The 115,343-nt window shown below is 42.4% G+C and carries 118 protein-coding genes, 1 pseudogene and 2 riboswitches (2 of these 121 running past the window's edge); of the genes and pseudogenes, 93 read left to right on the top strand and 26 right to left on the bottom strand.

The genetic code is table 11. The annotated features are described in order from the left end of the window. The 10 genes from MKY83_RS16115 to MKY83_RS16070 form a co-directional block, all read left to right on the top strand. Nucleotides 1–1,184, top strand: the 3' portion of a protein-coding gene (locus MKY83_RS16115; RefSeq protein WP_113768084.1) for a heavy metal translocating P-type ATPase. 916 nt of this gene lie to the left of the window's left edge; only the last 1,184 of its 2,100 coding nucleotides appear in the window; the start codon falls outside the window, past its left edge; it ends in the stop codon at nucleotides 1,182–1,184. 143 nt (nucleotides 1,185–1,327) lie between these two features. Next, nucleotides 1,328–2,014, top strand: a complete 687-nt coding sequence (locus MKY83_RS16110) for a DsbA family protein (protein WP_058013689.1) — start codon at nucleotides 1,328–1,330, stop codon at nucleotides 2,012–2,014. Further along, a complete protein-coding gene (locus MKY83_RS16105) occupies nucleotides 2,011–2,430 on the top strand; it encodes a disulfide oxidoreductase (protein ID WP_268454029.1) in 420 nt (139 codons plus the stop codon). The genes MKY83_RS16110 and MKY83_RS16105 overlap by 4 nt, the downstream gene beginning before the upstream one ends. Before the next feature lie 139 nt (nucleotides 2,431–2,569). Beyond that, nucleotides 2,570–3,181, top strand: coding sequence for a trimeric intracellular cation channel family protein (locus MKY83_RS16100; RefSeq protein WP_003212961.1), 612 nt, complete (start codon nucleotides 2,570–2,572; stop codon nucleotides 3,179–3,181). 322 nt (nucleotides 3,182–3,503) lie between these two features. Further along, on the top strand, nucleotides 3,504–5,519 hold the full coding sequence (locus MKY83_RS16095; protein ID WP_003212699.1) for a Na+/H+ antiporter: 2,016 nt from the start codon (nucleotides 3,504–3,506) through the stop codon (nucleotides 5,517–5,519). Nucleotides 5,520–5,582: 63 nt separating this feature from the next. Continuing rightward, complete coding sequence (locus MKY83_RS16090) at nucleotides 5,583–6,452, top strand: ROK family protein (protein WP_342487483.1); 870 nt, start codon at nucleotides 5,583–5,585, stop codon at nucleotides 6,450–6,452. A gap of 69 nt (nucleotides 6,453–6,521) precedes the next feature. Next, a complete protein-coding gene (locus MKY83_RS16085) occupies nucleotides 6,522–7,367 on the top strand; it encodes an aldo/keto reductase (protein WP_012011253.1) in 846 nt (281 codons plus the stop codon). A gap of 208 nt (nucleotides 7,368–7,575) precedes the next feature. After that, the gene (locus MKY83_RS16080; RefSeq protein ID WP_185107858.1) at nucleotides 7,576–8,079 is read left to right on the top strand and encodes a hypothetical protein; all 504 of its coding nucleotides are present in this window, start codon (nucleotides 7,576–7,578) and stop codon (nucleotides 8,077–8,079) included. A 110-nt stretch (nucleotides 8,080–8,189) separates the two neighbouring features. After that, nucleotides 8,190–8,852: an ATP-binding cassette domain-containing protein gene (locus MKY83_RS16075; protein ID WP_342487482.1), complete on the top strand. Its 663-nt coding sequence runs from the start codon at nucleotides 8,190–8,192 to the stop codon at nucleotides 8,850–8,852. Then, the gene (locus MKY83_RS16070) at nucleotides 8,827–9,789 is read left to right on the top strand and encodes an ABC transporter permease (protein WP_342487481.1); all 963 of its coding nucleotides are present in this window, start codon (nucleotides 8,827–8,829) and stop codon (nucleotides 9,787–9,789) included. Before MKY83_RS16075 ends, MKY83_RS16070 begins: the two co-directional genes overlap by 26 nt. Before the next feature lie 29 nt (nucleotides 9,790–9,818). Here the strand turns inward: MKY83_RS16070 and modB are convergent, their stop codons facing one another. The 4 genes from modB to MKY83_RS16050 form a co-directional block, all read right to left on the bottom strand. Then, complete coding sequence (modB, locus tag MKY83_RS16065; protein WP_044140928.1) at nucleotides 9,819–10,484, bottom strand: molybdate ABC transporter permease subunit; 666 nt, start codon at nucleotides 10,482–10,484, stop codon at nucleotides 9,819–9,821. Further along, entirely contained in the window at nucleotides 10,484–11,260 is a 777-nt protein-coding gene (modA, locus tag MKY83_RS16060) for a molybdate ABC transporter substrate-binding protein (protein ID WP_319610286.1), read from the bottom strand. The genes modB and modA overlap by 1 nt, the downstream gene beginning before the upstream one ends. A 151-nt stretch (nucleotides 11,261–11,411) precedes the next feature. Beyond that, entirely contained in the window at nucleotides 11,412–13,262 is a 1,851-nt protein-coding gene (locus MKY83_RS16055; RefSeq protein ID WP_342487480.1) for an LTA synthase family protein, read from the bottom strand. 123 nt (nucleotides 13,263–13,385) lie between these two features. Then, the gene (locus MKY83_RS16050) at nucleotides 13,386–13,877 is read right to left on the bottom strand and encodes a metal-dependent hydrolase (protein WP_044140925.1); all 492 of its coding nucleotides are present in this window, start codon (nucleotides 13,875–13,877) and stop codon (nucleotides 13,386–13,388) included. A gap of 171 nt (nucleotides 13,878–14,048) precedes the next feature. On the opposite strand from MKY83_RS16050, the gene MKY83_RS16045 reads away from it, so the two are divergent. The 3 genes from MKY83_RS16045 to MKY83_RS16035 all read left to right on the top strand — a co-directional run bounded on the left by MKY83_RS16045 (nucleotide 14,049) and on the right by MKY83_RS16035 (nucleotide 16,602). Continuing rightward, a complete protein-coding gene (locus MKY83_RS16045; RefSeq protein ID WP_044140924.1) occupies nucleotides 14,049–14,477 on the top strand; it encodes a MarR family winged helix-turn-helix transcriptional regulator in 429 nt (142 codons plus the stop codon). A gap of 82 nt (nucleotides 14,478–14,559) precedes the next feature. Then, on the top strand, nucleotides 14,560–14,703 hold the full coding sequence (gene sspJ, locus MKY83_RS16040; RefSeq protein WP_003213383.1) for a small acid-soluble spore protein SspJ: 144 nt from the start codon (nucleotides 14,560–14,562) through the stop codon (nucleotides 14,701–14,703). Between the two features lie 121 nt (nucleotides 14,704–14,824). After that, nucleotides 14,825–15,003, top strand: a riboswitch (Lysine riboswitch). A gap of 192 nt (nucleotides 15,004–15,195) precedes the next feature. Then, entirely contained in the window at nucleotides 15,196–16,602 is a 1,407-nt protein-coding gene (locus MKY83_RS16035; RefSeq protein WP_319610284.1) for an amino acid permease, read from the top strand. 35 nt (nucleotides 16,603–16,637) lie between these two features. Here the strand turns inward: MKY83_RS16035 and MKY83_RS16030 are convergent, their stop codons facing one another. Then, nucleotides 16,638–17,576 carry an iron-hydroxamate ABC transporter substrate-binding protein gene (locus tag MKY83_RS16030; protein WP_342487479.1) on the bottom strand — a complete coding sequence of 313 codons (939 nt, stop codon included), beginning with the start codon at nucleotides 17,574–17,576 and terminating at the stop codon, nucleotides 16,638–16,640. Nucleotides 17,577–17,835: 259 nt separating this feature from the next. Here MKY83_RS16030 and MKY83_RS16025 point away from each other — a divergent pair, with 259 nt between their 5' ends. The 20 genes from MKY83_RS16025 (at nucleotide 17,836) to MKY83_RS15930 (ending at nucleotide 39,298) form a co-directional block, all read left to right on the top strand. Beyond that, nucleotides 17,836–18,888 carry an iron ABC transporter permease gene (locus tag MKY83_RS16025; RefSeq protein ID WP_065098029.1) on the top strand — a complete coding sequence of 351 codons (1,053 nt, stop codon included), beginning with the start codon at nucleotides 17,836–17,838 and terminating at the stop codon, nucleotides 18,886–18,888. Continuing rightward, nucleotides 18,889–19,911: an iron ABC transporter permease gene (locus MKY83_RS16020; RefSeq protein ID WP_065098030.1), complete on the top strand. Its 1,023-nt coding sequence runs from the start codon at nucleotides 18,889–18,891 to the stop codon at nucleotides 19,909–19,911. Between the two features lie 21 nt (nucleotides 19,912–19,932). Continuing rightward, on the top strand, nucleotides 19,933–20,748 hold the full coding sequence (locus MKY83_RS16015) for an ABC transporter ATP-binding protein (protein WP_065098031.1): 816 nt from the start codon (nucleotides 19,933–19,935) through the stop codon (nucleotides 20,746–20,748). 174 nt (nucleotides 20,749–20,922) lie between these two features. Further along, the gene (locus MKY83_RS16010; RefSeq protein WP_113768078.1) at nucleotides 20,923–21,645 is read left to right on the top strand and encodes a response regulator transcription factor; all 723 of its coding nucleotides are present in this window, start codon (nucleotides 20,923–20,925) and stop codon (nucleotides 21,643–21,645) included. A gap of 3 nt (nucleotides 21,646–21,648) precedes the next feature. Continuing rightward, nucleotides 21,649–23,403 carry a HAMP domain-containing sensor histidine kinase gene (locus tag MKY83_RS16005; protein ID WP_265208501.1) on the top strand — a complete coding sequence of 585 codons (1,755 nt, stop codon included), beginning with the start codon at nucleotides 21,649–21,651 and terminating at the stop codon, nucleotides 23,401–23,403. 136 nt (nucleotides 23,404–23,539) lie between these two features. Then, entirely contained in the window at nucleotides 23,540–24,976 is a 1,437-nt protein-coding gene (gene uxaC, locus MKY83_RS16000; RefSeq protein WP_113768076.1) for a glucuronate isomerase, read from the top strand. A 68-nt stretch (nucleotides 24,977–25,044) separates the two neighbouring features. Continuing rightward, the gene (locus MKY83_RS15995; RefSeq protein ID WP_342487478.1) at nucleotides 25,045–26,055 is read left to right on the top strand and encodes a LacI family DNA-binding transcriptional regulator; all 1,011 of its coding nucleotides are present in this window, start codon (nucleotides 25,045–25,047) and stop codon (nucleotides 26,053–26,055) included. Nucleotides 26,056–26,113: 58 nt separating this feature from the next. Further along, a complete protein-coding gene (locus MKY83_RS15990; RefSeq protein ID WP_342487477.1) occupies nucleotides 26,114–27,571 on the top strand; it encodes a tagaturonate reductase in 1,458 nt (485 codons plus the stop codon). Then, nucleotides 27,568–29,061, top strand: coding sequence for an altronate dehydratase family protein (locus MKY83_RS15985; RefSeq protein WP_342487476.1), 1,494 nt, complete (start codon nucleotides 27,568–27,570; stop codon nucleotides 29,059–29,061). The genes MKY83_RS15990 and MKY83_RS15985 overlap by 4 nt, the downstream gene beginning before the upstream one ends. Nucleotides 29,062–29,081: 20 nt before the next feature. After that, complete coding sequence (locus MKY83_RS15980) at nucleotides 29,082–30,473, top strand: glycoside hydrolase family 28 protein (protein ID WP_113768073.1); 1,392 nt, start codon at nucleotides 29,082–29,084, stop codon at nucleotides 30,471–30,473. A gap of 171 nt (nucleotides 30,474–30,644) precedes the next feature. Then, entirely contained in the window at nucleotides 30,645–31,595 is a 951-nt protein-coding gene (locus MKY83_RS15975) for an ABC transporter substrate-binding protein (RefSeq protein WP_065098039.1), read from the top strand. Beyond that, nucleotides 31,561–32,619, top strand: coding sequence for an iron ABC transporter permease (locus MKY83_RS15970; RefSeq protein WP_106067285.1), 1,059 nt, complete (start codon nucleotides 31,561–31,563; stop codon nucleotides 32,617–32,619). The genes MKY83_RS15975 and MKY83_RS15970 overlap by 35 nt, the downstream gene beginning before the upstream one ends. Then, nucleotides 32,616–33,896 (top strand): heme ABC transporter ATP-binding protein, encoded by a 1,281-nt coding sequence (locus MKY83_RS15965; protein ID WP_342487475.1) that lies wholly within the window; start codon nucleotides 32,616–32,618, stop codon nucleotides 33,894–33,896. Before MKY83_RS15970 ends, MKY83_RS15965 begins: the two co-directional genes overlap by 4 nt. Nucleotides 33,897–34,019: 123 nt before the next feature. Then, on the top strand, nucleotides 34,020–34,589 hold the full coding sequence (locus MKY83_RS15960; protein WP_185107882.1) for a cob(I)yrinic acid a,c-diamide adenosyltransferase: 570 nt from the start codon (nucleotides 34,020–34,022) through the stop codon (nucleotides 34,587–34,589). Nucleotides 34,590–34,755: 166 nt separating this feature from the next. After that, nucleotides 34,756–35,148, top strand: coding sequence for a hypothetical protein (locus MKY83_RS15955; RefSeq protein ID WP_065098043.1), 393 nt, complete (start codon nucleotides 34,756–34,758; stop codon nucleotides 35,146–35,148). A gap of 15 nt (nucleotides 35,149–35,163) precedes the next feature. Further along, on the top strand, nucleotides 35,164–35,829 hold the full coding sequence (locus MKY83_RS15950) for a PspA/IM30 family protein (protein ID WP_003213665.1): 666 nt from the start codon (nucleotides 35,164–35,166) through the stop codon (nucleotides 35,827–35,829). A 111-nt stretch (nucleotides 35,830–35,940) separates the two neighbouring features. Next, entirely contained in the window at nucleotides 35,941–36,810 is an 870-nt protein-coding gene (locus tag MKY83_RS15945) for a DUF4097 domain-containing protein (protein WP_065098045.1), read from the top strand. Between the two features lie 30 nt (nucleotides 36,811–36,840). Continuing rightward, nucleotides 36,841–37,605, top strand: a complete 765-nt coding sequence (liaF, locus tag MKY83_RS15940; protein WP_044140904.1) for a cell wall-active antibiotics response protein LiaF — start codon at nucleotides 36,841–36,843, stop codon at nucleotides 37,603–37,605. Beyond that, on the top strand, nucleotides 37,602–38,666 hold the full coding sequence (gene liaS, locus MKY83_RS15935) for a two-component system sensor histidine kinase LiaS (RefSeq protein WP_044140903.1): 1,065 nt from the start codon (nucleotides 37,602–37,604) through the stop codon (nucleotides 38,664–38,666). The genes liaF and liaS overlap by 4 nt, the downstream gene beginning before the upstream one ends. Continuing rightward, nucleotides 38,663–39,298, top strand: coding sequence for a response regulator transcription factor (locus tag MKY83_RS15930; RefSeq protein WP_003213157.1), 636 nt, complete (start codon nucleotides 38,663–38,665; stop codon nucleotides 39,296–39,298). Before liaS ends, MKY83_RS15930 begins: the two co-directional genes overlap by 4 nt. Nucleotides 39,299–39,345: 47 nt before the next feature. Here the strand turns inward: MKY83_RS15930 and MKY83_RS15925 are convergent, their stop codons facing one another. Genes MKY83_RS15925 through MKY83_RS15910 form a run of 4 tightly spaced genes read right to left on the bottom strand, consistent with a single transcriptional unit; the run spans nucleotide 39,346 to nucleotide 43,375 of the window. Next, entirely contained in the window at nucleotides 39,346–39,714 is a 369-nt protein-coding gene (locus tag MKY83_RS15925; RefSeq protein ID WP_003212877.1) for a hypothetical protein, read from the bottom strand. Between the two features lie 37 nt (nucleotides 39,715–39,751). Then, nucleotides 39,752–40,873, bottom strand: coding sequence for a Ger(x)C family spore germination protein (locus MKY83_RS15920; protein ID WP_342487474.1), 1,122 nt, complete (start codon nucleotides 40,871–40,873; stop codon nucleotides 39,752–39,754). Beyond that, nucleotides 40,870–41,964 carry an endospore germination permease gene (locus tag MKY83_RS15915; RefSeq protein ID WP_106067280.1) on the bottom strand — a complete coding sequence of 365 codons (1,095 nt, stop codon included), beginning with the start codon at nucleotides 41,962–41,964 and terminating at the stop codon, nucleotides 40,870–40,872. The genes MKY83_RS15920 and MKY83_RS15915 overlap by 4 nt, the downstream gene beginning before the upstream one ends. After that, entirely contained in the window at nucleotides 41,951–43,375 is a 1,425-nt protein-coding gene (locus MKY83_RS15910) for a spore germination protein (RefSeq protein ID WP_034620118.1), read from the bottom strand. The genes MKY83_RS15915 and MKY83_RS15910 overlap by 14 nt, the downstream gene beginning before the upstream one ends. A 114-nt stretch (nucleotides 43,376–43,489) precedes the next feature. On the opposite strand from MKY83_RS15910, the gene MKY83_RS15905 reads away from it, so the two are divergent. Together MKY83_RS15905 and fumC are read left to right on the top strand one after the other, a co-directional pair. Continuing rightward, the gene (locus MKY83_RS15905; protein ID WP_003213147.1) at nucleotides 43,490–43,657 is read left to right on the top strand and encodes a YvzF family protein; all 168 of its coding nucleotides are present in this window, start codon (nucleotides 43,490–43,492) and stop codon (nucleotides 43,655–43,657) included. 88 nt (nucleotides 43,658–43,745) lie between these two features. After that, the gene (gene fumC / locus MKY83_RS15900) at nucleotides 43,746–45,140 is read left to right on the top strand and encodes a class II fumarate hydratase (RefSeq protein WP_065098049.1); all 1,395 of its coding nucleotides are present in this window, start codon (nucleotides 43,746–43,748) and stop codon (nucleotides 45,138–45,140) included. A gap of 79 nt (nucleotides 45,141–45,219) precedes the next feature. Here the strand turns inward: fumC and MKY83_RS15895 are convergent, their stop codons facing one another. Beyond that, nucleotides 45,220–46,098, bottom strand: a complete 879-nt coding sequence (locus MKY83_RS15895) for a TetR/AcrR family transcriptional regulator (protein ID WP_065098050.1) — start codon at nucleotides 46,096–46,098, stop codon at nucleotides 45,220–45,222. A gap of 192 nt (nucleotides 46,099–46,290) precedes the next feature. On the opposite strand from MKY83_RS15895, the gene spxO reads away from it, so the two are divergent. Then, the gene (gene spxO, locus MKY83_RS15890; protein WP_095285802.1) at nucleotides 46,291–46,455 is read left to right on the top strand and encodes an anti-adapter protein SpxO; all 165 of its coding nucleotides are present in this window, start codon (nucleotides 46,291–46,293) and stop codon (nucleotides 46,453–46,455) included. 20 nt (nucleotides 46,456–46,475) lie between these two features. Here the strand turns inward: spxO and MKY83_RS15885 are convergent, their stop codons facing one another. Both MKY83_RS15885 and MKY83_RS15880 read right to left on the bottom strand, forming a co-directional pair. Continuing rightward, nucleotides 46,476–47,807, bottom strand: a complete 1,332-nt coding sequence (locus MKY83_RS15885; RefSeq protein ID WP_044140896.1) for a HAMP domain-containing sensor histidine kinase — start codon at nucleotides 47,805–47,807, stop codon at nucleotides 46,476–46,478. Then, nucleotides 47,804–48,481 (bottom strand): response regulator transcription factor, encoded by a 678-nt coding sequence (locus tag MKY83_RS15880; protein ID WP_003212732.1) that lies wholly within the window; start codon nucleotides 48,479–48,481, stop codon nucleotides 47,804–47,806. Before MKY83_RS15880 ends, MKY83_RS15885 begins: the two co-directional genes overlap by 4 nt. 336 nt (nucleotides 48,482–48,817) lie before the next feature. On the opposite strand from MKY83_RS15880, the gene MKY83_RS15875 reads away from it, so the two are divergent. Further along, a complete protein-coding gene (locus MKY83_RS15875) occupies nucleotides 48,818–50,188 on the top strand; it encodes a trypsin-like peptidase domain-containing protein (RefSeq protein ID WP_044140893.1) in 1,371 nt (456 codons plus the stop codon). Nucleotides 50,189–50,233: 45 nt separating this feature from the next. Here the strand turns inward: MKY83_RS15875 and MKY83_RS15870 are convergent, their stop codons facing one another. Continuing rightward, nucleotides 50,234–51,079, bottom strand: a complete 846-nt coding sequence (locus MKY83_RS15870) for an oxidoreductase (RefSeq protein ID WP_342487473.1) — start codon at nucleotides 51,077–51,079, stop codon at nucleotides 50,234–50,236. 111 nt (nucleotides 51,080–51,190) lie between these two features. On the opposite strand from MKY83_RS15870, the gene MKY83_RS15865 reads away from it, so the two are divergent. The 3 genes from MKY83_RS15865 (at nucleotide 51,191) to MKY83_RS15855 (ending at nucleotide 52,940) form a co-directional block, all read left to right on the top strand. Beyond that, the gene (locus tag MKY83_RS15865) at nucleotides 51,191–51,637 is read left to right on the top strand and encodes a YusW family protein (RefSeq protein ID WP_342488694.1); all 447 of its coding nucleotides are present in this window, start codon (nucleotides 51,191–51,193) and stop codon (nucleotides 51,635–51,637) included. A 148-nt stretch (nucleotides 51,638–51,785) separates the two neighbouring features. Beyond that, nucleotides 51,786–52,616 carry an ABC transporter ATP-binding protein gene (locus MKY83_RS15860; protein ID WP_003213584.1) on the top strand — a complete coding sequence of 277 codons (831 nt, stop codon included), beginning with the start codon at nucleotides 51,786–51,788 and terminating at the stop codon, nucleotides 52,614–52,616. A gap of 72 nt (nucleotides 52,617–52,688) precedes the next feature. Next, entirely contained in the window at nucleotides 52,689–52,940 is a 252-nt protein-coding gene (locus MKY83_RS15855) for a YusU family protein (protein ID WP_044140890.1), read from the top strand. Between the two features lie 32 nt (nucleotides 52,941–52,972). Here the strand turns inward: MKY83_RS15855 and MKY83_RS15850 are convergent, their stop codons facing one another. The 3 genes from MKY83_RS15850 to MKY83_RS15840 are packed head-to-tail and all read right to left on the bottom strand — an operon-like array spanning nucleotide 52,973 to nucleotide 53,747. Further along, nucleotides 52,973–53,320, bottom strand: coding sequence for a spore coat protein (locus tag MKY83_RS15850; protein WP_106067276.1), 348 nt, complete (start codon nucleotides 53,318–53,320; stop codon nucleotides 52,973–52,975). An 11-nt stretch (nucleotides 53,321–53,331) separates the two neighbouring features. Beyond that, nucleotides 53,332–53,565, bottom strand: a complete 234-nt coding sequence (locus tag MKY83_RS15845) for a hypothetical protein (RefSeq protein WP_223250686.1) — start codon at nucleotides 53,563–53,565, stop codon at nucleotides 53,332–53,334. Nucleotides 53,566–53,609: 44 nt separating this feature from the next. Then, nucleotides 53,610–53,747 (bottom strand): YuzL family protein, encoded by a 138-nt coding sequence (locus MKY83_RS15840; protein ID WP_003212904.1) that lies wholly within the window; start codon nucleotides 53,745–53,747, stop codon nucleotides 53,610–53,612. Nucleotides 53,748–53,946: 199 nt separating this feature from the next. Here MKY83_RS15840 and MKY83_RS15835 point away from each other — a divergent pair, with 199 nt between their 5' ends. The 19 genes from MKY83_RS15835 to sufB all read left to right on the top strand — a co-directional run bounded on the left by MKY83_RS15835 (nucleotide 53,947) and on the right by sufB (nucleotide 70,878). Next, nucleotides 53,947–56,334 (top strand): 3-hydroxyacyl-CoA dehydrogenase/enoyl-CoA hydratase family protein, encoded by a 2,388-nt coding sequence (locus tag MKY83_RS15835; RefSeq protein WP_106067275.1) that lies wholly within the window; start codon nucleotides 53,947–53,949, stop codon nucleotides 56,332–56,334. Between the two features lie 12 nt (nucleotides 56,335–56,346). Further along, on the top strand, nucleotides 56,347–57,522 hold the full coding sequence (locus MKY83_RS15830) for an acetyl-CoA C-acetyltransferase (protein WP_106067274.1): 1,176 nt from the start codon (nucleotides 56,347–56,349) through the stop codon (nucleotides 57,520–57,522). 14 nt (nucleotides 57,523–57,536) lie between these two features. Continuing rightward, nucleotides 57,537–59,318: an acyl-CoA dehydrogenase family protein gene (locus MKY83_RS15825; RefSeq protein ID WP_319610276.1), complete on the top strand. Its 1,782-nt coding sequence runs from the start codon at nucleotides 57,537–57,539 to the stop codon at nucleotides 59,316–59,318. A gap of 110 nt (nucleotides 59,319–59,428) precedes the next feature. Beyond that, nucleotides 59,429–59,785 (top strand): arsenate reductase family protein, encoded by a 357-nt coding sequence (locus MKY83_RS15820; RefSeq protein WP_034317446.1) that lies wholly within the window; start codon nucleotides 59,429–59,431, stop codon nucleotides 59,783–59,785. Nucleotides 59,786–59,851: 66 nt separating this feature from the next. Next, on the top strand, nucleotides 59,852–60,235 hold the full coding sequence (gcvH, locus tag MKY83_RS15815; protein WP_003213614.1) for a glycine cleavage system protein GcvH: 384 nt from the start codon (nucleotides 59,852–59,854) through the stop codon (nucleotides 60,233–60,235). 43 nt (nucleotides 60,236–60,278) lie between these two features. Beyond that, complete coding sequence (locus MKY83_RS15810; protein WP_106066273.1) at nucleotides 60,279–60,515, top strand: YusG family protein; 237 nt, start codon at nucleotides 60,279–60,281, stop codon at nucleotides 60,513–60,515. Nucleotides 60,516–60,643: 128 nt separating this feature from the next. Then, nucleotides 60,644–60,988 carry a toprim domain-containing protein gene (locus MKY83_RS15805; RefSeq protein ID WP_044140882.1) on the top strand — a complete coding sequence of 115 codons (345 nt, stop codon included), beginning with the start codon at nucleotides 60,644–60,646 and terminating at the stop codon, nucleotides 60,986–60,988. A gap of 12 nt (nucleotides 60,989–61,000) precedes the next feature. Beyond that, nucleotides 61,001–61,303, top strand: a complete 303-nt coding sequence (locus MKY83_RS15800; protein ID WP_106067272.1) for a thioredoxin family protein — start codon at nucleotides 61,001–61,003, stop codon at nucleotides 61,301–61,303. 120 nt (nucleotides 61,304–61,423) lie between these two features. Further along, nucleotides 61,424–61,765: an SCP2 sterol-binding domain-containing protein gene (locus tag MKY83_RS15795; RefSeq protein WP_003212918.1), complete on the top strand. Its 342-nt coding sequence runs from the start codon at nucleotides 61,424–61,426 to the stop codon at nucleotides 61,763–61,765. Between the two features lie 102 nt (nucleotides 61,766–61,867). Beyond that, nucleotides 61,868–61,976, top strand: a riboswitch (SAM riboswitch). Nucleotides 61,977–62,130: 154 nt separating this feature from the next. Further along, nucleotides 62,131–63,156: a methionine ABC transporter ATP-binding protein gene (locus MKY83_RS15790; RefSeq protein ID WP_342487472.1), complete on the top strand. Its 1,026-nt coding sequence runs from the start codon at nucleotides 62,131–62,133 to the stop codon at nucleotides 63,154–63,156. Then, entirely contained in the window at nucleotides 63,149–63,817 is a 669-nt protein-coding gene (locus MKY83_RS15785; protein ID WP_044140880.1) for a methionine ABC transporter permease, read from the top strand. The genes MKY83_RS15790 and MKY83_RS15785 overlap by 8 nt, the downstream gene beginning before the upstream one ends. Nucleotides 63,818–63,831: 14 nt before the next feature. Beyond that, nucleotides 63,832–64,653, top strand: coding sequence for a methionine ABC transporter substrate-binding lipoprotein MetQ (metQ, locus tag MKY83_RS15780; protein ID WP_044140879.1), 822 nt, complete (start codon nucleotides 63,832–63,834; stop codon nucleotides 64,651–64,653). 104 nt (nucleotides 64,654–64,757) lie between these two features. Continuing rightward, the gene (locus MKY83_RS15775) at nucleotides 64,758–65,126 is read left to right on the top strand and encodes a carboxymuconolactone decarboxylase family protein (protein ID WP_342487471.1); all 369 of its coding nucleotides are present in this window, start codon (nucleotides 64,758–64,760) and stop codon (nucleotides 65,124–65,126) included. Nucleotides 65,127–65,341: 215 nt separating this feature from the next. Next, a complete protein-coding gene (locus MKY83_RS15770; RefSeq protein ID WP_162839378.1) occupies nucleotides 65,342–65,479 on the top strand; it encodes a hypothetical protein in 138 nt (45 codons plus the stop codon). A gap of 210 nt (nucleotides 65,480–65,689) precedes the next feature. Further along, nucleotides 65,690–66,475 carry a Fe-S cluster assembly ATPase SufC gene (sufC, locus tag MKY83_RS15765; protein WP_044140878.1) on the top strand — a complete coding sequence of 262 codons (786 nt, stop codon included), beginning with the start codon at nucleotides 65,690–65,692 and terminating at the stop codon, nucleotides 66,473–66,475. Nucleotides 66,476–66,493: 18 nt separating this feature from the next. Continuing rightward, the gene (gene sufD, locus MKY83_RS15760; protein WP_342487470.1) at nucleotides 66,494–67,807 is read left to right on the top strand and encodes a Fe-S cluster assembly protein SufD; all 1,314 of its coding nucleotides are present in this window, start codon (nucleotides 66,494–66,496) and stop codon (nucleotides 67,805–67,807) included. Beyond that, nucleotides 67,807–69,027, top strand: coding sequence for a cysteine desulfurase (locus MKY83_RS15755; protein ID WP_342487469.1), 1,221 nt, complete (start codon nucleotides 67,807–67,809; stop codon nucleotides 69,025–69,027). The genes sufD and MKY83_RS15755 overlap by 1 nt, the downstream gene beginning before the upstream one ends. Next, on the top strand, nucleotides 69,017–69,463 hold the full coding sequence (gene sufU / locus MKY83_RS15750) for a Fe-S cluster assembly sulfur transfer protein SufU (protein ID WP_342487468.1): 447 nt from the start codon (nucleotides 69,017–69,019) through the stop codon (nucleotides 69,461–69,463). The genes MKY83_RS15755 and sufU overlap by 11 nt, the downstream gene beginning before the upstream one ends. Nucleotides 69,464–69,480: 17 nt before the next feature. Next, nucleotides 69,481–70,878 (top strand): Fe-S cluster assembly protein SufB, encoded by a 1,398-nt coding sequence (gene sufB, locus MKY83_RS15745; protein WP_003213112.1) that lies wholly within the window; start codon nucleotides 69,481–69,483, stop codon nucleotides 70,876–70,878. A 78-nt stretch (nucleotides 70,879–70,956) separates the two neighbouring features. Here the strand turns inward: sufB and MKY83_RS15740 are convergent, their stop codons facing one another. Beyond that, nucleotides 70,957–71,256 carry a tyrosine-type recombinase/integrase gene (locus tag MKY83_RS15740; RefSeq protein ID WP_342487467.1) on the bottom strand — a complete coding sequence of 100 codons (300 nt, stop codon included), beginning with the start codon at nucleotides 71,254–71,256 and terminating at the stop codon, nucleotides 70,957–70,959. Between MKY83_RS15740 and MKY83_RS15735 the strand changes: the two genes are divergently transcribed. The 9 genes and pseudogenes from MKY83_RS15735 (at nucleotide 71,235) to MKY83_RS15695 (ending at nucleotide 81,547) form a co-directional block, all read left to right on the top strand. Beyond that, on the top strand, nucleotides 71,235–72,860 hold the full coding sequence (locus MKY83_RS15735) for a phage tail protein (RefSeq protein ID WP_342487466.1): 1,626 nt from the start codon (nucleotides 71,235–71,237) through the stop codon (nucleotides 72,858–72,860). The two genes, MKY83_RS15740 and MKY83_RS15735, sit on opposite strands and share 22 nt — an antisense overlap. 41 nt (nucleotides 72,861–72,901) lie before the next feature. After that, nucleotides 72,902–74,773, top strand: a complete 1,872-nt coding sequence (locus tag MKY83_RS15730) for a right-handed parallel beta-helix repeat-containing protein (RefSeq protein WP_342490536.1) — start codon at nucleotides 72,902–72,904, stop codon at nucleotides 74,771–74,773. Between the two features lie 10 nt (nucleotides 74,774–74,783). Further along, nucleotides 74,784–76,388, top strand: coding sequence for a BppU family phage baseplate upper protein (locus MKY83_RS15725; RefSeq protein WP_342487463.1), 1,605 nt, complete (start codon nucleotides 74,784–74,786; stop codon nucleotides 76,386–76,388). 15 nt (nucleotides 76,389–76,403) lie between these two features. Continuing rightward, nucleotides 76,404–76,676 carry a hypothetical protein gene (locus MKY83_RS15720; RefSeq protein ID WP_265208112.1) on the top strand — a complete coding sequence of 91 codons (273 nt, stop codon included), beginning with the start codon at nucleotides 76,404–76,406 and terminating at the stop codon, nucleotides 76,674–76,676. Next, the gene (locus MKY83_RS15715; RefSeq protein ID WP_342487462.1) at nucleotides 76,673–76,819 is read left to right on the top strand and encodes an XkdX family protein; all 147 of its coding nucleotides are present in this window, start codon (nucleotides 76,673–76,675) and stop codon (nucleotides 76,817–76,819) included. The genes MKY83_RS15720 and MKY83_RS15715 overlap by 4 nt, the downstream gene beginning before the upstream one ends. 39 nt (nucleotides 76,820–76,858) lie before the next feature. Beyond that, nucleotides 76,859–77,071, top strand: a complete 213-nt coding sequence (locus MKY83_RS15710) for a BhlA/UviB family holin-like peptide (RefSeq protein ID WP_034324986.1) — start codon at nucleotides 76,859–76,861, stop codon at nucleotides 77,069–77,071. A gap of 23 nt (nucleotides 77,072–77,094) precedes the next feature. Beyond that, entirely contained in the window at nucleotides 77,095–77,358 is a 264-nt protein-coding gene (locus MKY83_RS15705; RefSeq protein WP_319609942.1) for a phage holin, read from the top strand. Nucleotides 77,359–77,416: 58 nt separating this feature from the next. Continuing rightward, nucleotides 77,417–78,216, top strand: a pseudogene (locus MKY83_RS15700) (N-acetylmuramoyl-L-alanine amidase). 439 nt (nucleotides 78,217–78,655) lie between these two features. Continuing rightward, the gene (locus tag MKY83_RS15695; RefSeq protein WP_342490535.1) at nucleotides 78,656–81,547 is read left to right on the top strand and encodes a collagen-like repeat preface domain-containing protein; all 2,892 of its coding nucleotides are present in this window, start codon (nucleotides 78,656–78,658) and stop codon (nucleotides 81,545–81,547) included. A 414-nt stretch (nucleotides 81,548–81,961) separates the two neighbouring features. Here MKY83_RS15695 and MKY83_RS15690 read toward each other — a convergent pair whose 3' ends face one another. Continuing rightward, a complete protein-coding gene (locus MKY83_RS15690; RefSeq protein WP_185106782.1) occupies nucleotides 81,962–82,114 on the bottom strand; it encodes a hypothetical protein in 153 nt (50 codons plus the stop codon). Between the two features lie 256 nt (nucleotides 82,115–82,370). Continuing rightward, the gene (locus MKY83_RS15685; RefSeq protein ID WP_342487460.1) at nucleotides 82,371–83,021 is read right to left on the bottom strand and encodes an NAD(P)H-dependent oxidoreductase; all 651 of its coding nucleotides are present in this window, start codon (nucleotides 83,019–83,021) and stop codon (nucleotides 82,371–82,373) included. 82 nt (nucleotides 83,022–83,103) lie between these two features. Here MKY83_RS15685 and MKY83_RS15680 point away from each other — a divergent pair, with 82 nt between their 5' ends. Beyond that, the gene (locus MKY83_RS15680; protein ID WP_342487459.1) at nucleotides 83,104–84,033 is read left to right on the top strand and encodes a WYL domain-containing protein; all 930 of its coding nucleotides are present in this window, start codon (nucleotides 83,104–83,106) and stop codon (nucleotides 84,031–84,033) included. A gap of 76 nt (nucleotides 84,034–84,109) precedes the next feature. Here the strand turns inward: MKY83_RS15680 and MKY83_RS15675 are convergent, their stop codons facing one another. Continuing rightward, a complete protein-coding gene (locus MKY83_RS15675) occupies nucleotides 84,110–85,309 on the bottom strand; it encodes a DUF418 domain-containing protein (protein WP_126740868.1) in 1,200 nt (399 codons plus the stop codon). Between the two features lie 253 nt (nucleotides 85,310–85,562). Here MKY83_RS15675 and MKY83_RS15670 point away from each other — a divergent pair, with 253 nt between their 5' ends. The 7 genes from MKY83_RS15670 (at nucleotide 85,563) to MKY83_RS15640 (ending at nucleotide 92,149) form a co-directional block, all read left to right on the top strand. Beyond that, complete coding sequence (locus tag MKY83_RS15670; protein WP_342487458.1) at nucleotides 85,563–86,258, top strand: response regulator transcription factor; 696 nt, start codon at nucleotides 85,563–85,565, stop codon at nucleotides 86,256–86,258. Continuing rightward, nucleotides 86,245–87,552: a HAMP domain-containing sensor histidine kinase gene (locus MKY83_RS15665; protein WP_268508364.1), complete on the top strand. Its 1,308-nt coding sequence runs from the start codon at nucleotides 86,245–86,247 to the stop codon at nucleotides 87,550–87,552. The genes MKY83_RS15670 and MKY83_RS15665 overlap by 14 nt, the downstream gene beginning before the upstream one ends. Nucleotides 87,553–87,589: 37 nt before the next feature. Further along, complete coding sequence (gene psiE / locus MKY83_RS15660) at nucleotides 87,590–88,018, top strand: phosphate-starvation-inducible protein PsiE (protein WP_034659895.1); 429 nt, start codon at nucleotides 87,590–87,592, stop codon at nucleotides 88,016–88,018. A 295-nt stretch (nucleotides 88,019–88,313) separates the two neighbouring features. Next, nucleotides 88,314–89,267, top strand: a complete 954-nt coding sequence (locus MKY83_RS15655) for an iron-siderophore ABC transporter substrate-binding protein (protein ID WP_126740866.1) — start codon at nucleotides 88,314–88,316, stop codon at nucleotides 89,265–89,267. A 70-nt stretch (nucleotides 89,268–89,337) separates the two neighbouring features. Further along, a complete protein-coding gene (locus MKY83_RS15650) occupies nucleotides 89,338–90,354 on the top strand; it encodes an iron ABC transporter permease (protein ID WP_065098069.1) in 1,017 nt (338 codons plus the stop codon). Continuing rightward, nucleotides 90,347–91,384, top strand: coding sequence for an iron ABC transporter permease (locus tag MKY83_RS15645; protein ID WP_003212627.1), 1,038 nt, complete (start codon nucleotides 90,347–90,349; stop codon nucleotides 91,382–91,384). Before MKY83_RS15650 ends, MKY83_RS15645 begins: the two co-directional genes overlap by 8 nt. A gap of 21 nt (nucleotides 91,385–91,405) precedes the next feature. Continuing rightward, the gene (locus tag MKY83_RS15640; protein ID WP_106066283.1) at nucleotides 91,406–92,149 is read left to right on the top strand and encodes an IucA/IucC family C-terminal-domain containing protein; all 744 of its coding nucleotides are present in this window, start codon (nucleotides 91,406–91,408) and stop codon (nucleotides 92,147–92,149) included. A 15-nt stretch (nucleotides 92,150–92,164) separates the two neighbouring features. Here MKY83_RS15640 and MKY83_RS15635 read toward each other — a convergent pair whose 3' ends face one another. Further along, nucleotides 92,165–93,043: an endonuclease gene (locus MKY83_RS15635; protein ID WP_342487457.1), complete on the bottom strand. Its 879-nt coding sequence runs from the start codon at nucleotides 93,041–93,043 to the stop codon at nucleotides 92,165–92,167. Nucleotides 93,044–93,212: 169 nt separating this feature from the next. On the opposite strand from MKY83_RS15635, the gene MKY83_RS15630 reads away from it, so the two are divergent. Then, the gene (locus tag MKY83_RS15630; RefSeq protein WP_342487456.1) at nucleotides 93,213–94,448 is read left to right on the top strand and encodes an alanine--glyoxylate aminotransferase family protein; all 1,236 of its coding nucleotides are present in this window, start codon (nucleotides 93,213–93,215) and stop codon (nucleotides 94,446–94,448) included. A gap of 160 nt (nucleotides 94,449–94,608) precedes the next feature. Beyond that, the gene (locus tag MKY83_RS15625; RefSeq protein WP_065098072.1) at nucleotides 94,609–95,799 is read left to right on the top strand and encodes an MFS transporter; all 1,191 of its coding nucleotides are present in this window, start codon (nucleotides 94,609–94,611) and stop codon (nucleotides 95,797–95,799) included. 56 nt (nucleotides 95,800–95,855) lie between these two features. Here the strand turns inward: MKY83_RS15625 and MKY83_RS15620 are convergent, their stop codons facing one another. Both MKY83_RS15620 and MKY83_RS15615 read right to left on the bottom strand, forming a co-directional pair. After that, complete coding sequence (locus tag MKY83_RS15620; protein ID WP_185106789.1) at nucleotides 95,856–97,013, bottom strand: oxalate decarboxylase family bicupin; 1,158 nt, start codon at nucleotides 97,011–97,013, stop codon at nucleotides 95,856–95,858. Nucleotides 97,014–97,077: 64 nt separating this feature from the next. Next, nucleotides 97,078–98,232, bottom strand: coding sequence for a helix-turn-helix domain-containing protein (locus tag MKY83_RS15615; protein WP_106067263.1), 1,155 nt, complete (start codon nucleotides 98,230–98,232; stop codon nucleotides 97,078–97,080). A 314-nt stretch (nucleotides 98,233–98,546) separates the two neighbouring features. On the opposite strand from MKY83_RS15615, the gene MKY83_RS15610 reads away from it, so the two are divergent. The 5 genes from MKY83_RS15610 (at nucleotide 98,547) to MKY83_RS15590 (ending at nucleotide 103,308) form a co-directional block, all read left to right on the top strand. Further along, on the top strand, nucleotides 98,547–99,398 hold the full coding sequence (locus tag MKY83_RS15610) for a DUF72 domain-containing protein (RefSeq protein ID WP_106067262.1): 852 nt from the start codon (nucleotides 98,547–98,549) through the stop codon (nucleotides 99,396–99,398). Between the two features lie 63 nt (nucleotides 99,399–99,461). Further along, nucleotides 99,462–100,835: a bifunctional UDP-sugar hydrolase/5'-nucleotidase gene (locus MKY83_RS15605; protein ID WP_065098075.1), complete on the top strand. Its 1,374-nt coding sequence runs from the start codon at nucleotides 99,462–99,464 to the stop codon at nucleotides 100,833–100,835. Between the two features lie 67 nt (nucleotides 100,836–100,902). Further along, nucleotides 100,903–101,208 carry a DUF1805 domain-containing protein gene (locus MKY83_RS15600; protein WP_012011159.1) on the top strand — a complete coding sequence of 102 codons (306 nt, stop codon included), beginning with the start codon at nucleotides 100,903–100,905 and terminating at the stop codon, nucleotides 101,206–101,208. Between the two features lie 69 nt (nucleotides 101,209–101,277). Then, nucleotides 101,278–102,048 carry a sporulation protein YunB gene (gene yunB / locus MKY83_RS15595; RefSeq protein WP_080772989.1) on the top strand — a complete coding sequence of 257 codons (771 nt, stop codon included), beginning with the start codon at nucleotides 101,278–101,280 and terminating at the stop codon, nucleotides 102,046–102,048. A 109-nt stretch (nucleotides 102,049–102,157) separates the two neighbouring features. Continuing rightward, nucleotides 102,158–103,308, top strand: a protein-coding gene (locus MKY83_RS15590; RefSeq protein ID WP_185108992.1) for an IS3 family transposase whose coding sequence is annotated in 2 segments (ribosomal slippage) — nucleotides 102,158–102,431 and nucleotides 102,431–103,308 — 1,152 coding nt in all. Because the reading frame shifts where the segments join, the coding sequence is not laid out codon by codon here. 57 nt (nucleotides 103,309–103,365) lie between these two features. Here MKY83_RS15590 and MKY83_RS15585 read toward each other — a convergent pair. Beyond that, the gene (locus tag MKY83_RS15585; protein WP_223252885.1) at nucleotides 103,366–104,310 is read right to left on the bottom strand and encodes a M23 family metallopeptidase; all 945 of its coding nucleotides are present in this window, start codon (nucleotides 104,308–104,310) and stop codon (nucleotides 103,366–103,368) included. Between the two features lie 327 nt (nucleotides 104,311–104,637). Between MKY83_RS15585 and lipA the strand changes: the two genes are divergently transcribed. Continuing rightward, a complete protein-coding gene (gene lipA / locus MKY83_RS15580) occupies nucleotides 104,638–105,534 on the top strand; it encodes a lipoyl synthase (RefSeq protein WP_034317455.1) in 897 nt (298 codons plus the stop codon). 39 nt (nucleotides 105,535–105,573) lie between these two features. Here the strand turns inward: lipA and MKY83_RS15575 are convergent, their stop codons facing one another. Next, complete coding sequence (locus MKY83_RS15575; protein ID WP_319610255.1) at nucleotides 105,574–106,209, bottom strand: YhcN/YlaJ family sporulation lipoprotein; 636 nt, start codon at nucleotides 106,207–106,209, stop codon at nucleotides 105,574–105,576. Nucleotides 106,210–106,329: 120 nt separating this feature from the next. Here MKY83_RS15575 and MKY83_RS15570 point away from each other — a divergent pair, with 120 nt between their 5' ends. The 3 genes from MKY83_RS15570 to MKY83_RS15560 are packed head-to-tail and all read left to right on the top strand — an operon-like array spanning nucleotide 106,330 to nucleotide 107,845. Continuing rightward, nucleotides 106,330–106,605, top strand: a complete 276-nt coding sequence (locus MKY83_RS15570; protein WP_003213192.1) for a YutD family protein — start codon at nucleotides 106,330–106,332, stop codon at nucleotides 106,603–106,605. A gap of 19 nt (nucleotides 106,606–106,624) precedes the next feature. After that, a complete protein-coding gene (locus MKY83_RS15565; protein ID WP_342488693.1) occupies nucleotides 106,625–107,059 on the top strand; it encodes a DUF86 domain-containing protein in 435 nt (144 codons plus the stop codon). A gap of 18 nt (nucleotides 107,060–107,077) precedes the next feature. Further along, the gene (locus MKY83_RS15560) at nucleotides 107,078–107,845 is read left to right on the top strand and encodes a TIGR01457 family HAD-type hydrolase (protein ID WP_106067673.1); all 768 of its coding nucleotides are present in this window, start codon (nucleotides 107,078–107,080) and stop codon (nucleotides 107,843–107,845) included. Nucleotides 107,846–107,892: 47 nt separating this feature from the next. Here MKY83_RS15560 and MKY83_RS15555 read toward each other — a convergent pair whose 3' ends face one another. Beyond that, nucleotides 107,893–108,393: a phosphatidylglycerophosphatase A gene (locus MKY83_RS15555; RefSeq protein ID WP_106067659.1), complete on the bottom strand. Its 501-nt coding sequence runs from the start codon at nucleotides 108,391–108,393 to the stop codon at nucleotides 107,893–107,895. Between the two features lie 132 nt (nucleotides 108,394–108,525). On the opposite strand from MKY83_RS15555, the gene yutH reads away from it, so the two are divergent. From yutH to MKY83_RS15525, 6 genes are all read left to right on the top strand, one after another. After that, complete coding sequence (yutH, locus tag MKY83_RS15550) at nucleotides 108,526–109,536, top strand: spore coat putative kinase YutH (RefSeq protein WP_065099109.1); 1,011 nt, start codon at nucleotides 108,526–108,528, stop codon at nucleotides 109,534–109,536. An 85-nt stretch (nucleotides 109,537–109,621) separates the two neighbouring features. Further along, nucleotides 109,622–110,605 (top strand): D-glycerate dehydrogenase, encoded by a 984-nt coding sequence (locus tag MKY83_RS15545; RefSeq protein ID WP_113768043.1) that lies wholly within the window; start codon nucleotides 109,622–109,624, stop codon nucleotides 110,603–110,605. Between the two features lie 208 nt (nucleotides 110,606–110,813). Then, a complete protein-coding gene (locus MKY83_RS15540; RefSeq protein ID WP_126740857.1) occupies nucleotides 110,814–112,115 on the top strand; it encodes a homoserine dehydrogenase in 1,302 nt (433 codons plus the stop codon). Further along, nucleotides 112,115–113,176: a threonine synthase gene (gene thrC, locus MKY83_RS15535; protein ID WP_113768041.1), complete on the top strand. Its 1,062-nt coding sequence runs from the start codon at nucleotides 112,115–112,117 to the stop codon at nucleotides 113,174–113,176. Before MKY83_RS15540 ends, thrC begins: the two co-directional genes overlap by 1 nt. Continuing rightward, entirely contained in the window at nucleotides 113,173–114,105 is a 933-nt protein-coding gene (thrB, locus tag MKY83_RS15530; protein WP_113768040.1) for a homoserine kinase, read from the top strand. The genes thrC and thrB overlap by 4 nt, the downstream gene beginning before the upstream one ends. 304 nt (nucleotides 114,106–114,409) lie before the next feature. Continuing rightward, nucleotides 114,410–115,343, top strand: the 5' portion of a protein-coding gene (locus MKY83_RS15525) for a S9 family peptidase (protein WP_278176411.1). The gene runs 1,037 nt beyond the window's last position; the window shows 934 of its 1,971 coding nt (coding positions 1–934); the start codon lies at nucleotides 114,410–114,412; its stop codon lies beyond the right edge, outside the window.

Raw genomic sequence — 115,343 nt, 5'->3', positions numbered from 1 at the left:
CGCAGACAGAAAATTTCATTACAAAATTTGCGAAATATTATACACCGGCTGTCGTCGTGCTCGCCTTATTGCTTGCCTTTGTGCCGCCGCTTCTTATTCCATCAGCACAATTGTCTGATTGGGTGTACCGGGCACTTGTCTTTCTCGTGATCTCTTGTCCTTGTGCTCTTGTTGTATCCATTCCATTAGGATTTTTCGGGGGAATTGGGGCAGCGTCTAAACGAGGCATCCTTGTCAAAGGCAGTAACTATTTAGAAGCATTGAATTCTGTGAAATATGCGGTATTTGATAAGACGGGCACGCTTACAAAAGGAAACTTTACAGTGACCAATATTGTCACAGCCAGTGACAAGTGGTCAGAAGAAGAGCTGCTTTCTTTTGCAGCACTAGCAGAAGCCCATTCCTCTCATCCTATTGCAGAATCGATTAAAGCGGCGTACAGCTCACCGCTTGATGAAAGTCAGATCGAAGCATATGAGGATATCGCGGGACATGGAATTAAAGCGACCATCAGCGGTTCTCACGTCTTAGCGGGAAATTACCGCTTGATGGAGCGAGAAGGTATTGCGTATGAAAAAGAAAAAAGAAGCGGAACCGTTGTGTACATGGCAATTAACGGTGAGTTTGCCGGATCAATCTTGATCGCAGATGAATTGAAGGACGATGCAATCGAAGCCGTTTCTGCTCTAAAAGCGTCTGGTATTCAAACCGTCATGCTCACTGGTGATGCTAAGCAAGTCGGAACTGCGGTCGCTAAGCAAATTGGCATTGATGAAGTACATGCAGAATTATTACCGCAGGATAAAGTAACGAAATTAGAAGAAATTGATCAGAAAAAAGCGCCTCAAGAAAAGCTATTATTTGTTGGGGACGGCATTAATGATACACCGGTATTAGCAAGAGCAGACATAGGAATTGCAATGGGCGGGCTTGGTTCAGATGCAGCTGTCGAAGCCGCTGATATCGTCATCATGACGGACCAGCCATCAAAGGTAGCAGAAGCCATCGCTGTCGCAAAACGAACAAGAAGGATTGTATGGCAGAATATCGCATTTGCCCTTGGTGTCAAAGGCGTTTTCCTATTACTCGGAGCATTCGGAATTGCGACGATGTGGGAAGCGGTCTTCTCGGATGTCGGTGTCACCGTACTCGCTGTTTTAAATGCGATGAGGGTCATGAAATAAAATTGTAAGGAAAATTTCATGAATACCATCTTTCATAATGGACCCCCTCTTGTTAAAATAGAAGAAGTTGGATAATGGCATTTTTCTAAGCTATTATCCAACTTCTTTTTTAAAGGAATGATAAAGATAAGGTAGGTGCTTATGTGAGTAAGAAAAATAATCAATCTTCATCCATTAAATTTGCTGTCATTTTAACCATTATCGCAGCTCTTCTCATCGGTATATTTGTTGTGATTGGAAACAAGAACAGCCAAGAAGCACAAACAGTTGACAGTAAGCCTTCGATTAAAGGACAGCCTGTCATAGGAGACAAAAACGCAGCGGTGCAAATTGTCGAGTTTGGGGACTACAAATGTCCGTCATGTAAATCATTCGAAACAGACATTTTCCCAAAACTGAAAGCAGACTACATAGATAAAGGCGATGTATCATTTTCATTTATTAACTTGCCACTGCCTGTTCATGGAGATGGCGCAGTGTTAGCAGCACTAGCTTCTGAAGAAGTATGGAAAGAAGATCCAAAAAACTTCTGGGCATTCCATGAAGCTGTCTATCAAGCACAGCCAGATAGTGAAGCAGAATGGGTTACGCCTGCTAAGCTGACTGAATTAGCGAAAAAGACAACAAAAATTGATACGGACAAACTCAAAGATAACCTATCAAAGAAAACGTATCAGCCGCAGCTGAACACAGACGATCAGCTTGTGAACAAATACAAAGTGAATTCAACACCAACGATTTTGATTAACAATAAACAAGTTCAAAACTTCTATGACTATGATGAAATCAAAGAATTAATTGATCAAGAGCTCAAAGGGAAGAAATCATGAAGAATAAGCTTATTTACTTGTACAGTGCTTGGATTGTCTCGATCGTTGCGACGATGAGCAGCCTGTATTTAAGTGAAATTAAGAAGTTTATTCCATGCGATATGTGCTGGTTCCAACGCATTTTCATGTACCCGCTCGTGCTTTTACTTGGAATTGCTACGTTCCGGGGTGATGTCAAAGTGAAGTATTACGTACTGCCTTTGGCTGTGATCGGTGCTGGCTTTTCCATCTATCATTATATGGAACAAAAGATCCCAGGCTTTGCGTCGATTCGCCCTTGCCTCAGCGGTATTCCTTGTTCTGTTGATTATTTGAACTGGTTTGGTTTTATCACCATTCCGCTGTTAGCACTTATTGCATTTATTCTGATCATCATCAGTATGCTGCTGTTAAATGCAAAAGAAGATGAGAGATAGCCTGCTTTTCAGCGGGCTATTTTTTATTTTTGCAAAAAGATAAAATTTAAAGAAAATTTGTATTGCTTTTCGCTTATGTCAGATATACATTAAGGGAGTAGTGTTAGATGATCAGATCATGTAAGGAGATAAGCGGAAAATGGCATGGGAAGTCTTAAGTATCATTGGTATTATCGCATTCGCCATTAGTGGTGCGATAGTGGCAATGGAGGAAGAGTACGATATTCTTGGTGTGTACATTTTAGGGATTGTGACAGCATTTGGCGGTGGAGCGATTCGGAATCTATTAATCGGTCTTCCGGTGTCTGCTTTATGGTCACAGGGCAAGATGTTTACCATTGCTCTTGTATCCATTACGATTGTGTTTCTTTTTCCAAAGCTTTTGCTCAAGCACTGGAGCACATGGGGGAATTTCTCGGATGCGATTGGCTTAGCAGCGTTTGCGATTCAAGGTGCATTATTTGCTGTGCAAAGAGAGCTTCCACTCAGTGCGGTCATTGTGGCAGCCATTCTGACTGGAAGCGGTGGCGGAATTGTGCGTGATTTATTGGCAGGGCGAAAGCCGCTTGTGCTAAAAGCAGAGATTTACGCAGTCTGGGCAGCACTTGGCGGCTTACTCGTAGGACTCGGTTTAGCACAAGGAGAGATTGCTTTGTATTTGCTGTTTCTCATCCTCGTCGTATGCAGGGTTTGTTCCTATCTATTCAAATGGCGGCTTCCCGCTAGGTCTTATTTTTTAAATAAAGGGTAAAACGAGAAAAGAGCGATTTCGCTCTTTTTTTTGTGTTTGATACGAGCTGGATGTCAGCAGGTAATGGAGTTTTCGTGTAAAATAAAAGCAGGGTCTTTTTGTTCATCATTGGAACAATACATATGATGAAAATTTTGTCAGCTGGCTGAATATCTGGATTCAGCCTTTTTTTGCCTAGATGGATTGTTATGTGTTGGTTTCACATTTTGCGGAATACTAAAGAAGCTCCTATGATCGGACGGATGAATCAACTCGAAATGAACACATCTTTGCATGTAAGCAAAACTTGACGAAAAAATTAAAATAGGAGGGACACGTACTAGTGGAGATTTTTTTGGCAGTGCTCGTACTACTTGCACTCATTGCATCATCTAATATTATCAATCGTTTTGTCCCCTTTATTCCAGTCCCGTTAATTCAAGTGGGCTTAGGAATACTGGTGGCAGCTTTTCCTTCAGGTTTACATATTTCTTTAAATCCTGAACTATTCTTCGTTTTATTCATTGCGCCGCTGTTATTTAATGACGGGAAGCGTACCCCAAGGGACGAGCTGTGGAAATTAAGAGCGCCGATTCTTCTGTTAGCCCTAGGATTAGTATTTGCGACAGTCATTGTCGCGGGATATACCATCCATTGGATGATCCCAAGCATTCCGCTTCCAGCCGCATTTGCGCTTGCAGCGATTTTATCACCGACAGATGTGGTAGCAGTCAGTGCTCTTTCCAGCCGTGTGAACATGCCAAAGGGCATCATGAGATTGCTGGAAGGCGAGGGATTAATGAACGATGCATCAGGACTTGTTGCCTTTAAATTTGCCATTGCAGCAACAGTAACTGGCGCTTTTTCAATTGCTGAGGCATCCTTTAGCTTTGTCTTAATTGCCGCAGGTGGTCTATTGACTGGATTTATTCTATCCTTTTTTATCATTCGTTTTCGCTATTTTCTCCGCCGTTTAGGAATGGACGATGTCACGATGCATATCATTCTGCAAATCCTTACACCATTTGTCATCTATTTAGCAGCTGAAGAAATTGGTGTATCCGGTATTTTAGCCGTTGTTGCTGGCGGTGTGACACACGCTATTGAGCAGGATCGAATGGAAGCAAATTTAGCCAAACTGCAAATTGCTTCATCAAACACTTGGAATATTATTTTATTTATTTTAAACGGACTTGTTTTCGTTATTCTTGGATTACAGATTCCTGATGTATCGACAGTGATTTTCCAGGATGAAGCGTTTAATAATATGCAGGTCATCAGTTACATCTTAATCATCACGCTATGTCTCATGATCCTGAGATTCTTATGGGTATGGCTCTTCTGGGCAGGTAACTGGAGTGTAACGAAAAAGCAGAATGTGAAAAAACCGAAGCTGCGTGCTTCGATGCTGATGACATTCTCTGGTGTTCGTGGTGCTGTCACTTTAGCTGGTGCCTTCTCAATACCATTTACGCTTGCGGACGGATCACCATTCCCCGAGCGGCATTTGATTATTTTCCTCGCAGCAGGCGTCATTTTATGTACACTCATTTTAGCTAGTGTATTATTGCCTCTTTTATCTGAGAAAAAAGACAAGCAAATCGCCGTGGATTTGGATACAAAGGTTCAGCATGCGAAACGGAAGCTGCTGAGAAGTGCCATTAAAACCTTAAGAGAAGGAATGAATGAAGACAACAGGGAAGTGTCTCTAGCACTCATTAATGATTACCGAATGAAGCTGCGTAATATCCAGCGTGAGCCGTACCAATTCGGGATGAGAAGACAGGAACGAAAAATCAGATTGCATGGAATTAAAGCAGAACAAATGAAGCTTCAGCAATTAATTGATGAAGAGAAATTAGATAAAGAAGAAGCCTATGAGCTACAGGAGAGATTTCATGAGCTGGAAATGCTGTATTCAAACTCCTTCAAAATTCGTTTTTCAAAAGTGAAGTTCCTGCGCTTGCTTCAATGGCTCCAATTATGGCGACCGAATCAGCTCGTTTCCAGCGGTATTTTAGAAAACGAAGACTCGTACAAGCAAATCCGTAAGAAAACGGCAGAGGCTGCTGTGGACTCGATCAAACAGCATATGACCGATGAAAATAAACAAACGTGTCACCAAGTGATTGGCTTTTACAACCAAGTCATTTATCGATGTGAACACGGTCCAAGCTTCTTTCAGCAAAAAGATCGTTCGTTTGACCGGAAGAAAAAAGAGCTTAACTTCCAAGCTGTACAGACGATTCGAAATGAAATTCAAACTTTGTATGAAAATGGTGAAATCAATCGTGATATTGCCCATCATTTAAGGGAGTATATCAATGATATGGAAGCTGTTCTCTTGACCAATACGTAATGTTGTCATCTTTTCCCCTATGTTTTATGATGAAGAAAGAGAACGAGCAGGGGGAGATCAATGATGGCGTATTATGGAGCAATTGAAGCTGGCGGTACAAAGTTTTGTTGTGCAATTGGCAATGAGTACGGGGACATTCTCGAAGAAATGACGATTCCTACAGAGCACCCAGAAAAAACGTTACAAAAGCTCATCCCATTTTTCGAGCAGCATGACATTGAAGCATTAGGGGTCGGCTCCTTTGGACCGATTTGTGTCCAAAAGGACGACCCTTCTTATGGTTATATCATGAACACGCCGAAAGTAGAGTGGAAGCATTACCCGTTCATCCCAGAGCTAGAGAAGCAATTAGAAGTCCCAGTATCTTTTACAACAGATGTCAATGCGGCAGCTTTAGGTGAATTAACAAAAGGAGCAGCCAAAGGGCTGAATAGCTGTATGTATATCACGGTCGGTACGGGGATCGGTGCTGGCGCTATTGTAAAAAACGAGCTTCTTCACGGTCATTCGCATCCAGAGATGGGGCACATCCTTGTCAGGCAGCATGAATCAGACCCATTTGAAGGAGTCTGCCCAGCGCATGGAACGTGTTTAGAAGGACTGGCAGCTGGCCCAGCGATTGAGAAAAGGTGGGGGAAATCTGCCAAAGAGCTCACAGAGGAAGAAGCAGTTTGGGCACTTGAAGCCGATTATTTGGCGCAGGCACTGATGCAATACTCGCTCATTTTAAGCCCAGAGCGCATCATTATGGGCGGGGGCGTCATGAAGCAAAAACAGCTGTTTCCACTAATTCGAGAGAAGCTTGCTGCTTATCTCAATGATTATGTAGACCTGCCGCCGCTTGATACATACATTGTCTCTCCTGGACTTGAGGACAAGGCAGGCATGACAGGAGCTTTGCTGTTAGCCATCGAAGCGAAGAAAAACGCCTGATAATAGAGTTTTAATGGACAACGTGAGATAATGAAAAAGATGGAATCTATGAAAAAGGTGGTTGTTAAAATGGTTAAAAGCTTGAATGATACCGTAACACTGAATAACGGAGTGGAAATGCCTTGGTTTGGTTTAGGTGTATTCAAAGTGGAGGACGGCAATCAAGTGGTAGATGCCGTAAAAGCAGCCATACGAAACGGATACCGCAGTATTGATACGGCTGCCGTTTATAAAAATGAGACAGGCGTAGGCAAAGCGATTAAAGAATCTGGCGTGAAACGAGAAGATTTGTTCATTACGTCTAAAGTATGGAATACGGATCAAGGCTATGATAAAGCACTGGCTGCATTTGACGCAAGCTTGAATCGATTAGGTCTTGATTACTTAGACCTCTATTTGATTCATTGGCCTGGCCCAAATGCAGAAACATTTAAAGACACATGGCGTGCGCTTGAGAAGCTTTACAAGGATGGGAAAGTGAGAGCCATTGGCGTCAGCAACTTCTACATTCAGCATTTAGAAGAGCTGTTAAAAGATGCTGAGGTTGTTCCAGCCGTGAACCAAGTTGAATTTCATCCGAAACTGACACTTGTCGAACTGCGTCAATACGCAAAAGAAAAAGGCATTCAAATTGAAGCATGGTCTCCGCTCATGCAAGGAAAGCTATTAGATCATGACGTATTAAAGGACATGGCTGCACGCTACAACAAATCTGTTGCTCAGGTCATCTTGCGCTGGGATCTGCAAAGCGGCGTCGTGACGATTCCTAAATCAATCAACGAAGAACGCATTAAACAAAATGCAGATATTTTTGATTTCGAACTTTCAAAAGAAGACATGGAAAAAATCGATGCATTAAACAATAACGAGCGCGTCGGCTCGAATCCAGAGACGATGACGGTTGGGTTTGAATGATAATGCAATAGAATAATGATAAGAACACCTTTCGATAGGCGTAGGAGTGAGACACTTCTATGACTAATAGAAAGGTGTTTTTTTATTAATGAAAGATAATCTATGATCCTAAGAACTCCTTAAATCCACCTTAAATATAATTGGATTTATGGAATTATAATGAAGTATATGGTAAATTATTAACTGTAAATAAAAGGAGGTTAATTATATGAAAAAAGTCATTCTTGGCTTGTCGTTAACTTTGGGTGCCACGATTCTACCTACGACATTTGCCGAAGCAACAAATGTTGGTTTAAGTAAGGAGCAAAAAGTACTTCAAGAAGATTATTCTAGTAGTACCATGTATGTACAAACAGTAAAGGAAACGAATAAAGGTGAGATGTCTACAAGTGCTTCGAAAGTGTATGCTAAAAGGCTAACCACATCTAGAGGGAGCTTTATGGCTTGGTCCAAATCATATGTAGATTGGAAATATTCTTCGGGTAAAGTCAAATCGAGTTCTGGTTCTCAAGATGCGGGCTATGTCTTCCCTAACAAAGTGGTGAAAAATGGGTCTAAAAGATACTATAAGGGATCTAAACTTCATAAATGGGCACATAAAACAACCCTTAAATTTGGAACACCCACTCCGTGGGGAGATGTTACCTTTGTGAGTAACTCTTTTACAGATCGAGTTTGGGTTAATGGAAAAGGGAAACATGGTTGGGATTAATATAATAGATTAATAGAAAAGGCGCTACTTAAGAACTATTTACAAATCATAGTAGCGCTGTTTAAATATTATAAATAATCTCAAAAAATACTAAGAGGGGTTTTTGGAAAATGATCGATGTAAAAGGATTGACAAAAACATATCGACATCAGCCTGTATTTGAAGATTTACATATTCAAATAAAACATCAAAAAATAAATTTCATCATGGGCAAGAATGGATCCGGAAAAACAACTTTTATGAAATGCTTACTCCAATTAGAACACTATGAAGGGGAAATCTTGTATAACGATCAGCCAATTGACCAAGTAAGAAATGAGATTCAGGTGATGTTTGATGATACTCCACTCTATTTAAATCTAAACGGTTATCAAAATATAAGATTATTGTTAAATAGCCCTGTTGATCAAAAAAAGTGTGATGAACTGGCAAGAGAATACCTGCCACATGAGATTCTCAAGAAAAAGGTCAAACATTACTCATATGGACAAAAAAAGAAGCTAAGTTTCATATTCATTGCCTTAACAAAACCAACATATTTATTCTTAGATGAGATATCAAATGGTTTAGATTATGGAACAATGATGGAATTAAAAGCAATGATTAAGAAATGGTCTGAAGACATGACGATTATTGCTACAGGTCATCAGTTTGAATTTTATTCATCTATTGTGGATGAATTGTTTATTTTAAAAGACAAATCAATGATTCAAATCCATGACTTTCAGGAAAAAGGAGAGGATTTGGGTGACATCTATCAAACATATCTTTAAATTAATGAAAAAAGAGTTTTTATATCAATATTATGCAAAAGCATTTCTTGTCTTGTTCATTCCATTAATGCTGATTTCGTTATGGAATGTATATGCTCAATATGAAACAACAAAATCCAACTATGCCCAATATGTAAAAACAGAAAGTGAATACAAAGAGCTCGGGATTGATATTAAGAAGGCTTTGACGATGCCAGTCAACATAGAAGAAGGAGAACTAGCCGGAGCTGAGGGGGAAGTTGTAGAAAATGTCTTGAAATATGATTATGAGCAGTTTATTCATTCACTTCATTTGATGGAACCCACTCAAACGATTTCAACAACTTTAGAATGGATGGGATTTATCTTTTATCCTCTCGTATTTGGTTTATATGCTATTTATTTATCAACATATGATTTTAAATATAAAACGCTGAAAATAAAGGCAGTTCGATATCAGTGGAATGATGTATTGTTTTCTAAGCAATTATCTCTGTATGTCATCATTCTATTATTGATTCCTATTCTTTCTCTTATTTCTTATATAGCTAGCCATATCTTTTATTCTGCCATATCAAATGATATATCTGTTCAATTGTTTACATATAAAGATAGTAATGAACATTCTATATTGCTTCAATTCATGTTTGTTGTTTGTACTAGTTGGTTATTTAGTACAATTGTTTTTTATTTAGGCAGTTTATGTCGAAGTTTTATATTATCAGGGATCATCTATATGGTCTATTTTTTACTGATCCCTAACTTAGGTGTCTTTGATTTAAAAAACATGGTCGCCAACTTAGCTTTGCACCTTTTTTCGTTTAAAGGAAACTACCAATTATTTGAGCCTATTCCCATGAATATAACCACCATTCTGATTAGTATTTCATTGCTATTCTACCTGTCATCTTTGATGACTTATACTATTGTAAAACGTCAAAGTAAATATGTAGTCTAAATCCCCCTATTCTCATATAGAGGGATTTTTTATGTACTGCTTCTTCGCACAGCCAAGAGCATAATAAAAGATAAAATCACAATACAAATCGTCCATGCCCAAGCAAGCTCCATTCGTCCAGAATCAATCGCCACATAAATAGCGGTTGGGAGTGTTTGGGTTTTTCCTGGGATGTTGCCGGCAAACATTAAGGTCGCTCCGAATTCTCCAAGGGCTCTTGCAAAGCTGAGGATGCTGCCTGACAAGAGGGATGGCAGGGCAAGAGGTACCGTAATATAGGCAAAGACTTGGAATGAATGAGCGCCATCTACTTTTGCAGCCCCTTCAATATCTGACTCAACTGTAGAAAAGCCAGCCTTTGCTGATTGATACATGAGCGGGAATGCCACGACTGTCGAAGCAATGACCGCCGCCCACCATGTGAAAATGACCGGCTGATGGAAAATCCATTCAATCACGCCCCCTATTACACTATGCTTTCCGAATACGACGAGCAATAAAAAGCCAACGACTGTTGGCGGGAGAACGAGCGGCATCATCAGGAGCGTTTCCACAATCATTTTCCCTTTAAAAGTTGTTCGCTTCATCCAGAAGCCAATCGTTGTGCCAAAGACAGTGGCCAACAGTCCGCTAACGATGGCCACTTGAACGGACAGCCAAATGGGTGATAGAAAGTCTTCAGTGAGCATAGGCATTACGACACTTGAAAGCCGTATTTCTTAAAAATGGATGTGGCTTTATCAGATTGAAGAAATTGAAAAAAGGCCTTGGCTTCCGTTAGATGTTTTGTCCCTTTGACAATCCCTACTGGATATATAACCGGGGAGTGCATGTCCGAATTTGCCTCAGCTGTAATCTTTACCTTTTTGGAGACGAGGGCGTCTGTTTTATACACAACACCTGCTTCGACATTTTCAGTTTCAACGTAGCTTAGAACTTGTCGTACATCTTTGGCATAGACAGCATTCTTTTTCACTTGGTCCCATATGTTCAGTTTTGTGAAGATCTCTTTTCCATATGTACCAGCAGGAACCGATTCAGGTGTGCCAAGAGCAATCTTTCCTTTTATGTGCTGGACGTCTTGAAAGCTTTTAATAGAGGAAGAGCCATCTTTTGGCACAATAAGGACTAGCTCATTTTGTATGGCGTCCTTGATATATTCTCGGTCAATGTCTCCAGATTGAACAAGTTCATCGAAGGGCTCTTCAGCTGCTGAGAAAAAGAGATCCGCTTTTGCTCCTTGAGCGATTTGCTGCTTCAATGCGCCGGATGACCCGAAGTTATTCGTTAATGTCACATGTGGATGCTGTTTGTGAAAGGAGGCTTCAATTTCCTTTAGTGCATCCTGAAGACTTGCCGCTGCTGAAATCACAAGCTCTGTTTTTTTATTCGAATTAGATGGCTTCATCTCTGTTTGGCATCCACTCAGAAGCAAACATATGGAGATGAAGGCTAAGAATATATACTTCATGTTCACACCTCTTATCATTCAATATCATGTAGTTCCCTTTATTATAAGCAAACTTATTTGAGCATTCATAGGCTTTCAATAAAAAGAGAAAAGAAAAAGCCGCCAAATGGCGACTTTCAGCGTGACGACGAAGGAGATCGTTCTATCCTGTTTACTGCTGATAAAAACGCAGCAAATTCCCATTGATCACCTTGTCTGATAAGGAGAGCTCTTTATTGGCTTTTTCGATATAAGGCTGACATACCTCATCCTGCTTCACGGGTTCTTTTGTTTTTTGATCATAGCAGGTGTTTTTTGTATAGAGATAATCATCTGTAATAAAGTTACCGTTTCTCAGTACAGCGAAAGGCGTCCGTTCATTTGAAAATAAATCATTGCCGAATTGAATGGAATCCTTCGTTTCAATCCCTAGTAAGTGAAGAAGTGTTGGCTTTACGTCTATTTGACCAGCTGTTTCAGAAATCGTCTGCGGTGCTTGATCCGTGACACCAGGAATGTAAATTAAAAAGGGAACACGCTGCAGTTTGACCGCATCAAACGGTGTGATTTCCTCTTTATTGAGCAACTGTGCCATTGCCTCATGATGTGCCTCAGAGATGCCATAATGGTCACCCATGAGGACAAACATCGTATTGTGATACAATCCTTCTTCTTTCATACGGTCAAAAAATGTCTTAATTGCTTCATCTTGATAGCGGACGGTCGTCACATAGCGATTTAAAATGGTACTGGACGAATCATATTCATCAATAAACTGATCCTTCGGGTCAATTTCAAATGGAAAATGGTTGGTCAAAGTAATAAACGTACTGTAATAAGGCTGCTTCAACTTTTTTAAATGATCAACGGATTGATCAAAGAAGTCGATATCCTTTAAGCCCCAGCCAGTGGAATTCAGTTCATTGACATGATATGAATCGACATCATAAAAACGATCAATTCCTAGAGATTCATACATCACATCACGATTCCAAAACGTTTTATTATTTGCATGAAATTGGACGGATTCATAGTTTTCTTTTTTCAACTGCTTGTATAACGTGTCATATTCATTGTCACTTGCTGTGAAAAAGACAGCGCCGCTACTAGAAGGATAGAGGGAATTAGCGACAATAAACTCTGAATCGGACGTCTTCCCCTGCTCTGTCTGCTGATAAAATTCATCAAAATAAAAACTCTTTTTAGCCAATTGATTTAAAAAGGGAGTGATATATTGTCCATTTACCTTTTGGTTCATGACAAATTGCTGCGTGGATTCAAGTGAAATGAACACAACGTTTTTGTCTTTAGCAAGTCCGAAGTACTCTTCGTTTGGTCCGCTGTAATCAGCCTTTGTGTAGTTTGCTACAGTAGAAAGCGTATCTTCATCTGCAAAGGCCTTTTGTCCAATGCGTGCCGTTTGGGCAGCACCGTCATACAGATGGAATTGGAACAGCCCGAGGTTTCTGACAATGACTTCACGATCATAAGAGCTTGTCAGAAATCGAGGGTGATCCATCATAGCTGAGCTGACATGAAACAATAGGAAGCTGCAACAGATCGCATAATATGTTTTGATCGTCTTGTATGACGCTTTTGGGACTAATGGTTTGCGCTTGAGCAGCCAAGCAAGTACAACAAAATCAACGAGCATCAGCACAAAGAGCGGGTGGAATAATTCCGTCATACTGCTGCCCATATCTCCCATGTTCTTCGCTTGGAATAGCACGGGAATGGTAATGAAATCAATGTAAAAACCATAAAAGATCGTATTCGATATAAGAATCGCCGTAAGAATAAAATTTGCAGTCAATAAAAAGACCTTTTGTTTGGTTTCATTTAAAAAAAGAGCTATCCCAAACAAAGGGAGTAGAAAGCTAAGTGGATTGATCAAAAGCAGCCATTCATGAAACAGATTGGCCGTTCGTATGTGAAATCCTAGTTGATAAATGATGTATGTTTTCATCCACATGAAGAGGATGGAATACACTAAAAACCAGTGATTTTTGAAAAACGCTTTCATTTATGTATCTCCTCATCATTCTGTATTCAGCTGCAAGGCAAAAACACTTATCTTAAACCTACTAAAAAAATGAGGAATGATCAATTGATATCTTATTTTTTCGCAAAACTCTTTTTTATTCTGTTAGAACTGAATGGGGATAGATATGCCGCAGATGACGGCGATGTAATAGCAGGTGACGACAGTGAGAGCAGCTAGTACGACTTGTTCTCCTGTGCTGCCTGTTTTGACATAGAAGGGGAGACGCACTTTAATGGAAGCTGGAAATAAAAATTTAATGCCGTTTACTGTTCCAGCATCAAGGATAAGGTGGCTCGTCATTCCAACTAGTAAACCGATACTTAGGCTGTCATTTGGTATATATGTTGTCGCGAGAAAATAAATGATCAGCAGAAATAATAAACTGTGAGTGAACGTGCGATGACCGAATACGCTGCTGATCATTGCCGAGAGCAGCGGAAATTTTCTACCGATTTTACTTTTTGTATGGCAAAGGTCGGGGATCAAAGCACCTGCTGATCCAGCTGCAGCCATGATGACTGGGTCAAATCCGTAGTAGTAGGCGACGGCTGTTGAGGCGGCGATTCCGCCCATAATATGTGTTTTTCCTGTCATGATGCGTACTCCTGTTCTATCTTTTGTTCAAGTACCCACTATATCAAGGGTGAATTCATTCAGCAAGGCTTATTTCTAAAGAAAAAGAGGACAAAAGGGTTGGCTGGTTGGAAAAACATTCTATAATAAGGGGGAAGTCATGTTGATACTAACGATAAGGATGCGATTCGGATGGGTAATGCAGACATTTTAAAAGAAATTGTTCTTGTACATTATGAAGTCAGCCGTAAATTAAACCGCAAGTTACTTGAGTTAGAAAAAGACATCACGCCTCCGCAGATATATGCTCTTTCTATTTTGATACAAGGCAAAGTATCACATGCCGAAGAGCTGAAACAAAGACTCTCTTTAAACCCAGGTGCAGCCTCCATTGCACTCAATAAATTATGTGAGCAGGGCTATATTCAGAGAGAACGGGACAAAGACGACCCCTCGCTCGTCCGTTTAGAAGCCACCGAAAAAGGGCAGGCGATTTATGAGAAGCATACACGTCTTTTCGGAAAGGTGATTCAGCATATGATGTCAGACTTCACAAAGGAAGACTTAAAGACCTTTTTGACGTACCTGCAAAAAATGAGACAGACCTTTCATGATGATTGAGCCTTTCCACTTTGTATAATGCGGCGCACTGTAGTACAAATTAAACAGGCAACCGCATTTTATGAAAAGGGAGGAAACAGCGATGTCATTTTTCCAAAAGGATAAAAAGGCGAAAAGCGAGAAAGACCACAAGCAAGTAGATCAGCTGTTAGAAGAAGCAAGCAAAGAGCTAGCAGGCGATCCGCTTCAGGAAGCTGTACAAAAGAAGAAAAACAATGATCAATAAGCAGGTATAGGGCAGAGAAATGATTCTCTGCCTTTTTTCTATGTTTTTCCCTTTGACAGAAGTGAGAATGTTTGATAACCTTCGTGTAGTAAAAATGAATAGAAATCCTCACGCTATGTCTCAGTGAGGTAGAGGTTGCGCGGATGATGAGTCACTCATGGGAGAGATGGAATCGAAGATCATGAGAAAAAAGGCATCAGCGCCGAAGTGTAGAGAGAGCTCCAACTTTCTTTATGCTGGGTCTGCATTGAATAAATGCAGGACTGCCACGTCTTTGAAGCGTGGAGGGCTATCCGGAGATCAAGGTGTATGTTTTAAAAAGCATGGACTGTTGTTCAGGCTTTTTTTTATGTTCTGAGTACCGAAGATAAGGGTATGCTGTTAAGAAAGTGACCCATGATGAACATAAAGAATACAAGTCATTGCTTCACAAATATATCAATGAAGATACTGCCGGGTCTGGTCCGAAGTGAATATAACGGAGGTACGGAAATGGAACAGACAAAAAAATGGGGTTTTTGGTTATTGACGGCTTTTGTCGTCGGAAATATGGTAGGTTCAGGCATCTTTATGCTGCCAAGTACGCTTGCCCAGCATGCGAGTCCTTTAGGTGTGACGATGGCATGGCTTGTCACAGGTGGCGGTGTGCTGATGATTGCACTTGTTTTTGGGCATTTGTCCATTCATAAGCCGCAGCTAACGGCTGGACCACAAAGTTATGCAAGAGCGCTTTTTAACGATCCGAAAAAAGGGAAAGCGGCCAGTTTTACAATGGTTTGGGGATATTGGGTAGCAAGCTGGATTAGTAATGTCGCGATTATTACGAGTCTTGCCGGTTATTTAACGACATTTTTTCCTATTCTCACAGTGAAGACGGAGATTTTCACCTTTGGAAAAGAAGCGATCACACTTGGTCAGCTGACAACATTTATTGTATGTACCATTCTTCTTTGGGGAACACATACTATCTTAATTACAAGCTTAAGTGCTGCAAGTAAATTAAACTTTATTACGACCTTTTCAAAGGTACTTGGATTCGTCCTTTTTATTGTTGCGGGATTATTTGCATTCCAAACGGCATTATTTGAACATTATTACTTCCCAGTTGCAGCAAAAGGCGAAGGAATGCTCGGACTTGGAGGCCAAATTCATCATGCGGCCATTTCCACACTATGGGCATTTATTGGCATCGAATCTGCTGTCATTTTATCAGGAAGAGCGTCCTCGCAGCGCGATGTGAAACGTGCAACGATTACAGGTCTTTTAATTGCACTTTCTATCTACATGGTTATTACTTTGATTACAATGGGCGTCCTACCGCACGATCAGTTGCAAGGCTCAGATAAACCATTCGTTGACGTGCTTCAGCTCATTATAGGACCGGCTGGCGGAATTGTAATGGCATTGCTTGCGATTATTTGTTTATTTGGTTCGATGCTCGGCTGGATCTTACTTGGTTCAGAAGTACCGTATCAAGCAGCAAAGGCTGGCGATTTCCCGGCAGTATTTGCAAAAACAAACAAAAAAGGCAGTCCTGTTTTTGCTTTAACGGTTACAAACATTATGTCACAGCTGTTTATTTTCTCAGTGATGTCTCGTACGATTAATGAAGCTTTTACCTTTTTAACGACATCAGCGACACTTGCGTATCTCATTCCGTATATTGTGTCTTCGATCTATAGCTTTAAAGTCATCATGCAAGGTGACACGTATGATCTTCAAAAAGGGAAGCGAACAAGAGACGGAATCATTGCACTTGTAGCGATGGGGTATTCCGCTTGGGTCATTATTTCTGGAACAGCTGATTTGAAAACATTTGGACTTGGCATCGGTCTGTTCTTAGTAGGTATTTTGCTTTATCCATTCATGTCAAAAGGATTTGCCAAAGGAACAGAATAAGGGAAACGTTTCTTCACTTGTGGAGAAACGTTTTTTTATGATGCAGATGTTAAACGGTCCACAATAAACTCAAGCTGTCCTTCTAGTGACACTGGGTCATTAAAGAAGTAACCGACAGGATCGATTTCAAATACGTGTTTATTTTGTACAGCAGGAAGTGATGCCCAAATGCTGCTTTCATACACCTGGTCTCCTTTACTTTTTGAACCGCTCCATGGACTAGTGAAAATATAGTCGCCTGCGTATTCTGGCAGCTTTTCAAGGGAAATGTTTGCATAGCCGACCCCGCTGTCGATGGCATCTTTTTTAACTGCCTTTGGCGCACGTAATTTCAACTCGTCATAAATAATTTCGCCTCCGCGTGCAAAGGTGTTTCCAAAGATATAGATACCTTTATCAAAAGGTGACACGATTGAAACGGTTTTGCTGCCGATCGCTTTTGTTACTCTAGGCTTTACCTCAGCAATTTTGGTGTCCCATTTCGTGATCCATTCTGCTGCTTTTTTCGGTGTACCTGTCATTTTACCGAATTCTTTTAGCTGATCTTTAAAGGAATATTGATTGTATTTAATGGCAACGGTTGGCGCAATTTTTTTGTATTGATCAAATTTCTCGTCTTCTCCCCAAGCGATAATCATATCTGGATTCAAAGCGGCTACTTTTTCGACAGAAGGGGTTGTTCCAAGGTTTTTAACACCATCCGCTTTTCCTTTATAGAAAGGGTTTTTAAAGATGGGGGCAGTTGTAGCAATCGGTGTCTTGCCAAGTGTCACGAGGTCTCCGTAGTAGCTTTCTGCCAGAAGAACAATTCGTTTCGGATCTTTAGGGAGTTTAACTTCACCTTTGACATCTTGATAAGTGATTGTGTCATTCTGGTTGGCGCCAGATTTTTTATTTGAAGTGCTGCCGCAAGCAGCTGTAAACAGCATAAGAATGGCTAAGGAAATCAAAAGAAATCCAGATCGTTTTTTCACAAAGATTCTCTCCTATTCACTTTATTGTGATAATGATTCTCAATTTCAATTGTATCGTAACATGATGGGATGAAAAATGCATCGGCTATTTTAGGTCCTAAAGAAAAATGGTAAATTTCTCACGGTTTTTTGATGAAAATAAAGAAAATGTTCAGAACAATGATTTCAAAAAGAAAAGAAAGTGATATACTAGACTTCGAGATTGATAATCATTATCACTAATGAGGAATAGATTTGAACGGAAAGGAAGAGACTGGTTTTGGGCTCACAATCGAATAAACAGCTGCCGGCCAAAGACGATGCAATGGATATTGTCACAAAGCCCTTTGGAACAGCAGCTGTTGTCATCATAGGAATCATCGCTTTAGCATTTGGTCTTTTTTTATCGGTATCATTAGGAGCGGCAAACATTCATTTGCACACTGTGTGGGAAGCCATTTTTTATTTTGATCCACAACAAACTTCACATCAAATCATCCGGGAATTAAGGCTGCCTCGTACAATTGGAGCAGCACTCGTCGGTGCCTTTTTAGCCGTATCGGGGGCTATTATGCAAGGCATGACAAGAAATGCGCTTGCGTCTCCTGAAATTATGGGTGTGACAAATGGCTCTGCATTTGCGATTGCCATTGCGTTTGCTTTTTTCCCAGGACAATCTTCTTTTACATTAATTCTTTGGTCATTTGTTGGTGCGGCACTCGCTGCCTCTATTGTGTTTGGTGTCGGTACTCTTTCAAAAGGTGGATTGACCCCAGTGAAGCTCGCACTAGCTGGTACGGCTGTTGGGGCACTTTTAAGCTCCATCTCCTCAGCAATTGCCATCCGGTTTGACGTCGCTCAAGACATGAGCTTTTGGTATGCTGGCGGCGTGGCTGGTGTGAATTGGAGCAATATTAAGGTCATCATTCCAGTTGCGGTTGCGGGGCTGATCATCGCAATGATTCTTGCCCGCTCGATCACTGTTCTCAGCTTAGGTGATGAATTGGCAAAAGGGCTTGGACAGTACACGAAAACTGTCAAGGTACTTGGAATATTGGTCGTCATTCTTCTAACAGGTGCTGCTGTCTCAGTGGCCGGTTCTATTGGCTTTATCGGGCTTGTGATTCCTCATGTCACTCGTTTCTTGGTCGGAGTTGACTATCGATGGATTATCCCATGCTCAGCTATTTTAGGGGCGGTTCTGTTAATTTATGCAGACATTGCTGCAAGGCTGGTCAATGCCCCATTTGAAACGCCAGTCGGTGCCATTACTGCAATTATAGGCGTTCCTTTCTTCTTATATTTAGCTAGACGTGAAAGGAGCGGGATTTAGATGGAAATGGTGCAGCAGGCAAAGAAAAAGAAATACAAACGAACGATGCTCATGATCTTTTTGGCGATCGTGGCTGTGTTCCTTATTAGTTTAAATACCGGAGAAATTCGCATTTCTCCGATGGATACATTGAAAACATTTTTTGGATTCGGAAGTGAAATGGATGAGCTTGTATTATTCGAGTTCAGACTTCCAAGAATGGTCATCGCTTTACTTGTTGGCGCTTCTATCGCTGTATCAGGAGCGATTTGGCAAGGTGTTTCTCAGAACGGTTTAGCCGATCCAGGCATTCTTGGTGTCAATGCGGGCGCAGGCTTTGCAGTGGTTTTGTTTATTTTTGCTTTCCAAGGTACGATGTCAAACCTAGGTGATTTTACGATCTTTGTACTGCCGCTCTTCGCTTTTGTAGGTGCAGGCTTTGCTGCATTTCTCATCTATGTGTTAGCGTGGAAAAAGGGCATCACACCTGTTCGTTTGATCTTAACTGGTATTGGCGTCAATGCTGCATTTTCAGCAGCGATTGTGGTGATTCAATTAAAAATGAGCCCAAATGATTTTAACCAAGCCATTGTGTGGTTATCTGGAAGCATTTGGGGCTCAAGCTGGACGTATGTCCTGGCTGTCCTGCCATGGATGCTGATTTTCCTTGTATTAGCGGTTGTAAGAGCACGCTACTTAAATATCATGAATTTGGGTGACCAGCTTTCCTACGGCTTAGGGATTTCGGTTCATAAAGAAAGAAGCTTTTTTATGCTGATTGCTGTTGCATTAGCAGGTGCTAGTGTCGCTGTTGCAGGTAGTATCTCGTTCTTAGGGTTAGCCGCACCGCACTTGGCGAGAAAGCTTGTTGGACCAAAGCATCAAGGAATGATACCAGCCTCCGCGTTGATTGGCGCATTGTTATTATTACTGGCAGATACACTTGGCCGCGTCATACTTGCACCATCAGAGGTGCCAGTTGGTCTTGTCGTTTCGGCTTTAGGCGCACCTTACTTCATTTACTTATTGATGAAAACGAACTAAGAAGGAAGGAGAGTACAACATATGAAATCGCTCGAAACAGAAAAGCTTTGTATTGGCTATAATGACCGTTTGATTGTAGACGATTTAAATATCAGTATCCCAAAAGGCAAGGTGACGACATTGATTGGACCGAATGGGTGCGGGAAATCAACGATTTTAAAAACAATGTCCCGTATCATGAAGTCCAATCAAGGAGCTGTTTACTTAAATGGCCAGGCCATCCATCAAACGCCAACAAAAGAAATTTCAAAACAAATGGCGATCTTACCGCAGACTCCCGAAGCACCAAGCGGGCTGACAGTCTATGAGCTTGTGTCATATGGACGTTTCCCGCATCAAAATGGATTTGGACGCTTATCAAATGAAGATAAACGAATCATCAGATGGGCACTTGAAGAAACGGGTATGATTGCTTTTCATGACCGGCCAATTGAAGCACTTTCTGGTGGACAGCGTCAGCGTGTATGGATTGCGATGGCACTTGCCCAGGAAACAGAACTGCTTCTATTGGATGAGCCGACGACGTATTTGGACCTTGCACATCAGCTCGAAATTCTTCAGCTGTTAGAACGGTTAAACAGAGAGCAGGGACGAACTGTGTTGATGGTCATTCATGATTTAAATCATGCGGCACGTTTTTCTCATTACATGATTGCCCTCAATCAAGGAAAAGTTATCAAAGATGGGTCGCCTCATGAGGTCATGACCAAAGAGGTGCTTGGTCAGGTATTCCACATTGATGCAGAAATTGTACTTGATCCTAGAACAAATAAGCCGATCTGTTTAACATATGACTTAATGAATCATGAAAGAAAGCTAGAAGCTGTGAATGGATAATAGATGGACAAGGAACTCGGTGTGACTACCGGGTTTTTTTTGTCCTCGAAAATACCTAGTGTTTCCATTTTCTCCAGTTGATATTTTTCGCTTTTATGCAGAAAAGAGGTACTTTTTTACTTTAGACAATGGTAATATACGGTTAGAGATCATAGCTAGAAAGGAAAGAGATGCGTGGAAACAGCAAAAATATTGATTGCAGATGACGAAGAAGCAATTGTCAAAATGGTTGAACGCGTATTAAAAAAAGAAGGATTCAAGCATATATATAAAGCCTACCATGCAGATGAAGCATTAGATATTGTCAAAAACGAGGACATCCACCTCTTACTTCTAGACGTGATGATGCCTGGTAAGTCTGGCTTTGATGTTCTTCCTGAAATGAGAAAATATACGAAAGCGCCCATTTTCTATTTAACTGCAAGAACGTCTGATGTAGATAAACTGACCGGCTTTGCGCAGGGGGCAGATGATTACATTACAAAACCATTTAACCCGCTAGAGCTAGTGGCTAGAATTAAGGCTCACTTAAACCGAACTTATATCTCCTTGCAGGAAGACCAAGATGATGCCCAAAGCCGATATGAATATGCCCATTTCTCCTATCATCCTCATTCAGCCGAATTGAAAGTAAGAGGAGAGGTGACTGCATGCTCAGCCCAGCTTCTCTCCTTGCTGAAGTACTTTTGTGATCATCCGAATGTGGTTCTTTCAAAAGATCAAATCTATGAGAAAGTATGGGGCGTCCCATCATATGGTGATAACAACACCGTGATGGTTCATATCCGAAAGCTGAGAGAAAAGATCGAGTTAGATCCGAGTCAGCCAGAATATATTGTGACGATCCGTGGTATGGGCTATAAATTTATACCGCACCCAGCAAAGGTTCTTAAATAATTTATGAATTTACGAGCAAAACTCTTCTTTCACTTTGTTGGACAAATGTTTATTGTGATTGCCATTTTGATCATCGGAAATACGTTCTCTGATAATTTATATTTAAAAAAATACTACGAGAACATGGCTGAAACCGGTTTAACAAAAGCTGATGGAGATACACTCATGAGCTGGCTTTATTTTAACGAGGATGGAGAAATGGAAGCTGATGATCAGCTGAAACAAGCAGTGAGAAAACGAGACGGCTGGCTGCAAGTCATTGATTCAAAAAAACACAACGTCTATAGCTATCACCGCCCTAAGTCCATTCCAACTTCCTATCAAAAGGATGAAATGATCAAGATCTTTGAAAAAAGACAATTCAAAGATTATAAGATGTACTTCTGGCCAATTGAGATTGATCAAAAAAGCTTTATCGTGCTATATGGGTTTAAAACAAACAGCACAAAGGTCGCCAATTATCTGAAGCAGCACGAGAAAGACTTGGCTGCACTCTCTCAATATTCGGTTGAAACGAAAGAATTCTTGAAGAGAATGAATGGATCGGTGCATCTGTTCAATGATGAAGGGGAATATTTACAAGGTATTCGAGCCAATACCAATTTGAAACATGAGGTAACAGATGTTGAACTGCTCAAGTATCAATCAAAGCCTTGGGAGTTTAGAAGTGATCTGTCTTATATCAGGGTGAATAAAAACCGGTATATCATTATTTCTGTACCAAATAAAGTATACAGCCCAGATGGATTATACGATAAAGAAACAGACGCTTTAAACCAATATACGACCATCTTAATTGCAGGTCTTGCGATTACGATTATTATCGTCATGACATTATGGTACTCGTATCGCTATGGACTGCCGATCTATCACATTATCCGCTGGCTGATTTTCTTATCTAGAAATAAATTACAGGAACCAACAAATAGAAAAGGAATTCCAATCAGTAAAAATAAAAAAGGTCGTATTAAGCGGGAATACCGATTATTTGAGGATATTCTAAAAACAATGGATCAGCTCACGCTTACATTAAAAGAGAATGAAGCAAACCGAAGAAAAATTCAAACCACAAGGGAAGAATGGATTGCAGGATTGTCGCATGATTTGAAAACACCCCTTAGTACGATTTACGGCTACGGGCTCATGCTTGAATCTGATCAATATCAATGGTCCAAGGAAGAAGTCATGGAAATGGGACAGGTGATTCGTGAGAAATCAGAATACATGTCGACCTTGATTGAAGATTTAAACCTTACGTATCGATTGAAAAATGGGGCCTTGCCTATTAATCGAAAGCCGGTCGAGCTGGGTGAATTTTTAGCCTCTATTATGGACGAGTTTTCAAGAAGCTCTTTTTCTGAGGATTTTTCATCCTCTTTTGAAGATCAAACTAACGGTGTCATCTTTGAGATCGACAAAGCTTGGTTCAGACGAGTGATTGAGAACCTGCTGGCGAATGCAGTCAAGCATAACCAAAAAGGCACGCATATTACAGCTGTTTTGTCTGAAACAAATGAAGAAGTTCGGATCGAAATGAAAGACAACGGATGCGGAATGGCACAAGAAACGGTCGATCACTTATTTAACCGCTACTATAGAGGGACAAATACAAATGACCCAACGAATGGAACAGGGCTTGGTCTGGCAATAGCAAAAGAGCTTGTCTTGTTGCATGACGGTGATATTCAAGTAGAAAGTGAACCAGGTGCTGGAACAACTATTGCGATTATCCTAAAAAAATCACCTCCTGTAAAATAGCCAAAAAACGATTTTCCTTTCTTAAGGAGATCGTTTTTTCCTGTTTTAGGATTGAAATCATCTTTGTAAACGATTACAATTAAATTGTTAACGTGAACAAATTATTTTCATACGATAAGAGGGATGGGGGAATTTGATGAAAGCCTTTTTAGATGAGCAGTTTTTACTAAACAGTCCAACGGCGGAAAAGTTATACCATGAGTTTGCAAAGGATCTTCCAATCATAGATTACCATTGTCATTTAAGTCCTAAAGACATCTATGAAAATAAAACCTTCCGAAATATTACCGAGGCATGGCTTTATGGAGATCATTACAAATGGCGTGCCATGAGAGCAAACGGCATCCCTGAAACGCACGTCACGGGGGATGCATCTGATTATGATAAATTTTTGACGTGGGCGAAGACCGTCCCTATGACCATAGGAAATCCGCTCTATCACTGGACCCATCTAGAACTGAGAAGGTATTTCGGAGTCGAATACCTATTAAATGAAAAAAATGCAGATATCATTTGGCAGAAAATCAATGAAAAGCTGCAAGGAGAGGGATTTGGGGCGAGAGACTTCATCATGAAATCAAACGTTGAAACCGTTGTGACAACAGATGATCCGGTCGATTCACTTCAATATCATCAAAAACTGCGGGAAGAAGGATTTTCTGTACAAGTGCTTCCAGGGTTTCGACCTGATAAAGCACTCGATATAGCGAATGATCTGTTTGAAAAATATGTTCATGAGCTGGCAGAGGCTTCAGCTATCCCAATACAATCCTACCAAGACTTCTTGAATGCCCTCCGTGCGAGAATTGATTTTTTCCATGAACACGGCTGCTTGATCTCGGATCATGCCATTAATGAAATGACATATGAAGAAACGACACAAGAAGAAGTGGAGACCATCTTTCATAAAAGAATGTCTAATCATCCATTGACGGAAAAAGAGAAGATTAAATTTAAAACAGAGACATTCATTATGCTAGGTCAGGCTTACTGTGAGCGTGGCTGGGCAATGCAGCTTCATATCAATGCACTTAGAAACAACAATACGAAAATGTTTGAGAGGCTTGGACCAGATACGGGGTACGATGCGATGAATGACGAAGACATTGCAAAGCCGCTTTGCCGAATATTAGATCGTTTAGAACAAGAAGATGCATTGCCAAACACGATTCTGTATTCCTTAAATCCAAGGGACAATGTAGTGATATCAACATTGGCTGGAAGCTTTCAAGACGGGAAGACACCTGGGAAGATGCAGCACGGCACAGCTTGGTGGTTTAATGATACGAAGCAAGGAATGACAGAGCAGATGATGGCTCTTTCCAGTATCGGACTGATCAGCCGTTTTATCGGGATGCTGACAGATTCACGAAGCTTTTTGTCCTATACAAGGCATGAATATTTCCGAAGACTGCTTTGTGATATCATCGGGGATTGGGTAGAAAAAGGAGAAGTCCCCTATGACCTTGAGCTGTTAGGGGAGATCGTGAAAGGAATCAGCTATGAAAATGCGAAGCGATATTTTCAATTTGACCGGGCAAAGCAGCTCCATCATCAAAGTAAAATCACATGAGGAAAAAGGCAAGAAAATGAAAGCGGTTTTATGATAAGATGGAAAAAAATCATAAAAGGCGGAATAGCATGACAGTCACAATTAAAGACATAGCAAAATTGGCAAATGTCTCTCATACAACAGTATCAAGGGCTTTGAATAACAGTCCTTTTATTAAAGAGAAGACAAAACAAAAGATTTTGTCGATTGCAAAACAGCTGAATTATTCACCAAATGTCCATGCCAGAGGCCTTGTATCACAAAAATCGTTTACAATCGGTCTGTTTTTCACGAGTTTAACAGAAGGCACATCCTCAAGCTTCTTTGTGGATGCGTTAAAAGGCGTCAATAGCGTCATGACAGAGCATTACAATCTGTTTGTTAGGGGTATTGACGATTTTCACGATTACACAACCATTCATAAACAGCGCTACGATGGCATTTTGCTGATGAGCCAAAGTGAGCACGATGAAGCGTTTATCCATCATGTCAAGAAACAGGGCATTCCAATCATTGTGCTGAACCGCCGTGTAGAAAGTAATGAAGTGATGAATATATTAGCAGATGATAGTCAAGGAGCATACCAGGCAGCACACTATTTCATTCAGAAAGGCCATCAACAAATCGCCATCATTGAAGGAAAAGAAGGCTTTAAATCGACTCAGGAGAGAAAAGCTGGCTTTCTCCAAGCGTTAATTGATCACCGTATTCCTATGAAAAAAGAATATATGATCAAGGGTGACTACCATATGAAAAGCGGCTATGAATCAATGGAATCCCTGCTGACACTTGATCATCCGCCAACAGCGCTTTTTTGCTCTAACGATGACATGGCCATTGGTGCGATGAATGCTTTATATGCAAAGGGCAAGACGTGTCCAGACGATGTCTCTATTATTGGTTTTGACGATATTGCATTTTCATCCTACACCACACCTGCACTGACCACGGTAAAAAAGCCAATCGAAAAAATGTGTGCACTTGGAGCAGAAGCCATCCTATCGGTCATAAACGGTGAAGAGCAGGAAGAGGATCATATGGAAAAAGTGTATGTCCACACAGAGTTGATGATCAGAGATTCAGTCAAAAAGGTGCAGTAATCAGCATCTTTTAAAGAAAAATGTTCACGTGTGCATAAAATCAGAGAGGGGAATCCATTTGAAACGTTTATCAAAAACCATATACCCGGTGCCTGAGTATCCAGAAACGATTTTGCAGATTGGTGAAGGGAATTTTATGCGAGGCTTTATTAATTGGCACATTCAAAAGCTGAACGACTGCACAGATTTTAAAGGAAGAGCTGTTGTTGTTCCTCCGAGAAAAGGATCTGTTGCAGCTTTAAATGAACAAGATGGCTTATACACATTATGTATACAGGGCTATCATGACCAGCAAGAAATGAATGAGCGCATGGTCATTCAATCGATCAGCAGAGGAATCAGTACTTATACGGATTATGATGTTTTTTTACAAGTAGCTGAAAACCCCGATCTCCGTTTTGTCTTCTCCAACACGACAGAGGCAGGACTTATGTTCAGAAAGGAGGATCGCTTGGAGGATCGACCGCAAGCGAGTTTTCCAGGAAAGCTGACAGCGTTCTTATTTCACAGGTTTAAAGCATTTGCTGGAGATGAACAAAAAGGGCTGATCATCCTTCCATGTGAGCTGGTCGAACATAACGGTGACCGCTTGAAGGGATATGTGATAGACATGGCAGCTGAGTGGGATCTGCCGCTTGCGTTTATCACATGGATCAAGGAAGCCAATACGTTTTGTAATACGCTTGTGGATCGGATTGTTCCTGGGTTTTCTAAGGAAGCAGCTGAAACTGTCCAAAAGGAAGAGGGGTATATCGACGAGTTGCTTGTCACGGCAGAATACTATCACCTCTTTGTTATTGAAGCACCTGTCCTCGTACAAAAAGAGCTGCCTTTTCAAGAAGCAGGTTTAAATGTCCTTTTTGTAGAGGATATTGCGCCTTATCGCATGAGTAAGGTACGGATTTTAAATGGTGCCCATACAGCGATGGTGCCAATCGCTTACTCATGCGGGGGAGAAACTGTAAAAGAGGCTGTGGATGATGAGGATGTTGGTACGTTCATCCGGCGGATGCTGGAGGAGGAAGTGCTGCCAGGGCTTGAGCTCTCTCGAGATGAGCTTCTTCTTTATACACAATCGGTTTGGGATCGCTTTTGCAATCCATTTGTGAAGCATCAATTGCTGGATATTGCGCTCAATGGTGTATCTAAGTTTCGAACCCGTATTCTTCCGTCATTGCTTGATTATGTTGAGCAAAAGAAACAGCTGCCAATGAAACTCGTGTTTTCACTCAGTAGCCTCATTTATTTTTACAGATCACATGCAGATAAGATAAAGGATGATGAGACTGTACTGGTTTTCATGAAGGAAGCCTTTGAAGGAGAGAACCAATCTAATGAAGCGATCGCAGCTAAGATTCTATCATGTGAGTCATTATGGGGGAGAAATTTAACGGATATAAATGATTTGGTTCACGCTGTAGCTGATCAGCTTACCTTCATACAGGAGCAAGGGATGAGAGCGGCTGTTCAACGAATGCTGCAACATCATTATGAAAGTCAGGGGGAGAAGGCATGAAAGATTTTATTGTGATTCACCCTTCAGATAATGTCGGTATTGCTTTAAAAGTACTTGAACAAGGGGAGGAGCTGCAGCATCAAGATCATTCCGTTGTTTTAAAAGAGACCATCGCCAAAGGTCATAAGTTTGCATTGGCTGATATCAAGCAAAGAGAGAATATCATGAAATATGGCTACCCCATTGGGCATGCAACGACTGCCATTTCTGCTGGAGAATGGGTGCATACACATAACATCAAAACCAATCTATCAGGCAAGCTTGATTACGAATACAAGCCTTCATTCACAGATAACCCCTATGAAAAAACGAATCTTACATTTAAAGGATATAAACGAAAAAACGGGGAAAGCGGGATTCGCAATGAGCTTTGGATTGTCCCAACCGTTGGATGCGTAAATGGCATCGCCGATCAAATCATCCAAATTTTTACCGCTGAAATGGGCGGAAGCATCCATCCGTTTGAAACAGCACTCGTATTAAAGCACAATTACGGATGTTCACAGCTTGGGGACGATCATGAAAATACAAAAACCATTTTACAAAATGCCGTGAAGCATCCCAATGCTGGAGGAGTGCTCGTCCTCGGACTTGGATGTGAAAATAACGATATTGACAATTTTCAGTCTACATTAGGTGAATATGACCGTGAGAGAGTGAAATTTTTAAGAAGCCAAGAAGTAGGTGATGAAATTGAGACGGGGGTCGCTTTACTCAAAGAAATTTATGAGGCAGCGAAAGAAGATCACCGTGAAGAGGTCCCGTTATCTGAGCTGAAAATCGGCTTGAAGTGCGGGGGATCAGATGGATTCTCCGGCATTACCGCAAATCCGCTTTTAGGAAGGCTGTCCGATTTTATTGTTGCTCAAGGAGGCACGACAGTGTTAACAGAAGTGCCCGAAATGTTTGGAGCTGAAACGATTTTAATGGAGAGAGCGGAATCAGAAGCGACTTTCGACAATATTGTGCAAATGATCAATGACTTTAAACAATACTTCATGGATCATCGACAGCCAGTATATGAAAATCCTTCCCCGGGAAATAAAGCAGGTGGAATTTCGACATTAGAGGATAAATCTCTCGGCTGTACACAAAAAGCAGGGACTTCTGACATTCAAGATGTGTTGAAATATGGGGAATTGCTGAAGCGAAAGGGCTTAAATTTATTAAGTGCGCCGGGGAATGATTTGGTTGCTTCATCTGCTCTTGCCGCTTCTGGCTGTCAGCTTGTCCTTTTTACAACAGGCAGAGGGACACCATTCGGCACGTTTGTCCCAACAATGAAGGTCTCGACGAATACAGCCTTATATGAAACAAAAAAACATTGGATTGACTTTAATGCGGGAGAATTGCTTGAAGATGTACAAGAAGATGTTGTGTTAGAAAAATTTATTTCAACTGTCATTGATGTGGCGAGCGGAAAGCGATTAAATCATGAAAAAAACAATTTTAGAGAGCTGGCTATTTTCAAAACAGGTGTCACACTTTAAGGCGACTGGGGGATGAGAATGTGTCTAGAAAACGGGATTTAATGTATATCACAGCAGGAACGGTACTCACAGGAATCGGACTCACTCGTTTAGCAAGGCAAGGGAAGAAAGACAAAGAAGCAAACGGAATCGATCAAGTGTTAAAGCAAATAAAAGCACCGCTGTTCCCTGATCGTGAATTTAATGTGGTTCATTATGGTGCAGATGCGAAGGGAACCGAGCTTTCAACAGATGCTATCCAGTCTGCCATTGATGATGCGCACCGTTTGAAAGGGGGACGTGTGCTGATTCCAGAAGGGACGTTTGTGACAGGTGCGCTAGAATTGAAGAGTCATGTAGAATTGCATTTGCATGAGAAAGCGTATGTGGCATTCAGCCAAAACCGAAAGGACTATTTGCCGCTTGTACTGACAAGATATGAAGGGGTTGAGCTTTATAATTATTCACCTCTCATTTATGCACACCATGCAGAAAACATTGCCATTACAGGAGCTGGAACGCTTGATGGCAGAGGGGATGAGCATCATTGGTGGCCTTGGAAATATGGCACGAATGGCCAGCCTTCTCAAGATCGAGATCGTCAGCTTCTATTTGACATGGCTGAAAAAAGAATACCAGTAGAAGAAAGAGTGTTTGGAGAAGGGCATTATTTAAGATCAAGCTTTATCCAACCTTACCAATGTCAGCAAGTTCTTATTGAGGGAGTGACAGTGAAGGATTCACCGATGTGGCAAATTCACCCTGTACTAAGTGAAAATGTGATTGTCCGTGGAGTCCATATTATCGGGCATGGACCAAACACAGATGGTGTCAATCCAGAGTCTTGCCGGAATGTGCTCATTGAAGATTGTTATTTTGATAATGGCGACGATTGTATTGCCATCAAATCTGGAAGGAACGAGGACGGACGGAGAATAGGGATTCCATCTGAAAACATTGTCATTCGTAGAAATAAGATGCGTGATGGACACGGCGGAGTGACGATTGGGAGTGAAATCACTGGCGGGGTAAGGTATGTCTATGCAGAGAATAATGTCATGGATAGTCCGAACCTTGACCGGGCACTGCGGATTAAAACCAACTCTGTCAGAGGTGGTACCATTGAACATATTTACTTTAAAAACAACACAGTCAAAAGCCTAAAGCATGAAGTGGTCTGTATCGACATGATGTATGAGGAAGGGGATGCGGGTCCACATCGTCCTGTTGTACGTCATATTCAAGTAGAAGGACTGAAAAGCAGCGGCGGACGATATGGTGTGAAAATAGCCGCCTACTCACATTCCCCCGTGACAAACTTCAACATGAAAAATTGTGTCATAGATCATGTGACGTATCCACTTTCTTTGGAGCATGCAGTAGCGCCTTCTTTTCAGAAAGTCGTCATCAATGGGGAACAAATTAATAAATAGATAGGCGAAAAACAGTCTTTTTAGAGGCTGTTTTTCATTTATAAGATCGAAAAGACGCTTTTAGAAATCACATATACAACCTATCTGCACTGTAGTATAATATTCCCGAAATTAGAAAAGAATTGACGGAAGAGATTTCGTCAAGCAGTACATAAATCAGGGGGTTCATTCATGAAAAAGTTAACGGCCATTTGGCTATCGCTCCTGCTTGTGATGGGTGTTTTAGCAGGATGTGCAGGTGCTGAAACAGACCATAAAGCAAAGAGTTCACAAAATAACGAAACAACGACTGCGGCATTTCCTGTCTCGATTAAAGATGCAGCTGGTAAAACAGTCGAAATCAAAGAACAGCCTAAACGAATTGTTTCATTAATTCCAAGTAATACAGAGGTTGCGTATGCGCTTGGTCTTGGAGATAAAATGGTTGGACGATCTGATTTTGACAATTATCCAAAGGAAGTTGAAAAGGTAGAGAAAATTGGCGGACTTGAATTCAATGTCGAGAAGGTGATTTCATTAAAGCCTGATCTTGTACTAGCTCATGCCTCACAGATGGGATCAAAAGAGGGATTTAAACAGCTAGAGGATGCAGGAATTCAAGTACTGACTGTAAATGATGCCACTTCTTTTAAGGATGTGTACAAATCGATCAATATGATCGGTGAAGCAACAGGTGTAAAAGAAGCATCAACAAAGCTTGTAGACGAGATGAAAGCAAAATTGAATCACATCAAGAAACAAGCAGAAGCGATCTCCAAAGACAAACAAAAAACAGTCTTTGTTGAAGTTTCAGGTACGCCTGAAATTTATACAACAGGTACTCATACATTTATGGATGAAATGCTTTCTGTTATCCATGCGAAAAATGCTGCTGGTGATCAAACTGGCTGGGTACAAATGACAGAGGAATCAATTATCAAACGAAACCCTGACGTGATCATCACAATTGATGGTTCCAGTTTAGCTGATCTGAAAAAGAGAGACGGCTGGAATGCGGTCAAAGCAGTGAAGGAAAAACAAGTCTTTCAATTGAATACGGATCTCGCATCAAGACCGGGACCGCGATTGGTTGAAGGAGTCGAGGCTCTTGCGAAAAGCATCTATCCTGACACGTTCAAATAAATTCATCATCGCATACACACTAAGTGCTTTACTTCTTGTGGTGAGCATTGGAATGGGAATCTCCTTTGGAAGCTTAGGGATTCCCATTCCTTCTATTCTTCGTATATTTGTTCATGAACTATTCGGTGTGCAGATAGGCACAATAGATTCAATTGATCGCAATATTATGATGAATATCCGGCTGCCGAGAGTAATATTAGCGGCACTAGTCGGAGCAGCGCTGGCGTTATCTGGTGCAGCCTTTCAAGGTTTATTAAAAAATCCTCTTGCTGACCCATATACACTGGGTGTATCTCAAGGGGCATCAGTTGGAGCCGTCGCGACCCTATTTTTCAGTTTGCAGCTCCCTTTGCTCGGCAGTTTCACACTGCCTTTTTTCAGTATGATAACAGCGCTTGTGACCCTATGTCTCGTCCTCTTTTTTGCGCGTCTTGTTCATCGGGGGATGAGCATTTCCTCTTTAATTTTAACAGGAGTGATTTTCAGCTCTTTTTTGGGCGCGCTTATATCATTAATGATTGCTTTAACGGGTGATGATTTAAAAGAGATTATTCATTGGCTTCTTGGCAGTGTGTCCATGAGGGGCTGGCGCTATATTGCGCTTTTCCTTCCTTTCTTTCTGGTTGGGACCTTTGCATTAATGCTGATGGGGCGAGATTTGAATGTCATGACGTATGGCGAGGAGAAAGCAAAACTATTAGGTGTACATGTGAAAAGGAGCAAATATATCGTGCTGCTTGCTGGATCGATTCTGACTGGTAGTGCAGTAGCGGTGTCAGGTACGATCGGATTTGTGGGACTTGTGATTCCGCATTTTGTTCGCCTCTTAGCGATCACAGACCACCGGCACCTCCTGCCTTTGTCTATGCTGAATGGCGCTTCCTTTCTCGTTTTAGCAGATGTGTTATCACGCACGATCATTGAGCCGACTGAATTACCGATCGGCATCATCACAGCGTTAATTGGTGCCCCTGTATTCGGCATCATCCTCATCCGTAAATACAGAGGAGGGACGCATCTATGATTCAAGTGAAGGAAATCAAAGGTGGATATGGAGAGAAAGAGGTCATACGTGGCATCAGTTTTGAGGTAAAGCAAGGGGAATTTCTCGGTATACTTGGTCCAAATGGAAGCGGGAAGTCGACCTTGCTTAAAATGATCTCTGGGTTGCTGGAACCTGATAGTGGTGAAGTACGCCTGAGCGGTCAACTGATTCAATCCTATCGTCCAAAGGCGCTTGCGCAAAAAATGGCTGTTCTACCGCAGAAAACGGACCAAGCCTTCTCATTTACAGTGGAAGAAACGGTTCAATTCGGTCGTTATCCATATCAAAAAGGATGGTTGCAATCTGTTACCCAAGAGGATATGCGAATCGTAAACAAAGTAATGGAACAAACGGATGTTGCACAATTTAAGGGGCAATCTATTCATGAGCTAAGCGGGGGAGAACAGCAGCGTGTGTACTTGGCACAGGCACTAGCCCAGCAGCCTGAATATTTATTGCTGGATGAACCAACCAGTTTTCTTGATTTGGCCTATCAAAAAGACTTGCTTGATTTAATTAAAGAAGAGACCACTTCCTCTAGGTTGACGGTGATCGGTGTGTTTCATGATGTGAACATCGCCAGTTTGTATTGTGATCGGCTGCTGCTACTTGATGAAGGGAAGACAGAAATAGTAGGGCTGCCGCATCACGTCTTGACGCCTGAGCGAATCAACCGTGTATATGAAACAGATGTAACACCGCTCCAACACCCGCGAAGGGCAAACCCTCAGTTGACCATTGAACCTGCGGGGGCTTCTGTAGCATCAAATGCAAAGTTAGCGGATGGGTGGAAAACGTATGGCGGAGAAGGAATGACGTTTTCCCTCAAACAGCCGCTCCGCATCCTTTCCTCACATCAGAAAAAGGGCGGCTTCTTTTGGAAAAGGTCTCTCGGAACGGGAAGTGAGATGCTTCGTGACGAGTTGGATGATCGTGAAGGACTATTGTTTTACGATCAAACAAGTGGACTAAAACAATTTGCTGCTGAAGACACAGACGACGACATGGTGCTTTACGGCATGCGTCATCAAGAAGAGTTGACCATTTGGCTTGTACTGAAAGAGTCTATATCAGACGGATCGTCTGTTCAGCTCATGGGGCAGCTTGTCCACATGATGAAACGGGAGACGAGCATGTTCATTCATCATCTATGTATCGCTGCTGCGGGTATGCAAGAAACGGAAGATGATGAGCATTTACACGAAAGATTAAAGCAGAAAGTGCACCTTCTTCTTTATTCATTGAATGCCATTTAAAAGTGAACCAAAGGGTTCGCTTTTTTGTTTATGATGCGATCACAGTACTTTAGTTAAACAAATACATCCTTTTCACTTCAGGTTATACTAAAAGGACAAAGCAATAGACAAGGAGGAACACCAATGAAACTTTATACAAAAACAGGGGATCAAGGTCAAACAGGCTTGATCGGCGGGAGAGCCGATAAGGATGATGTGAGAGTAGAGGCGTACGGCACGTTAGATGAGGCGAATAGCTTCATTGGACTCGCGCATGCACATTTACGTCAGCATGGCGAATTGTTTCAAGACATTTTGTCAGAGCTGATTGTGATACAGCACGAGCTGTTTGACTGCGGCGGTGATTTGGCAGCAGTGAAACCACCGAAAGAAGGTAAATTAACTGAAATGTCTGTATCAGTCCTTGAGCAAAGAATGGATGTCTATGTAGAAGAAGCCGCGCCACTCACGAAGTTTATTTTACCGGGCGGCCAGGAAAGTGCAGCTCTTTTACATGTGGCGCGGACAGTCGTCAGAAGAGCAGAGCGGCATATGGTGACGCTTGCGAAGCAGGAGGAGATTCCATCAGTTGCGCTCACATATGTAAACCGGCTTTCTGACTATTTATTTGCAGCTGCCCGAATCGTGAATCATCGGCTCGGTGAAGCGGATGTTGAATATGAACGAAGTGCAAACGTATTTCGGTCTAAATAAAGAACAGCACTCTTCAAATGAGAAGAGTGCTTTTTTATTGGATTCTACCGCTCAGTCTGAGCGAAGTTACGACTCTGGTCGCAACGAAAGATCAATCTGCGACACGTTTTGCCAGCTTTCTTTTTTGACTATAGTTAAAGCAAGGAGCAAGAAAGGAGGCATGAAGATGAAAATAACAAGTAAAACCATCATCGGTTCGATTTTAATGTTTGTCGGTCTATCCATCTTCTTCGGTGGTTCACTAGGAGGGCTGATCCCGATTCTGATTGGGGCGTGGCTCATCTATGTAGGTGTAAAGAAATATGAAAAAGGCAGTAAAACCTTCGGCGTCATTCTAGCAGTCATTGGTGTCATGATCGTTGTGCAAGCTCTGCCGTTTATCCTTGGAATCGCATTGGCTGGGGGGCTTCTCTACTTCGGCTGGACGATGATCAATGGTGAACAGGCAAAAGAATCATCAAGTAGATCATATATGGAGCCAAACACGTCACCGAAAATGGAAGAACCTATGCACACGTCATTTGATCAAGAATGGGAAGATTTTTTAAAGAAAAAATAAGAGGAGGAAATTCAAATGGTATTCAGAAGAATGAGAGATATGTTTGTTGCAACGGTCAATGAGGGCTTAGATAAAATGGAGAATCCACGTGTCATGCTAAATCAGTACGTTCGTGATATGGAGGACGATATTGCCAAAGCGAAACATGCGATCATCAAACAGCAAACGATTCAACAAGGCTTCCTGCGCAAAGCAGAAGAGACGGAAGCATTTGCTGATAAAAGAAAGAAGCAGGCTGAGCTGGCATTTCATGCAGGAGAAGAAGAATTAGCACGAAAAGCGCTCACAGAAATGAAGTATTTTGAAGAAAAGCATCAGGAATATCAGGAAGCTTATCAGCAATCTGTGAAACAATTAAAAGAGCTGAAAGAGCAATTGCAGCAGTTAGAAACGAAGCTGCGTGATATTAAAGACAAGAAGCAGGCACTCATAGCAAGAGCAAATGCCGCACAGGCAAAGCAGCATATGAACGAATCTATGAATAAAGTAGATAGTGAAAGTGCATATAAAGAATTTCTTCGAATGGAGAACCGTATCGAAGAAATGGAGACAAAAGCGGGCAGCTATACACAATTTGAGGATCAAGGAGCATATGCTCATCTAGACTATGCTGATGAGGTTGAAAAAGAATGGCAGAAGCTCAAGCTGGAGAAGAAGCCTGAGCAGCAGCAAGCAAACTAAGAAATCAATGGCAGATCGGAAGAAAAGCAGGATTTTTCTTCCGATATTTGATTTCTTTCTGTTTCGCTTTTCCTTATAATGAAAAGGTCAGAAGATAAAGGGATGGTATGAATGAAGCGGTTAATCGGTCTAATTTGTATACTTGTAGGTGTCTTTTTAATGATTGGGATGCTTTTCAAAAACGAAGATCTCTTTCATTTGAGTTTCTCCCGTGAAAAAGCAGTCACAACAGCTTCAGCGAAAAAAGATGAAATTGATCAATTAGATATTTCTCTTTCTGGATTTCGCGTGAAGGTAAAGCCTGAAAATCGTTCCGATATTTCCGTGATGGTCGTAGGTGGAAAAGGGAAAATGTATGCGGAACAAACAGGCAGTACATTTAACGTCCGTGCTGAAAATAAAGGATTCTTGTTTTTCTCTTCATTTGAAAAAGGAGAACTCTTAGTCAAAATTCCAACAGATTATCATAAAAATGTGAAGATTACGGGTGGAAGCGGCGTCAGTGAGGTGGACGGCGAAGGGAAACTGTCTCTTCAAGATGTGACGCTTAAATCAACAAGCGGAAACCTCAATGCCGAGAATTTCTCAGCAAACAATGTCGAAATCAAAGCGACATCCGGCAGACTCTCTGTGTCTCACATCGATGCGAAAAATAGTGATATTGGAGCAACCTCAGGCCGTGCCGATATTAAAGATGTCAAAGGCGAACTGCAGCTAGAAATGACGAGTGGTAGATTGACGGCAAGCTTTGATACCATTGAATCACCTGTCTCCTTTCACATGACATCAGGCAGCGCAAAATTTAACCTGCCGGATGAAGGAGATTTTAACGTCAAAGTGAAAAAAACAAGTGGAAGTGTGGATCACTCCTATCATTTTGATCAAGCAGATAGTGAAGGTCGAGGCTTTACAGGTACGCAGGGAAAAGGGACACACTTAGTCGATATTGAAATGACAAGTGGAAACTTAAAGCTGCGGTAATGAACGGAAGAAAGGAAGGAGGCGAGTCAACTGCGTTTTTCAAGGAATCAAATTTTAGGCATCATTGTCGTGATTTTTGGTATTAATCTATTTCTCAAAATTATTGGGATCGGAGCCGAATTGTTTTGGCCCGTGTTTTTTGCGCTGGCAGGCTATTGGCTGCACTCAAGATCCAAACGTTGGCTCGGTTCAGTTTCCTATATTTTTGCCGGCTTTCTCTTTTTAAAATTCCTGCTCAATATTACATTTAGTCTCACAGGATATTTATTTGCGGCCTTTTTGATATATGCCGGCTATCGCTTATTGAAAAACAAACCCGTTTTTGATGTCGATAAAAAGGAAGCATCGGAGGGCGATAAGCCTTCTCTGAAAGTCAATCTTGAAAAAGAGGGCGAGCAAAAGAAAACAAAGAGCCAGACAAAGCCGCGCAAGGAGCATGACTTTTTTATCGGTGAAGTCAGGCTGATGAAAAAGCCGTTTCAATTAAGTGATTTGACGATTTCAGGGTTTATCGGGGATGTCAAAATCGACTTATCAAAGGCCATCATCGCAGAAGAAGAGAGCACGATCGTGATAAGCGGGCTCATCGGAGATGTGGATATTTTCGTACCGCAGGATATTGAAGTATGTGTGAGTGCTTCAGCTGCCATTGGTGATATGAAAATTATTGATGAAAAAAGAAGCGGATTCGGCAGTAAAGTGTATGTGATGACCGACAATTACGATGAGAGTAAACGAAAAGTGAAAATCTCCATCTCTTTACTGATCGGAGATGTGGATGTGAGATACTTATGAGGAAACTCCATCTAGGTATCCAGTGGCAATCTATTCGTCTTGGAGTAGGGATCTCGCTTGGTGTTGTCATCATGACGATGCTGCCCATGTTTTTTTATTATCAGCTTGATCCGATGATTCTCCTCTCTACCCGCTGGTTCGGCATCCCATTTTTTTGTATTTTACTGATCATTAGTCTTGCCATTGGGGTTTCTGCCTCACATGTATTTGGCTATCAGCATAAAAAGCGTCTTGATCAGCTTGTAGAGTCGATTTTAAAGTTTGAAAATGGGAACTTTGCATACAGACTGCCGTCTCTTGGCGACGATGAAATTGGCTTAGCGGCAGATCAATTAAATGAAATGGCGAAACGAGTGGAAGGTCAAGTAGCCTCTTTGCAAAAGCTCTCGAATGAGCGGGCAGAATGGCAGGTGCAAATGAAAAAGTCGGTCGTCTCAGAAGAACGTCAGCGTTTAGCACGAGAACTGCATGATGCGGTCAGCCAGCAGTTATTTGCGATTTCAATGATGACCTCTGCGATTCTTGAAGTCATGAAGGAAAAGGATGAAAAGATTTTAAAGCAGATGCGCCTAGTCGAACGAATGGCTGGCGATGCACAAAATGAAATGCGTGCCCTTTTGCTTCATCTCAGACCGATCACCCTTGAAGGAAAAGACTTGAAAAAGGGCTTGATTGAGCTCCTAAATGAATTTCAAGCAAAGCAGCCGATTGATATTGATTGGGAAATAGAAGATGATGTTCCGCTGTCTAAAGGAGTAGAGGATCACCTCTTCCGAATTGTACAGGAAGCCCTGTCAAATGTGTTCAGGCATGCAAAGGCGACAAAGGTGACGGTGCGTCTGCTCATTCGAAATCGGCAGGTGCAGCTGAAGATTATCGACAATGGGATCGGCTTTCAAACCGATCATGTGAAGACGGCCTCCTACGGACTGGAATCAATTCGTGAAAGAACAAGTGAAGTAGGCGGTGTCGCAGAGATTATGTCATTTGAAGGAAAAGGAACACAAATTGATGTGAAGGTTCCCATTTTTGATGAAGGAAAAGGAGAGAACGTTCGATGATTCGAGTGCTTTTAATCGACGATCACGAAATGGTGAGAATGGGGCTTGCTGCTTTTTTAGAGGCACAGGCTGATATTGAAGTCATTGGTGAAGCGTCAGATGGACAAAAAGGTGTAGAGCTAGCAGTTGAATTAAGGCCAGATGTCATTTTAATGGATCTTGTCATGGAAGGCATGGATGGTATCGAAGCAACGAAAAGAATTTGTCAGGAAATTGAAGATGCACGAATTATCGTTCTGACGAGCTTTATTGATGATGATAAAGTTTATCCAGTGATTGAAGCAGGTGCTTTAAGTTATTTGTTAAAAACATCCAAGGCAGGAGAAATTGCAGATGCCATTCGGTCTGCAAGTATCGGCGAACCAAGACTAGAATCAAAAGTAGCTGGAAAGGTGATGAATAAACTTCGTCATTCCTCAAATGGATCGATCCTTCATGATGCATTAACAGCAAGGGAAATGGAAATCTTGAAGCTGATTGCTGATGGGAAATCGAATAAGGTCATCGCTGAGGAACTATTTATTACAATTAAAACAGTGAAGACACATATTACAAACATTCTTTCCAAACTCGATGTAGAAGACCGGACGCAAGCGGCTGTGTATGCGCATCGTCATAAGCTGATTCAATAAAATAAAAAAACAGCTTTCAAAAGAAAGCTGCTAGAACATGCGTAAATTTAGTCCTTCTGTCCTGTGATCGGACGTTCGGATAGTTGATGGAGCTCAGGAACTGGAAAAGCCTCCTGCTCCTCGGCCGATTTGTCTTCTAGGGCTTTCTTCATCTCGGATAATAGCTTTACGCTCTCCTTTGCCAATGCTGCCTTTTTCTCTTGCAAACCAATGATCTGTGAAAGTCCGACGAATATACCGCCTCCAACAAGAAGGAGCGCAGGGGTTTGTCCATAATAAATCACGATCAAAAATGTGCTCGAAAAGCTGTCGGCTTCAATGAAGAAATCTTCTTTTGATTGCATGAATACAACGACTAACAGGAGTATTCCTAGAATCAAAAATAGAATGCCGGCCGAAAGTAAAGCTCGTTTCATGATTGACACCCTTTTTTTCTTACCATTTTAACATACTCTATAAGGATTGTGTTGCGCCCTTAGTCCCGAAGTCACGGATTTTCACATTTGCTTTGTAACGAATATCTGATTCACTAAAAATTTCATCCCAATGTTTTGCTTCTTTTCGAAAATCCTTCGGGTAGGCAATACTCGCCTTTTGATAGAACCCGCAAATATCTGCTTTGATCTCATGCTGTAATTCACCGATGAAATCTTTAACGCTTGTCTCTAATCGACGCTTGACAACGCCTTCAATTTCTCTGAGATACTTTTCATTAAAAGCGTTTTCACGTTCATTCCAATCCTCAGACAATCGTCCATCAAGCTCCACTGACACATCAAATTGATATTTTCCGCTGGCTGATTTATTGGTTTTAATATGGTGCTTGAGTTTGAAAATCTCAAAAGAGTAGCTGCTGTGTTCATATTCAAATTCAATGACTCCACCCAGTCCGTCTCCAGTTAACAGATTGTATGACTGTACTGCTAACGGAGAGATATTGGTGAGAAATCGCTTATTCTTAATAATAGAGGCTCCATCGAGCATTAATTTTCCTTGATCGACGCTGACTTTCGGAATAGCGAAAGATACATTGTTTTGCATGGCAGAAGAAATATCTCCTAATGAGACAGTCTTAAACATGAGAATGGTCGATTTTCTATTCTCAGAAAGATCGTATAAGGTCGTAGAGGCTGGCTGTCCGTCGTCATTGATTTTCAGCATGTCTCCAGGATTCTTAGAGGTCATAAAGACGAGGCCTCCTCTCCTCGTTTCATTGTCTCGAATGAATTGATTAATGACGAGGTCGAAATCATTCTCATTGATGAGTTCCTCAGAAAACAATAACACCCGTAGCTGCTGTGCGAAAATGCGATGGCTTTTCAGCGCCGTTGTGCGGAGTATTTGATGCACAGAATCCCCGTTTGTTTCAATGATTTTCGTAGGGTCTTTGATGTTTGATTCCTGAGAGATCTTTTGAGGAACGAGGACTTGCATAGATACCTTTAATTTATTCCCTTGGTCCCCTTTGTCTACTGCAAATCCAATCGCCATGTTAAGCTCCTCAATATTTGTGCTATCCCAGCAACCACTTAATAGAACCAGCGTCAAAAGAGCAACAGCTACTTTCTTTTTCATGTTGTGTTCCGCCTCCTTTTGAAAAACACGATGATAAATAAGAGAAACGGGAGAATGCCGAACAGCAGGAAAAAGAGGTTGTTCACATAGGTTAAATAATTTCGCACTGTATCGACATCCTTTGGAAAAATCGCTGCAAAGTAAATGACAATTCCCATTAAAACAAGGACCACTTTTTTAGGAAACTTGGTCAGTTTAGACACCCCGATTGCAGCAAAAAATGTATATCCGACAAAGCTTGTATAAAGCTGAATCAGCCAAACGATAAGCAAAAAGGAGTCAATTCGTTCAATAAAAATCCCCTGAATATCAAATGATTGAAATAAGGCAATGGTTGGCCAAGTCAAAGTCGCCGTTTCTTTCACCGTGAACGCACCAACCACAAGAATATAGGTGAAAATATAGATGATCGCAGGAATCAAAAAGCCGACTGTACCATAAGCAAAGGTGTGTTTTTGCGTGTTCAAATAGGCAGGCATAAACAGCATCATTTCAATGCCTACAAACGAAATGGCTGATGCGTTCAAAGATTTGAAAACAGGGGAGAATCCCTCTCCTAAAACGGGACGGAGGTTATCTAGCTTAAATTCTTGCACGCTCAGTCCGTAAGCGACAAATAAAATGATGAGCGTCACAATCAGAATAAAAGGAAATAGCCTGGCTAAATCACCAATTCCTCCAATGACAAGATAAAAACCAACCAAAATAAAGCTGATCATTGTCATCGCTACAGGTGTGTTTTGAAGCAGAAAGAACTTCACCATTTCCGACATAGCCCGTACTTCATAGCTAGCAACGCCAAGAAAATAAATAATAATCAAGAGGTTGGCAAGCGCGCCAATCCATTTTCCAAGTCCCTCATTCGTATAATCATAATATGAGGAGAAGGGGACTTTTTTCATCATCAGGACATTTGCAAAAATAAACACAATGTAAATGACACTCATGAGTAAGAGTGCAATCCAGCCGTCAGGTGTAGCCGCAGCCTGAGCCATTGCTCTTGGCAGAATCATCATACTTGCGCCTAGTGTTGTATTTGCAATAATGGCACTTGCCTGATAGCTTGATATCGACTCTTTATGATTGACCATCTCGTTCTCCTTTCTGTTGATTTTTTAAGGGCAATCGAATAATGGAATTGTCCTCGTTTTTATAGCTGAACACAAAATCTGGTGAGAAATATGGTGTGCCAAAACTTTTTTGCCGTGTGAGATGAGTAAGGAGTACGAGCATAAACAGCACAATCCCGTATAAACCAAAGGTAGCCGCAGCAAACATGGACACAAAGCGGAGCACACGAAAGGACATGCCCATCCCGTATTGAGGAACAGTAAAGGACGCAAGGGCCATCACGCTGACGATAATCACCATGATTGAGCTCACAATATGAGCCTGAACGGCTGCCTGCCCAATGACAACCCCGCCAACAAGTCCGATCGTTTGACCGAGCGGGTTTGGCAGCCTTAAGCCGGCTTCCCGCAGAAGCTCAATCGTCATCTCCATGATGAGTGCCTCCACAATAGGCGGAAAGGGGACATTTTCTCTTGTACTTGAGATCGAAATAGCTAGAGTTGTTGGTAAAAGTCCTTGATGGAACGACACAAGCGCAATATAAATGGCTGATAAAAATAATGTCAGAAAGATCGAGGTAAACCGCAGCATACGAATGAGAGAGGCGGCGATCCATCTTTCATAATAATCATCTGGTGATTGCATAATCGTCGCGAGTGAAGCAGGTACAATTAATACAAAAGGCGAATGATCGACAAAGATGGCGACTCGCCCATTGTTCAAAGCAGAGGCGACTTTATCAGGCCGTTCTGTGTTTTGAATTTGCGGAAAAGGAGAATACACATTGTCTTCAATGAGCTCCTCAAGAACACCAGAGTCTTGTATATCATCAATGGTGACTTGTTTGAGCCGTTTTTTTACCTCTTTTAAAACAGAGGTTTCAACGATACCGTCAATGTACATGATGGTCACTTGGGTGTATTTCTTTTCCCCGATCTTCATGTTAACTGTTTTGAGGTCAGGGTTTTTCAAGCGCTGTCGCACGAGAGCTAAGTTCGTGTTTAAATCTTCAATGAAGCCAACTTTCGGCCCTCTTACGACTGTTTCAGATGTAGAATCCCCTAAACTGCGTTTCTTTGTTCCATGCGTTTCTAAAATATACGCATGCTGAAATCCATTAATCAGCACCACGCAATGCCCTTCAAAAATCGCATCGACCAATTCTTCAGAGGTCTTCACCGAACGTGTCGTCATCATGGATAAATTAGATTCCAGCTTCTCTTTTGTAAGAGACGTATGATCTTGGAGAAGCAGCTTTAAAAAGGTTTGAATCTCCATCTTTTCGTTCATTTCTTTTATGTATAAATAGTAAACAACCTGCCCGTGAGGCAGCGTTTTTTTCTCATGGACTAAATCATCCATTTCCTTTAATTGAGGGAGAATGACGGAGAGATTATCGTATAAGTGCTCTTTCAATGGAGTCTGATTCAAAATGATCACCCGCCTCAAATAACTTTTTCTTAGCATTACCTGCTTGAAAAAACAATATTCTGTGTTACATTATTTTGTGGTAAAGGAAAGAATGAGGGTTTTGGAGGAAACAAGATGGCACAAATTCGTTTAGCAGGAACAAAAGAGGAGATTGACCGTATTCTACAGTCGTTTGACAAGCATTATGAAGTGACATATACATCAAAGGATTACGGAAAAACGAACCCAAAATACAAATATTCGAAAGATGTCCGCGTTTATATTGAACTAAAATTAAAATAAAGATAAAATTTTAATTGAAAACGCTTAAAGGATTTTGGTTTTTTGTATAGAATAGAGTTGAGTGTATAAAGCTATGGAGGGATACATAATGACAGAATTTAGAATCGAAAAAGATACAATGGGCGAAATCAAGGTGCCAAAGGACAAGTTCTGGGGTGCACAAACACAACGAAGCAAAGAAAATTTCAAAATCGGTTCTGAGAAAATGCCAAAGGAAGTTGTGAATGCGTTTGCAATTTTGAAACGTAGCACAGCGATTGCCAACGAACGTCTTGGCAACCTTGAGAGCGAAAAAGCAGAAGCAATTGCTGCTGTATGTGATGACATCATCAGCGGAAAGTATGACGAGCATTTCCCGCTTGTTGTATGGCAAACAGGTAGCGGGACACAAAGTAACATGAATATGAACGAAGTCGTTGCAAATAGAGCAACTGTTTACTTAAAAGATAAAAATAGTGAGTTCAGCATTCATCCGAATGATGACGTCAACCGCAGCCAAAGCTCAAATGACACATTCCCAACTGCTATGCACGTGGCAGCTGTTTTAGCTGTCTACAAAAAATTATTGCCTGCGATTGATCAATTAAGAGCGACTCTTGATGAGAAAGCAAAAGCATATCAAGAGATTGTTAAAATCGGTCGTACGCATTTGCAAGACGCAACTCCACTGACAGTAGGTCAAGAAATTAGCGGCTGGGTGTACATGCTGGACCGTTCAAAAGAAATGATTCTAGAATCAACTGAAAAAATGAGAGAGCTTGCGATTGGCGGAACAGCTGTTGGTACAGGAATTAACGCACATCCTGAGTTTGGTCAATATGTCGCTGAGGAAATCAGCAAGCTGACAGGTCAAAAATTCAATTCTTCACCAAACAAATTCCATGCGCTGACAAGCCATGATGAAATTACGTATGCACACGGTGCCCTAAAAGCACTTGCAGCTGATTTAATGAAAATTGCCAACGATGTGAGATGGCTGGCAAGTGGTCCTCGCTGCGGAATTGGTGAATTGATCATTCCTGAAAATGAGCCAGGAAGCTCCATTATGCCAGGTAAAGTCAACCCAACTCAAAGTGAAGCTTTAACAATGATTGCAGCACAGATTATGGGGAATGATGCAACGATCGGTTTTGCTGCCAGCCAAGGAAACTTTGAGCTGAACGTATTTAAGCCGGTTATCATCTATAACTTCTTGCAATCAGTTGAATTACTTGCTGACGGCATGAACTCATTCCATGACAAGTGTGCAGTTGGAATCGAACCAAACCTAGAAACAATCGAGAAAAACTTGAACAATTCATTGATGCTTGTGACGGCACTTAACCCACACATCGGATATGAAAATGCAGCGAAAATTGCAAAGCTTGCTCACAAAGAAGGTTTAACGTTAAAAGAAGCAGCACTTCAATTAGAGCTGTTAACAGAAGAGCAGTTTGAAGAGTTTGTGAAACCAGAAGAAATGGTGACACCGAAAGCAAAATAAGAACCAGGGGCGTCTGCCCCTGGTTTTTTTCATTGAACGTGATGTGGACAAAAATGAAACCCAGGTTGTGCCTTGGGTTCTACAAATGATCCTCTTTCAAAATACGCAAAAGTGATTCAGAGTGGGTTTGGAGCGGTGCGTATAATTTTAATTGATGCAGCATGCCTTTCACGATGACTTGTCTAGGTTTCTGTTTGTTTAATTCATTTTCTAGAATGCCGAGTGCTTCAAATAAATCAGGCTCGTCTTTCACTTCATAGTGTGCTTCAGCCTGCTCTCTTAATTCTTTTAAAAGAGATTCTGTCAGCGGGTCGAATGACCGTTCATAAATAGGACCAAACCAATCGCTCGCTTGATCTACAGAGATGAGCGGAAGATCATGTCGCTCCATCATACCGCCCATCAAATCATCGATACGGTGAATCATCGTTGCGGCTAGCTCCTCAGCCTCTAGCTGAAAATCATATAAAATCGCAAGCTCGAAATAAACGTGGCTCATTCCCTCAATCGTCAAACAAAGATCAGCCATATAAGGAATCGCTGCATCTCCATATACCTGCTTAATGTTATCAATGTGAAGCTGAATGGTGGCAAGTCTGATTTGTTTTGCGAGCTGCTGCGTTTCTTCATTCATTGGCAGTGCTCGATCGCTCAGCTGCATTTTAATAAAATCCTTTTGCTGCAAGATATTATCGTAGTAGACAGTGAGCTGCTTACGGTAGGCTTCCTTTGGTGTGCCTCCCTCAGTTTGAACCTCATGGATCCGGGTAAATACCTTATCGTAATAGTAATGTAAGATTGAAATGAGCAGTGCTTCCTTTGATTTAAAATAAAGATAAAAAGCACCCTTTGACATGTGGCATTCATCCGCAATTTCCTGAACAGACGTTGTATTGTAGCCTTTACTGGCAAACAATTTCATGCCGGCCTCAATGATCATTTTCTCTTTCTTCTTCAATATGAATGTCATCCTTTCTTACCGAGAGACAAATGTCTTAGGAAACGTGCGCAAAGAGATGTGACTTATCGGTCATAAACGACGAAAGTTTTCAAAAATTAATCAGATTGTAACTTGTTTTTTACAGTGTAATTCTTTATATTATAAAGTAAGGTGACCAACTGGTCAAAAAATGTGAAAGGATGATGTTCCATGAGAGAAATCGATGATATGATGAGACGCTTGCGAACAAAAGGAATTCAAGTAGAAAAAGTCAAAATGCCGAAAGAGACAACCATTGAAAAGAAATGGATGTATCAAGCTGGCAAGAAAATCAAAGCCACATACCGTGATTTCAATGGGTATTCATTCATCTAAAAAAGACTGCGGTCACAAACCTACAGTCTCTTCTTTGGTACCGTGATCGTATAACGTACACCTAGATCATCATTTTCAATTGATATAGACGCTTGATGCATGGAGAGAATTTTTTTGACAATGCTTAATCCAATACCGAATTCGCCCTTTTTTCCCTTACTAAAAGGTTCGTATAGGTTGGATAGCATATGTTCTTCAATTGGAGGACCGTCATTACGAATGACAATGCGTATTTGATCCTCTTCCTGTTTCATTTGAATATCAATTTTCCTTTTTGCGTAGCGAAGTTGATTTTCTAGTACATTCTCAAATAATTTGCTCCATTGTTCTGGATCGCCTTCAAGAGCAGCCTCATCATCTAAGTCCACGTTCCACTGTAATTCATTTTTCGACCAGCGTATTCGGTCGACCACTTCCAGCATCGTATTACTCAGTAGGAAGGAAGCATGTGCAGGGTGTTGATTTGATAAATAATCAAGCTTTGTTAAGTACAGCAAATCCTTGATTTTCTTCTCAAGCTTTTCCGCTTCACCTTCAATGACTTCCACCGTTTGTTCAAGATCTCCCTTAGGAAAAATACCATCTTTAATCGACTGCGTATAGCCGCGGATGACCATGACAGGTGTCTTTAAGTCATGTGATATATTTTGCAAAAGAGTCCGTTCTGTTTCATCCTTTTGAATGAGTTTTTGTCTCATTTCTTCAATGGTATGACCAAGCTTTCCGATTTCATCTTGCCGGTCAACGATGACAGGATCGTCCCAGTCCTCTTGTGCAATCCGCTTCACGTGCTTTTCAAACGCAACGATTGGACGGGATAAGTAGCGGGCAAGCCAAATCGATGGAATCCAGCTTAATAAAATAACGGTGCCCAAGATAAAGATCAGCTGTTTAAACAGCGTAAAGGACAGGTCATCTCGATAAGAGTCTGGCGCATAAGACAAAAGAATATATTGTGTATTGCCTGTTGATACTTTTTTGATGACAAAAAAGATGTGCTGGCCATTCACCTCTTCAGAATAGCGTTTCGTTGCGCTTTTTTGTTTTTTCACAAAGGATTGGATTTTCTCAATAAAGGCGTGCGGGAAAAACTGTGCCATTTGGTTTAATTCATCTGACGGAATCAGAATGTGCTGCACCGAACGGTTTTCCGGTGTCGACTTTGGCGAGCCGTCTCGGTTCAACGGATATTCTGTGAGAACCTGTTGTTCATTTTCGATATTTTTATAAATTTCATTCGTGAAAAAATTTCGTAATGTATTGGAAAATAGAATGATCAGGACAATCGAGATGGTGAGCAAAATACCAGAGATGACGATCCAAATTTGAAAAGCGAGTGGTTTGTTCTTCATCCTTTTAGCATCCTATAGCCAAATCCATAGATGGTCTCGACCTTTAAGTCGGGCATTTTTTTGCGCAATCGTCTGACAAGGTCATCCACCACACGATCTGTCCCGAAGTAATCGTGTCCCCAAATTTTGACGAGAATATCTTCACGAGAAAAAGCATGTCCTTGATGATGTGTAAATAAAAGCAGCAAGTCAAATTCCTTAGAAGTTAAGTTAATCAGCTGATCTCCTTCATACACCTCTCTTACATCCTCATGAATGACATAGGAGGAGACGGGTGTGACACTTTGCTGCTGCGGAGTATCGCTGTTTTTGTACACAAGCTCAAGCAGCTTTTGCACCCGAATGATCAGCTCGCGCGGAAGAAATGGCTTCGCAATATAGTCACTGCTCCCTAGCTCTAAACCGAGGACACGATCAATATCTGCGTCGCGTGCTGAAATGAAAATGACCGGTACGTCAGGTGATGCGGCTTTGATTTCTTTAATCAGTGTGTAGCCATCTGTATCAGGCAGCATGATATCTAAAATCCATAGATGCGGCGGCTTATTCATTGCTTCGCGTGCCGCTTCTCCGGTTAAAAAAGAGGAGACATTCCAATTTTCACTTTCTAAATATTTGGTTAAAAGTTCGTTTAAGTTTTGTTCATCTTCCACTAAATAAATGGTGTACGACAAAGTCTTCCACATCCTCTCACCGTCATTATAACGGGATACAAAGGCGGCATGTCAACAATCACATGCTTTTTTCACAATTTCACATATTCTTCTCATCATTATCCCATAATGTTTGTTTATGATAAGCTCAAGGGAAAAAAGGGCATAGATAAAAGGCAGATCAATAGGTGCTTTTCACGAATGTGCGCACCTTGCTTTTTTTCTATGAATAAGTATTATATAATTTGACATATTGTCATGTAGTATTTTCAATGATGTTGCCATTAAGAGGACATGAGTCCGATCTACACATATGAATCAAGCAAGTCATGAACATGATGTAAAGGAGTGTAAGCGATGGATTTCCGAAGAGAAGATGAAGAGAAGAAGTTGAATCAACAAGAAGATGTACATCAAGAGAATGAGAAACAAATAGACGAACCTGAAAAAGAAAAGGAACTCGTTTTTCAACCTCATGAAAACGAAGCTTCTGCCACTCAGGAGAGTGTGACAAACCATTCTCCTCAAATGGGGGATGACCGTGTGTCGAAAAAGGAGAAAAAACGGAAAGCAGCATGGCTCAGTCCGATCCTTGGAGGAATTATTGGCGGAGGCCTTGTGCTTGGCATTACACCGCTTTTGCCGCAGTCACAGGACACAGCAGCAAACACTCAAACGCAAACAGCGTCAAGTGAACCTGCAGCTTCTGAAAATTTCTCAACAAAACAAATTACCAATGCCACGAATGTCTCTGATATGGTAGAAGATTTAGAGCCAACCATTGTGGGAGTCTCAAACTATCAATCTACCCAAAATTCGTTTGGCCTTAGCGGTGATTCAACAGAAGCTGAAGCTGGAACGGGTTCTGGTGTCATCTTTAAAAAAGATGGCAAAAAAGCGTACATTATTACAAATAACCACGTAGTCGAGGGTGCCAATAAACTGAAAGTCACACTTTATGACGGAAAAACAAAAGAAGCGAAGCTTGTCGGCAGTGACGTGATGACAGATTTAGCTGTTGTAGAAATCAATGCAGACGGCATTGATAAAGTGGCGAGCTTTGGTGATTCTTCTAAGCTCCGTGCTGGGGACAAAGTGATCGCAATTGGGAACCCGCTTGGTGCCCAGTTCTCTGGTACTGTGACAGAAGGGATTATTAGTGGTCTTGATCGTACAGTTGAAGCGAACACATCGTCTGGTACGGTGGAAATGAATGTACTGCAAACAGATGCAGCGATCAATCCAGGAAACAGCGGTGGACCGCTTATCAATACAGATGGTCAAGTCATTGGTATCAACAGCTTAAAAATTAGCGAAAGCGGTGTGGAATCACTTGGCTTTGCAATTCCAAGTAACGATGTCAAACCGATTGTAGATGAGCTGTTGAAAAACGGAAAGGTTGAACGTCCTTACCTTGGCGTACAAATGATTGACCTTGAGCAAGTGCCTGAAACGTATCAAGAAAATACGCTCGGCCTATTTGATAAACAAATCGGCAAAGGGATTTACGTAAAGGATGTATCAAAAGGATCACCTGCACAAAAAGCAGGCTTGAAGTCTGGAGATGTCATCATCAAGTTTAAAGGAAAAAACGTGGCGAATAGCTCTCAGCTGAAAGAAATTTTGTACAAAGAAACAAAAGTCGGCGATAAAACGACAATGACTGTTATTCGTGAAGGGAAAAACAAGAACCTAGACATTACCCTCGGACAGTCTGAAACTGAATAAATGAAAAAACAGGTGGACGTTAAAGGTCTACCTGTTTTTTTATGCCTATTTTTTTGAAGAGAGTGTACGTAATATGATCTTTTCCCACATGCTCCAAGGCAGGAGCTGCTTTGCTGTAAATGAAAACTGCACTCCTTTCCCAATTGGATATCTCAGCTTTTTCAGTTGCTTCTTCTCGGCTAATCGAATCACAAGATCTGCGACTTCACGCGGGTCCCCGTAGTTTGATTTCTGGGCATTGATATGAGCCATCATTTTTTGATAGATGTGTATGTATTTCGAGCCTTCCTCTGGCTGCAACATGTGCTCGTTCATAGACGTGTTCCAAATATTCGTTTGGAAAGAGCCTGGCTCGATCAAGGCTACCTGTATATCGAACGAGGCCAGTTCAATGCGTAAGCTCTCTGTGTAGCCCTCTAAAGCAAACTTGGAGGATACATAAGGAGAAAGTGCGGGCATTCCCATTAATCCGCTGATGCTACTCATATTGAATATTTTTGCACCATTTGTCATCAGCGGAAGGACGGCTTGTGTCACTTCCATGACTCCGAAGACATTGACATCAAATTGCTGGCGGTACGTGTTAACAGGAACCTCTTCAGCAAAACCCGCATAGGCTGTTCCTGCATTGTTGACAAGCAGGGTAATTGGGGCGTAAGCATGTAGCTTTTTCTGAAATGCTTGAATTGACTGCGTGTCTGTCACATCTAATGCTTCAATATGTATCGATGCGGATAACGAGGCTTGCTCGATTTCTTCAGCAAGCTTTTTTGCATTCGCTTCCTGCCTGACACCTGCAATCACTTTATAGCCTTGCTTGGCGAGACCTATCGTGATGAGCTTGCCAAAGCCGCTATTGGCACCAGTTACAATGGCTGTCCTTTTCATCATCTCGTACCTCCTTTTTGTTTCAATTTACCATAGCCCGCTCTTTTATTGAATAACGAAAAGAAGGATGGAGAAGAATAAAAAGCGATGATAAGAAATAGGAGGTAGCACATGATGTGTTGGAAGAAGGCGGGACAAATAGGAGTGCTGCTTTTTATGCTGTCTGGCTGTCAATCGATTGAGCCGCTCCAGCAAACAAAGGAAGCAGAAGCAGAGAGTCTCTCAGCGGTTCAAATGAAGGAACTTCCATTTGAGCATCTCCACCTGCATGTTCAATACGGGCAGAAAAGCGAATTATACGAAGCCACCTATCGTCAGGCGAAAGGAAAAGAAGAAGCACTTATTAGTGATCATATGAACGGTGTCCGCTATGAAGGTGAAGAAGCATTACGCGAGATGAAGATGAAGCTAAATGATATGTCGATTCCTAGTGCGAAGATCAATGAAACGTATGTAAATGAGCTATTAGCTGCTTTTAATTTAGACGATGATTATCAGCGAATTCAGGTCGATATTAAGCTTGAAGATGGGACCAAACGTACATTCCAAAAGAAGAAGTAAAACGGAACTTTCTCATTTTTTAATTGAAAATGATTTTCAAGATCACTTAAATCTGATACACTAAATTGAGATAAGTGATCTTTTGCGTCTATATATAGACGATATTTCATATAAAAAATTTGCATGAGAAAAGGAGCGTTTGAGCGGAATGAGTGCCATTTCTACTGAAGGTTTAAGCTTAGGCTACGGAGAAACAATGATCATAGATGAACTAAATGTATCAATCCCTAAGGGTGAAATCACAGTATTTATTGGCAGCAATGGATGCGGTAAATCCACGCTACTTCGCTCTTTGGCCCGTCTCATGAAGCCAATGGGTGGTTCTGTCCTGCTTGAAGGTCATTCCATTGCCAAATTACCAACAAAGGAAGTAGCGAAACAGCTCGCCATTCTTCCGCAAGGACCAGAAGCGCCAGAAGGATTAACCGTGCATCAGCTAGTGAAGCAAGGCAGATATCCTTATCAAAATTGGCTGAAGCAGTGGTCAAAGCAAGACGAGGAAGCAGTGAATCGTGCACTGAAGTCAACAAAGATGGAAGACCTTGCTGATCGAACGGTCGATTCATTATCAGGTGGACAAAGGCAGCGTGCATGGATTGCGATGACGTTAGCGCAGGAGACGGATATCATTTTGTTAGATGAGCCGACGACGTATTTAGATATGACGCATCAAATTGAAATTCTCGACCTTCTGTTTGACTTAAATGAAAAAGAGCAGCGCACGATTGTCATGGTTCTTCATGACCTGAATCTCGCATGTAGATATGCTCATCACCTTGTAGCGATTAAAGACAAGACGATTTATGCAGAAGGAAGACCAGAAACGGTCATTAATTGTGATCTTGTGAAAAATGTCTTTGATATGAACTGCCAAGTGACAACAGATCCTTTATTCGGAACTCCATTATGTATTCCGCATGGCAGAGGACGCTGTATTGTGCAGCAAGCGCAAGCGGAGACATTTCTCGCTGCAAGATAATCGTATGTCAAAAGCCTGACATCTGTTACGTACAGAGTCAGGCTTTTTTCTGAAAAAAGGAGCGGAAGATCAATGGGAAATGAACTAGACGAAAAGCTGGAAGGCTTGCTTGAGAAATATACTGAGCTGTTGCTTGGCGAATCAACAGACGCACTGAAACAAGATGTGAAACAGTGGGTAATCTATTCTCATATTGCAAAAAGTATGCCGCCTCTAGCAAAGCACTTTAATGAAACGTATCCAGAGGCTAAGGAAGAAATCAAAGAAACAATTCAGCGGATCAAACAAATGAACGAAGCTCATCGAGCGAATCAAGATCGCTAAAAAACTGCCAGCTCCATACTGGCAGTTTTTCTTTATGACATCTGTGATGGTCCGTATGGAGATTGTTCTGTCAGTGTTTGCTGGAATTTCTGGTGCGCCTGCTGGAGCTTTTGCTGTTCAGCGGCTTCAACAGAATACCAGCCATATCGGAACATGACATCATATAAATGTCTTTGTGTTTTCTGAGTTTCTAGTGCAATTCGCTGAATATCCTGATAAAGAGATTCATGACTGAATTCATTGAGCGCTGTGTTGTATCCGCTTGTGATATATTTTTCAGTCGACAAGAGATCTGTGACAAAATCACGATCATTCATGTTTGTTGTCGTGGGAACCGGAGTTTGAGGATTCCCGATTTTTTGTTGGTTTTGTTGTTCCATGTTTTTTCCTCCTATTGCATAAAGCCAGTAGACTGGCCTTGCCCTGAGCTGCCTAAATGCTGAAGAATTTGTGTGTAATGCTGATGGTGCATTTGGCCCACTTGATTTAATTCTTGTTTCAATGTTTGGTCCTGGCAATGCTCGGCCATAAAGTGAGCCTTTTTCATAGCGATCAAGTTCCAATTCAGCATATCCTCTAAGTACAAGGAATCCTTCACTGAAATGACTTGCGGGGGCATATTCATTTGCTGATTGTTCAAGGTGTGTTCCTCCTTACGATTTTGTTTCCTTACTGATTCTTTTTATATTGTTGATTTTGACTAGTCTTTTTGCCGCCTAGGTCTGCTTCCTGTGATGGACCTGCGTTTCCTTTTACACTTGCAGCACTTACGCCTGCTTTCGATGGGTTTTTCTTCAAACGAGACATGTGGACATCACCTCCATTCTTACAATGCCCTCTCATCTTTAATTCATACGCCGCAAAGTAAGGCACATGAGAATGTGTAAATTTTTGAAATCCGCTCTTGAACTGTTTCGGAAAATCTTTTAAGATAAAGAAAGAGGCATTGCTTTTTTTTGGACAAAAAATGAATGACTATTCATTCAAAATGTTTAGGGGGATATATATGGGCAAACATATTCGCAAGGCGGCTGTCATTGGTTCAGGTGTCATGGGCTCAGGCATTGCTGCGCATCTAGCCAATATCGGGATACCAGTAACATTGCTAGATATTGTGCCAAACGAACTGACAAAGGAAGAAACGGCAAAAAAGCGAACGCTTGATCACCCTAGTGTTCGGAATAGATTAAGTCAAGAAGCGATGAAAAAATTGTTAAAGCAAAAGCCAGCACCTCTTACTTCAGCAAAAAACCTATCATACATCACACCGGGAAATCTCACAGATCACCTTTCCTTATTACATGATGCTGACTGGATCATTGAAGTTGTCACTGAAAAGCTCAGCATTAAACAACATGTATTCTCTCTCATCGACGAACACCGCAAAGAAGGCAGTATCGTATCAAGTAACACATCTGGAATTTCGGTTGAAAAAATGGCAGAAGGCCGATCAGAGGATTTTAAACGTCACTTTTTAGGCACACATTTTTTTAACCCAGCTCGTTATCTAAAGCTTTTAGAAATCATTCCTATTCAAGAAACAGATCCAGAAGTACTCCAATTTATGAAAACGTTTGGCGAGGATGTACTTGGTAAAGGCGTCGTTGAAGCGAAAGATACGCCGAACTTTATTGCCAATCGTATTGGTACTTATGGACTCCTTGTGACAGTGCGTGAAATGCTTGAAAACAAATACACCATTGGAGAGGTGGATTCGGTCACAGGACCTCTCATTGGAAGACCGAAAAGCGCGACTTTCCGTACACTTGATGTTGTAGGGCTCGACACGTTTTTCCATGTAGCCCGCAACGTATATGACCAAGTAGAAGGAAAGGAAAAAGATATTTTCCAGCTGCCTGAGTTTATTGAACGAATGCTTGAAAAAGGATGGATTGGCAGCAAGGCAGGGCAAGGATTTTATCAAAAAAATGGAAAGACCATTTTAGAACTTGACCCTGTGACGCTCACATACGGAGAACGAACGAAACTGAAAGATCCAGGCATTGAGATGGCAAAGCAGCAAAAGGGAACGAAAGCGAAATTGAAAGCGCTTATTTATCAAGATGGCCGTGCAGGACAATTGCTCTGGAACATGACGGCACCTGTGCTCCTTTATTCAGCTCAGTTAACAGGCGAAATTGCGGATGATATTCAGTCCATCGATAACGCAATGAAATGGGGATTTGGCTGGCAGCACGGTCCATTTGAGCTATGGGATGCAATCGGTGTGAAAAAAGCAGTCGAACGCATGGAAGCAGAAGGACACAGCATCCCGCAGTGGGTGCAAGACATGCTGTCAGAAGGACACGATACATTCTATCAAGAGAATGCTGATGGAGAGCGTGCGTTTTATCACAATGGGGCTTATGAACAGGAAAAAGGAAACGACAAGAATATTTCCTTAGCGAGATTGAAAAAGAAGCAGGGCGTGATTTTTAAAAATGCTGGTGCGAGCTTGATTGATATCGGTGATGATGTCGCCTTGCTCGAATTTCACTCCAAAAGCAATGCCATTGGACTAGATGTCATTGACATGATCAATCGCGCTGTCGATGAGGTGGAACAGAATTATAGAGGGCTTGTCATCGGAAACCAAGGGAAGAACTTCTGTGTTGGTGCTAACCTTGCTTTGATTTTAATGGAAGCTCAGGACGATAATTTCTTTGAAATTGACTTTGTGATCCGCCGCTTCCAGCAGGCAATGATGAAGGTGAAATATAGCGACCGTCCAGTCGTTGCTGCTCCGTTTGGTATGACACTCGGAGGCGGAACTGAGGTTTGTATGCCGGCAGCAGCTATTCAGGCGTCCAGCGAATCATACATGGGTCTTGTCGAAGCGGGAGTTGGACTGATTCCAGGCGGCGGTGGAAACAAAGAATTATACCTTCGCCATCTTCAAGGATCAGCTAAGCCGCCAGAGACCGCTATACAAGACGCCACGATGAAAACATTTGAAACAATTGCAATGGCGAAAGTGTCCACTTCGGCAGAGGAAGCGAGGGATATGAACATGCTTCGCGCGAGTGACCGAATCAGTATGAACGGAGATCACCTGATCTATGATGCGAAACAACTTGTGCTCTCTCTTGATGAAGCGGGTTATCGTGCGCCGCTCAAGCAAAAGGTGCCCGTCATGGGAGAAACAGGCTATGCAGCAATGATATTGGCGGCCGAAAATATGAGATTGTCTGGATACATTTCAGAGCATGACATGACCATTGTTAAAAAATTAGCTCATGTTATTTCCGGCGGGAAACTGCCATTTGGAACAGAGGTAGAGGAGCAATACTTATTAGAGCTTGAAAGGGAAGCCTTTTTAAGTCTTGTAGGAGAAGTGAAATCACAAGCACGCATGCAGCACATGCTCGTCAAAGGAAAACCTTTACGTAACTAAGGGGGAGTCAAAATGAGAGAAGCAGTCATTGTCGCTGGCGCGAGAACACCAGTAGGGAAGGCGAAAAAAGGATCGTTAAAACATGTTCGGCCTGATGATATGGGCGCATTGTGTGTAAAAGAAACAATAAAGCGTGCCGGTGATTACGACGGACAGATAGATGATTTGATCATCGGATGTGCAACACCAGAAGCAGAGCAGGGGTTAAATGTGGCTCGTAATATTGGAGCATTAGCAGGGCTTCCGTATACAGTACCTGCGATCACCATTAACCGCTACTGCTCATCTGGTCTTCAGTCAATCGCTTATGCGGGTGAACGAATCATGCTCGGTCAGGCAGAAACAATCTTAGCCGGTGGAGTCGAATCGATGTCACAGGTGCCAATGATGGGTCACTCCATTCGTCCGAATGCTCATTTGGCAGAGCAAGCGCCTGAATACTATATGAGCATGGGACACACGGCAGAGCAGGTGGCGCAAAAGTATCAGGTCACACGTCAAGATCAGGACGCCTTTGCGGTAAGAAGTCATCAAAAGGCAGCCAAAGCATTACAGGATGGAAAGTTTTCAGATGAAATTGTATCCGTTGATGTAACAGAGCGGCGGGTAGGGAAGCAATATCAATTAGAAGAACATCAATTCAAGTTTTCACAGGATGAAGGCGTGAGAGCAGGGACAACGGAAGAGATTCTTTCTACTTTGCGTCCGGCTTTCTCGACAAAAGGCACGGTGACCGCAGGAAACTCTTCACAAACAAGTGACGGCGCTGCATGTGTGATGATGATGGATCGTGAGAAAGCATCCTCACTTTCCCTTCAGCCTCTTGCCAAGTTCCGGGCGTTTGCTGTTGGTGGTGTACCGCCTGAGGTGATGGGAATCGGTCCGATTGAAGCCATTCCGCGTGCGCTGAAAATCGCTGGACTTGAGCTGAAGGATATCGGGCTGTTTGAATTAAACGAAGCGTTTGCCTCTCAGGCCATTCAAGTCATTCGTCATTTAGGAATCGATGAAGAGAAAGTGAATGTCAATGGCGGGGCAATCGCGCTAGGACATCCGCTCGGCTGTACAGGAACGAAACTGACACTGTCACTCATTCATGAAATGAAGCGACGAAACGAGCAATTTGGCATTGTCACAATGTGTATCGGCGGGGGCATGGGAGCAGCAGGAATTTTTGAATTGATCTAAAGGGGGAAATCAGAATGAAAGCAATGGAAGAAGTAAAAAAGGGTGGAAGCTTCTTAATTGATGAGACGAATTATGAACATATCTTTACACCAGAGGATTTCTCTGATGAGCATCAAATGATTGGAAAGACAACAGAGGATTATATTTTACAAGACGTTGTTCCATATATAGATCAAATTGAAAACCATGAATTTGAGCATTCCGTCAGGCTTCTCAAAAAGGCTGGAGAGCTTGGGCTGCTAGGAGCTGACGTGCCTGAAGAATTCGGCGGACTCGGATTAGATAAAATTAGTTCAGCCATTATTACCGAGAAATTCTCCAGAGCAGGGAGCTTCTCGCTTTCCTATGGCGCCCATGTCGGCATTGGATCTCTGCCCATCGTGCTGTTTGGAAATCAAGCACAAAAGGAAACATATCTTCCTGGACTCGCTTCTGGAGAAACGATTGCAGCGTACGCCCTCACTGAACCAGGATCAGGCTCTGACGCCCTTGGAGCAAAGACAACTGCGGTCTTAAATGAAGCCGGAACTCATTATGTGCTGAATGGTGAAAAACAATGGATCACAAACTCCGCATTTGCCGACGTCTTTGTCGTATATGCGAAAATTGATGGTGAACACTTCTCTGCTTTTATCGTAGAAAAGGATTTTCCAGGTGTCCAAACGGGACCTGAAGAGAAAAAGATGGGCATTAAAGGGTCATCGACGAGAACATTAATACTTGAAGATGCTCAAGTGCCGAAGGAGAATTTACTAGGTGAGGCTGGCAGAGGTCACGTCATTGCCTTTAACATTTTGAATATCGGACGCTACAAGCTGGCTGTGGGGACAGTTGGTGCGTCAAAACGTGTCATTCAATTATCGGCAGAATATGCAAATCAGCGTAAGCAATTCCAAACGCCTATTTCTCGATTTAGCTTAATTGGTGAAAAAGTAGCCAACATGTCGGCAAAGCTCTATGCGATGGAAAGTGCTGTTTACCGCACAGTCGGATTATTTGAACAGCGCATGGGCCTATTAAGTGAAGAAGAGCAAAAGGACGGCAAAAAAATCGCCCAGTCCATTGCAGAATATGCGATTGAATGCTCTCTTTGTAAAGTGCTTGGCTCTGAAACTTTAGATTATATTGCGGATGAAGGTGTGCAGATTCACGGCGGATATGGATTCATGCAAGAATACGAGGTCGAAAGAGCCTATCGTGACTCACGGATTAACCGTATTTTTGAAGGGACAAACGAAATCAACCGTCTGCTTGTACCAGGCACATTCTTGAAGAAAGCGATGAAGGGAGAGCTTCCGCTGCTTCAAAAAGCGCAAACCTTACAGGAAGAGCTCATGATGATGATGCCGGAAGAGCCGGGTGATCAGCCGCTCGATCAAGAAAAATACTTGCTCGTCCATGCGAAAAAGATCGCCTTAATGGTATCTGGAATGGCGGCGATGAAGTATGGAAAAGCATTAGACAAAGAGCAAGAGATTCTTGTGAACATAGCGGATATCGTCAATGAACTGTTTGCTGTTGAATCGGCGATTCTGCGTACTGAAAAGGCAATCGCTGCATCAGGGCTAGATAAGAATACTCAAAAGCTTGCTTACACACAAATTTTCACGCAGGAAGCCTTCATAAAAATTGAAGCCCATGCAAAAGAATCCTTGATCGCGATGGAAGAAGGAGATTCACTCCGCATGAATCTGTCAGCTCTTCGCAAACTGACAAGATTCACCCCGATCAATGTCATCGCCAAAAAGCGCGAAGTGGCGAAACGAATCTTTGAAGCAGAGAAATATATCGTATAAGACGGCTTAAAAGGTGCGGATATCACTCCGCACCTTTTTGTAAGCATACATTTAGGTTTTTAAAATATTTTGTGATAAAATGTTCTCACTACTTGCAGGAGGTGAAAATAGTGGCTTTAGATTTTTATGAATACCCATCTTGCGGTACATGCCGAAAAGCAAAAAAATGGCTGGAAGAACACAATAAAGACATCAACAGCATACATATCGTCGAAGAGACGCCTGATAAAGAAACATTAAAAGCGCTTTACGAAAAAAGCGGCTTAGAGCTGAAGAAGTTCTTTAATACAAGCGGACAGAAATACCGAGAGCTACAGCTGAAAGATCAACTTCCTGCAATGTCAGAGGACGAGCAGCTCGAATTACTCGCATCTAACGGAATGCTGATCAAGCGTCCGATTACAACAGACGGTAAACGAGTCACAGTTGGATTTAATGAAGATACATTTAAAAGCGTCTGGAAATGATGTAACTTTCATTCAGATTGTGGTATCTTCAATATAGATTGAAAGAAAAGACTGGAGGGGTATTGAATGAGCACACCAAAAGATTTACGTTATTCAGAAGAACATGAATGGGTCAAAGTAGAAGGAGATAAGGTGCGTATCGGTATTACGCATTTTGCTCAATCTGAGCTAGGCGATATCGTGTTCGTTGAGCTTCCTGAAGTAGGAGACAAAATTACAGCGGACGAGCCTTTCGGAAGTGTAGAATCTGTGAAAACAGTTTCTGAGCTTTACGCACCGATCAACGGTACAATCGTCGAAGTGAACGATGAGCTGGATGACAGCCCTGAATTCGTCAACGACTCTCCATACGAAAAAGCATGGATGATCGTGGTAGAGCCAGCTGATACATCTGAAATTGAGAACTTGATGACTGCTGAGCAATATGAAGAAATGACAAAAGAAGACTAATTCACGTGAAATTGGACACTCTACCTTTATGGGGGTGTCCAATTTGTCTTTTCAAAAAGAACATGTGGATATAACAGATCATGTCACTGGACGATTCAAAGAAAACGGCATGGTGTTGTATCATCAAAATGAAGAGATTGGCACGATGATTAGTGAAAACCAATATGAGTTAAAATCAGGTTATTCCTATGATCAAAATCGTTTTTATCGTCTGACGGATACATTGACCCACGGGACAGAAAAATATGTAGACTGTGATGATGAAAATGGCTGGTGCTAATCACAGATGAGGCTGCAGTGAGCATAAGCTGCAGTCTTTTTAGTGCAAGCGCCTAATCTTTACAACCTGAATGAAAAATTGTAATCTAAGGGAGAAGTGAACAACGTCAAAAGGGCCGGGTGATCGTGATGAATGTAGAGGTAGAAAAGGTCATCATTGTAGAAGGTAAAACAGACAAACAAAAGCTAAAAGAAGTCATAAGTGAACCTGTTACCATCATTTGCACCAATGGCACGATCAGTACATCGAAGCTGGATCAGCTCGTAGACGAATTATTGGGGAAAGACGTTTACATATTAGCAGACAGTGACGATGCAGGCGACAAACTGCGGAAGCAATTTCGAAAAGAATTCCCTGAAGCACTTCATCTTTTTGTCGACAGAACGTACCGCGAAGTGGCCGCTTCACCGTCAGCCCACATTGCATCTATCCTATTAGCTGCAAACATTGATGTTCATTCGAAATATATATGAGGGTGGACGTATATGAAAGAGATTGAAGAACACGAATTCAAGGAGATAAAGGACGATTTATTTCTTTTATACTTATATACACCGTTTTGCGGAACATGTCAGCTGGCAAAGAAAATGCTGGCTGTCGTAGACACCATGCAGCCGGATGTACCTTTTTATGAAAATAACTTAAACTACTCACCAGGCTTTGCGAAAACTTTTGAAATCGAAAGTGTTCCTTGCTTTCTACTGTTTAAAAAAGGTGAGCTGGTGCAAAAAGGCTATGCCTTTCACTCCGTTCCATATCTTCATGAAATGATTGAAACCGCTAAATAAAGCGGTTTTTTGTCATATTTCAAGCACTTCATCTGAAAATTTGTCGAGTTATTTATAAAGGACAAGCGAATGTTTGTAGAGAAATGTTATGTATAACCAAATGACAGGGAGGTTATACATGTGGAAAAAGTGAAAACCCATGGAAACACAGGGCAGCGATTATTGCTAAAGCCGCTGCTCTCATCATCATCCTTGAAGATTACATTTGAGGCGGAAACTGACTCTTGTACATTGATTGTGGATGAGCGTGGTGAAGTGAAGAAACTACCTGCAATTGAGTTATCGGATCTCATCTTTTATGGTGAGAGAAAAGAAATACTTCAATTATTAGATGGAGATATGTCCTTACAGCAGTTAATTAGCAGGGGACAAGTGAAAGTAAAAGGGTCATTCCGTGCGCTCCTAAGACTAGAGGCGGTACTTTGGCTGACGAACGGTTTTTTTCGAAAAATGATAACTTAGTCGTTTACTTGGAAATTAGCGATTTACAGCGTTGACATATCTCGGGTAGCATGATATTCTACGTTAGTAAAAACATGAACATCACATAAAACAACATATTTTCTCTTATTAAGAGAGGTGGAGGGACGTGCCCTATGAAACCCGGCAACCGTCAGCATAGCTGAAATTGGTGCCAATTCACTCAAAGCCGCAATGCTTTGAAAGATGAGAGAAAGGCGTATTGAACATAAAAGGCCTTTCTGCTTGCATTGCAGTTAGGTCTTTTTTACTGACCTCACGTCAGGCACGAGGCATGGCAGCAGGAAGAATAAATAACGTATGTGATGGCAACCTATAGATTCAGCAAGAAAGCAGGTGAACAGACTGTGATCCATTTACAGAATGTATCAAAAACGTACCACTCAAAAAGCGGAAATGTTGATGCCGTGAAAGACGTCAACTTGGATATCGATAAAGGTGAAATATTCGGAATTATCGGGTATAGCGGTGCCGGAAAAAGCTCGCTGATTCGCCTATTAAACGGTCTGGAGCTGCCAACAGCAGGAATTGTTGAAGTGGCAGGAAACCGGATCAATGAAGTATCAAATGCGAAACTTCGGAAAGCAAGACAAGAAATCAGCATGATTTTCCAGCACTTTAACCTACTTTGGTCGAGAACGGTGAGACAAAATATTATGTTCCCGCTTGAGATCGCAGGTGTAAAGGCATCAAAACAAAGAGAACGTGCGAATGAACTGATTAAATTGGTCGGTTTAGAAGGAAAAGAAAATGCATATCCGTCTCAGCTAAGCGGCGGACAAAAGCAGCGTGTGGGGATTGCGAGAGCATTAGCAAATGATCCAAAGGTTCTTCTTTGTGACGAAGCGACGTCAGCGCTTGATCCGCAAACAACGGATTCTATCCTTGAGCTTTTAGCGGATATCAATAAACGATTAGGGCTCACGATTGTGCTGATTACGCACGAAATGCACGTCATTCGTAAAATTTGTCATCGCGTGGCGGTGATGGAGAATGGACGCATTGTCGAAGAAGGCGAAGTATTACGCGTCTTCAGACAGCCGAAGGAAGAAATGACGAAGCGATTTGTACAGCAGCTTGCTGAACCAGAGGAAGCGAAAGAAACAATCGAGCACGTCTTAGAGCGTGTAAAAGAAGGTCAGGTCGTACGGTTGTCCTTTATTGGCGATTCTGCCGAGCAGCCGCTCATCACTGAAATCGTTCGATCCTTCCAGGTCGATGTGAACATCCTTCAAGGAAAGATTTCTCAAACGCAGGAAGGCGCGTTTGGAACACTCTTTATCCATATTAATGGAGAAGAGACCGAGGTAGAAAAAGCCATCGCCTATATCCAAAGTAAACAGGTTGAAATTGAGGTGATGACACATGTTTGAGAAATGGTTTCCGAACGTTGATTTAGATGTCATTTGGAATGCAACGGGTGAAACAGTCTATATGACACTCATTTCATTGGCGTTTGCATTTGTCATCGGAATTATTCTTGGACTCCTGCTTTTCCTTACAGGAAAAGGCGGTCTTTGGGAAAATAAACCGATCAATGCTGTCATCGGTGCAGTCGTCAACATTTTCAGATCGATTCCTTTTATCATTTTAATTATTCTTTTATTAGGGTTCACGAAATTCTTAATGCATACAATTCTAGGTCCAAATGCAGCACTCCCTGCCCTTGTCATTGGGTCAGCTCCATTCTATGCACGTCTTGTCGAAATTGCACTGCGTGAGGTAGACAAAGGAGTCATTGAAGCAGCACGGTCAATGGGAGCGAAAACATCGACCATCATTTTCAAAGTATTGCTGCCAGAATCATTGCCAGCCCTCATTTCAGGTATTACCGTAACAGCGATTGCTTTAATTGGCTCAACTGCGATTGCAGGTGCAATTGGAGCAGGCGGACTTGGTGACCTTGCTTATGTGGAAGGATACCAATCTGGTAATACAGATGTCACACTTGTAGCCACTGTGTTTATTCTCATCATCGTCTTTATTATTCAAATAATCGGTGATTTGATTACAAATAAAATTGATAAACGTTAAGGGAGGATTTATTCATGAAGAAATTGATTTTAAGTGCACTATTTCTAGCATTTGCAGGCATCTTAGCTGCATGCGGTTCATCTAATAACGCAAGTGATAGCAAAACCATTACGGTTGCCGCTTCAAAAACACCACATGCCGAGATTCTTGAAGAAGCAAAACCACTTCTAAAAGAAAAAGGCTACGATCTAAAAGTGAAAGTACTTAGTGATTATAAAATGTACAACAAAGCATTAGCTGAAAAAGAAGTGGATGCAAACTTTTTCCAACATATCCCTTACTTAAACGAAGAAAATAAATCAAACAAAGATTACAACCTAGTTAGTGCCGGTGCGGTTCACCTTGAGCCATTCGGTATCTACTCTAAGAAGTACAAATCAGTAAAAGATATTCCAAACGGCGGCACGATTATTATGACAAACAACGTAGCTGAACAAGGACGTATGCTTACCCTGCTTCAAAATGCAGGTGTCATCAAGCTTGATCCGAAGGTTGATACAATCAATGCAACGGTAAAGAACATCAAAGAAAACCCAAAGAACCTAAAGTTCAAAAAAATCGCTCCTGAACTAACAGCGAAAGCTTATGAAAACAGTGAAGGTGATGCTGTGTTTATCAACGTCAACTATGCGATTCAAAATAAATTGAATCCGAAAAAAGATTCAATTGAACTTGAGCAAACAAAGAACAACCCATATGCAAACATCGTGGCTGTTCGCAAAGGTGAAGAAAAATCAGATAAGATCAAGACGTTAATGGAAGTTCTTCACTCTGATAAAATCAAAGAATTCATTGACAAAAAATATGACGGTGCTGTACTACCGGTATCTGAATAACCATGTGTTAACCTCGCTTTCATCAAAGCGAGGTTTTTTTGTGTATTTTTTCAAATCTCGCTCATAATAAAAATGTACAAATGATCTGAAGGGATGGAATGAAGATGAATGAACAGCATATGAGCGGATCCATGCAGCAATCACTGACTGATTATAAAACGGCAATGGGTGAATTTCAGAAGAAAATGCCGGTATTTGGGAAGAAATTCAATGAATTCACGGAGCAGTGCTTTCAGAGCGATTCATTAACGCAAAAGGAAAAACAAATAATTGCCCTTGGCATCAGTATTCATGCACAGGATGAATACTGCATGATTTATCATACAAAGGGAGCGCTCGACCAAGGCGCGACAGAAGAGAATTTGCTAGAGGTTGTCAGCGTGGCGGCAGCATTTGGCGGCGGGGCAGCACTGAGCCAAGGGATTACTGTCGTTCAGCAATGTATTGACGAATTTGGAGGACAGACGCATTAAGGGAAGGATAAGATGGCATTTTTCCATCTCAGGGAGTTGAGTCGTTCTCAGCCGATTGTGTGAGAAAATATGCCAGCATAGCGCGTCATATCCCTTTTGAGTGAAGCCGCATGCCTTTGATACAATAAAGCTACACTCAAAGAAGGGAATGGTTTATTATTTGTTCGGACCATAGTACACTGGGATTGGATTATACCGCCGAGATGGAAAAGGCCATGCACAAGGCTCATGGCATGAGCTATGCAGAGTACGAAAGAGACCATGACTTACGGATGAAAGTGGAATATAAACGAGAGCAGTCCTATCGAGATGAGAAAAGACAGCTCGCAAAAATGAATATACGAGGCTATTGATAGCTAAGGGGCGGGGAGAACAGTTTCCCGTCCTTTCTTTATGGAAACAGTCTTTTCGACATAAATCCTTTTATCCACCTGCATTTTTTGTTAGAATTTTGAGAGCATCCTCTCACGTATATCGTGAATGTGTTGTATTCAGTTTTAATTTGTTATAAAATTAGAATGAGAATAAATTGAGAATAATGATTATTTTGGAGGTATCGATATATGACTGCTTCGACATTAACAATTAAGGACTTGCACGTTGAGATTGAAGGGAAAGAAATCTTAAAGGGTGTAAACCTCGAGATAAAAGGTGGAGAATTCCACGCAGTAATGGGACCAAACGGTACAGGTAAATCAACTTTATCTGCTGCCATTATGGGTCATCCTAAATATGAAGTAACAAAAGGCAGCATTTTGCTTGATGGCGAAGATGTACTTGAAATGGAAGTAGATGAGCGCGCTCAAGCAGGTCTTTTCCTTGCGATGCAATACCCATCTGAAATTAGTGGTGTGACAAATGCGGACTTCCTTCGTTCTGCTATTAACGCTCGCAGAGAAGAAGGCGATGAAATCTCTCTAATGAAATTCATCCGCAAAATGGACGAAAACATGGAGTTCCTTGAAATGGACCCAGACATGGCGCAGCGCTACCTAAACGAAGGTTTCTCAGGCGGGGAGAAAAAACGCAACGAAATTCTTCAATTAATGATGATTGAACCAAAAATTGCGATCCTTGACGAAATCGATTCTGGTCTTGATATCGATGCGTTGAAAGTGGTTTCTAAAGGGATTAACAGATTGCGCGGCGAAAGCTTCGGCTGCTTAATGATCACTCACTATCAGCGTCTACTGAACTACATCACACCAGATCACGTTCATGTCATGATGCAAGGACGTATCGTGAAATCTGGCGGACCAGAGCTTGCACAACGTCTAGAAGCAGAAGGCTATGACTGGATTAAAAAAGAGTTAGGAATTGAAGACGAAACTGTTGGTCAAGAAGCGTAAGCGTTAGGAGGATTATTGATGACATTAGAAACGAAATTATCAGTAGATCAAGATTATGTCAAAAGCTTCTCCGAGAAGCATCAGGAACCGGCATGGATGAGTTCCCTTCGCTTACAGGCTCTTGAAAAAGCAGAAGACCTTCCAATGCCAAAGCCTGACAAAACGAATATTTCTAAATGGAATTTAACCAATTTCAAACAGCATACAGTCGAAAGTGCGCCATTTGGATCATTAGAAGAGCTTCCTGAAGAAGTGAAATCTCTCATTGATTTAGAGGACACGGATAAGACAGTCTACATTCAGCGTGATCAAACGCCAGCATACTTGTCCCTTTCAACGGAAGCGAAAGACAAAGGCGTGATCTTCACTGATCTTCATACAGCGCTTCGCGAACATGGAGATCTAGTGCAGAAATACTTCATGACTAATGCAGTGAAAGTAGATGAGCATAAACTAACCGCTTTACATGCTGCTTTAGTGAATGGCGGAGCTTTCCTTTATGTACCAAAAAATGTAGAACTTGAAGCGCCAATTCAAGCCATCTACCTGCATGAAAATGACGACACGACTTTGTTCAACCATGTCATCGTCGTAGCAGACGATCATAGTGCAGTCACATATGTAGAAAACTACATTAGTACAGCAAAACCTGAAGAAGCAATCTTCAATATCGTGTCCGAAGTGTTCACGGGAGCTAATGCCCGCGTCACTTACGGTGCAGTAGATAACCTTTCAGAAGGTGTCACAGTCTATGTGAACAGACGCGGTATGGCCAATGGCCGTGACAGTAAAATCGAATGGGCGCTTGGCTTGATGAATGATGGAGACGTCGTGTCTGAAAACATCACAAAGCTTATGGGCGACGGGACATTCGGTGATACAAAATCAGTTGTTGTCGGCCGCGGGAATCAAACGGAAAACTTTACAACAAGCATCATCCACTTCGGTAAAAACTCTGAAGGGTATATCTTGAAGCATGGTGTGATGAAGGATCAAGCATCCTCTATCTTTAACGGAATTGGTAAAATCGAGCATGGCGCAACGAAGTCAAATGCCGAGCAGGAATCACGTGTTCTCATGCTGAGTGAGAAAGCACGCGGTGACGCAAACCCGATTCTATTAATTGATGAAGATGATGTAACAGCAGGGCATGCTGCTTCTGTTGGACGTGTCGATCCAATTCAACTGTATTACCTCATGAGCCGCGGGATTTCCAAAGAAGATGCAGAAAGACTTGTGATTTATGGCTTCTTAAATCCAGTCGTCAAAGAACTGCCGATTGAAGGAGTTAAAAAGCAGCTCGTTTCTGTGATTGAAAGGAAAGTAAAATAATGAATATCAAAGACGTTCGTGAGCAGTTTCCAATCCTTCATCAGCAAGTGAACGGACATGATTTGGTGTATTTGGACAGTGCGGCGACTTCTCAAAAACCAAGAGTGGTCATTGATGCAATGAATGAGTATTACCGGTCTTACAACTCGAACGTCCACCGGGGTGTTCATACCCTTGGAACAAAAGCAACGGACGCATACGAGGGTGCCAGAGAGAAAGTTCGTGCATTCATCCGTGCTTCATCTGTCCAGGAGATTATTTTTACTAGAGGTACAACAACCGCACTGAATACAGTGGCGATCAGCTATGCCAGAGCAAACCTCAAAGAAGGCGATGAGATTGTCATTACGCACATGGAGCATCATGCGAATATCATCCCTTGGCAGCAAGCAGCAAAAGCAACTGGCGCCACATTGAAATATATTCCGTTACAGGAAGACGGCACGCTATCGCTTGAAGATGTGAAGCAAACGATCACACATCAAACGAAAATCGTCGCTGTCACGCATGTCTCAAACGTACTAGGAACCATCAACCCGATTAAAGAAATCGCTAAAATTGCACACGATCATGGTGCCATTATTGTCGTCGATGGTGCGCAAAGCACGCCGCACATGCAAATTGATGTTCAAGATCTAGATTGTGACTTTTTCGCATTCTCTGGGCATAAAATGTGTGGACCGACTGGCATTGGTGTGCTTTACGGGAAGAAGGACCTTTTGAATAATATGGAGCCTGCTGAGTTTGGTGGTGAAATGATCGACTTTGTGGATCTGTATGATTCCACTTGGAAAGAGCTCCCGTGGAAATTTGAAGCGGGAACACCGATTATTGCCGGAGCAGTTGGACTAGGAAAAGCGATTGATTTCTTAAATGAAATCGGTATGGAGGAAGTCAGCCGTTACGAGCATCAGCTTGCCACTTACGCGCTTGAGCGCTTTAAGGAGCTTAAAGGTGCGACTGTTTATGGACCGCAGCACCGGGCTGGGCTTGTGACGTTTAACTTAGACGACGTCCATCCGCATGATGCGTCAACTGTTCTGGATACAGAAGGTGTCGCCATTCGTGCTGGACATCACTGTGCACAGCCGCTCATGAAATGGCTTGGTGTATCAGCGACTGCAAGAGCAAGCTTCTATCTGTACAATACAGAAGAAGAGATTGACGAGCTCATTGCAGCGCTCCGTAAGACAAAGGAGTATTTTACGAATGTCTTTTAATGTAAACTTAGACACACTGTACAGACAAGTGATTATGGATCATTATAAAAATCCGAGAAACAAAGGTGTGTTAAACGACAGCATTGTCGTCGATATGAACAACCCAACGTGTGGTGACCGCATTCGTCTCACGATGAAAATCGAAGGCGAAAAGGTCATGGATGCGAAATTTGAAGGAGAAGGATGCTCGATTTCAATGGCATCTGCCTCTATGATGACGCAGGCGATTAAAGGGAAAGATATTGAAACAGCTTTGAAAATGTCTCGGATTTTCTCCGATATGATGCTAGGAAAAGAATACGACGATTCCATTGATCTTGGTGACATTGAGGCGCTGCAGGGAGTGGCAAAATTCCCAGCCCGCATCAAATGTGCAACATTATCCTGGAAGGCGCTTGAAAAAGGCGCATCTGCCGAAGATAACGGCAAATCATAAGATTGGAGTGAAAATGGATGGCTAAAAAAATGCCAGATGTTGGTGAATATAAATACGGCTTTTCTGATAAAGACGTTTCCATTTTCCGTTCAGAGCGCGGACTGACAAAAGAGATCGTTGAAGAAATTTCTCGTATGAAAGAAGAGCCTCAGTGGATGCTCGACTTCCGTTTGAAATCTCTTGAGCTCTTTTACAACATGCCGATGCCACAATGGGGCGGAGATTTAAATGCATTAAACTTTGATGAAATTACGTACTACGTAAAGCCATCAGAGCGCTCTGAGCGTTCTTGGGATGAAGTACCAGAAGAAATCAAAGAAACCTTTGATAAGCTTGGGATCCCAGAAGCAGAGCAAAAGTACTTAGCAGGTGTATCTGCTCAGTATGAATCTGAAGTTGTGTATCACAACATGAAGCAAGACCTTGAAGATCTAGGCATTGTGTTTAAAGATACAGACAGCGCATTAAAAGAGAACGAAGACATCTTCCGTGAGCACTGGGCAAAAGTCATTCCTCCGACTGACAACAAATTTGCTGCGCTTAACTCGGCTGTATGGTCTGGTGGTTCATTTATCTACGTACCAAAGGGCGTCAAAGTAGATACACCACTTCAAGCATACTTCCGTATCAACTCTGAAAACATGGGTCAGTTCGAGCGTACACTCATCATCGTTGATGAAGGCGCACATGTGCATTACGTAGAAGGCTGTACAGCTCCAGTTTACACAACAAACTCACTTCACAGTGCGGTTGTTGAAATCGTCGTGAAAAAAGGCGGCTACTGCCGTTATACAACGATTCAAAACTGGGCAAACAACGTCTTCAACCTTGTCACAAAACGTACAGTATGTGAAGAGAATGCGACAATGGAATGGATTGATGGAAACATCGGTTCTAAGCTGACAATGAAATACCCAGCGGTCATCCTAAAAGGTGAAGGCGCTCGTGGTATGACATTAAGTATTGCCCTAGCAGGTAAAGGTCAGCACCAAGATGCAGGTGCAAAAATGATTCACCTTGCACCAAACACATCTTCAACGATCGTATCGAAATCGATTTCCAAACAAGGCGGTAAAGTCACATACCGCGGAATCGTTCACTTCGGACGTAAAGCAGAGGGTGCACGCTCAAACATCGAGTGTGACACACTCATCATGGATAACAAATCAACATCTGATACGATTCCTTACAATGAAATCTTAAACGACAACATTTCATTAGAGCACGAAGCCAAGGTTTCAAAAGTATCAGAAGAGCAGCTATTCTACTTGATGAGCCGCGGAATTTCTGAAGAAGAAGCAACAGAAATGATCGTCATGGGCTTCATCGAGCCATTCACAAAAGAACTGCCAATGGAATATGCCGTTGAAATGAACCGCTTGATTAAGTTTGAGATGGAAGGTAGTATAGGTTAACCGTTGATATACCGGGGATTAAAGGTGTTTAGGTATTGCATTTTTATTAAGCACCCACAAAACACCCACAAAATTTAATTATTGAACATACCGCAGATACATTTCCATTGCTTGGTCCTCAATTTTTTTGGTGACATGGAGATACTTGTCTGCGGTTGTTTTTATACTAGAATGACCTAACCGTTCAGATACATATTTAATATTCACGCCAGCTTCTAAGAGGTGTACAGCATGGCTATGTCTTAAAGCATGTGGAGACAGAACGGTAAGATTAGCTCTTTTACAGACTTCTTTGAAATACTCCCTCACAACATTTGTTTTTAACCATTTACCCTCATGCTGAAAGAACTGATCATATGTATATTGTTCGTCTGACATATAACCAGGTTGATGAAGAAATTAACGGAGAAATAGATATAGACACAGCCCTTAAACACGCTTTAAAAGGAAGCGGCTTTTCATATACCATCATGCCGGATGCTAAAGGATTGAAAGCCAAACTAGAAGGATTCGGCAAGAAAAAGTCGTTAGAGCTGATGAACGATCTTATATCGGCTTTTGTCGTGGAACTTGATGTAAACAATGATCATATTTACGTATTCAAAGAAATCAAAAAGCGGATCAATTACAAATTAGATACCAGGGCGAATATGAATACGATTAGTGTTAAAAGCAGCTTGTCCGAATCTTTCACCCGGATAAAGGGTTATGGCAAGGTAAAAGAAGAAAAGGACACAGCAAGCGAGGAAACAAAAGGCTATGATAGTAAATCGGGGAAATGGAAAACAAACAGTGATTTAAATGCCATGTATGCGGAGGACGTTGGACAAACGTTCTCTTTTACGTTTAAAGGGACAGGCTTCAGCGTGAAGCTGATCAAAGAAAAATTAGGCGGTAAAATCACGTTCAACATAGATAAAAAGACAAACAAAACATTCAGCACGTACAAAGACACGGGCAAAGAAAGTCATGTGGTTGAAACGGTTGACGTGATTCGAGGTCTTGAGGATAAAGAGCATACGGTCGTTGCAACGTTTAAGGGAAAGGACAGCAAAAACCCGAACACGAAAAAAATGAAAACGGGTTTCCGGGTGAGCGTGCCTAACGGGAATTTTATTGGACTTTATCGGACCTTTAAAAATGATGAAAAGTACATGTTCCCACCTGTGACATATATTCACCCCGACGAAAAACTTTTTCTTGTAGACGGTCGCCCGAGAGTAGCGGAAACAGTTTACGAGGATTCCATTTCAAAAAAAGAGGACATGGAAAAATTTTTGGAAAAGAAAGTTGACCCTTATCCAAAATTAACGATCGAATTGGATTTTGAAAAAGTGTATGATCCGAAGCTCGAAGCGATTGAGGACAACATTTGTAAAGGCGCTATTGTTCCAGTCATTGCAGATACATCATACGGCATCCTGTTTGAAGGAGAGGTAAGGGTACAGGAAATCAAATATAACCCTCTCAATTTGGACATGAAGCCGTCAGTCACGCTCACAAATTATCGTAAAGACATTATTGACTATCAACTAGAGCAGACCGTCGCAATGAAAAAGCAGCGGAATTTAATCAAGAAAGAAATAGCCGAAATGCTTGAGGCTCAAAAGAGCATAGCAAGCAGCACGCAAAGCCAATTGAGCAATATCAATACAAAGGTTTCCCAGGACTTGAGCTTGTCATATTCAACCGTCACGAAAACCTGGTCAATTGATGATAGCAGCGTAGACGGAGCTGAAATTGACGAGATAGGGAACACCATAGATATTGATATAGGTTTCGACATAAAACCGAAAAGCCCGAGGGTGGGCGTTGATTTTGATTTAAGTCTAAAGGGGATCACGGCAGGCGCAACCATTGATACGACCAACCCAAGCGGCATGAATATTATGCTTGCTAAAGACGGTCAAAGGATCAGCCCAACGGCTGCCGATATACCAAACGGCGCACAAATTAATATTTCATTTTACTTAGATAGCTGACGATCAAACGTCGGCTATTTTTTATGAAAGGAGCTGATAGCATGGGAAGGTTCAATTTATTGAAAGTCTTTAAAATTGGCAGAAATGCAGAGTTTGAAGACAACCTATCGCAAAATGCAAGATCAATAGAAAACGCTTTGAACCAACTAGACATAGAAATCAAAGAACATAAAGGGAGCGAAAAAGCCCACGAAGCGGCAAGCATCGTCCACAGAGGGAAAAGCGTTGCACACTGGCTTAATAGTTATTGGTCCCGTCTTGTTAATCTGATTGTCAATCATGATGGCAACGATATAAAAGAAGTTGTGGATGGAAGGGTTTCGCTTGATGCGACTATTCATCCGACTTTGAATGATCGTCTTGAATATGACTTTGATCAGCTTGAAAAGAAAGTGAATGACATGCTTTCGATCGTGTCTTTGCAGCCGTTTTTAAACAAATACGGCAACTTCACAAAGGCTTTACAAGCAGCATTAGAAATAGCAAAAGATCGCCCCATTTGGCTTTATATTCCCCCAGGGGGCTATACGCTGCGGGAACGGGTGAGGATTTATAAAAACACTCATATCACTTTACAGGCAGGGGCAACGATCAAGCGTGGCTTTGTTGGCAGCATGTTTGTAAATGGTGATTTAAATGAGAGTTTCACCGGGTACAAAGGGCACGGAAACTTGATCATTGACGGACAAGGAACAATCGACAGCATGGGACACGAAATCAAGCAGCAATGCTCTATTTTTGGGTTCGCTCATGCATCCGGTATTATCATGCGAGACCTCACATTGAAAAATGTTTGCGGGGGACATGCTCTTGATTGTGCGGGCAATGAAAACGTGCTGATCGACAATGTGACATTTGAAGGGTTTGCGGATTATGTGGGGGATAGATGGTTTTCCGCAGCGGTTCAAGTCGATTTGATGAGATCATCGGGCAATTTTGGCGCTTTTGGCGCTTATGATCACACACCGACAAGAAACCTTACAATGCAAAATTGTACTATTCGTAAATCAGCAGAGCTTGGGGGCTATCCTAGAGCGATAGATTCACATACAAGCACGGACGGCGTTCTCTATTCGGGTATTAGATTCCTCAACAACAAGGTTTACGATTGCACAGAATGGGCGGTGTCGGGCAACAAATGGCAAGATGTATTTGTTGATGGTAACACTTTTGAAAACTGTGCCAATGGCGTAAGAATCATGCTGCCAGTGGTTAATAGTGTGTATACACAAGACAAAAACGGTAACCCAACGGGCAGAGTCAACAAAACAAAGCGACATACGATCACAAATAATAAATTTAAACAAATGAAAAATAAACATGCTATTCAAGTTTATGGGCGTAAAGGTTATCAAACCATTGATCATGTGGTGATTGAGGGCAATCAAATTGACGGCACAACCAGGCACGGTATTCATGTGTCTGACGTCAAACACTTTGTCATTCATGATAACAACCTAGAAAATGTCGGGCATCATGGCATTTTAGTTACCCGTAGCACACGGGGAAAGGTACACCACAACACAGGGCGAGACATCCAGGGTAACGGCGTGCGGATCGAGGAAGGAAGTTGCGATTTCGTTTCTGTGGATGATAACACGCTAGAAGAAATCGGGTTTTCGGGAATATCTGTCTCGGGTGATTCTGATTATGTACAGGTAGATGAAAACACGATCATTAATGCGGGCAAGCGTGGTGATGATTACGATTTTATTTTATTTATGGATGGCGTGAAAAATAGCGCCGTTCGTAATAATACAGCAATTGGGAAAACGGGAAGGTATGGTATGTATTTAACAAGCAAATGTTCAGCTATTCAGCATTACGGCAACCGATTAAAAGGAGCCGGGAAAGTATCTGCATTAAACGATAAAAGCGTTGATCCTATTCGTACCGTTGAAAATATCACTTGAGGGGGATAACATGACGAATCAACTTTTTAAAAATGGCGTGCTGCCTTTCGTGGTTGATGCCTATGATCAAAGCGTGTACGATTCAAAAATTGTTTTTTCGACCCAGGACATCGGCACAGCAAAGCTAGTTTTTCAATTGCGTAAAGATGGCGTGCCTTTGCCTCTTTCAGCGGTTGACGGAAAACTCGTACTTTTATTTAACAATGGATCCAAGAACGTTCGGAATATCACTCTTGTTGATAAAGTCGAAGGGATCGCCGAATACGTCCTAGATAATAACGAGATCAAGCTATATGGCAAGGTTCAAGCGTCTTTAAATTTGTATTATCGAAATGGACAAGCCTTGTCGATTCACGAATTTACATTTGATATTCAGCGTAACTTAATTGACCAGGACATTGTCCCGGCAGCGGAATTTTATATTGATGATTTTCAATCGTTGAAAAAACAAATTGAACGCATGGCAACAGAGCTTGAAAGCGATATTCAAAAGCGAACTGACGATATGCAAGGAAACATTGACGAGATCACGAAAGAGCTTCAAGAGCAACTAGATAGAATGAAGGAGAAACTTGACGATCTCGAAGCGCTTGAAACCAAACAAGGCGCACAAGATAAAGTAGACGAAGCCCTTGCAGTAGCTAAAAAATATACGGAGGATTACGCAGAGACACCCGCCGGCGCTTTGAAAATGGTTAAAGACCTTGTTTCGGGTTTTCAACAAAAGAAAATCACGGCTGATACAGGTATGCCGTTGATCTCAATTAAGGATACTTCTTTAAGCATCTTAGACGAAGTTATCAATAATGGATTAGGGCAAGGAACCTTCTATGCAATAGCTGGTTCAAAAGACTTGCCGAATCATCGTTCTTTTAGAGGTTTCTTCCACGTTACAGATGCAACGACAAATGGAAAGGGGACGTTTGGATGGGTATACGCAACAGATTACATTAACAACATCTACACCAATTATTTAAACAATAATATATGGAGTGGATGGGCAAGGCTATCTAATCACAATTTGCTATCCGAAACAGGGCAAAGCCAATTGTTGCCGAATGGTACGGACATATTAACGCTGCCTTCCGGCTACTACTATGCAGTAGGCACAAACGTTGTCAATATGCCGAGTAAAACCGATTCATCTTGGTTCAATATTTATGTCATTGATAACAGTAACAACCGTAAATACTTTCATATTGTTAGAAGTGGCGATAATTCACATTGGTTCGGCACAGTCCATACGGACGGATCATTTAAAGGATGGAAACGGATGCTGACGGATGATGATTCAATCAGCACATGGAATCAGGTAACGTTAGTCGCTGGAACAGTAAAACAATTTGCGGGAAACCCTCTCCAATTCTCCATACGTCAAAATGACTTACTACTTCGAGGATCGTTTGAGGGAGTCCCGGCGAATGATGCAGTCATTGCCCGTTTTACTCAAAAACCGTTAACAAAAGCTGTGTTTGTCGGTGCAACAGTAGGTTCTTATGGGTCTGCTAGATTTACATTAGAGAAAGATGGTTCTTTACGCTTTGATGGAATGTCCGCTAACGATAATTCTTTTGTAAGTAGATTTGAAATAAATGAATCTATTCCGTTGTGGTAAAGGAGGGGAAGCATCATGCACATTTATTACTATGACGAAAATTTTAAATATCAAGGCGAAGATGTAATTGATCATGACGAGCTGCCGAAAAATGCTACGGATGTAAGACCACAAGAGGGGTTGTATCTTCCCGAGTATGACGAGAAAAAAAGAGTGTGGTTTGAATCAGCATCTAAAGAGTATATAGAGAGCTTGCAACCAACGCCGCAGCCGTCAAAAATAGACCTCATGGAGAAACAAGTTGCAGAGCTTTATTACTTGTTTGCATTAGGGGGTGATCCATCGTGAGTGATTTCGATTGGTTCAGTAGAATCAAAGGTTTTTATGATAGAGAATTATGGACAAAAGAAATGGTTTATAACACAGTAGCAGCGGGGACAATCACACCCGAACAATACGAGGAAATAACAGGTGAGCCATACGAGGTATAGGCTTATTTTTTATGCTTATGGCGGGAGAAGGTGAGAGTTATGGAAATGGATTTGGCACAGTATTTAATGACACAAGGACCCTTTGCGGTGCTTTTTTGTTGGGTGTTGTTTTATGTATTGAACACGACAAAAGAGCGTGAGAACAAGCTAAACGAACAAATTGACGCACAAAATGACGTACTAGCAAAATTCAGTGAAAAATATGACGTTGTAATCGAAAAATTGGACCGTATTGAAAGAAACCAAAAATAAAAATGAAAAGAGGAATTTTTGATATGAAAAACTTTGACAAAGGCACGGTCGTTCGCACGGTGCTTCTTTTTATTGCACTAATCAATCAAGGACTTATCATGTTTGGCAAACCTGTTTTGCCGATCAGTGAGGACCAGTTCACTTCGTTGGCTGAAACATTGTACCTTGCCTTCTCAATGATCTTTACTTTAGTGACAACCCTTGTTGCATGGTACAAAAACAACTATGTGACAAGTCGAGGTAAAGCCCAAAAAGAAGCGCTGCAACAAAAAGGATTAACAAAATAAGAGCTGCCCCAGGCGGCTTTTTTAATACTGAAAAACAATTTTAAGGAGACGATGAACAATGGTAAAAATCATTCAAGACTTCATTTCAAAAGGGAATAACAATCGACCAGGCAACTATATGAAGCCTTTATATATTACGGTCCACAACACAGCCAATACAGCAAAAGGGGCAAACGCAGCAAGTCACGCAGCTTTTGTTAAACGATCTAGTACAGCCGTTAGCTGGCACTACACTGTGGATGAAAATTGTATCTATCAGCATTTACCATTAAACGAAAACGGATGGCACGCAGGAGACGGCAGAGGCACGGGCAATATGAAGTCGATCGGCATTGAAATTTGTGAAAATGCTGACGGAGATTTTGAGAAGGCGATCGAAAATGCTCAATGGTTGATTCGCCAATTAATGCAGGAACAAGGCATTACATTGGCAAACGTTGTTCCTCATAAGCATTGGAGCGGGAAAGAATGTCCCCGCCGCCTGCTTAATCGTTGGGACAGTTTCAAAGCCGGGATCGCCGTTGCTCATACAAATAAAAAGCCGACTGTTAAACCAACAAAAGCAGCACCATCCAAAACAGCGGCTTCCAAGCCTGCTAAAAAGTCATATGGTTTGCCAACAGGAATTTTAAAAGTTACAAAGCCTCTTACAAAGGGATCAGCAGTAAAAGCCGTACAAGAAGCCCTGGCGGCGGTTTACTACTACCCGGACAAAGGGCGAAAAATAACGGCGTCGATGGCTATTACGGACCAAAAACAGCGGATGCGGTCAAACGATTCCAATTGATGCATGGTCTTGTTGCTGATTGCATTTATGGTCCGAACACTAAAGCAGCTCTTCAAAAAGTATTAAAATAAGAAAGACCTCACATCAAATGAGGTCTTTTTCTATCCACAAGCATTAGAGGAGGTTCCCCGGACATATTTTATCCAAATCTTCTAGTGGTTATAACTCCAAATTTATAAAAAATCACTTTTCCAATTCCGCTTACATATAGTATACAGATCACATGTCTTTAATCTCTCATGGTTTTACTCCATCTAGAAATAATCTCCCCCTATGGGGAGGTCTTTTCTTTTTGTGTCTTTATCTTATTTTTCTTGTGGAGGGGAATAATTTATTGTAATTCCTTACTAAAGCTTTTTTGAAAACTATATAAGAAAAAGAACATTATACATATTTATCAATAATAAAAATGTTGTTATAAATCATCTGTTAATTTAGACTTTTTATTCATTTTTCTAAACAAACTCACTAATGTAGATCAGGTACATAAGATGTTAAAGAGGTGATTTTATGAAAAGGTGTAGGCATTGCGGAAAATTATGTACATCTCATTCGGGAAATATTAATAAACGAGGAAGTTGGTATGGTTCGTATGAAGATTATGACTGGGAGTGTGATAGCTGTAAGAAAGGAAAAACAAGAAAACCAGTGAAAAATCCTTGCTGTGAAAAGGATCCTTGTGTGTGTGTCATCCAAGGTCGTCCAGGGGGTAGAGGTAGAAGAGGTCCAGCAGGACCAACAGGACCAACAGGACCAACAGGTCCAACGGGACCAGGAGTAGGAGCCACGGGAGCAACAGGCGCAACGGGAGCCACCGGAGCAACAGGCGCAACGGGAGCCACCGGAGCCACGGGAGCAACAGGCGCAACGGGAGCAACAGGCGCAACAGGAGCCACGGGAGCAACAGGCGCAACGGGAGCCACCGGAGCCACGGGAGCAACAGGCGCCACCGGAGCAACGGGAGCAACCGGAGCAACAGGAGCAACAGGAGCAACAGGAGCCACGGGAGCCACCGGTCCTACAGGAGCGACAGGAGATACGGGAGCCACGGGAGCCGCCGGAGCCACGGGAGCCACGGGAGCAACAGGCGCAACAGGAGCAACAGGAGCAACAGGAGCCACCGGTCCTACAGGAGCGACAGGAGATACGGGAGCCACGGGAGCAACCGGCGCAACCGGCGCAACCGGTCCTACAGGAGCGACAGGAGATACGGGAGCCACGGGAGCAACAGGCGCAACGGGAGCCACCGGAGCCACGGGAGCCACGGGAGCAACAGGCGCAACAGGAGCCACGGGAGCAACAGGCGCAACGGGAGCCACCGGAGCCACGGGAGCAACAGGCGCCACCGGAGCAACGGGAGCAACGGGAGCAACCGGAGCAACAGGAGCAACAGGAGCAACAGGAGCCACGGGAGCCACCGGTCCTACAGGAGCGACAGGAGATACGGGAGCCACGGGAGCCGCCGGAGCCACGGGAGCCACGGGAGCAACAGGCGCAACAGGAGCAACAGGAGCAACAGGAGCCACCGGTCCTACAGGAGCGACAGGAGATACGGGAGCCACGGGAGCAACCGGCGCAACCGGCGCAACCGGTCCTACAGGAGCGACAGGAGATACGGGAGCCACGGGAGCCGCCGGAGCCACGGGAGCCACGGGAGCAACAGGAGCAACAGGAGCAACAGGAGCCACCGGTCCTACAGGAGCGACAGGAGATACGGGAGCCACCGGAGCCACCGGTCCTACAGGAGCGACAGGAGATACGGGAGCCACGGGAGCAACCGGCGCAACCGGCGCAACCGGAGCCACCGGTCCTACAGGAGCGACAGGAGATACGGGAGCCACGGGAGCCGCCGGAGCCACGGGAGCCACCGGAGCAACAGGAGCAACCGGAGCAACAGGAGCAACAGGAGCAACGGGAGCAACAGGAGCAACAGGAGCAACCGGCGCAACCGGAGCAACAGGAGCAACAGGAGCCACCGGAGCCACCGGTCCTACAGGAGCGACAGGAGATAGGGGAGCCACGGGAGCCACCGGAGCAACAGGAGCAACAGGCGCAACAGGAGCAACCGGAGCCGCAGGAGCAACCGGAGCAACGGGAGCAACCGGAGCCGCAGGAGCGACAGGAGATACGGGAGCAACAGGAGCAACAGGAGCCACCGGAGCCGCAGGAGCAACCGGAGCAACGGGAGCCACCGGTCCTACAGGAGCGACAGGAGATACGGGAGCCACTGGCGCAACAGGAGCCACCGGTCCTACCGGAGTGACCGGAGATACAGGAGCCACCGGAGCAACAGGAGCCACCGGAGCAACAGGAGCCACCGGAGCAACAGGAGCAACAGGCGCAACAGGAGCAACCGGAGCCGCAGGAGCAACAGGAGCAACGGGAGCCACCGGTCCTACAGGAGCGACAGGAGATACGGGAGCAACAGGAGCAACAGGAGCAACAGGAGCCACCGGTCCTACAGGAGCGACAGGAGATACGGGAGCCACGGGAGCCACCGGTCCTACAGGAGCGACAGGAGATACGGGAGCCACGGGAGCCACGGGAGCCACCGGTCCTACAGGAGCGACAGGAGATACGGGAGCCACGGGAGCCACGGGAGCCACGGGAGCCACGGGAGCCACCGGAGCCACGGGAGCCACCGGTCCTACAGGAGCGACAGGAGATACGGGAGCCACCGGTCCTACAGGAGCAACAGGAGCCACCGGAGCCACGGGAGCCACCGGTCCTACAGGAGCGACAGGAGATACGGGAGCAACAGGAGCAACAGGAGCCACCGGTCCTACAGGAGCAACAGGAGCAACGGGAGCCACCGGTCCTACAGGAGCAACAGGAGCAACGGGAGCCACCGGTCCTACAGGAGCGACAGGAGATACGGGAGCAACAGGAGCAACAGGTCCTACAGGAGCAACAGGAGCCACGGGAGCCACCGGTCCTACAGGAGCGACAGGAGATACGGGAGCAACAGGAGCAACGGGTCCACTTATAACGGCTAATAACGGTCAATTTAGCACGGGGATGACTTCTAATATTGCTTCACTAGCAGCTATTCCATTAAATACAAATGTTACTCTAAATGGAACTGCGATTACTCATACACCGGGGTCAACTGATATTTCATTGGCACCTAATCAAACTTATTACATTAATTATGGGACAGAAGCTACTTATCCAAGTGATGGAGTAGTACTTGCAACCCTAAGATTAAATGGAGTAAATATACCTGGAGCAGATTCAGCTGCTACAGTAGCACCGATGGGAGGGGACCTGGGACAAAATGCAATGCTAAGTCAAGGGATAGTATTAAACACAGGTAGCTCTCCAAATATTTTGACATTAATTAATCAAGGAGCTACAACAAACTTTACACGAACTACTGTTAGTATAATCAAACTTCAATAAGTAATAAGAAGTACCGCGAATATAACGTGGAAACGTACTTTAAGCAAAAACCTATTTAAACAAACCGAGTAATATAAATATAGGTAACATCATAAAAAGTATATTTCTTCCTTGTAACTATGTAACAATTAAAAAAGAAAACATCAAGAGCACTAGATTTGCAAGTGATCTATCTGTTTTAAAATGCTATTGGAAATAAAATGTAAAGAATATAAGAGTTGATTAATCTAGAATTCTAAAAATATAAAACTAGTTTCTTTTTTACTATATCAATATTTTGATATAGTTTTTTATATTTTAAAGTTTGTTAAAGTTATAGGTGTTTTAAAAAAACAGGATGAGGCTATAAGAGGTCATACATCAAGTATCGGTTATTTCGCTTAATTAAAAAAGCCCTTTTCGGGGGCTTCTTTTTTATTTGAATATCTTTTTCATTAGCTTGCCGGATGCTTTACCCGCAGCACGTCGCATGATACGTTTGCCTATAGTACCCTTTTGAACAGCATTGAGGTCACCCAGGTATTTTGATGTTTTATAAAGGAATGATCTTATTTTGTTTATATTCATGTATTTCACTTCCTTAATTAATATATATTTATGTGGGTACACCCACAAAACACCCACAAACATATGACGGCTTATTATTTTATATGACGTAAAACAAATATAAACCGCAGGAATCACGCCAACAAGAGAACGTACGTTTCCGTGTGATTCCCAAAAATAATTAAGTTTGAAATGGAAGGTTCAATCGGTTAATAAAAAAAGACCAAAAACGTGAAATCAAACGTTTTTGGTCTTTTTGTTTTTGAAAAAATCCAATTCACATCTCGCTAGGCGAGTAAAACTCGTCAAAGGCTTTAGACAAATCGTCAGCTGCAGATGTCAAGATCGTTTCTTCCTCTAAAATCGCTGTTCCTTGTGCTCGGACAATATGAAATTGATGAAACCCCATCAAGTTTTGAAATATTTCTTTTAGGTAATGATGTGAAAATTCCAGAGGTGTGTATCGATCGTTATTTGTGAAAATTGAGCCACTTGCTTGAAGCAAAATTACACGATAATCGTCAGTCATCAGACCAACTGAACCATTTTCTGTATATTTAAACGTTTCTCTTGCAATAAAAATATTATCTATATAATCTTTCATACGTGACGTCACATTGAAATTATGAACAGGTGACACAATGACGATTCGATGATGTGCTTTGAATTGAGCCAATAAAGCAGATGAAGCAGCAGCGATGTTTTCTTCGGTAGCTGTTAATGTTTGTTCAGATGCTTGCTTATTCCAAATACGTAGCAGCTGGTCTTTTTCGATACGAGGAATTTCAGTTTCATGTAAATGTAAAATTGTTGGTTCATCATGAGGGTATCTTTCTTTAAACTGTTCTAAAAATAGTGTTTGCAGTTTGTTTGAATAACTTTCTCGATGAGTGAAATCAGGGTGCGCGTTAATGATTAATGTTTGCATATACATGCTCCTTTTCTTTTGATAAACTGAGTATAAAATATAAAGATGACAAAACATGTCACCTTTTTAAAAGGAAAATCAAATGAAAAAATCAGAACGATTAAACCAAGAGCTTATTTTTTTAAGTGATAAATACTCATTTCAGTTAAAGGATTTAGAAACCGAATTTGGCATATCGAAACGTACGGCTTTGAGAGATATGGAAGAGCTAGAGTCCATGGGTTTAGCTTTTTATGTTGAACCTGGCAGACATGGTGGATATCGACTGGTGAAACAATCTCCATTGGTTCCTATTTATTTCAATACCGATGAAGTTCAAGCTATTTTTTTCGCTCTTAAAGCTCTTGACCTAGTATCAGCAACACCATTTAAAAAGTCCTACTCACAAATTCGGCAAAAACTGTTTGCCACAATGTCTGATGAGAGAAAACAAATGATTACGGAGACTTTGGATGTGATTCATTACTATAATGTCGCACCAGTTAGTGAACAAAATCATTTGGAATTGATTTTACAGGCGATGATGGAAGATCAAATCGCGAAGATGACGTACACTCAATATGAAAATAAAAGGATCAGGCTGCAATTTCTTGAGTTGTTTTATCGAAATGGGATTTGGTTCACCAAAGCATATGATGTTCAAAATAAAAAGTGGGACATCTATAGATGTGACTTTATGAAGGACTTGATCATTGAAGAAGGCAGAGACACCTTTACGAAGGAAGAATTAAAAGCACTGCAGATCGAGTACGAAAAAACTTATCATGATATCTCATTTAAATGTCGTTTAACGGAACAAGGAAAAGAAAAGTTTTTGAAGAATCATTACCCGAATATGAGATTGGAGATCATTGATGATACTCCATATATTGTAGGTGGGTACAACCAAGAAGAATTATCGTATATGACTCACTATTTGATCTCATTTGGGAAACATGTGAAAATTGAATACCCAGATGAATTAAAAGAGAGTTATTTGACTCAATTACAAGAAATGATTGAGCAGTATTGAAAGTGAACGGATTGTCTCTGAATCACAAACTTAACATATTAAAAAAGGCGAACTGTAGCCATTCGCCTTTTTTCTTTTACTTCGCCGCATGAAATGTATTGGTTTTCGATCTGTCATTGACCTTCCCATACGTCAGCTGACGCCAAATAAATTCCATCGGTCCATACTTAAACCTCTTTAACCAAAACGTACTGAAAAGCACAAGGAAGACATACACGCCAATAGCCATGAAGAACGTACCAGCCGGCTGAAGATGATCGACAAGCCCCGCTCCATATTTTAGAAATAGCATGGTTCCAATGATTGAGTGAAGCAAATAACAGGTCAGTGACATCCGCCCGACTTTGGTAAAGACCATCAAAGCACCTCGCAGCTGAGGAACGTGCAGAAACAGCATCGCAAGTGTACTCATATAAAACATACTGCCAGTTAATCCTCCGTTTTGTTCCAGAGCAGTGGCCATGTTCACCCAGAGTGTATTTTCAAAAGGATTGACCGCTGCTATGATCGTACTGCCTTGTGTGATGAGAAAAGCGATGGTACAAATGATCCAAATGCGATTCCAAATCGTTTTTTTCGCCTCCATGTTTTTGAAAAACTCCATTTTCACAAAATAAACACCAAGCAAAAACATGAAGAACATGGAATAGACGATTGAAAATGAGCTGGAAGCCATCGTCACCATATCTGTCCATCGGTCACCAATAGATGCTAAATAAGTCAGACTGTTGTGGCTGGTCAAATCAAAATCGGCAAGGTCCGGCTTGCCCGATGAGCCTGTACTGATGGTATGAAGCAGCATTGTGAAAAAGGGTGTGAGCAATTGAATCACAAAGAGTGTGATCAGCCAGTATCGGATGGTTTTGGCTGTACGTTTGTAAAAGAAAAGCAATAAAAAGCCAGCGACTGCATAATACGCTAAAATATCACCAATCCAAACAAAAGTGACATGCAGAAGGCCAAATCCTAAGAGAATGGTTAATCTGCGGGCAAACAGCTTGTTCGGACTGTCCACCTTCTGAGCAGCTCGATCCATAAAAATCATAAAACCAACCCCGAATAGGAAGGAGAATAACGTAATGAATTTCCCTGAGGCGAACCAATTCACCAAGTTGTGAAAGACATCATTTGCTTCCATATCGAATCCCTTCGCCGAATCCACGATCAAAAAGTAATTCACCAGAATAATTCCCATTAAGGCAAATCCCCTTACGATGTCTAAGAAATGAACCCGATCTTTCAAACTCATCGCGTGTGCTACTTTGTTTGCATTCATATCCATGCTCCTTTTCTTGTTATAATAGATGTGATTCGGATCTAATCATTGATCCTTACAATGAATTAATATAAAGACCAATTCTTAACAATTTATGAAGAAGCAAATTTTGGGAAATGAATGTGACAAATTGATGGCAGACCTTCACTTTCATATCCTGTTAAGATTTATACCGTATTCTTTTCACGTTGTTAGATGATATATAGTAAAGACATAAAAGAAAGTACATCACGTATCATGAGGTGAGAGAGACATGACGCATCGAATATTAGTCGTAGAAGATGATCAGGATATTGGAGACCTTTTGCAGGAATCCCTTACACGCGCAGGATATGAGGTGCTGAGAGCAATGAATGGCGAGCAAGCATTGAAGCTTGTGAACGATTCACTCGATTTGGTGATTTTGGATGTGATGATGCCAGGTATTTCAGGCATCGAAACGTGCCAGCAGATGAGAGCCTCCTCTAACGTCCCGATTCTATTTCTGACAGCCAAATCAAGTACATTCGATAAAACCGAAGGCTTACTCGCCGGCGGGGATGATTATATGACAAAACCTTTTTCACAAGAGGAGCTTCATGCTAGAGTGATTGCACAATTACGCAGGTATACTGTCTATCAGGAAAAGAAGGAACAGGAAGAAACTTTTCTTGTTGGGGGCAAGCTAAGGGTGAGCGAAGAATTTAATGAAGTGTGGAAAGAAAATCAACAAATCAAGCTATCTGATTTAGAATATCGTATGTTGAAGCTGCTCATGACCAGGCGAAACAAAATCTTTTCAGCCCAAAATATTTATGAGAGCGTGTGGGGACAGCCTTATTTCTATTGTTCCAACAATACGGTGATGGTGCATATTCGAAAGCTACGTGCCAAAATTGAAGATGATCCTGCACGTCCTGTATATATCAAAACAGAATGGGGAAGAGGATACCGATTTGGCACATCGTAAATATACACTAGCCAAAAAGCTAGCACTATTGATTTTGACAGCTACGGTCGTGAGTGGACTTGTCTTTTTGACGCTGCAAAAGATCACCAATGACCTCATTGACGGATATTTGAGTTCGGACGAGTATTACGAGGAGGAGTCAGCCAAGTACATTCAAAAATTCAGCCGCTACGTGTCAGAGAATGAGCTGTCTTCTACAGATCGAAAAGCGTTTGGTGAGTGGGTGAAAAAAGAGAATTACATTAATTTGACCATCTTCAAGGATGAAGTGCTGCAATATAACTCTATCTATTCAGCTGCTGATGAATCGGCGTATGGAAAAGAAAAGGTGACCCAGTACGCTGAGCATCATTCGTATCCAGTTCAGTTTAGCGACGGTGAAGGCCGCGTCATGGTGGATGGTTTCTATTCATCTCGTTACCACGATCTTGCCTTTACACTCGAGCTGCTCGGAGCGACACTTATTTTTCTCCTCATTGTTCTGCTTGGCATTCGCAAAAGTTTACGCTACCTGCAAACGATTCACCAAGACATTCATATTCTTGAAGGTGGCGAGCTGGACTATGAGATGACGGTGAAAGGGCATGATGAATTAGCAATGATTGCCAAAAGTATTGAGGATCTTCGTAAAGCTTTTCTGGACAAGCTCCAAGCCATTGACGAGCTGCAAGAAGAGAGTCGCAGTCTGGTGACCGAGATGTCACACGATATGAGAACACCGCTGACGTCGCTGATGATGAATTTAGAGTTTGCGAAAAAAGAGGAGGCTGGAGCGGATACACGTAAAGATCAATATATAGTAAGTGCTTATGAAAAAGCACTGCAATTGAAAAATCTATCTGATAATCTGTTTGCCTATTTTCTACTTGATAAAGAACATGAACCTGAGCTTGAGACCGTTGCAGTCAAAGAGGTCATTTACGATCTCTTATCAGATCAGGTGGCGATCTTGCAGCAAGAGACATTCAAGGTTCATCTTTTAGGAGAGCTGCCCGACAGCTATATCAACGTGAATGTCGAGGAACTTGGCCGAGTGTTTGATAATCTGATGTCGAACATACTGAAATACGCCGATCCGAAAAAAGACATCAATCTCACGTTTCTATCCGATCAAGAAATGTTTGAGATCCATGTGAGCAATGCGATAAAAGAGACAAATGGCACGCAGGAAAGCACTGGACTTGGTGAACGAAGCATAAAACGAATGATGTCCCGCATGCACGGGCAGTTTGAAAGGATGGAAAAGAACGATGTTTACTACATCGTGCTGCGATTCTGGCACATCAAAATATAAATCACAAATGAATAACATGGAATGGAGAGACAATCTAATGAAACGATTCAACAACTTCCAAAAGGTACCCGATCTCTTGCAAGGTCTTCTGAATATCTGTCTATTCTTTCTGGCCATTGCATTAAGCGTCCTCTTAATTAGTGAAACTTGGTATATTGTCCAATTCGTCTACAAAACTTTGTTTAACAAAGGAGAAAGCTATTATGGGATGCTTGGAGAACTGCTGATCTTCTTTATGTATTTTGAGTTTATTGCCTTAATTATAAAATACTTTAAATCCAACTTTCATTTCCCGCTTCGCTACTTTATTTATATCGGCATCACAGCTGTCATCCGTTTGATTATCATCGATCATGAAGAGGCTGTATCGACGTTCTGGTGGGCGCTCGCCATTCTTGCTATGACCTGTGCACTCTTTATCGCCAATAAACGACATACCGCGCAGGAGCATGAAGAAGTGAAGTGAGGGAAGAAGACGAACGATTGCCGTTCGTCTTTTTTAGGTTGATAGAGAAAGTCTGATTATGAACAATAAGTCGTCATTAATGGAGTAGAGTACGAAAAAGGAATTCAATGTAAATGATTATCCAGAGGAACGAAGAGAGGCCAATCACTCCAATAATGAGAACAACTAGTCAACACTCTCCCTTTTTCTTAAAAATTTACATTGACACCATCCTTTTCTATGATAAAATCATAGTGTGATAATGAGAATCGTTATCAAACGATATGACTACATATAGAATGGATAGGTGAGGTACATGTTCAAAAAATCTTTTTGGTCGTTGTTAGTTGTGCTCTCCATCGTTTTACTTGCAGCTTGCGGCAGCAATAGCAGTGAAGGCAAGTCAGATAGTAAAGAGAAAACGAGAACCGTTGAAAGCGCTATCGGTTCAACTGAAATTAAAGGATCGCCTAAACGTGTGGTGACGCTGTACCAAGGAGCAACCGATGCAGCAGTCGCGATGGGCATTAAACCAGTGGGTGTTGTTGAATCATGGCTTGAGGCACCTACGTATAAATATTTAAGAGATGACTTAAAGGATGTCAAAATTGTTGGGCAGGAAATACAGCCAAACTTAGAGGAAATTGAAAAACTTAACCCAGATTTGATCATTGCATCAAAAGTCCGTCACGAGCAAATTTTTGATCAACTGCAAGAAATCGCTCCAACTGTTGCAACAGAAACAGTGTTCACATTTAAAGATACAGTGAAATTAATGGGTGAAGCGTTAAATCAGCAAGACAAATCAAAAGAATTGCTAACGAAGTGGGATGACCGCGTCGCTGACTTCAAAGAAAAAGCGAAAAAAGACATCAAAAACTGGCCAATGAGTGTGTCTGTAGTGAACTTTCGTGCAGATCATGCTAGAATCTATCAAACTGGATTCGCAGGGTCAATTTTAACAGAGCTAGGCTTTGAAGGACCTAAGAATGTCAAAGATAAAAAGCAAGACATCATTACACTGACAGACAAAGAGAGCATTCCGCAAATGGATGCAGATGTGATCTATTACTTCATGGATGATCAGGATAAAGCCGTTGAAAAAGCATATAAAGAGTGGACGAGTCATCCTTTATGGAAGCAGCTTGACGCAGTGAAAGCGAAACAAGTGCATAAAGTCGATGAAATCACTTGGAACATGGGCGGCGGTATTATCGCTGCAAACATGATGCTTGATGATATTGATGATCGTCTCGGAATTGATAAATAAGGATAACAGAGGAGAAAATGTGAAAAACCATTTTCTCCTTTTTCCATAACAGATTGAAAGCGGGAATCAGATGAGAAGTTTATTAAAAAAGGATTCGAGCAAGGCGCTGCTGTTTGCTGGATTCGTCGTATTGATGGTGGTCTTTTTTATACTCAGCATTTCTCTTGGGCAAACCTCGATTTCCCTCAAAGCCACCATCCATGCGTTTCTTCATTTTGATGAATCGGATCCAAACAGTGTCATTGTCATGACATCCAGATTATCAAGAGCTTTAATTGCAACAGTTGTTGGATCAAGTCTAGCGATTTCAGGTGCACTGATGCAGGCATTAACGAGAAATCCGCTTGCAGCGCCAGATTTGTTAGGAATTAATGCAGGTGGACTATTTTTTATCGTCATTTCGATTGTTTTCTTTTCAACAGAGTCATTAACAGGCTATATGTGGACAGCCTTTTTAGGTGCGGCAATTGCAGGGATGCTCGTTTTTCTTTTGGGCTCCATTGGAAGAGATGGATTGACACCGGTCAAAATTGTCCTTGCAGGTGCGGCGATATCTGCACTGTTTGCGTCCTTTACACAAGGTCTTTTAATCGTGAATGAACAGTCGATTCAAAGCATCCTGTTCTGGATGGCGGGTTCAGTGTCTGGAAGAAGCATTGATATGCTGCTGCCTGTTTTGCCTTATATTTTAGGTGCGACAGTTGTGGCGCTGCTTCTTGGACGCTCCATCAATGTCCTTTTGTCAGGAGATGATATTGCAAAGGGGCTTGGTCAGCGTACCCTGGTGCTGAAAATCACGATGGGGGTACTCGTCGTCTTCTTAGCAGGTGGTTCCGTCGCTGTCGCAGGATCGATTGGGTTTGTTGGTTTTCTAGTGCCGCATATTGTGAAAAAGCTTGTCGGACCTGACCACCGCTGGGTACTGCCGTATTGTGCCGTTGTGGGGGCGTCGCTTTTACTTGTCGCAGACCTTGCGGCTCGTTTTCTGATCATGCCGCAGGAAGTGCCGATTGGTGTCATGACGGCGGTAGCAGGAGCGCCTCTATTTGTTTATCTCGTGCGCAAGGGGTTGAAGACAGGTGGCTAAAACATATACAGTGCGTTCAAAGGGCGGGCGCATTTCATTTCAATTTTCAAAGCGGACGTTTTTGATTTTACTTTTATTGACGGCCATTGCTTTTGGGTTATTTATTCTCAGTCTCTGTATGGGCAGCCGATTTATTTCGCCTGTGGATGTGCTTCTTCATATAATCGGTCAGGGAGAGGGAAATACTTTTGTGCTCAATACACTGAGGATTCCAAGAACACTGCTGGCTGTCTTAGTGGGGGCCGCGCTTGCGGTATCAGGGCTTATTTTGCAAGGTTTAATTCGCAATCCGCTTGCATCGCCTGACATCATTGGGATTACGAGTGGTGCTTCGTTCGGTGCGATTATGTTTATTGTTTTTTGGATGGGCACTGTGCCTATTGCGTATCAATCCTTATGGGCGATTGCAGGGGCGTTTGCTGTCTCTTGTCTGATTTATTTGCTTTCATGGAAAAAAGGGGTTAAGCCGATTACACTTGTCCTAATGGGAATTGGGATTTCTGCCATTATGAAGGCGTGTGTGACGTTTACTCTTGTTCTTAGTGATACGATGACGACGACAAAGTCATATATCTGGCTGACAGGCAGTTTATATGGTTCTACGATGAAGGACGTCACGTCGATGCTTCCTTGGATCATGATCATTTTACCGATTGTCATGGTGTTAGCAAGAACGATGAATGTGAAGGAGCTTGGAGATGATCTCGCAACAGGTCTCGGGGTGAAAGTGCAGGCAAAACGGTTATTCTTTCTGCTGATGAGTGTGACATTGGCGGGGATTGCCGTTGCTTTTGCTGGCGGTATTGAATTTGTTGGACTCATGGCGCCGCATGTTGCACGGATGATCATCGGCCGTTCGTTCATTGCGCTGGTCCCGGCATCTGCGCTTGTTGGAAGTATTCTCGTGATGCTCGCAGATTTAGTCGCTAGAACGGCTTTTCTACCGTTAGATGTACCAGCAGGTGTATTCACGGCCGCAATTGGGGCACCGTTCTTTATTTATTTGTTATACCAACAACGAAATCGATAAACGAAAGATGGAGGTTTTGATATGAGGCCAGAGTGGGTTGAGAGAGAATTACTTGATTTCGGGGTACACATCACAAATGAACCAATGACATCTGATCGCACACTTGCTGCGCTTTTTTCAGAAGCATCTGTCCTGCGTTTATTAGAGGCTGAAAAGGAAGCTATGCATGCACCGAATTTAGCTGTAGCGGCGTCGATGTTTTCAAAGCGTTATGCCTACTTAGCCGTCAGTTCCTCTTTGTACATGATGACGCTGTATGACGGTGTCTATCAGTTTCCACCGGAGGCATGTGTCTTTAGAGAGGATCGGAAAATTGAAATTGATGAGTCATTGTGTTCGTTTGTTCCATTAGAAGGAGATCGGTATGAATGGAGAGAGCAGGTTGTGCATGCGCTGTTTACGGAGTGTGTTACACCTCTTTTAGATGTATTGAAGCGCACGTCAAGACTTCCGTATACCATTTTGTGGGAGAATATAGCGGTTCGCATCAATTCTCTTTATCGCAGCATGATGCGGGAGGCTGAAGACCCTGCGGTGAAGCAGCGCGTGAGGGAGGATTATCTGTATCTGAAGCAAGCAGCTGGTGATGTATTCGGAGCAAAACAAAACCCATTTCATCACAGCTTAAACTTAGATGACAGTTTACTAGAAACATCCAACCGTAAGACTTGCTGTATGTATTATAAGCTAGAGAAAAAATCGGAGAGTCTCGATTATTGTCTTGTCTGTCCTCTTGATAAAAAGAAAGGCACTGCTTGTTCGTAGCAGTGCCTTTCTTTTTTATTCCCAAATCTCACTTGCCCATTCTGGGTGATCGATAAAGGGATTGCGGTTGTTCTGGTATGTTTGATAAATGATCTCGTTGCGGTTCCGTTCGATTTGATCGACAGGATCTTGTTTGTGCCACTTGAGAAGTACGGACATTTTGCCGTGAAGAGGGGCGCTACCATTATTCACTTTGTCGTTTAATTCTAAATCTGGAAAGCGGTCATCTCCTTCGTACCGCACCGCCATATAAAAGAGCATTCTTGCCACATCCCCTTTCACCCGGCTATGAGGTTCGAATGAGTCGCTATCGTAGAAGTTGCCCGGCGCTCCCTTGTATTCATTTCCGCCCAGATCAAAATCTAAATTTCCTCGTGTGCTATTCGTTTGCACGTCTGTTGCTCGCAGATGATGGAGATCTGTACCTGGGCCCTGGCTTGTCCCAAAATTGCCGTGTGACTTAGCCCAGACATGCTCCCGGTTCCACTGGCTAACATTTCCGCCATTCGCTTGCTTTGAGCGAGAGACACCACTATAGAGCAAGAGCACGTTGTTTGGATTTTTTGGATCTTCATCTGTTTTCTTTAAGGCATCCCAAACTTGGCTGTAGGATAGCTGCTTATGATCATCAATAATATCGTGTAAAGCTTTCTTTAAAGCGGGTCTTGATTTGCCATTAGCAGATTGATAATAGGAATCGATTTGACTTGTAGCGGTTATTTTCGCTTGTTGTGCAGATGTTTCGTTTTGAAGCTGTAACGGGGAAAATGTGATGGTTTGGCTCGGTTCATTCAGAGTAAAGCTTTGAGCATTCGCAGCTTGCGGCAGTGGGGCGGCTAACGTACCGAATATCATGATTCCGGCAGCCACAGTTCCAAATAAGGTTCTCTTCATTCGATTTCCTCCTTGATAGGGAATGTATTCTCTTTATTTCTATCATAATGCCAGAAAGAAATAAATGGATTTATCGTAAATTTTATGTAATGAGTTCATAGGAAAAGAGATTGCTATTTTATCAGCATTACTGTATAAGTGGGCATATAGGATGACAGCAAGGGAAAGGATGGATAACGTGAAAGAACTGCAAATACCTTCAAGAACGATTATGACACCAGGACCTGTTGAAGTAGATCCCAGGGTGCTCCGTGTAATGAGTACGCCCATTCTCGGTCAATTTGATCCAGCATTTACACATATTATGAATGAGACGATGACCTTATTGCGGTCCCTTTTCCAAACAGAAAATGAATGGGCTTTTCCAATTGACGGCACGTCTCGTTCAGGGCTTGAAGCTGTGCTTGCCAGTGTTATTGAGCCGGGAGATTCAATGCTTGTGCCTGTTTTTGGCCGGTTCGGTCATCTTCTCATTGAAATAGGACAGCGCTATGGTGCTGAGGTACATACAATGGAATGTGAATGGGGAACCGTTTTTGACCCTAGCGATATCATTCAGGAAATGAAGCAGATCAAGCCTAAAATCGTTGCGATGGTCCATGGTGAAACATCCACCGGACGAATGCAGCCGCTTGAGCAAATTGGTGAAGCGTGCCGAGCACTGGATGCATTGTTCATTGTAGACGCTGTAGCAACCATTGGCGGGGTCCAGGTGAAAGTGGACGAATGGAAGATTGATGCGGCAATTGGTGGTACGCAGAAGTGCTTGTCAGTTCCATCAGGTATGTCACCTATCACGTATAATGAACGGGTGGCAGCTGTCGTTGAATCGAGAAAGAAAGTGGAAAAGGGAATTGCGACTCAGGATGAATTGCAAGAGCAAATGGATATTTCTCCAATTAAAAGCAATTACTTTGATCTCAGCCAGCTCCAGGATTATTGGAGCCCTAGGCGATTAAATCATCATACAGAAGCGACAACGATGCTCTATGCACTTCGTGAAGGGGTTCGTGTTGTGCTGGAAGAAGGTCTGTCTGAGCGTTTCCAAAGGCACGCATTTCACGAGAAAGCCTTGATGAAAGGCCTTGAAGCGATGGGACTTGAATTGTTCGGTGATCCACATTGTAAAATGCCAGTTGTGACATGTATTGAAATTCCAAGTGGTATGGATGGAGAAGCGGTACGTGCCGATCTGCTTAAGCATTTTGGTATTGAAATTGCCAGCTCCTTTGGACCGCTAGCCGGACGTATATGGAGAATTGGCACAATGGGCTATAGTTGCCGAAAAGAAAATGTGCTGTTTGTGTTAGCAGGGCTGGAAGCAATTCTAATCAAACACGGTGCATCTATCCATTGCGGCGCAGGGCTTCAGGCGGCTCTTTCTATCTATGAACAAGATGAATAAAGTCAGACGGATACTCGCTATTTGCGGGTATTTTTTTATTTGGAAAAGAAAACTAAATTTTGAAAAACTAGACTTATAGACAGTGATATCGCTATACTGAAGAAGTTCTGATCATTTTTGTCATCATTTTCATTTATTTTGCAGAAAGAGGTTTTTTGATATGAAGAAAATGGGCAGATTATATATTTTGATGCTCAATATTTTTATTGCCATGCTTGGCTTTGGCCTCATTGTCCCTGTCATGCCAAGTTACATTGAAGCCTTTGGCGCAACTGGAAAAACACTCGGTTTTCTTGTCGCTGCAACTGGTCTTACACAGTTTGCTTTATCGCCGGTTGCAGGCGCATTGACCGATCGATTTGGACGTAGAAAATTGATCATTGCCGGAATTGCCGGCTTTACCATTGCCCAGTTTATTTTTGCATTTGCAGATCAGCTTTGGATGCTGTTTGTGTCTCGGTTTTTAGGTGGTGCAGCCGGGGCTTTACTCATGCCAGCCATGTTTGCATACATCGCTGATATCACAAGTGAGAAGGATCGAGGGAAAGGAATGGGGCTATTTAGTGCAGCAATGACGTTAGGCTTTGTTATTGGACCAGGCGTAGGCGGCTATTTGGTCGAGTACGGAATCGCTTTTCCTTTTCTCATTGCAGGTTCCTTTGCAGCTCTTTCTACCCTATTATCCATCCTGTTTTTACCTGAAACATTAACAAAGGAAAAGCAGGAAGAAGCACGGTTAAACAAAGACATTCATTTCAACCCGTTTGTACAAATGATGCAAGCTTTAAAGACATCGTACGGTTTTTTGTTTATATTGGCGTTTGTCCTCAATTTTGGCATCATTCATTTTGAATCGATTTTTGGCTTATATGTAGACCAAAAACATGGATTTACACCGAAGGATATTGCGTTTGTGATTACGGTTGCGGGTCTTGCTGGCGTGCTTGTCCAAGGTGCGTTGGTGAATGCCTGTGTGAAACGATTTGGTGAAATGCGCGTCGTACGTTATGCACTGCTTGGAGCGGCTTTGATGCTCATCGTCTGCCGTGTTGCGCCGTCCTTTTGGCTGATCTTTGCAGGCTCTATTTTATTTTTGTCGGCTACTTCATTTGTTCGTCCAGCCCTCAATACATTGCTGTCCAAAATGGCAGGTAATCAGCAAGGAGTAGCGGGCGGCCTCAATACATCCTTTATGAGCCTTGCCAATATTGTCGGACCGAGCCTTGCGGGGATTTTATTTGATGTGAATATCGAGTTTCCTTTTATGCTCGGAACACTGGTGCTTTGCATAAGCTTCATTGCATCCATCGTGTGGGGAAAAAAAGTGCAGCATCCTTCTGCAATTTCTTAAAATTCAATTATAAAAAACCGATCAGCACAGATGGATCGGTTTTTTTATAATGGTCATCACCTTTTATATGTCACGACAGGTGATTTTTCTTTATGAAGCGCACGAATCATGGCATCATCTACATGCAAATGCTCTTTCACTAATTGAGGAGGGGTTAAGGCCATCCACTGATTCAACGAAATATCTGCAAAGCGATCACTTTTAAAAATTTCTAAAAACCAAAGGCTCGTTTGGCCGATATTTTGGATGTAATGTCCCATACCAAAAGGAACATATCCAACATCACCTGCTCTGTAATTAAAGGTGCGGGCAGTGCCCCCAGCTCCAAAGACCGTCATTTTGGCTGTACCGGTTAAATAGTATTGCCACTCATCATTATTAGGGTGCCAGTGCATTTCTCTCATGCCGCCAGGCTTTACTTCAACAAGCGCAGCTGCAATGGTTTTTGAAACCGGGAAATTTCGTGAATCGACGATGCGGACAGTTCCACCAGAGGTCGTCAGCGGTTTTTGGCGAAGCAGCTGGTACGTAAATGACGGCTCGATACTTCCGTATGGATCAGATACCGTTTGGCTTTCTAATGATGCTGGCGGAGAGCCTTGAAACATGTAGCGCTGCTTATTCGGAATATCATCAAACAGCTTCTCAGGAACGCCAAAATTGTCGGAGAGAATGTTTTTCGGTGTATGGGCAAACCAGTCTGTGATGGTGAACGTATCAAATTCAGAAAAAGCGCCATCATCAAAGACTAAAAGAAATTCACACCCGTCCTCAAGTCCTTGAATGGAGTGCGGAATACCTGGGGGGAAATACCATAAATCTCCTTCTGCTACATCAGCGATCATATTTCGCCCTTCTGCATCTACAGAGGTGATGCGGGCTTTTCCTAAAATCATATACGCCCATTCAGCCTGTTTATGCCAATGAAGCTCTCGCACTCCGCCTCGAGTCAGCCGCATGTTGACACCCGCAATCGTTGTGGAAACAGGCAGCTCTCGCTTCGTAATTTCTCTCGACCAGCCGCCATGATTCAAATGCATATGTGTATCGGAATATGAAAATTTCAAATTTGGAATGGTTCCGGCATCTGTTTTAGGTGGAACAAGCATATCTGGGTTCTCAATATCTCGAAGGACGTCCCGCGGGCCTAGATCGGTGGCACCAGCACCATCCTCTCGAATTGGCTGCGGGATGTGACGCAGCTCATCATCCATTTATCATCCCTCCTTGTGTATCACTTTTCTCCTCCAAACTATATGAAGCTTTGGAAGAAAACATTCAATCAGGATGGGGTGAAAGAAGCATCTGAATACGTAATGCTAAGCGCAGCCTTAATGTGGTTTCAGGGTCTTTTAAGCGGATCCGAAGCAGCTCCTCACACTTCTCCAATCGATAAATGACTGTGTTGCGATGAATAGACAAACGTTTTGCTGTTTCTGAAATGTGGCAATGCGTTTCTAAATAGACAGATAAGGTGTGGAGGAGATTTTGACCGGCTTCATATAACGGGTGAAGGTGCATCTGGTGAAACGTGACTAAGTCCTTTCTTGGAATAAGCTTTAATAAATCTGGCACATCCTTTGCCTGATAGAACTGAATATATTCCGACTGCGCCGAGAGATGTCCGGCTTGAAGCGCTTCTAATGCTTCACTATAGCCCTCAGACAGATGGGTGATGCGACAACTAGTCAAGCTCGCGCCAAAGGAAATGGTGTGATTTACTTGAATGCTAACGAGCATCTGCAGCTGTTTCAAAAAAGAAAGGAGCCTTTCACTCATCTCTGACCAACTGCTCGTCTCTTCCATTAATACAATGCCCATATCACCTTTGACAAATAAAAAGGAAGGGAAAGGAGAGCTTGGAAGTGCGCTGTCGAGCAGATCAACGACTTGTTCTAACATCAGTTGCTGCTTCAAAAAATGAGTGGTCTCATGATACTGATCAAGCTGACAGATCATACATAGATAGCTGCTATCTACATTTAATCCAAACGCCTTCGCAATGTATGCAGCGTCTTGCTGAGAATACGATGAACCCTCTATCCATCTGCGAAACCCTTCATTTCTGGCACGCTTGGCCGTTTGCTGGGCAGTATATTGTCTCATTCGCGCAATCGAGATTTCGTGTACTGCTTGGTCAATGATGACTTGCAGTGTTTCATCCAGCGGAAGAATGAAGGAAGGGATGACCACATACTCGCATGTTTGTTCGGTTAGATCAATCGGAAAGACAGAAAAGGTTTGCTTCGTATCTATTATCGAAAAATAATGAGGTGTCCTGCTTTGGAAAAAGGGGAGAATGCGTATCCAATCTGGGCTCGTGATGTGCGAGTTGCAGAGAAGACGCCCATGCTGGTTACACAAATAGACAGGCTTGTGAATCTTTTCGGCGATTTTTTGCAATGCTTCAAACTGGTTATCGTCTATGTTCATATCCACTAAGTCTCCTTTATTGAGAACTTAAGTTCTTGGTGAAGATGAATAAATAAATGGACAATCACTGTTCACTTCTCTGATATATATTATGTTATCAGCTCACATCATTTTAGATAGAATGTTGTCAACTAATATGACAAACAGAACTCATAATAAAATCACATACCATCAGTCATCTTCATTCAGAATTACCGGCAAATATGATATGTTGTAGACAGAAGAATTTCTTTCAGAAATATGGGTATCCCAAGAGAAAAAGGCTTTCATGTGAGGAAGCCGTCTATACATGAAAGTGGCAAGAGGTGAGAAACATGATTTATATCGGATTAACTGGCTGGGGTGACCATGACAGTCTTTATCCGCCGAAAATCGGCAGCGCGCAAAAGCTGTTTCACTATTCATCTACGTTTCCCATTGTGGAGCTGGATGCCAGCTTTTATGCAGTTCAGCCTGAACGTAATCATGAAAAGTGGATCAAGGATACGCCAGATACCTTTCAGTTTGTCGTGAAAGCATATCAAGGAATGACTGGTCATCAGAGGGGCGAAATTCCGTTTACTTCGAAGGAAGAGATGTTTGACGCATTTATCCTTTCATTGACTCCGCTCATTCGTGAAGGGAAACTAGCCATGGTTCTATTTCAATTTCCACCATGGTTTGATTGCAAAAAAGAGCACGTCCTTTATTTAAGATGGTGTAAAGAGAAGATGGGGGACATTCCATGTGCCCTCGAATTCCGTAACCGCACATGGTTCTCAGATGAATTTTATGAGCAGACCTTGTCCTTTATGGAAAAAGAAGGCTGGATTCATTCTGTCTGTGATGAGCCGCAAGTTGGAGAAGGCTCCATTCCGCCAGTCATACAAGCTACGCACCGTGATAAAACTTTGGTCCGTTTTCATGGAAGAAATAAACAGGGCTGGCTTCACCCAGCAGATCATGAAAATTGGCGTGAAGTGCGATACTTATATTTATATAATGAAGCTGAATTAAAAGAGTGGAAAAAGAATCTCGACATCCTGCATCAGCAATCAAAAGATGTCTATGTCGTGTTTAATAATAACTCCGGCGGAGATGCAGCGACGAATGGCCAGCAGATGATTGATTTGCTGGATATTACGTATTCAAGCCTTTCTCCGAAGCAGTTAGATTTATTTAGTTAAATGAGAGCTGCGGCTTTCAATTTGAATGAGACGGTTCAGTGACAACTTGAGGGAGAGATCAACATGCTGCAGAAGCTATGGTTATATCATACAAACGATTTGCACAGCCACTTTGAGAACTGGCCAAAAATCGCAGCTTATATTGAGGAAAAGCGTCAAGTTCACGATCAGATGCTCTTGTTTGATATTGGCGATCATATGGACCGAGTGAACCTTGTGTCAGAAGCTGATTATGGAAAGGTAAACGTCAAGCTTCTCAATCAACTTGGCTATGATGGGGTCACGATTGGGAATAATGAAGGCATTACGCTGCCTCATGATCAGCTCGATCAATTGTACGAGCATGCACAATTTCCAGTGATCCTGTCTAATTTATTTGAGAAAGGCAAAAGGCCAGCGTGGGCAAAGCCTTATCATATAATCCAAATGGAAAACGGACTGAAAATATGTCTCTTAGGCGTGACCATTGCGTATACACCTGTCTATGAAAAGCTGGGCTGGGAGATGACAGATCCGTTTGACAGCATACGGGACATGCTGCAGGAAGTGAAGGGACAAGCGGATATCATTGTGCTCTTATCCCATCTTGGTATCATCCATGATCGGGAGGTCGCCCGTGATTTTCCAGACATCGATATTATCCTAGGCTCACACACGCATCATTTGTTAGAACAGGGTGAAATGGACAATGGGGTACTGCTTGCATGCGCTGAAAAGTATGGGCATTATATTGGCTGTGTCGAGCTGACCATTGACACAGCGAGCAAAGAGTTAATCGAGAAAAAAGCAACGGTGCAGTCAGTGGATCAGCTGATCAGTCAATCAGATGAAGCGATCACTACCTTACAGCAAGCAGAGAGAAGAGCGAAAGCCCTCATGCAGGAGAAAGTAACAGCGATTGAATCAAGGCTAGAAACGAAATGGTTTGATGAATCCCCGCTTCCGCAGCTCTTAACAGATGCTATTAAAGATTGGTGCGGGGCAGATATCGGCATGATGAATGCAGGCATGGTGCTTGATTCATTAGAGGCAGGAATCGTGACAAGAGAAGAAGTCCATCGAATCTGCCCGCATCCCATTAACCCAATTAGGGTGACGCTTTCCGGTCAACAGCTCATTGAAACCGTTCGGCGTGCATGTGAAGAAAAAATTGAACAGCTACGCATCAAGGGCTTTGGCTTTAGAGGTGAACTGATGGGGAAAATGTTGTATAGCGGCCTCACTTATACAGTAGAAGAAGGCGGAACCAAACGGGTAAAGGATGTTTTTGTACACGATCAATTGATCAGAAAAGACGCCTTATATACGGTTGGCACAGTCGATATGTATACATTAGGCTCTCTATTTCCTCATATCCGTGACCATGAACACATTGAATATTTCATGCCGGAATTTTTACGTGATGTGCTTACTTGGCGCCTGAAGGAAGCCACATGAAATCCGCTTTAGCCTAACAACACTCGCCCTCTTGTCACATAGATTGTGATGAGAGGAGTGAAGGGATTTGGTGAATTTAACACCTATAACAATCGATGGACATTCCTTTACAGCCGTCACCGTCAAACTGCCGAAAACGAATTTTATGGCAGTGACAAATGAACATGGATATATCATGTGCGGTGCACTGGATGTCGGGCTCTTAAATGAAAAGCTTGCAGATAGAGGCATTATCGCAGGGAGAGCAGTTGGTGTGAGAACGATTGAGCAATTGCTTGATGCCCCTTTAGAATCTGTGACATACGCTGCAGAAGCGTTAGGCATTACAGCTGGAACCATTGGAAGAGACGCCTTATTAAAAATGGTCAAATAAAATGGAGAGATGATTCCTATCCCCCCGCCTGTCTGCATACACTTGTAGTGGAGAAGGGGGGATTTTTTATTGAGAATGAACCGCCGCTATCGCCCCTATAAAAAGGGCCCTTTGCCATTCCGATACGTCATGCTGCTTGCCATCTTATTCTTTGTACTCTCAACCGTCATTAGTCTATTTTTTATTAACCGCTCCATTAAACCAACCCTTATTCACATTGCTGAACTAGAAACAGAACGTATCGCCAATCATCTGATTCAATATTCCGTCCAAGACTTTGCAGAAGATCAGGAGAATATGAAGGATATGGTGGTCATGAATACAAGTGAGAACGGAAAAGTAACGACCATCGATTTTAATGCGCAGGCAACATCGAAAGCAATGGCTGACCTGTCACGTCATCTTCAAAAAAATTTAGAGGACATTGAAAAGGGGAACTTTCAAAAAGAGGCAAAAGAAGCATTAAAGGATCAAACAGATGGACATGATGGCATTATATATAACATTCCGCTTGGGCAAGCGTCCGGAAATGCACTCATCGCCAACCTAGGACCAAAAGTGCCTGTACGGTTTAGTGTCATTGGTGATCCGCATACGGACGTTGAAAAAAACATTAAGCCTTATGGCATCAACAATGCCTTGATTGATATTAGTGTTCTAATCGAGGTCAAGGTGAGAGTCATTATCCCGTTTGCATCTGAAACAATCGTGGTCAAAAACTCAGTTCCCGTCTCCATCCAAGCCGTTCAAGGAGACGTACCAGATTATTACAATGGCAGCGGAACGAACTCAGGCGCTCCATCGATTGTTCTCCCAGAGAAAAAGGAGAAGAAAGAATAACAGCCCAAGGAATGGGAACTGACCCCATAAGATGAGACAAATAAAAAACACCTTCAAGTTTGAAAATGGATCGTTGTGATCCGAAATAAAACATGGAGGTGTTTTTTCTATGGGGACAAGAGTGAGTTATCCGGTTGAAGTCAAACAGAAGGCTGTAGAAATGAGATTGGCAGGCGTACCTATGAAAGAGATCATGCAGAAATTGAATATCAAGAATAAGACGCAGGTTCAGACATGGGTGAGGTGGCATAAAGCTGGGGATACACACCGGTTCGAACAGCCTGTTGGAAAACAATATACCTATGGAAAGGGTCCCGAGTACTCTTCCGAATTAGAGAGACTGCAGGCAGAAAATCGCTTTTTGAGTCAACAGAATGAAGTTTTAAAAAAGTACAACGAATTGGAAAGGAAGTTGATAAGGAAACGTCAATCAAACTGGTAGAAGAATTGTGCAAAACGATGACGGTACAGGACATCTGTGTCCATTTAGGCATCTTACGTACTTCGTATTATAGATGGAAAAAGGATCTGACTCAGAATCATTCTAAAAGACAACTAGAGAAACAGGTCGGCACGTTGTGCCGAAAGCACAAATATCGATATGGTTATCGAAAAATCACAGCCATACTAAAAAGGGGAATGCGTATTAACCATAAAACTGTTCAACGTATCATGCAGAAAAACCAGTGGCAATGCCGGGTTAAAATGAAAAAGCGTAAGAAGAATGGGCAGCCCTATGCCGTGGCCGGTAATATACTGGATCGGAACTTTCAGTCTGATCGCCCTCTTGAAAAACTAGTAACGGACATCACGTATTTGCCTTATGGACAGAAACAATTGTACCTTTCCAGTATATTGGATTTATATAATGGAGAAGTGATTGCTTTTACGATTGGTGATAAGCAGGACACAGACTTTATCTTAAACACACTTAATCAGCTCCCAGCACTGCCTGAGAATTGCGTGTTACATAGCGATCAAGGTTCTGTGTATACATCTTACGAGTATCAGAAAGCTGTTCATATAAAAGGCATTACCATGAGCATGTCCCGTAAAGGGACGCCCGCTGATAATGCCTCCATCGAATCGTTTCATTCCTCACTAAAGTCTGAAACGTTCTATCTTAACAGGATTGACCGCACTACGACCAGCATCGTAGAACGCACTGTCAAAGAATACATTTATTATTATAACAACATTCGTATTCAAACGAAACTAAACAACCAATCACCGATAAACTATCGGCAATTGGCTGTATAAAGGTGTTTTGATCCCTGTCTCAAAAACGGGGGTCAGTCCCAATGATTGGGCTGTTTTTTATTTGCGTTTCCGCTCAGCTCTTTCCCACGCCCTTAAATGAGGGTATGGATCAAAAGACCATTCAGTTCTGCCATTGTCTTTATACATGCCATAGTGAAGATGCGGCGGAAATTTTCCTGCTGTGCCTGGAGGGCCATAACCGGAGCTTCCGACAGATCCAATGACCTGTCCGGGTTCAACAATTTGACCTGCTTTGAGTCCTTTTGCAAAGCCATTTAAATGAGCGAAGTAATGATAATGGTTATGAATATCTCTAATCCCAATCCGCCAGCCGCCAAAGCGGTTCCAGCCTTTCATTTCAATCACACCATACGATGTCGCACGAACGGGAAGTCCATAATGGGCAAATAAATCCGTACCCTCATGAATTCTTCTGCCTCCAAATCCTCTTGCATCTCCCCATGTACTCCGGTAGCTGTAGTCAGCTCCGACTGGAAGAGGGAAAGCGTGCTTTCCGAGGTCAAGATGACCATAGTGCTGATATAGCTTCATAAAAGATGAAATGATTCCAACGGTTTGATCTCGTCCATAATAGTCCCATAAAGCAATTTTTAATTGATCAATGCTGTTGCCGTAATGAAGCAAGTATTGAGCAAACGTGAATAATACATCCTCATCGTCATCGCTGTTCGCTTTTCCATCCCCGTTTCCATCAAGTCCAATTCCATCAAACACTTTAATGCTTAAAGGAGAGGTATCCTGCTTATTCGGGTTTTCAGGGCCGATCCACATTTCCCGGGGAATGTAGATACCAATGACGCCTTTTTGTTTCGGTAAATCTCTTCTGCTTTTTCGAATATTGTGCTCATACTGATCAACCGCAGCAAGTACATACCATGGAACCTGTGTCGTGATGGCGACTTTTTCGTATAGTGCCATTCGCTGCTTTAGTACATCTGGCTGCTTGCCTTCCCCTTGTGCATGAACAGGTAAAGGGAGCATTGAAAGAGCGATTATGATGGCTAAAACCACTTTCACAAACGTCCATCTCCTTTCATCAAGCATCGTCTTCTACCGTTTAGTGTGGTTAGATCACCCTATTTCATAAGAAGAAAATGTTAGTAATTTTCTTGTGATTTTTTTAGGAGGCTTTTGGGTATTTTTGCAGCTCATTCCCTTGTTGTTCAATCTGTACTATGTTAAAGTGTCTAAAGAAAAGGCTTTAGGCCGAAGATTCAATTTTTTGCAGCTTCTTAGCTGCATCCATCGTATATAGCAGGAAGATTTTTGTAGATGCACCTTTAACGAATTCATATGGAGATGATGGAATTGGCAAAGAAGGAAGAGCACGTAAGAAAACCGGACTGGCTTAAAATTAAGCTGAATACGAATGAAAACTATACCGGTTTGAAAAAAATGATGCGGGAAAACAACCTGAATACCGTTTGTGAGGAAGCAAAATGTCCGAATATTCATGAATGCTGGGCAGTGAGAAGAACCGCTACATTTATGATCCTTGGATCTGTTTGTACGCGCGCATGCCGTTTCTGTGCGGTGAAAACTGGACTTCCAACTGAGCTAGACCTGCAAGAGCCAGAACGAGTGGCAGATTCAGTGGCTTTGATGAACTTAAAGCATGCTGTCATAACAGCGGTTGCAAGGGATGACCAAAAGGATGGCGGAGCAGGTGTGTTTGCTGAAACCGTTCGTGCCATTAGAAGAAAAAGCCCATTTACGACAATTGAAGTTCTCCCTTCAGATATGGGCGGCAATTACGATAATTTGAAGACGTTAATGGACACACGTCCTGACATTTTAAATCACAATATTGAAACAGTTCGCAGATTAACGCCAAGGGTTCGTGCGCGTGCTACATATGATCGTTCATTAGAATTCTTGCGCCGTGCAAAAGAAATGCAGCCCGACATTCCAACGAAATCAAGCATTATGATTGGACTCGGTGAAACGAAGGAAGAAATCATTGAAGTTATGGATGATCTTCTTGCTAACAACGTCGATATTATGGCGATTGGTCAGTATTTACAGCCTTCGAAAAAACATCTAAAAGTTCAAAAATACTATCATCCAGATGAGTTTGCAGAGCTGAAAGAAATTGCGATGTCAAAAGGCTTTAGCCATTGTGAAGCTGGACCGCTTGTGCGCTCTTCCTACCATGCAGATGAACAAGTAAACGAAGCGTCTAAAAAGCGTCAGGCGCAAGCATAACAAAGAAAACGCCAGAGATCTCTGGCGTTTTTTCTCGTGTTAATTTTGGCCGTAAGGGGCGTTTCTTCTCATGGTACGGTCGGAATTCGTCATACCATTTGCATCTTCTTTCGTAGAAATATCTCCACCTTGAGGAGAATATTTCATTTGTTGAATTGTTTTGGTTAAGATTTGATCAAAATCACGTGAATTGGTTTGAAGACGTGAAAAATTGGTAATGGATTGAAAGTGCTCTGGATTATCAGAGACGTATACATGATAATAACGAGGGAGAACAGAAACCGCCGTTTTCTTTACTTGATCGGCAGATTCATCCCGGTTTTTGTTGCCTGTTCGATACACAATCAGTGCATCCTCATCTGTCACAAGTGTGGCTGCATCTTTGATGTTTGGCAGCTGCACAGTTAAACTTGTAATGACATGGGCAAGATGCTCGCGATTTAAAGCAGGTGTTCTTTCTTTCTGATCTGTTACTTGATGGCGCTGATAACGAACATACCCTGCTCTGTTTGTGTCTGCTTCCGGCATGTTGGAATTATTTCCTTCATGACGATCCGACAGACGGATGGTTTTACTTGAAGAATCTTCATCCACTTGCCGGTTCATACCTGATTGAAAGCCGCACCCGCCTAAAAGCATGCTGAGGAGAATCGCGGCTGTCAGTTGTTTCTTCATAAATGTGACCTCCTTTTTTCTTTAGCTTCGGCTAAAACGGAAAAAACATGCTTTAGCAATTGATGGAGTTCTTCCAATGAATTATCATTAAAGATGGATCGTTTAAAAAGAGGTGAGAAGATGATCGTCATTCAAAATGCTACTTTTGATCTTGTAAGAGATATTAAAGACGGTTTTGATGAAGAAGCGTTTAAAGCAAGGTACTCAGATATTTTAAATAAGTACGATTATATTGTGGGGGACTGGGGCTACAATCAGCTGAGATTGAAGGGGTTCTTTGATGACCAAAACCAAAAGGCCACATTTGATACAAAAATCAGCACACTCGATGAATACATTTATGAATACTGTAATTTTGGCTGTGCCTATTTTGTCTTAAAACGAATCAGAAAATAACGCAAAGGGGAGCGTCATGATGTATTTCGTAGACAGGAAAAAAATTGAAGAGACATTACGTTTTTTCGAGGAGCAATATGAGTTGATGCGCAGTCATCAAACATGGACAAGTCCACTAGAGAAAAAAGCGCTGGAACGAATTGTTCATTTGCTCGTCGAATGTATTCTTGATACAGGAAATGACATGATTGATGGCTTTATTATGCGTGATCCAGGAAGCTATGATGACATCATGGATATTCTTGTTGATGAAAAGGTTGTACCCGAAGAGGAAGGCAGTCAGTTGAAAAAGCTTGTCTCGTGCCGTAAAACACTTGTACAGCAATACCAAGAAGTGGTTCATCACGACTTGCTGCAGGTGATCAGCGAGGTTGAGCATGCGCTACAGGTTTTCCCAAACCGCATCCGTACCTACTTAGAGCAGGAGCTTGACCCAGTATCAGCATTTAAATAAACCATTGGAGATGTGAGCATCATGAAATACAAAGGCTATTTAATTGATTTAGACGGGACGATGTATAAAGGAACAGAAAAGATTGAAGAAGCAGGTCAATTTGTTCAAAAGTTAAATGAGCTAAACATTCCCTACTTGTTTGTCACGAATAACTCGTCACGCACGCCAAAGCAGGTAGCAGAAAAACTTGTTTCATTCAATATCCCAGCAACAGAAGAACAAGTCTTTACAACAAGTATGGCAACAGCCAATTATATTGCAGAACAAAAGAAAGACGCGTCTGTTTACGTCATCGGTGAAGAAGGAATCAAGCAGGCCATTGAAGAAAAAGGGCTGACGTTTGGTCAGGAAGACGCTGATTTCGTTGTTGTTGGAATTGACCGCAACATTACATATGAAAAATTCGCAGTCGGTGCGATTGCCATCCGTCAAGGCGCACAATTTGTTTCAACAAATGGAGACATTGCTATTCCAACAGAAAGAGGGCTTTTGCCAGGCAACGGCTCGTTAACATCTGTATTGACCGTTACCACTACGGTCCAGCCAACATTTATCGGGAAGCCAGAATCCATCATCATGGAACAAGCCATGCGGGTGCTCGGGACCGATGTGTCTGAGACGCTCATGGTGGGCGATAACTATGATACGGATATTATGGCAGGGATGAATGCAGGAATGGACACATTACTCGTTCATACAGGCGTGACAACAAAAGAGCTGCTTCAGAAATATGACAAACAGCCAACCTATGTCATTGATTCATTATCAGAGTGGATTGAGCGATGATCATAAAAAAAGAGGACAAGCGTTATGCGCGCGTCCTCTTTTTTGCTTTATTCCACATTTCTCGCACTATGTGCCAGTCTGCTTGATGCTGCAGCAGCAATGGCGCCGACAATGTCATCTAAAAAGGTGTGGCACTCTCCTGTGGATTTATCGTTGAGTGTCCCGAGAATTCCTGGTTTTTCTTTATCGATATATCCGTAATTCGTAAAGCCGATCGAACCATAAATATTGACGATAGCAAACGATAAAATTTCATCAACACCATACAGGCTTTCGTCTGTTTCTAGAATAGACTGAAGCGGCTCGGTCAGTTTTTTTTGCTCGGCGAGTACGTCTAGTTCGATGCCTGTTAATATCGCATTTTGGACTTCTCGTTTTGCGATGACACGCTCCACATTGTGGATGCATTCTGACATGTCTAAGCCAGGATGATATTTTTCCTGTAAAAAGTAGACAAGGTCTGCTATATCTTGAATGGATACGCCTCGTTCTTGTAAACGACGTCTTGCTGTTTTTTCTACTTCGTTCATCTCATGATGATGCGGCATATATTCCTCACCCAATCCTCGTAATTTGTCCACAACGTGTAAAAAGCTTCGGATAGTAAATAGTATTCATAAATCCCTCAACCTGCGACTACGATATGATAAGAGATCGATCATATGAACGCAGGTGAAAACATGAAAGAAACCATTTATCACACATTTGGTATTGATGTGCGTCAACTTATGCCATATGGCAGTTATCAGAGCTTTCAAACGTCGGAGGCTCTCTTTATCATTGTTCCTGTGTCTCATTTGCGAGAAGAAGAACTCACAGAGCTGTTTCATATCAGTCAGTATTTACTGAATGCCGGAGACCCATACGTCGCTGTGTTTGAATTAACAAATGAAGAGAAGCCCACCTTTACTCATGGAAAGGAGCTTTATGCTTTACTAAAGGCAGCACCGCCGATCTCAAGCCGCTCGTTTCAACAGGCGTCAGAGCTGGCGGCCTTTCATGTCAGGGGAAGAGGATTTCCATATGAGGTGTCTGAAACAAAACGTGTGGGAGCCTGGAAGGAATTGTGGGCAAAACGGTTAGATCAGCTTGAAGGCTTTTGGATGCAGCAAATGCACCAAAAACCACTGGAACGGTTTGAAAAAAAATTCATCGAATCCTTTCCGTATTATCTAGGATTAACGGAAAACGCCATTCAATATTTAGTGGATACTGAGCTGGATGATGAACCGAAAGAATGCGACTCAGGCACTGTCTGCCACCAGCGTTTTTCGCGGAGGACGTGGCCGCATGAGCAGCCGCTTCGTTTACCTGTAGATTGGGTCTTTGATCATCCAACCCGGGATATTGCCGAATACTTAAGAGAAACCTTTGTCCAGCATAAGGAAGATTTAATTGAAGAGGGTTTTTCCTTTCTTCAGCAATATGAGCAGGTGACACCACTTTCTTCTTTTTCTAAGCGTTTGTTATACAGCCGCTTGTTGTTCCCGCTTCATTATTTTGAAATTGTGGAAGGCTACTACATGTCGGGAGAAACTGAAAAATCATATTATGAAGAACGGCTAGATTACGTCTTAAATGATGCCAATCGCTATGAATACTTTCTAAAGGTCTTTCAAGAAATGAGTGCCATGCGAAGCGGCGGGAGCCTCATTCCACCTGTTGGCTGGATCACAGGTCCACTGATTTGAAGTTTCAGTGAACAGATGAAACGTCTCTTTTCTCTGGAGGCGTTTTTCGTTATGCTTAAAGAAATCAATCAAAGGAGTGTTCTTCTTGACGAAACCTTATGTCTATATCACAAGAAAGCTGGATGAAGCATCACTTACACCACTAAAAGAAGTCGCTCATATCGAGATGTGGCCAAGCGAAGATGAGCCGTGTCCACGAGAAGAATTAGAAAAACAAGCAGCGAAAGCGGATGCGCTTCTCACCATGCTGTCAGATCAAGTAGATGAAGCCCTTTTATCAAAGGCTCCACATGTTAAGGTGATCGCAAACCTTGCTGTGGGTTATGACAATATTGATCTTGAAGCCGCTAAAAAGCGCAACATCACCATTTGTCATACGCCTGATGTATTAACGGAATCCACGGCTGATTTAGCCTTTGCCCTTCTGATGGCATCAGCGAGACGGATTGTCGAGGCGAGTGATTGGATTAAGGAAGGAAATTGGACAGGCTGGGGCCCGCTTCTTCTTGCAGGAGCTGATGTTCATCACAAAACCCTTGGAATTGTCGGCATGGGCAGCATCGGAACAGCGCTTGCCAAGCGGGCAGCAGGTTTTGACATGAAAGTGCTGTACCATAACCGGTCAAGAAAGCCAGAGGCAGAAGCGCAGCTCGGCGTGACCTATGCGGCTTTTGAGGACTTGCTCACGCAGTCTGATTTCATTGTCTGCCTGACGCCGTTAACCCCAGAAACGAAAGACATGTTTAATGAAAAGGCATTTGATCTGATGAAGAACTCTGCTTATTTTATTAACGTATCAAGAGGACAGACTGTGGATGAGGATGCTTTATATGAGGCAGTCACGACAGGAAAAATTGCCGGCGCTGGTCTGGATGTATTTAGACAGGAGCCTGTCAGCCCATCTCATCCGTTAACAACATTACGTAACGTCACGGTTCTCCCTCATATTGGCAGTGCAAGTGTCGAAACGAGAAAAACGATGATGCGTTTATGTGCTGAAAATATTGCGCTTATCTTACAAGGTCAGCAAGCTAAAACGCCGGTTCGTTCATCATATCAGGCTCCCTGAGTTTCGGGAGCTTTTCTGACAAAAATATTTTGAAAATATAGAATATTGATATAAATAGCTATTAAGCGGTTTCATTCTCACAATCTCATATTTTATTACCTTGTCAAAATGAGGATACCCCTTTATAATGTGTGTACATTGAATGTCTGTGTTAGGTTAACAAATGTCTTTTTAGAGAGGACATTGACAGAGAAAGGTGGAATTTCAGGTGAAGGCAATTCGAGTTGGGCTATTAGGATTAGGAACAGTGGGGAGCGGTGTCGTCAAGATTATCCAAGATCATCAGGATAAATTAATGCACCAGATCGGCTGTCCGGTATTAATACAAAAAGTGCTTGTGAGCAATCCCGATAAAAAGAGAGATGTGGATGTGGCAAGAGAGGTCTTCACAACTGAAGTATACGATGTGATTAGAGATCCAGAGATTGACGTCATTATTGAAGTGATGGGCGGCATTGAAGAGACAAAACAATATTTAATAGATGCGTTAAATGAGAAGAAGCATGTTATTACCGCCAATAAAGATTTAATGGCACTTTACGGAACAGAGCTTTTACATGTGGCGAAAGAAAATGGCTGTGATCTTTATTATGAAGCAAGTGTCGCCGGAGGAATACCGATTCTGCGTACGCTGGAGGAAGGATTAGCCTCTGACCGAATTACGAAGATGATGGGGATTGTGAACGGCACAACGAATTTTATTTTAACGAAAATGAACGTCAATAAAAGCGCATATGAAGATGTCTTAAAAGAAGCGCAGGATCTTGGCTTTGCAGAAGCAGACCCAACAGCTGATGTAGAAGGACTAGATGCAGCAAGGAAAATGGCGATTCTTGCAAGACTCGGATTTTCCATGAATGTGGAATTAGAGGATGTAAAGGTCAGAGGCATCTCTGACGTTTCTGATGAAGACATTAATTTCAGTAAACGATTTGGCTACACAATGAAGCTCATCGGAATTGCCCAGCGAGACGGAGAAAAAGTAGAAGTTAGTGTCCAGCCAACTTTACTCCCTGATCACCATCCGTTATCATCGGTCAACAATGAATTCAATGCGGTGTATGTCTATGGGAGTGCTGTAGGAGAAACGATGTTTTACGGACCTGGAGCTGGAAGCCTGCCAACGGCAACCGCTGTTGTATCAGACTTAGTCGCAGTCATGAAAAACATGCGCCTTGGCGTAAACGGAAGCGGATTTATTGCACCGCAGTTTGAGAAAAAGATCAAATCACCATCGGAAGTATTTGCACAGCAATTTTTAAGAATTCATGTGAGAGATCAAGTCGGGGCATTCTCCCGTATTACATCTATTTTTTCTGAAAGAGGCATCAGCTTTGAAAAGATCCTTCAGCTTCCTGTGAAAGGGCATGATGATCTGGCTGAAATTGTGATTATTACACACCAGACCTCAGAAGAAGATTTCTCAAATATCCTGCAAAAATTAAACGATCTCGACGTGGTGGTTCAAGTGAAGAGCACGTACCGAGTAGAAGGGAACGGTTTAAGCTGATGAAGTGGAATGGACTTATTGAAGAATTCCAAGAATTCTTACCAGTAAACGAATCAACACCAAAACTAACATTAAATGAAGGGAATACCCCGCTGATCCACCTCGCCAAGCTTTCGGAAAAGCTAGGGATTGAGTTTCATGTGAAAACAGAAGGCGTCAATCCAACAGGATCTTTCAAGGACCGCGGGATGGTCATGGCTGTTGCAAAGGCAAAAGAAGAAGGCAATGATACGGTCATGTGTGCTTCGACAGGGAATACCTCTGCAGCGGCAGCGGCTTATGCAGCCCGTGCTGATATGAAATGTATCGTCATCATTCCAGACGGAAAAATTGCCTTTGGCAAGCTTGCACAGGCTGTGATGTACGGAGCAGAGATCATTGCGATTGACGGTAACTTTGATGATGCACTGAAAATCGTCCGCAGCATCTGTGAAAAATCGCCGATTGCCCTTGTGAACTCTGTCAATCCGTACCGAATTGAAGGACAAAAAACGGCGGCATTTGAAATCTGTGAGCAGCTAGGCTCGGCTCCGGACGTACTGGCGATTCCTGTTGGAAATGCAGGGAATATCACCGCCTACTGGAAAGGCTTCAAGGAATACCATGAGAAAAAAGGAACTGGGCTGCCTGTCATGCGCGGCTTTGAAGCAGAAGGTGCAGCAGCGATCGTGCGAAATGAAGTGATTGAACAGCCAGAAACTGTGGCAACTGCCATCCGTATCGGAAATCCTGCGAGCTGGAAACAAGCTGTGGCGGCGGCAGATGAATCAAACGGAAAGATTGATGAAGTGACAGACGAAGAAATTCTTCATGCATATCAATTGATTGCACGTGAAGAAGGTGTGTTTGCAGAGCCAGGCTCATGTGCGTCTATCGCAGGAGTGCTAAAGCAGGTGAAATCCGGAGAAATCAAGCCAGGCAGTAAAGTTGTTGCGGTATTAACAGGCAACGGATTGAAAGATCCGAATACGGCCATTGATATTTCACAAATCAAGCCGGTCACACTTGATGCAGATGAAGACCAAATTCTTGAACACTTAGAAAAGGCCGCGCGCGTATGAGTAAAGCCTCCATGCTTTTTTCAATCACAGTACCGGGAAGCACTGCCAATTTAGGACCAGGCTTTGATTCAGTTGGAATGGCGCTCAGCCGCTATTTAAAGCTATCGGTCTATGACCATGATAGCTGGCTGTTTGAAGCAGAATCAGATGTCGTGTCTGGGATTCCATCAGGCACCGACAACCTCATTTATCAAACAGCCAAAAAGGTCGCAGATCACTTTGGAAAAACACTCCCGCCTGTTTATGTCAAAGTGTGGAGTGATATTCCATTGGCACGGGGGCTGGGAAGCAGTGCTGCTGCAATTGTGGCAGCCATTGAGCTAGCCAATCAGCTTCTCGAATTAAATATGCCGGATGATCAAAAGCTCTTTTTTGCAAGTGAGGTAGAAGGCCATCCAGATAATGCGGGTGCCTCTTTATTCGGAGGTTTACTGATTGGTCTTCATGAAGAAGACAAGACACATGCTGTCAAAGTGCAGCATGTGGATATAGATGTTGTTGTCGTGATTCCTTTTTATGAAGTGCTGACAAAGGATGCCCGTGATGTCCTGCCAGAGGATTTTTCCTATAAACATGCCGTCAGTGCGAGTGCTGTGAGCAACGTGCTTGTTGCGGCATTAATGACGCAAAACTGGCCGCTTGTTGGAGAAATGATGAATAAGGATTTATTTCATCAACCTTACCGCACAATGCTCGTCCCAGAGCTGTCGAAAGTAGAGCATGTCGCTTCGCTAAAAGGAGCGTATGGAACGGCATTAAGCGGTGCTGGTCCGACAATCTTAACCTTAGTTGAAAAAGGGAAGGGAGAAGCGCTGAAAAAGCAGCTTGCCCAAAACTTCCCGCATTGTGAAGTAGATTTGCTGACAGTACCAGTAGAAGGTGTTGTCGTGGAGCATGATCCTGTCAATCAAGTAAAGAACGTGCTGTAAAAATGCACGTTCCAGCGTGTAGGCAAACCCTCGCATTCGGTGTCAGTCCTGCGTGCTGGTGCTCACGAATGTCAAATTCGCTCCGCGCCAGTACTCGTCCTTCCTAGACTGCAAAGGTTTTCTATCACGCTGAAAAGAAGACAAAGAGCTAAAATAAAGATCATTTTAGCCCTTTTTCAATAACCTGAGAACGTGCTGTAAAAATGCACGTTCTTTTTTTTATTCTTGTTTTTATAGGATAAAGCAGGGATTATTATTTAGAGGATCGAACTATTTTTTATGCATAAAAGGAGGAGATACATTCATGAAAAAATTGATGACAGCAGAAGATTTAACGAAGATTGTTTCTGTTTCTCATCCGGTTTATTCACCAGATGGAAAAAAGGCGGTTTTTACAAAGGTCATGGTGAATGACAAAAAGGACGATTACAACATCCATTTATGGGTTCGAGATGAAGAGACAGAGGAGCTGTCACAATGGACATTTGAGGATGGAAAGCATCATCAGCCAGTGTGGTCAAAAGACAGCAGGCAGCTTGCGTTTATTTTGCAAAAGCCAAAGGAAGCTCCTCAGCTTGCACTGATTCAGAGCGAGGGAGGCGGTGTGCGTACCTTAACGTCGATTCCATACGGAGTATCTCATCCTGTCTTTTCACCAAATGGAGCTTTCATTTATGCGGCTGTGTCACTGAAACAAACAGAGTCTATACATGATGAAAAAAAGGAAGAGCGAGATGATTTCGCTCCTGCGGTATATGATGATTTGACCTATAAAGCAGATGGCAGAGGTTTTTTAGATGGGCGTTTTACGCAGATCATTCAAGTGGATACTCACTCAGGAGAGGTAGAGGCTGTCACAAGCGGGCAGCATCATCATGTGAATCACACGCTCTCTCCGTGCGGGAAATGGCTTGCCTATGTTCAATCAAATCCTCAGAAACCTTACATAAGTGACGTGTGCCTCCGATCATTAGAGGATGGTACGACAAAGAAAATCACACAATCATCCGGTGCTTATTCTACCATGTCTTTTGCTCCTAATGGAGAAAGCCTCGTGTATATCGGACATGAGCGCGAATTTCAAAATGCTACTTTCTCAGCATTATGGCTGTATGATCTGAAGGAGGGAAATGTCGTTCAGTTGTCAGAAATGCTCGATATGTATGTGGGCAACTGTATGGCAGGGGATAGCGTTATGGGCGAAGCCAATCAGCTTCCGCAGTGGACAAAGGATAGCC

Source organism: Bacillus sp. FSL M8-0266 (assembly GCF_038613425.1).
GTDB lineage: Bacteria > Bacillota > Bacilli > Bacillales > Bacillaceae > Bacillus > Bacillus pumilus.
The sequence above is the reverse complement of the archived record's forward strand: the minus strand, read 5'-3'. Positions and strand labels throughout refer to the sequence as shown.

Excerpts from the sequence above, each read along its gene's own strand:
- MKY83_RS16105 (WP_268454029.1), top strand. The coding sequence starts at position 2,011 with ATGAAGAATAAGCTTATTTACTTGTACAGTGCTTGGATTGTCTCGATC.
- MKY83_RS16100 (WP_003212961.1), top strand. The coding sequence starts at position 2,570 with ATGGCATGGGAAGTCTTAAGTATCATTGGTATTATCGCATTCGCCATT.
- MKY83_RS16090 (WP_342487483.1), top strand. The coding sequence starts at position 5,583 with ATGGCGTATTATGGAGCAATTGAAGCTGGCGGTACAAAGTTTTGTTGT.
- MKY83_RS16085 (WP_012011253.1), top strand. The coding sequence starts at position 6,522 with ATGGTTAAAAGCTTGAATGATACCGTAACACTGAATAACGGAGTGGAA.
- MKY83_RS16080 (WP_185107858.1), top strand. The coding sequence starts at position 7,576 with ATGAAAAAAGTCATTCTTGGCTTGTCGTTAACTTTGGGTGCCACGATT.
- MKY83_RS16075 (WP_342487482.1), top strand. The coding sequence starts at position 8,190 with ATGATCGATGTAAAAGGATTGACAAAAACATATCGACATCAGCCTGTA.
- modB (WP_044140928.1), bottom strand. The coding sequence starts at position 10,484 with ATGCCTATGCTCACTGAAGACTTTCTATCACCCATTTGGCTGTCCGTT.
- modA (WP_319610286.1), bottom strand. The coding sequence starts at position 11,260 with ATGAAGTATATATTCTTAGCCTTCATCTCCATATGTTTGCTTCTGAGT.
- MKY83_RS16055 (WP_342487480.1), bottom strand. The coding sequence starts at position 13,262 with ATGAAAGCGTTTTTCAAAAATCACTGGTTTTTAGTGTATTCCATCCTC.
- MKY83_RS16050 (WP_044140925.1), bottom strand. The coding sequence starts at position 13,877 with ATGACAGGAAAAACACATATTATGGGCGGAATCGCCGCCTCAACAGCC.
- MKY83_RS16045 (WP_044140924.1), top strand. The coding sequence starts at position 14,049 with ATGGGTAATGCAGACATTTTAAAAGAAATTGTTCTTGTACATTATGAA.
- sspJ (WP_003213383.1), top strand. The coding sequence starts at position 14,560 with ATGTCATTTTTCCAAAAGGATAAAAAGGCGAAAAGCGAGAAAGACCAC.
- MKY83_RS16035 (WP_319610284.1), top strand. The coding sequence starts at position 15,196 with ATGGAACAGACAAAAAAATGGGGTTTTTGGTTATTGACGGCTTTTGTC.
- MKY83_RS16020 (WP_065098030.1), top strand. The coding sequence starts at position 18,889 with ATGGAAATGGTGCAGCAGGCAAAGAAAAAGAAATACAAACGAACGATG.
- MKY83_RS16015 (WP_065098031.1), top strand. The coding sequence starts at position 19,933 with ATGAAATCGCTCGAAACAGAAAAGCTTTGTATTGGCTATAATGACCGT.
- MKY83_RS16005 (WP_265208501.1), top strand. The coding sequence starts at position 21,649 with ATGAATTTACGAGCAAAACTCTTCTTTCACTTTGTTGGACAAATGTTT.
- uxaC (WP_113768076.1), top strand. The coding sequence starts at position 23,540 with ATGAAAGCCTTTTTAGATGAGCAGTTTTTACTAAACAGTCCAACGGCG.
- MKY83_RS15995 (WP_342487478.1), top strand. The coding sequence starts at position 25,045 with ATGACAGTCACAATTAAAGACATAGCAAAATTGGCAAATGTCTCTCAT.
- MKY83_RS15985 (WP_342487476.1), top strand. The coding sequence starts at position 27,568 with ATGAAAGATTTTATTGTGATTCACCCTTCAGATAATGTCGGTATTGCT.
- MKY83_RS15975 (WP_065098039.1), top strand. The coding sequence starts at position 30,645 with ATGAAAAAGTTAACGGCCATTTGGCTATCGCTCCTGCTTGTGATGGGT.
- MKY83_RS15965 (WP_342487475.1), top strand. The coding sequence starts at position 32,616 with ATGATTCAAGTGAAGGAAATCAAAGGTGGATATGGAGAGAAAGAGGTC.
- MKY83_RS15960 (WP_185107882.1), top strand. The coding sequence starts at position 34,020 with ATGAAACTTTATACAAAAACAGGGGATCAAGGTCAAACAGGCTTGATC.
- MKY83_RS15955 (WP_065098043.1), top strand. The coding sequence starts at position 34,756 with ATGAAAATAACAAGTAAAACCATCATCGGTTCGATTTTAATGTTTGTC.
- MKY83_RS15950 (WP_003213665.1), top strand. The coding sequence starts at position 35,164 with ATGGTATTCAGAAGAATGAGAGATATGTTTGTTGCAACGGTCAATGAG.
- MKY83_RS15945 (WP_065098045.1), top strand. The coding sequence starts at position 35,941 with ATGAAGCGGTTAATCGGTCTAATTTGTATACTTGTAGGTGTCTTTTTA.
- liaS (WP_044140903.1), top strand. The coding sequence starts at position 37,602 with ATGAGGAAACTCCATCTAGGTATCCAGTGGCAATCTATTCGTCTTGGA.
- MKY83_RS15930 (WP_003213157.1), top strand. The coding sequence starts at position 38,663 with ATGATTCGAGTGCTTTTAATCGACGATCACGAAATGGTGAGAATGGGG.
- MKY83_RS15925 (WP_003212877.1), bottom strand. The coding sequence starts at position 39,714 with ATGAAACGAGCTTTACTTTCGGCCGGCATTCTATTTTTGATTCTAGGA.
- MKY83_RS15920 (WP_342487474.1), bottom strand. The coding sequence starts at position 40,873 with ATGAAAAAGAAAGTAGCTGTTGCTCTTTTGACGCTGGTTCTATTAAGT.
- MKY83_RS15915 (WP_106067280.1), bottom strand. The coding sequence starts at position 41,964 with ATGGTCAATCATAAAGAGTCGATATCAAGCTATCAGGCAAGTGCCATT.
- MKY83_RS15905 (WP_003213147.1), top strand. The coding sequence starts at position 43,490 with ATGGCACAAATTCGTTTAGCAGGAACAAAAGAGGAGATTGACCGTATT.
- fumC (WP_065098049.1), top strand. The coding sequence starts at position 43,746 with ATGACAGAATTTAGAATCGAAAAAGATACAATGGGCGAAATCAAGGTG.
- spxO (WP_095285802.1), top strand. The coding sequence starts at position 46,291 with ATGAGAGAAATCGATGATATGATGAGACGCTTGCGAACAAAAGGAATT.
- MKY83_RS15885 (WP_044140896.1), bottom strand. The coding sequence starts at position 47,807 with ATGAAGAACAAACCACTCGCTTTTCAAATTTGGATCGTCATCTCTGGT.
- MKY83_RS15875 (WP_044140893.1), top strand. The coding sequence starts at position 48,818 with ATGGATTTCCGAAGAGAAGATGAAGAGAAGAAGTTGAATCAACAAGAA.
- MKY83_RS15870 (WP_342487473.1), bottom strand. The coding sequence starts at position 51,079 with ATGATGAAAAGGACAGCCATTGTAACTGGTGCCAATAGCGGCTTTGGC.
- MKY83_RS15865 (WP_342488694.1), top strand. The coding sequence starts at position 51,191 with ATGTGTTGGAAGAAGGCGGGACAAATAGGAGTGCTGCTTTTTATGCTG.
- MKY83_RS15860 (WP_003213584.1), top strand. The coding sequence starts at position 51,786 with ATGAGTGCCATTTCTACTGAAGGTTTAAGCTTAGGCTACGGAGAAACA.
- MKY83_RS15855 (WP_044140890.1), top strand. The coding sequence starts at position 52,689 with ATGGGAAATGAACTAGACGAAAAGCTGGAAGGCTTGCTTGAGAAATAT.
- MKY83_RS15850 (WP_106067276.1), bottom strand. The coding sequence starts at position 53,320 with ATGGAACAACAAAACCAACAAAAAATCGGGAATCCTCAAACTCCGGTT.
- MKY83_RS15845 (WP_223250686.1), bottom strand. The coding sequence starts at position 53,565 with ATGAATATGCCCCCGCAAGTCATTTCAGTGAAGGATTCCTTGTACTTA.
- MKY83_RS15840 (WP_003212904.1), bottom strand. The coding sequence starts at position 53,747 with ATGTCTCGTTTGAAGAAAAACCCATCGAAAGCAGGCGTAAGTGCTGCA.
- MKY83_RS15835 (WP_106067275.1), top strand. The coding sequence starts at position 53,947 with ATGGGCAAACATATTCGCAAGGCGGCTGTCATTGGTTCAGGTGTCATG.
- MKY83_RS15830 (WP_106067274.1), top strand. The coding sequence starts at position 56,347 with ATGAGAGAAGCAGTCATTGTCGCTGGCGCGAGAACACCAGTAGGGAAG.
- MKY83_RS15825 (WP_319610276.1), top strand. The coding sequence starts at position 57,537 with ATGAAAGCAATGGAAGAAGTAAAAAAGGGTGGAAGCTTCTTAATTGAT.
- gcvH (WP_003213614.1), top strand. The coding sequence starts at position 59,852 with ATGAGCACACCAAAAGATTTACGTTATTCAGAAGAACATGAATGGGTC.
- MKY83_RS15805 (WP_044140882.1), top strand. The coding sequence starts at position 60,644 with ATGAATGTAGAGGTAGAAAAGGTCATCATTGTAGAAGGTAAAACAGAC.
- MKY83_RS15800 (WP_106067272.1), top strand. The coding sequence starts at position 61,001 with ATGAAAGAGATTGAAGAACACGAATTCAAGGAGATAAAGGACGATTTA.
- MKY83_RS15785 (WP_044140880.1), top strand. The coding sequence starts at position 63,149 with ATGTTTGAGAAATGGTTTCCGAACGTTGATTTAGATGTCATTTGGAAT.
- metQ (WP_044140879.1), top strand. The coding sequence starts at position 63,832 with ATGAAGAAATTGATTTTAAGTGCACTATTTCTAGCATTTGCAGGCATC.
- MKY83_RS15775 (WP_342487471.1), top strand. The coding sequence starts at position 64,758 with ATGAATGAACAGCATATGAGCGGATCCATGCAGCAATCACTGACTGAT.
- MKY83_RS15770 (WP_162839378.1), top strand. The coding sequence starts at position 65,342 with ATGCACAAGGCTCATGGCATGAGCTATGCAGAGTACGAAAGAGACCAT.
- sufC (WP_044140878.1), top strand. The coding sequence starts at position 65,690 with ATGACTGCTTCGACATTAACAATTAAGGACTTGCACGTTGAGATTGAA.
- sufD (WP_342487470.1), top strand. The coding sequence starts at position 66,494 with ATGACATTAGAAACGAAATTATCAGTAGATCAAGATTATGTCAAAAGC.
- MKY83_RS15755 (WP_342487469.1), top strand. The coding sequence starts at position 67,807 with ATGAATATCAAAGACGTTCGTGAGCAGTTTCCAATCCTTCATCAGCAA.
- sufU (WP_342487468.1), top strand. The coding sequence starts at position 69,017 with ATGTCTTTTAATGTAAACTTAGACACACTGTACAGACAAGTGATTATG.
- sufB (WP_003213112.1), top strand. The coding sequence starts at position 69,481 with ATGGCTAAAAAAATGCCAGATGTTGGTGAATATAAATACGGCTTTTCT.
- MKY83_RS15735 (WP_342487466.1), top strand. The coding sequence starts at position 71,235 with ATGTATATTGTTCGTCTGACATATAACCAGGTTGATGAAGAAATTAAC.
- MKY83_RS15740 (WP_342487467.1), bottom strand. The coding sequence starts at position 71,256 with ATGTCAGACGAACAATATACATATGATCAGTTCTTTCAGCATGAGGGT.
- MKY83_RS15730 (WP_342490536.1), top strand. The coding sequence starts at position 72,902 with ATGGGAAGGTTCAATTTATTGAAAGTCTTTAAAATTGGCAGAAATGCA.
- MKY83_RS15725 (WP_342487463.1), top strand. The coding sequence starts at position 74,784 with ATGACGAATCAACTTTTTAAAAATGGCGTGCTGCCTTTCGTGGTTGAT.
- MKY83_RS15720 (WP_265208112.1), top strand. The coding sequence starts at position 76,404 with ATGCACATTTATTACTATGACGAAAATTTTAAATATCAAGGCGAAGAT.
- MKY83_RS15710 (WP_034324986.1), top strand. The coding sequence starts at position 76,859 with ATGGAAATGGATTTGGCACAGTATTTAATGACACAAGGACCCTTTGCG.
- MKY83_RS15705 (WP_319609942.1), top strand. The coding sequence starts at position 77,095 with ATGAAAAACTTTGACAAAGGCACGGTCGTTCGCACGGTGCTTCTTTTT.
- MKY83_RS15695 (WP_342490535.1), top strand. The coding sequence starts at position 78,656 with ATGAAAAGGTGTAGGCATTGCGGAAAATTATGTACATCTCATTCGGGA.
- MKY83_RS15690 (WP_185106782.1), bottom strand. The coding sequence starts at position 82,114 with ATGAATATAAACAAAATAAGATCATTCCTTTATAAAACATCAAAATAC.
- MKY83_RS15685 (WP_342487460.1), bottom strand. The coding sequence starts at position 83,021 with ATGCAAACATTAATCATTAACGCGCACCCTGATTTCACTCATCGAGAA.
- MKY83_RS15680 (WP_342487459.1), top strand. The coding sequence starts at position 83,104 with ATGAAAAAATCAGAACGATTAAACCAAGAGCTTATTTTTTTAAGTGAT.
- MKY83_RS15675 (WP_126740868.1), bottom strand. The coding sequence starts at position 85,309 with ATGAATGCAAACAAAGTAGCACACGCGATGAGTTTGAAAGATCGGGTT.
- MKY83_RS15670 (WP_342487458.1), top strand. The coding sequence starts at position 85,563 with ATGACGCATCGAATATTAGTCGTAGAAGATGATCAGGATATTGGAGAC.
- psiE (WP_034659895.1), top strand. The coding sequence starts at position 87,590 with ATGAAACGATTCAACAACTTCCAAAAGGTACCCGATCTCTTGCAAGGT.
- MKY83_RS15655 (WP_126740866.1), top strand. The coding sequence starts at position 88,314 with ATGTTCAAAAAATCTTTTTGGTCGTTGTTAGTTGTGCTCTCCATCGTT.
- MKY83_RS15650 (WP_065098069.1), top strand. The coding sequence starts at position 89,338 with ATGAGAAGTTTATTAAAAAAGGATTCGAGCAAGGCGCTGCTGTTTGCT.
- MKY83_RS15640 (WP_106066283.1), top strand. The coding sequence starts at position 91,406 with ATGAGGCCAGAGTGGGTTGAGAGAGAATTACTTGATTTCGGGGTACAC.
- MKY83_RS15635 (WP_342487457.1), bottom strand. The coding sequence starts at position 93,043 with ATGAAGAGAACCTTATTTGGAACTGTGGCTGCCGGAATCATGATATTC.
- MKY83_RS15630 (WP_342487456.1), top strand. The coding sequence starts at position 93,213 with ATGGATAACGTGAAAGAACTGCAAATACCTTCAAGAACGATTATGACA.
- MKY83_RS15625 (WP_065098072.1), top strand. The coding sequence starts at position 94,609 with ATGAAGAAAATGGGCAGATTATATATTTTGATGCTCAATATTTTTATT.
- MKY83_RS15620 (WP_185106789.1), bottom strand. The coding sequence starts at position 97,013 with ATGGATGATGAGCTGCGTCACATCCCGCAGCCAATTCGAGAGGATGGT.
- MKY83_RS15615 (WP_106067263.1), bottom strand. The coding sequence starts at position 98,232 with ATGAACATAGACGATAACCAGTTTGAAGCATTGCAAAAAATCGCCGAA.
- MKY83_RS15610 (WP_106067262.1), top strand. The coding sequence starts at position 98,547 with ATGATTTATATCGGATTAACTGGCTGGGGTGACCATGACAGTCTTTAT.
- MKY83_RS15605 (WP_065098075.1), top strand. The coding sequence starts at position 99,462 with ATGCTGCAGAAGCTATGGTTATATCATACAAACGATTTGCACAGCCAC.
- MKY83_RS15585 (WP_223252885.1), bottom strand. The coding sequence starts at position 104,310 with ATGCTCCCTTTACCTGTTCATGCACAAGGGGAAGGCAAGCAGCCAGAT.
- MKY83_RS15575 (WP_319610255.1), bottom strand. The coding sequence starts at position 106,209 with ATGAAGAAACAACTGACAGCCGCGATTCTCCTCAGCATGCTTTTAGGC.
- MKY83_RS15570 (WP_003213192.1), top strand. The coding sequence starts at position 106,330 with ATGATCGTCATTCAAAATGCTACTTTTGATCTTGTAAGAGATATTAAA.
- MKY83_RS15565 (WP_342488693.1), top strand. The coding sequence starts at position 106,625 with ATGTATTTCGTAGACAGGAAAAAAATTGAAGAGACATTACGTTTTTTC.
- MKY83_RS15555 (WP_106067659.1), bottom strand. The coding sequence starts at position 108,393 with ATGCCGCATCATCATGAGATGAACGAAGTAGAAAAAACAGCAAGACGT.
- yutH (WP_065099109.1), top strand. The coding sequence starts at position 108,526 with ATGAAAGAAACCATTTATCACACATTTGGTATTGATGTGCGTCAACTT.
- thrC (WP_113768041.1), top strand. The coding sequence starts at position 112,115 with ATGAAGTGGAATGGACTTATTGAAGAATTCCAAGAATTCTTACCAGTA.
- thrB (WP_113768040.1), top strand. The coding sequence starts at position 113,173 with ATGAGTAAAGCCTCCATGCTTTTTTCAATCACAGTACCGGGAAGCACT.